Below are 115,343 nucleotides of genomic sequence, written 5' to 3' on the forward strand. Positions count from 1 at the left end.
AGACCGGAGCGGAGTGTTTGACAAACCGGTGGTGACCCCGATCCTGCCCGTGCAGCCATTTTTCCCGGCCGAAGAGTACCACCAGGACTATTACCGGAAAAACCCCCTCCGCTACAAATTCTACCGCACCGGTTCGGGGCGTGACCGGTTCCTGGAGAAAATCTGGGGTGAAAAAAAAGAGCCCGGGATCAGCAGCAAGGACCCGGCTGAACTCGAAAAAAGACTGACACCACTCCAGTACAAGGTCACTCGGCAGAACGGCACCGAGCCGCCTTTCTTAAACCAGTACTGGGACAATAAAATAGAGGGGATCTATGTCGACGTTGTCTCCGGGGAACCCCTCTTCAGTTCAAAGGACAAGTATGATTCCGGGACCGGCTGGCCGAGTTTCACAAGACCACTGGTTCCCGCAAATATTGTCGAGAAGGAAGATCGCGCCCTGTTCTCGGTCCGCACCGAAGTACGGAGCAGAAAAGGCGACTCCCACCTGGGCCATGTGTTCAACGACGGCCCTGAACCCACCGGCCTGCGCTACTGCATCAATTCAGCCGCCCTGCGCTTCATCCCGGCCGACAAACTGGCAGCTGAAGGGTATGAGAGATATTGGTAGCATACGAAAATGCGAGGTCCGAGTGACAAGTGACAAGTGACAAAAAGGAATTTTCTCTCCTGATTCTTTCAAGAAAGGCAGATTCTTACAGACGGTTCAGCAGTGGCCGTGGAGCCAGCCTTCGGCGCTCTCGATGTCGTGAAAGACCCGGATCTCCTGGGAGACCCTCTCTTCCGTGTTGCTTTTCCACATCTGGAGAATGGAGCCTACGGTACCCATATTCGTGACAATGGCAAGTTTCCCCTTGCCGATCGCCGCGTCCTTGATGGCGTGAATATCGGTAATGCTGAATATCTCGTTGATATCCATGTCCATCAGAGTGATCCCCCGACAGTCTTCAAGGACGTTTGAGCCCGGCCGCCACCTGGGGTTCGAGATGATTTCGTTGAGCCGACCGATCCTGTTGAGAAAGGTATCTTCCCCCTGCACGGTGACACGCCAGAGACAATCTTCAATATCAATGGAATGTTCGTAATTCATTGCCCGATTTTTTTTTTATCATTTATGAGTCAGTGTGACAGAATTGACTTTCCCCTGACCAAACCGGTCACCTCTGTAACAGGAATTGAAAACTACTCTTTTTTTTTAACCTGTCAATACCAATTTCCAGTTAAATACTCCTGAAAATATTTCAGTAATGAATCAGTAGAATCTTGACTTGTCCAAACGGATTATCGCATCATGAAGAATAGAAACCTTCAGCAGCCAATCCTGATCATGGAAACCTTATGTCCACCGCCGATCTGAAAGTACTGATCATCGACACCACCCAGAGTATCCGCATCAGCAGCAAACCCATCCTGGTGAAAGAGATGGGGTTTTCCGCCGAGAACATTCTTGAGAGCAATAATGGCCGACGCGCCCTCGACCTTCTGCAGACTGAAGAAATTGATCTGGTTCTCTGTGAATGGGATATCCCGGAAATCTCGGGCATAGAACTCCTTAAATTTGTCAGATCGAGCAACAACTGTCACTCCACCGAGTTTGTCTTCGTCACTTCAAATTCCGACCAGCACAACATTCTGGAGGCCGTGAACTGCAAGGTATCGCAGTACATCGTCAAACCATTCAGCACCGACAGTTTTATCGGAAAAATCAACGCCGCCCTGGGTTCAAAAAACCGCCGGGTCCACAAACGGCATTCAGTAAAGAGCGAACACGACCTGACCGTCATGAGGGCGGACAAGCTTCTGACAACGGGAAAGATGATCAATCTGAGCAAGAGCGGGGTTCTCGCAAAGCTCGCCCTTTTTCGCTCCATCACCGTGACCGACGTCTTTGATCTCAAGATCTCGGTTTTCGGCAGATCGGGAAAACAGTATTTCAATACCATCCAGGCCGAGCTGGTCAGGATTGAGAAACTGAAAGAGACTACAGAGAAAAATTTCGTCCTCTACGCCTTCGTCTTTGAGGAAATGGACATGGTGCAGAAAAATTTTATCGACAGGATCATCGAGACCAGAGACGAGTAGGAGACAGCCCGGGCTTCATCCCATCCCCGGCCCGGTCAGGCCTCCCTTCTGATCGACCGCCCCAGTAATTTGTAAATATCCTTCAGCTGATCATTCTCCCCGACCGCCGACCTTAAATGTGCGAGGAAAGATATCACCCGCCGCCCCTCTTCACCATGAACCAGGAACCCCGGAATTGTTTCGCAATGCCGCAGTTTTCCGGCCCCCTGACTGCCCGACAGATAACCGAGAACCGCAAACATATTGCCCCAGCACCCTCCGCGATCCAGATCTTCTATGAGCTGCATGACAAAAAGATTGAGGGAAATAAACCATTCCGGAGCTTCGGCGGAACCTTCCGTCCCGCAGTCGATCACGGAGCCGAAACTCCTGCAGCCGAATGGCCGCACCGGATAAATGGTGCAGGTATTCTTGTTGAGGAACAGGCATGGCTGATACTCCCAGGGCGCCTCCTCTCCTGCCGGAGGAAACTTCTCCTCCAGATAACAGGCCGCCGCATGATTGGTGGTGCAGGGCGGGGTCGAAACATCCCCCACGGAATGCAGATCGGGCAACCCCCACCCCTGTTCTTCAAGAAAGCGGAGGATTCTCTCTCCCTCCATGGTGGTCATGTTCACACTCCTGGTACAGCACGCCGCACACCCTTTCCGACACCGGAAGCCGCAATCGGCAACCTCTTCGTCATAGGCATTATTCAGGTCTTCAAGTCGCAAAATATGTTCCTGATTTTGTTAAAAGCTTTAAGTTGAGCTGCTATTATCGGCAACAAGCCTGTTGCGAAAGTGGTGCATTATTACTAATCTGGTTCAGGCAGGCGGCCACTGTCCGGATCCGGCCTGAAGACCAAATATATTTACTGCAGAAAACCCGTCATGACAAATAGCAACTCATACCGAATCCTGCAAGCCTCTCTGCTGCTCGTTATGCTCCTCTTTCATCCGGGCGATGGTTTCCCGGCAGAAGACAACCCAGGAATCGCCCGCGAGGCCACCAGAAGATCAGTACTTACCGGTTTCACCAGGGCCCGGGCAACAATGCGGATCGTAAGCCAGGTTTCCGACCATATTCTCGAAGTCAGAGGGGATGTCGGCGACCCGATCGGCAGCGACGGGGTTTTTGCGGTTATCGACACCACCCTTGCTGAACTGGATCTCCAGAACATCCTGCTGAGCCAGAAAAAAATCACCAGTAAAATAACCTACCTGGAAAAAGAGGTGGCACGATTCGCGACACTTCTGAAACAGCAATCCACCGCCGAGGCCAAATTCGACTCCCTGGAACAGGAACTCGACCAGGCGAAACTGGCCCTCGAAAACCTCAGGAATGATGAGCGGAAGGCGCGGGAAATGATCGAGAGGCATACCATCAGGGGGCGGGCCGGCTGGCAGATCATTCAACGCTCCGTCGAACCCGGCGAATGGGTTTCGGCGGGAAAAGTCCTGGCCGAGATCGGTGACTTCCGGACCCTCACGGTGCCCTTTGCCCTGAGCCATGAGGAATACACCCGGCTGCAGAAAAATTCCGCCGCCCTCTTTCTCCACCTTCCCGAACTGAATACCAGGGTCGCCGCCGCCATTCACAGGGTTTCGCCCGGCTTTGACCAGAACACCAGAAAGCTCAATCTGGAGATTGAGATAACCGACCCTCTCCCGGAAAAACGCGGCGGCATCCGGGCCGAACTGGTTCTTGAAACACCTGACCCGTCCGGGGCGGTCATCGTTCCCGAATCAGCCCTTTCCAGCCGCTACGACACCTCGTGGGTCACCGGATTAGACGGCGAAAAGATCCCGGTCGTCAAACTCGGGCCCGGCCCGACCGCCGGAACGCTGCGGATCTCATCTCCCCGGCTCAGGCCCGGTGACCGGTTCCGCCTCACCAATCCTGTGATTGAAAGCAACACCGGACGGCCATGAAAGAAATTGTCCGCTTCACTCTGGCCCAGAAGGTGCTGATCAACCTGCTCTTCGTGCTGTTGATGGTCGTCGGCGCTTTTGCCCTTTTCAATTCTCCGGTTGAACGATATCCCAACATCGAGTTCGGCAAGGCCTATGTCACCACCTACTTTCCGGGGGCTTCCCCCAGGGATGTCGAGGCCCTGATCACCCAGAAGATCGAGGATGCCATCGAGAACCTGGAAAACCTGGAGTACATCCGCTCCACCTCCTACCGTGAACGGTCAAGCATCCTGGTCAAATTCATTGACGACACCGACTACCGCGCGAGCTATGACGAGCTGCGCCTCAAGGTCCAGGCGGTCATCGACGAACTGCCGAAAGAAGCGGACCCGCCCAGATTCACCTTTATCGATGTCAACATGTGGCAGCCGACCGTGAGCATCAATCTGTACGGCGACCGCGACAATCGGACCCTGACCCTGATGGGCGAAGAGCTGAAAACCGCGATCCGCCAGATCTCCGGGGTGAAGGAAGTAAAACTGAACGGTGAATTCCAGCGAGAATTCCATATCCAGCTGGCCCCGGAACTGCTCAGCAAACTGGGCATCACCTTTGATCAGGTTGCCAATGCCCTGCAGACCGCCAATATCAGCATCCCGGCCGGCGACTACACGATTGACGGAGGAGAGTTCATCATCAAGGTCGACGAGAGGTTCCGGGAGCGCCGGCAGGTCCTCGACACCATCGTCAGACGCGACGCCGACGGTTCGTTCGTCAGGGTGAGCGACCTCTCCGCAGAGGCCTTTCTCTCCCACCGAGACCCGTTTGTGCTCACTTCGGTGAACGGCAAGGACTGCGTGACCCTGCAGGTCATCAAAACGCCCGAGGCCAACGCTTTAACGATCGTCGCGAAGGTCCGTGAAATCATCAAGGAGTATGAGGAATCCTTCGCCAAGGAGAACGTCCACCTGATCCTGACCCAGGATTCAACGGTAAGAATCCGCGATTCCATGCGGGTGCTGGGAACCAACCTCGTGATCGGGATCTTTCTGGTCTGCCTGCTCATCTGGTACTTCATGGGCTTCCGGAATGCCGCCCTGACAACAATCGGGATCCCGTTCGCCTTTCTGGTCACCATGGTCGTTCTCTATCTCACCGGGAATTCGGTCAATGAGATCTCCCTTTTCGCCTTCGTTCTGGTGAGCGGGATCATCGTCGACGACGCCATTGTCGTGGTTGAGAACATCTTCCGCCACACCCAGATGGGCAAAGATGTCTCGACCAGCATCATCGACGGCACCGCCGAGGTTTTTCTCCCCGTCGTTTCGGCCACCCTGACCACCTGTGCGGCATTCCTGCCGATGCTGATCATGACCGGCTCAACCGGAGATTTCTTTGCAATCATTCCCAAGGCCATCTCCTTTGCCCTGCTCGCCTCGCTTGTCGAATGCCTGTTCATCCTCCCCATCCATTACCTGGATTACGGCCCCAGACCTGATGCCGATGAGAGTGACAAGGCAGAAGAAAACATGGTCATGAGGCTCTGCCGGCAGCTGTTTGACAGACTTCTCAGAACATCCCTGAAATATCGGTTCACCACCATGGGGCTGCTTTTCATTGCCTTCGTAGTCGCGATGTTCATCGCCATCGTCTCGATCACCGGCAGGATGAACCTGATCCGGGTCGAGTTTTTCCCCGACGACTACTCTCTTTACTACGTCGAGGTGACCGGCCCGGCCGGAACCCCCATCGAAGAGACCTCTGCCCTCATCAAGAAGCTCTCGACCGCCCTTGAAGCGGAAGGCGCCGGAGTGACTGAATCGGCGGTCGCCTTTGCCGGTTTTTACATCAATGACGATTATCAGCCGGTCTGGGGGAACAATCTCGGCCATGTGGTGGTCACCCTGCCGGCAAAAAAGGTCCGAAAATTCGCCGATTACCCGAAAAACGACGTGATCGCGCATCTGGACCGGATCAAAGCAAAACTCCTGGAAAAAACAACCGGCAGCGGATTTTCCCTGAGAATTCGCCCGGAAAAAGACGGGCCACCCGAAGACAAGGACGTCAACATCAGAATCCTCGGCGCGAATCTCAATTCGGTTCAGGAACTGGCAGGCGAAATCAAAAACTTTCTTCTGGAAAACAAGGCGCTGGCCACCGAACTGGAAGATCTCGGTGATGACCAGGGACACCCGAGCCGGGTTTTCCGCTATCGGATCAAAGCCGACCGGGCAGCCGAATACGGTCTGACCGTAACCCAGGCCGCCTATCTTGCCGCTTCGATCCTGAACGGCCGCAATATCGGCACCTTCAGATTGAGTGATGAGGATGTGGACATTAAACTGAAAACCGATCCGGGCAGCTTCACAAGTCTTGAAGACAGCCTGTCACTGGTCATCCTGGAGCACCCCAGCGGCCCGGTAAGGCTCGCGGATATCGCCGGCGTCGAAAACTATCTGGAACAGGGCTATCTCAACAGATTCCAGGGCATGCGGGCAATCAGCCTGACCGCCGATATCCGACCGGGCTCATCCCAGTCGGCCTCCTCGGTGGTCCGTCTGGTCAGGGAACATTACCGGACGATCCGCGATCGATATCCTGGAGCGACCCTCAATTTCTCCGGAGAATTTGCCAGCACCAGGAACTCCTTCATCTCGCTCACCTACGCCTTTATGATCGCAGTGCTTCTGATCTACCTGATTCTCGCCACCCAGTTCCAGTCGTACCTGCACCCCCTGGCGATACTCCTGGCCATCGTCTTCTCGCTGATCGGCATCACCTTCGGAACCTTTTTTTCCCGGTCGCTTTTCACCGTCAACAGCTTTATCGCCATCGTCGGGGTCACCGGGGTGGTCGTCAACGACTCCCTGGTTCTGATAGAGTTCATCAACAAAAAATACCGCACCGGGATACCCCGCCGTCAGGCGATTATTGAGGCCACCCACACCAGGCTGCGACCGATCCTCCTGACCACGCTTACCACAACTCTCGGCCTTCTCCCGATGGCCATTGGTTTTCCTGAATACTCAGTCGTCTGGGGCACCATGGCCATGACCTTCGTGACCGGCCTCTGCACCGCCACCTTCCTGACCATATTCGTGGTCCCGGTCCAATGGGACCTGATTGAGGGAGCCAAAGCTCGCTGGGAAAAAAGAAAGAAAAGACGTACTTCAGATCGGTGATTCCAGCCTGCGGCAAAGGCCTGGGGAAAACTCAGTCACTCCGGACTTTCCCGTCCAGAACATCACGGACGGTCACGGCAAGCTCTCTGATCGAGATCGGCTTCAGCAGATATCCTTTCACGCCTGCCGCACGGGCTTTCGCCTCATCGACCACCTCTGAAAAACCAGTGACCATAATGACCGGTATCGAAGGTCTTGTCCGGATCAACCTGCCGGTCAGCTCGAGGCCGTTCAGGAGGGGCATGGTCACATCGGTCACCACCAGATCAACCACTTGCGGATCGACCGTGAAAGCCTGCAACGCCTCAGAACTGCTTGAGAAACCTTTGGCGCTGTAGCCCAAACCGGTAAGCATCTCGCAAATCATCCTGACCAGGGGCGCCTCATCATCGACAACCATCACCCTCTCCTTGCCGCCGGGCAGCCCGCCGATGGTTGACACCGTTATTTCCCTGATGTCCTTCCTGCAGATCGGCAGCAGAACCCTGAATGTACTGCCCTCGCCGGGTGTGCTCTCCACGGTGATCGCCCCGCCGCAATCACTGACGATGTTCCGGGTTGTCGACAGCCCCATGCCGGTCCCTTCACCCTCGCCTTTGGTCGTGAAAAATGGTTCGAATATTCTGGCCACCACGTCTTCAGGAATACCGTGCCCGGTATCCTCCACAGTGAGCACAATGTATTCCCCGGGCTTGATATCCGAGGTCTCGGCGATTTCCTCCTCATCAATCTTCCCGTCTTCAAGGGTTACCGTGAGGACACCTCCTTTCTCGCGCATCGCATACTGGGCATTGGTGCAGAGATTCATGAAGACCTGATGGATCTGGGTCGGATCCGCAAGGACCATGCTCTCGGACGTGACTTTCTGTTTGATTTCAACCGTGGCCGGCAACACCGACCGCAGAAGATTCAGCACCTCTTTGATAACCAGTTTCACCTGGACCGGCTGCCACTTGGCATCTCGCTGCCGGGAGAAGGTCAGGATCTGTCTCACCAGGTCCTTGGCTCTCCGGCCGCCCTTCATCACCTCTTCAAGGGCTTCCCTGATCGCGGGCTGATCTTCGGCCCGACGCATGGCAATCTCGGTGTAGCCGAATATCCCGAAGAGAATATTGTTGAAATCGTGGGCGATTCCCCCGGCCAGGGCGCCAATCGCCTCCATTTTCTGGGCCTGCCGGTTTTGCGCCTCCCTCTTCTCAAATTCCGTCACATCACGTTTCACCGAAACATAACCATTGATCTTGCCCTGGGAATCATACACCGGCGAAATGGTTGCATCTTCGACAAGCCTCGATCCGTTCCTGCTCCGGTTCACAAATCTCCCGCGCCAGACCTGACCCCGGGAGATCGTCTCCCACAGGTTTTTATAAAATTGCAGATCATGCTCTCCGCTTTTAAGAATAGACGGCTTGCTGCCGATTGCCTCCCGTCGCGAATAACCGGTCACCCTTTCAAACGCCGGATTGACATACTCAATCACCCCCTGGACATCAGTGATCATCACCTCTTCGGACGCCTGCTCGATGGCCATGGCCAGGCGGGACATCTGTTTCTCGACCGCCGAACGATCATTGATCACATCCTGAAGCTCATAATTGGCCGAAATCAGCTCCCCGGTTCTCTTGCTGACCTCTTCTTCAAGATTCGTTTTCAGGTTGAGCAGCTCAAGTTCCACACCCTCCCTGCGGGCGAGCTCCTCCTCCAGAGAGAGAGACAGATCTCGCAAATAACCGACCAGCCCGGCAATAATTATCGCGAAAACAGGCCCGATCAATCCCCCTTCGGAAGCCTCACCAACTACCAGGAGATGGACAAATCCAACCGGCGCGGTTGAAATCGCGGTCAGAATGATGCCTGTTCTTCCTCCCCAGAATAATGCGGCCGGAATGACATAGAAGAAAGCAAAGAGGCGTGACACCGTGCCGATATTGACATACATCCAGGGGGCGAAGGCATAATAAAGAATGAGCAAGAAAAGAAAGATGGACCATTTCAGCCAGGGCTTGAAAGTGGCCGGATAGGTAATGAATCGATGCTTTTGTCTGAAATCAACCATCGCTTCCTGAAGTGGGTTCTGTAAATGATCGGAGCGCAACTTATCCATCATTTCACAAACAGACCCGGAGAGTCAAAATTTTTCCCACGGGAACATCCGGCGCAGACAAGTTTTTCCTGCATCGCGACCACCTGATTTACTTCAGCTGATGCCGCCCGAGTGATCCACAGCAAATTGATGGCAACCTTGTCTTCAATCACCCGGAAACTCATCGGAAGAAGCCTGTGGAGTCACGGGAAAAACCCTCCTCGCCAAACTTTAAACAAAACCTTACAACTTGCAAATACCGCATTGTTATTACGTTGTTTTATTCGACATGTTAATTTTTTGACACCGGCGCCCCGACACCTCATTCCAAGCATTCCCGGCGGGTGGAGAAGCGGAGCAACAATAAAAAAAAGGCCGCCCGAATCGGGCGGCCTCTGCAGCACAGTAAAAAAACCACGAACAACATGAACTTTCAATCTTTACATATTGTATTCAGGTATTTTATCAAAGTAAAGACACTCGTAAATACTCCTGGGGTCAGCACCAAGCTTCTCCATCTGCTTCAGATATTCTTCAACCGACGGCAGCTCTCCTTTCATGGCGGTAACGGCTGCCAGTTCTGCGGAGGCAAGAAAGACCCTGGTGTTGTCGCCCATCCGGTTGGGAAAATTCCTGGTGGAAGTCGAGACCACCGTCGAACCGCTGGCCACCCTGGCCTGGTTTCCCATACAGAGCGAGCAGCCCGGGACTTCAGTCCGGGCGCCTGCCCTGCCGAAGATATTGTAAAGACCTTCAGCGACCATCTGCTTCTCATCCATCCTGGTCGGCGGTGCAATCCAGAGCCTGGTCGGCACATGCCCTGAACCCTCGAGAATCCTGGCGGCGGCCCGGTGATGCCCGATGTTGGTCATGCACGAACCGATAAAGACCTCGTCGATCCTGGTCCCGGCAACCTCCGAAAGCTTTCTGACATCGTCCGGATCGTTGGGACAGGCGAGGATCGGCTCGGTGATCTCCGCCAGATCAATCTCAATGACTTCCGCATATTCAGCGTCATCATCCGGCTCAAGAAGAACAGGATTTTGCAGCCACTCCTCCATCGCCGCCGCACGCCTGGCGAGGGTGCTTTTGTCTTCATAGCCTTCGACGATCAGCCACTTGAGAAGTGCGGCATTGGAGCGGGTGTACTCCATCACCGGCCCTTTATTCAACCTCATGGTACACGCCGCAGCGGAACGCTCCGCAGATGCATCGGATAGCTCAAACGCCTGCTCCACCTTCAGGTCCGGCAACCCTTCAATTTCCAGGATCCGGCCGGAAAAAACGTTTTTCTTGCTTTCCTTGCCGACAGTGAGCAATCCTTTCTGAATCGCCATGTAGGGAATCGCATTCACCAGATCGCGAAGGGTGATCCCCGGCTGCATTTTACCCTTGAAGCGGACCAGCACTGATTCCGGCATGTCGATGGGCATGACACCCATAGAAGCCCCGAAAGCAACCAGCCCGGAACCGGCCGGAAAGCTGATGCCGATCGGGAATCTGGTATGAGAGTCACCCCCGGTGCCGACAGCGTCGGGAAGAACAAAATGATTCAGCCAGGAATGCATCACCCCATCCCTCGGACGCAGGGCCACTCCGCCACGCTCTTCAATAAATCCCGGCAGCTCATGGTGAAGCTTGACATCCACCGGTCTCGGATAGGCCGCCGTATGACAGAAGCTCTGCATAAACAGATCTGCGGAAAAGCTCATACAGGCAAGCTCCTTCAACTCATCCCGGGTCATGGCCCCGGTTGTGTCCTGGGAACCGACCGTGCTCATTCTCGGTTCACAATATGTACCGGGCCGCACCCCCTTCAGGCCGCAGGCCTTGCCGACAATCTTCTGGGCCAGAGTAAACCCCTTGCCGCTGTCCTTCGGCGGAACCGGCCGAACGAAGATGTCGGCCGAAGAGAGTCCCAGTGACGCTCTAGCCCTGTCGGTAAGCGCCCGTCCGATAATCAGGGGAATCCTGCCCCCCGCCCTGACTCCGTCGGCCAGGGTTGAAGGACGGAGCGTGAAATCGGCAAGCTCGTTTCCATCATCGTCGGTAATCCGGCCATCGGCCGGGTGGATGTGGATGGTCTGCCCCATCTGCAGCCTGCTCACGTCGCACTCGATGGGCAAGGCGCCGGAGTCTTCCGCAGTGTTGAAAAAGATGGGGGCGATCTTGCCGCCGATCACCACCCCGCCCTGTCTTTTGTTGGGGACAAAAGGAATATCACTTCCCATGTGCCAGAGGACCGAGTTTATCGCAGACTTCCTGGATGAACCGGTACCGACCACGTCTCCGACAAAGGCGAGGGGCAAACCCTTCTCCTTCAGCTCGGCAATCTTCCCGAGCGCCCCGTTCATTCTGCTTTTCAGCATTGCCTGGGCATGCAAAGGGATATCGGGCCGGCTCCAGGCCTCGGAGGCGGGTGAGAAATCATCGGTATTGGTTTCCCCGTCAACTTTGAATACCGTGAGGGAGATCTTCTCGGCCAGAGGTTTACGGCTGGTGAACCATTCGGCCTCTGCCCATGATTTAATAACCTTTTTCGCCCAGCGGCTGGAGGCGGATTTCTGCAGAACCTCGTCATAGGCATCATAGACCAGCAGGGTTCCGGACATGGCCTTGCATGCCTCTTCGGCCACCGCCTCATCATCCAGGAGATCAATAAGCGGCCTGATATTATACCCACCGAGCATCGTTCCCAGCAGAAATGCGGCATGCTGCCGTGAAATGCAGTTGACGGGAGTCACGCCGGCGGCGACTGCGCCAAGAAATTCAGCCTTGACCCGCGCTGCCTCGTCGACTCCCGGGGGGACCCGGTTCGCAAGAAGCTCCAGAAGGAATTCGCTCTCGCCGGTGTTCCGGGCAAGAAGATCCACAACCTCCCTGGTCTGGGCAGGGTCCAATGGCAGCGGCGGAAGTCCCTCCGCAGCTCTCTGTGCAACATGATCTCTGTAGGCTTCTATCATGACCTGATCTTCCTCACGATGGGCTTTGGTTGAAAATTATCAAGGTACCCTTAATAAAAAGTAGGCCGGTCAATGTCAAACAAAATCACACCCCGCCCAATTATCCTGACCAGCTATCCTGCACCCTTCGGGTATCCTTTTCGATGTCTCGCAAACTCGCTCATCGGTATGAGCAGACGAGCTTCTCAACTTAAGCTTTTCACCCTTCGGGTATAAGTTTCGTATGAGCAGACGAGCTGCTCAACTTAAGCTTTACTGTTTTTTTCTTCCGGAAAAATAATGTATACTTTTTTCATGCCGGAGAGAGACACTCCGGAAACGGCAGATCCGGGGAGAGAGTTGATGGCAGGAAAACCCATACACCTTCGTTCGCGCGTCCTGATTCCGGTCGGGCTGGCACTTTTCGTGATCAGCTTCATCGGCTTTCTCGCCACCTATTATTTCCAGAAACAGCTCCTCGAAAAAGAGATCGATGACCGCCTGGTCAACGCCAACAAACTGTTTTCGGAACTCGTTGTTCTCCAATCCGAACTGCTGATCAATATCGCCGAAACCCTCACCCATACCGAAGTATTCGAACCTCTTTTCCTGGGAGGGCACCGAGATCTCCTGGCCAAAGAGGCTTTTCCCGAGTTCATCAAGATCAGGGGCAGATATCAGATCACCCATTTTTATTTTCATGCCCTGGACCAGACCTGTTTCCTGAGGGTGCATAACCCCAAACGGTACGGAGACACCATCAACCGGCACACCCTGAAGGAGGCCGTTTCAAAAGACGGCATTGCCTCCGGTATTGAGCTTGGCCCCCTGGGGACCATAACCTTGCGGGTTGTTATCCCCTGGCGGGTAAATGGCACGCTTATCGGATATCTTGAGCTTGGCAAGGAACTTGAGTATATCACCATCAATATGATCAAGGTCCTTGACCTGGAGCTGATGATTGCGATCGAAAAACAATTTCTAGACCGGAAAATGTGGGAAGAAGGTCTCACAATGCTCGGCAGGTCGGGCAACTGGGACCAGCTGGATGATTATGTGATCGCCTCCAGCTCAATGACTGAAATCCCGGTGGAGTTTTCCGGAAATCTTGAAAAGCATGCAGAGAGGGATCATCGCCTGTTTACCTTTGACATCACCCATAAAAACAGAACTCTCAAGGGTGGCATTATCCCTTTGCGTGATGCCGGAGGCAATATTGTCGGGGACATCTTCGCCTTCCTCGATTATTCTAAAATCGCAGCCGGCAACCGGATGTTTGCACTCTTTGCCTCAGGATGCGCCCTGGTCATCCTCGCTTTCTTCTTCCTGGTCTCCGGCTATCTGCAAAGAGTTGAAAAAAGTCTCGGCAGGACCCTGAAGGATCTTTCAAGCGAGACGGAGCGAAACCGACAGATCGCCCTCGAACTCGCCCGGCACCGTGACAACCTGGATGAACTGGTGAACCAGAGAACGGCCGAACTTGAACAAAGTCAGGCGGAAGTGAAAATCCTGAGCGGCTTTCTGCCGATCTGTGCCGGATGCAAATCAATAAAAAACAAGGATGGCGGCTGGGAACAGATCGAATCCTACATCCGGGACCACTCGGAAGCAGAATTCAGCCACAGCTACTGCCCGAAATGCGCCAAAGAGATCTATTCGGACTTTAAAAAAGTATAGATCGATCCCGAGAATGAAAACCTCCCCCGCGTGCCTCCCCTGTTTCATGCGCCAGGCAAAATTTGCCGCCGCATTGACAACCGATTCGAAATCTCTGCAGGACCGGATCATCCAGGAATCCTCAGCTCTTATCTCCTCCTTCCCCCTCGACATTTCACCCCCTGAAAACGCGGTCGCTCTCTATCGACTGATCGCGGAGCTCTCCGACAATCCAGATATCTTTTCCGGGCTTAAAAAAATCAGCAATCGCGCCGCCCTGAAAATGGTGGCAAGCCTTGCCTCCCCCATCAGAAGTTCCGGTAACAAGCTTGAAACTGCAGCCAGGCTTGCCATTGCCGGGAACATCATTGATTACGGGGCGCAGCAGGAATTCGACATGAAAAAAACCGTAGAGAGATCTCTTGCCCTGCCATTGGCGATCAATGACCTGGAGTTTTTCTCTTCAGACCTCGCGAAAGCCCGGAACATTCTCTATCTGGCCGACAACTGCGGCGAATTGGCGTTCGACCGGCTGCTGATTGAGACCCTGGACCGGCCGGTAACCCTGGCCGTCAAAGACCGGCCGATATTAAACGATGCCCTGCTTGAAGATGCGGTGGACTGCGGGCTGGACTCTCTCTGCCGCCTGATCTCAAACGGCGCTGGCTGCCCGGGCACCCCCCTGGATTTTTGCAGCAAAGAGTTCAAAAATGCATTCCGGGAAACAGACCTGATCATCAGCAAGGGTCAGGGGAATTTTGAAACCCTGTCCGAAACCCCCGGCCCGATCTATTTCCTGCTGATGGTCAAATGCCCGGTGGTGGCGGAACATATCAACGAAATAAGAGCGTCGGCTTCCGGAACAACAGTAAAGACCGGCGACATGGTGGCGCTGAAACACCCGCTGTATGATGCAAAACGTGGCTGAGGCACCCCTGTTTTATTTGTGGGAGCACCCTCCCGGCCGCGAATACTCCATGGCGGCCATCGGCGATTCAGGGAATCTCCCCGCCTTCTTGTTCGCGACCGGGAGGTCGCTCCAACGGGGGGTGGAGGCAGACCTTGTGGGAGCGGCCTCCCGGCCGCGAATGCCCGTTGCGGCCGCTGGCAATTCAGAAATCACCCCGCCTTTCTGTTCGCAACCGGGAGGTCGCTCCCACAACAAGTGGAGGGAATGGCGGGAGGAGTTTTTTCCTTTCACGGGAAAAGCCTTGCTTCTTCCACCGGGGAGGGATAGAATATGCGCATCAGAAATACGCATAAGGAGTCTATATGCAAACAAAGATCTATGATCCATCCGCGCCGAAGAAGGCGCTGAACCTGAGTATCAACAGCGACCTGTTGCGCCAGGCCAAGGAAACCGGGCTCAACCTCTCCCAGGTCCTTGAGTCACAACTGACCGACCTGCTGCAGGAGGCGCGCCGGGAAGAGTGGCGGAAAGAAAACCGGAAGGCGATCGATGCCTACAATCGGAGAATCGAACTTTCCGGGGCCTTCAGTGAGGGGCGAAGGCGTTTCTGATGGCCCAGTTTGATGTCTATGAAAACCCCAACCCGGCCACCAGTGAGATCGTCCCCTATCTGCTTGATCTTCAATCCGACCTGCTCGACGACCTGGCCACCAGGGTGGTGGCGCCGTTGGTTACCTTGGAAGGCATGGAACTCCAAGCCCGCTTCCTCAATCCCGTCTTTACCATCGGGGAACGACAGGTGGTGATGTCGACCGCGGAACTTGCAGGCATTTCCCGCCGGGATCTGGGCGACCGAGTCACTTCGCTGATCGAAGAACGAGACCGGATCATCGGCGCCCTGGATTTCCTGTTCACCGGGTTTTAAATCGATGTCCCCCACGGCTTGAACTTCGCGACCGGAAGGTTGCTCCCACGGAGTAAAATCAACCTTGTTGGAGCGGCCTCCCGGCCGCGAATGGTTTCGGCAAAGATCACAAACTTCGCGACCGGAAGGTCGCTCTTACAGGGCCAAAGCAAACCTCGTTTTGTGGATCAAACCTCTTCGGCCGCGAATACAGACGCTTTTTCAGACCATCGGGAATCCTGCTTCCTGCCAGGCCTTTGGCCCGCCGGCCAGGGCTTTTGAATTTGCGAGACCTTTTTCGATCATCTGCGCTGCCAGACCGGCAGCCGAATTCTCAGCAGGTCAGGCGCAGTAGAAGATCAGTTCCCGACCCCTGTCGATATCGTTCTCCAGGCGCCTGAACTCACTGAGCGAAATCGCCCCTTCCAGATGGAACCGGGAAAACTTGTCGTCGCTCTCATAGGCACAGACCAGAAGCGCCTGACCTTTTGCAACCTTTTCCCTGGCATTCTGCACTGAAATCCTTGCCACATCAGCCATTTTTTACCTCCTGATTCAAAACTCAATATGGGAGCACCCCCATGTTTGCAAACAACCCTGTGGAAGCGGCCTCCCGGCCGCGAATTGCCCGGGTTGCAATCGGCACTTCAGGCTCTCCCCCCTTGTTGTTCGCGACCGGGAGGTCGCTCCTGCGGGAATCAGCGAGGGCCTGCTTTTACGACATTATCCGGGGCAAGGTCTCGGAACTTTTCAAAGTTATTATGGAACAACCGTGCCAGTTTTGCGGCCTGAGCATCATATGCCCCGGGATCAGACCAGGTCTTTCCCGGATCAAGAATGTCCCCCGGAACCCCGGGCACCGATACCGGCACCTCGATCCCGAATACCGGGTCGATCTTCATCTCGACATGATCAAGCCCTCCGCTGATTGCCGCATGCAACAGGGCACGGGTGTGGCCGATCTTCATTCTTGAACCGACACCGTAAGGACCACCGGTCCAGCCGGTATTGACCAGCCAGCATTTCGATCCATGTTTCTTGATTTTCTCTTCCAGAAGTTTTGCATACACGTAAGGATGCCGGATCATGAACGGCGCCCCGAAACAGGCGCTGAAGGTCGCCGTGGGCTCGGTCACCCCCTTCTCGGTTCCGGCCACCTTGGCCGTGTACCCGCTGATGAAGTGATACATCGCCTGGTCCGGAGTAAGCCTTGCGATCGGCGGCAACACCCCGAAGGCATCGGCAGTGAGCATAATGATATTTTTCGGATGACCGGCCATCCCCGATTCGACATAATCCGGCAGATGACTCAACGGGTATGATGCCCGGGTGTTCTCGGTAAAGCTGGAATCATTGAGGTCGAGCTTATGGGTGACCGGGTCCATCGCAACATTCTCAAGGATCGTCCCGAACCTGCGGGTACACTCGTAGATCTCCGGTTCGGCCTCCGGGGAGAGGTTGATCACCTTGGCGTAGCACCCGCCTTCGAAGTTGAAGACCCCGTTCCGCGACCAGCCGTGTTCGTCATCACCGAGGAGCGATCGCCCGGGGTCGGCGGAAAGAGTGGTCTTACCTGTTCCGGATAGGCCGAAGAAGATGGCCACATCGGAAGGGTCGGTCTTGCTGACATTCGCGGAACAATGCATGGAAAGGACATCGTGCTCGGGAAGCAGAAAGTTCAGCGCCGAGAAGATGGACTTCTTCGTTTCGCCTGCGTAGGCGGTGCCGCCGATCAGGATCAGTTTGCGTTTCAGGTTGATCGCGACAAAGGTCCCGCTCCGGGTATGATCATCTTCCGGGTCGGCATTGAAGTTCGGACATTGCAGAACGGTAAAATCCGGCCTGAAGTTCTTTATCTCGTTCCGGGTCCTGCCGCCCCGGATGAACATGTTACGAACAAAGAGATTGTGCCAGGCATACTCGGTGATCACCCGGACCGATTGCCGGTATTCCGGGTCGGCCCCCGCATAACAGTCCTGCACGAAGATCGTCTTCTGCCGCAAGTAGGCCTGCATCCTCTTCAGGAGATGGTCAAACCGTTCTTCGGGATACCGGGTATTGTTCCCCCACCAGATATCGCCGGTGGTGGAAGGCTCGTCCACCAGATATTTGTCCTTGGCGGCACGGCCGGTGTGCTGCCCCATGTTCACCAGCAAGGGGCCGAGGTGGGCGAGGCTGCCCTCAAAGCGCCTGATCGCGTATTCGTAGAGGGATGGCGAAGCAAGGTTCCAGTGAACCTGGCCCAGCTGATGCAGGCCGAGATAGTCCAGTTGAAAATCGGGGGTCAGATCTTTTATTTCCATGCACAACCTCCAGGATAATGCGGTTCATCTTCCCCCCCCGACCAGATACTGCCTAGAAGGTTATATCAGAGATGAAATTCTCAAATCAAACCCAATTTCTTTACAGTGTCTCTTTCACCTCTCAGTTCGGCAAGGGTGGCGTTGACCTTTTCCCGGCCGAATTCATTCTGATCAAAGCCGTCAACGATCTCGACCCTGCCGTTCACCGTCCGGCACGGGAAAGAAAAGATCAGCCCTTCATCAATTCCATATTTACCCGGCGACCTGAGACTGACGGAAAAGGTGTCTCCAGCCGGGGTGTCATGGGTCAGGTTGTAGACGCTCTGGATGCAGGCATTGGCGGCAGATCCGGCTGAAGATGCGCCACGGGCCTTGATGATCGCCGCGCCGCGCTGCTGGATGGTCTCGATGAAATACCCCTGCAGCCACTTTTCATCGTTGATCACTTCCGCCGCAGGTTTCCCGCTGATCTTCGCGTTGTAGAAATCAGGGTACTGGGTTGCCGAATGATTGCCCCAGATTGTCACGTTCTTCACCTCGGTCACGTCAACTCCCGCCTTCTGGGCGAGCTGGGTTTTCGCCCGGTTCTCGTCAAGAGCGGTCATGGAAAAGAACCTGTCCTTGGGCAGACCGGAGCTTTCCATGGCGATCAGGCAGTTGGTGTTGCAGGGATTGCCGACCACAAAGAGCCGGCACCCGTCATTGCCGACTTTGGCCATGGTTTTGCCGAGCGGGCCGAAAATGCCGCCGTTGACGTTCAACAGATCACTCCGCTCCATGCCCTGTTTCCTTGGCACGGAACCGATGGCGAGAATCCAGTCGGCACCGTCAAACGCTTTCTCCATCCGGTCGGTGCAGACAATCTTTTTCAACAGCGGAAAGGCGCAATCATCAAGCTCCATCCTGACCCCCTCAAGAGCGCCCATCGCCTGGGGAAGCTCAAGGAGATTCATCTCGATCTCAACATCCGGGCCAAGCATCTGCCCGGAGGCGATCCTGAAAAGACTGGCATAGCCGATTTGTCCTGCCGCGCCGGTTACCGCAACTCTTACAACCTTCTTTCCCATCACTGACTCCTTTGATAAAATATGAATAAATTTAAATAGTTAATAAATACAATTCTGATTGCCACTGAATTTCAGCCACCGACTCTTCGACAAGCTCATCCTTCGACAGACTCAGGATGAACGGAATTACTGTTACACCGATGATTTACGGCTCCTGACTTCCGGCTCCTGACTCCTGTCCCAATCCTCACTCCGAAAAGATCATCGCCTTTAACAGCTCGCGGTTTAAGCGGGCGATATTCCTGATGGAAATACTTTTCGGGCAGGCCGCCTCGCACTCCCTTTCATTGCCGCAGTTCCCGAAACCCTGGCGGTCCATCTCCCCTACCATCTCGAGAGCCCTTCTCTTTCTTTCAGGATGTCCCTGGGGCAGAAGGGCCAGCTGGGAGACCTTGGCCCCGACAAAGAGCATCGCCGAGGCGTTGGGACACGCCGCGACACAGGCCCCGCAGCCGATACATTCGGCCCCGTCGAGCGCCTGGTCGGCAATTTCTTTGGCCACCGGGATCGAGTTCGCCTCCGGAGCGCTGCCGGTATTGACTGAAACGTAGCCTCCCTGGCTGATGATCCGGTCAAAGGCACTCCGGTCGACCACCAGATCCTTTACCACCTTGAAAGCCCTGGCGCGGAACGGTTCAATGACCAGGGTGTCGCCATCCGCAAAATGGCGCATATGCAGCTGACAGAGGGTCGTCCCCTTTTCCTTGCCGTGCGGATGCCCGTTCACCACCGCGCCGCACATGCCGCAGATCCCCTCCCGGCAGTCGTGATCGAAGGCCACCGGCTCTTCGCCGCGCAGGGTCAGGTCTTCGTTCAGCATATCGAGCATTTCCAGAAACGACATGTCGGTGGAAACGGAATCAATCCGGTAGCCTTTCAGGCACCCCTTCCCGCCTCGGTCCTGCCGCCATATTTTCAGATTCAGGGAGATGCGGCTCATTTATAGCTCCTCCGGCTCGGCGTCACGTTCTCAAAGTGCAGCGGTTCCCGGTGCAGTTCCGGTGGATCTCCGTTTTCACCCGCCTGCCAGACGGAAACGTGGGAAAAGTCCTCATCCCTTCTCAGGGCCTCATGATCTTCAGTCTGGCTTTCTTCCCGCAGATGACAGCCGCACGACTCTTCCCTGGCCAGGGCATCGCGGACCATTAATTCCGCAAACTCAAGATAATCGGCAACCCTCCCGGCCCGTTCCAGAGACTGGTTCAGATCACTCCCGGAACCGGGAACATTCACGTTCTGCCAGAACTCCTCGCGGATACCCGGAATGACTGCCAGCGCTTCTTCAAGCCCCTGCCTGTTTCTGGCCATCCCGCATTTGTCCCACATCACCAGGCCAAGCTGCTTATGAAAGTCATCAACCGTTCTCTTCCCTTTGATGGAAAGCAGTTTTTCGATTCTTTGTGATGCCTCCCCGGCAACCTGTTGAAATGACGGGGCCTTGATGGTTGACTCACCGGGTTTTACTCCCGCAAGATACGGGGCAATGGTTGACGGGAGAACGAAATATCCATCCGCCAGCCCCTGCATCAGGGCGCTGGCGCCAAGGCGGTTGGCCCCGTGATCGGAAAAATTGGCCTCGCCGAGGACGAAAAGCCCTGCAATATTACTCATCAGGCCGTAATCAACCCACAGTCCGCCCATCGTATAATGGACAGCGGGATAGATCTTCATCGGTTGTCGGGTGGGGTCTTCGTCAGTGATTTTTTCATACATGGCGAAGAGGTTGCCGTATTTCTGCCGGATCAGGTCGATGCCGTCCCGCTGAATGGCATCGGCAAAATCAAGATAGACGGCAAGACCCGTCTCCCCGACCCCCTTGCCCCGATCACATTTCTCCTTGGCATTTCGGGAAGCGACATCTCTCGGGACCAGGTTGCCGAAGCTCGGATATTTCGCTTCAAGATAATAGTCCCGGTCCGATTCAGGAATCTGGGATGGTTCCCGCGTATCTCCGCTCTTCTTCGGAACCCAGACCCGCCCGTCATTGCGAAGGCTTTCGCTCATCAGGGTCAGTTTCGACTGCCCGCTGCCGTGAACCGGGATGCAGGTGGGATGGATCTGCACGAAACAGGGGTTGGCAAAACCGGCCCCCCGCTTGTAGGCGCGGAAGCTTGCGGTCACATTCGAGGCCATGGCATTGGTGGAGAGGAAATAGACATTACCGTAACCGCCGGTGGCAAGAACCACCGCATCGGCGGCATGGGACTCGATCGCCCCGGTGATCAGATTTCTGGTGACAATGCCCCGGGCCCTGCCATCGGTAACGACCAGATCGAGCATCTCGGTGCGGGGAAAGAGAACGACCCGGCCGCTCTTTACCTGCCGCATCAGGGCACCGTATGCGCCGAGCAAGAGCTGCTGCCCCGTCTGGCCCCTCGCGTAGAAGGTCCTCGAAACCTGGGCGCCACCGAAAGAGCGGTTGGCGAGATGCCCGCCATATTCCCGGGCAAAGGGCACTCCCTGGGCGACACACTGGTCGATAATATTGTTGCTGAGTTGAGCAAGACGGTAGACGTTGGCCTCACGCGACCGGAAATCGCCGCCCTTGATCGTGTCGTAGAAAAGGCGCTCGATACTGTCGCCATCGTTCTGGTAGTTCTTGGCCGCATTGATCCCGCCCTGGGCGGCAATGCTGTGCGCGCGGCGTGGGCTGTCCTGGATGCAGAAAGATTTGACGTTATAGCCAAGCTCGCCAAGGCTTGCCGCTGCAGAACCGCCTGCCAGACCTGTGCCGACAACGATTATTGAGTACTTTCTCTTGTTGGCCGGATTGACCAGTTTGTTGGCAAGCCGGTATCTGTCCCATTTTTCGGCAAGGGGGCCTTCGGGTATTTTCGCATCCAGGTGCATAGTTCGGTCCCGGCTCAGTTGGGAATCCCCCTGAAATAAATCAGGCAGGGAATAAGGATATAAATCACCCCTGCCGCCACCGCGACCAGCAGAGTGATGCTTCTGAGAAAACGGTTATAGCGGGGATGATTGATCCCGAAGGTCTGGAACATGCTCCAGAAACCGTGGCTGAGGTGCAGGGTCAGAGCCAAGAGGCCGGTCACATAGATACCAACCATCATCGGCTGGCCAAGATAGCCCCTCAGAAGATCAAGGGGAGACAACTCCCTGCCGAAAAAAGACAATGTCGTCAAATGGATGCCGAGAAAGAGAAAGATGATGGCCCCGGTATAGGGCATGGTCATTGAGCCGACGGACCGCCCGCCGTCGCTTTTTTTCACCGCATATTGGTCGGGCCGCGCCGCCAGGTTTTCAACATACAGGGAAACACCGAAAAACAGGTGGAGGGAAAAAATAAAGAGCAGTGCAATCTCCGCTATTTTAAGAAATGGGCCCAATGCATGGAGATGTTCGGCATAGGAGAGAAATACCGCGCCTCCGGCAAATATGGTGGCATTGCCGGCCAGGTGAACGAGAATAAACACCCCGAGCAGGAAGCCGCTCACTGCCATGATCATCTTTTTTGTGATTGATGAGAACATCTGTTTGGTGTCCGAAAAAGTGAATAATGTGCTGCAGGACGTCGATCCGGGCACGGAATCAAACGATCCGGGCAAAGAGATCGTTGCCCTTGTCATCACAGATAATAAAGGCCGGAAAATCTTTGACCCGGATCATCCGGACCGCTTCCATGCCCAGGTCCTCAAAATCGACCACTTTGATATCAGTGATGCAGTCCTTGGCCAGCGAGGCCCCTGCCCCGCCGACCGAACCCAGATAAAATCCGCCATGCAGGCGGCATGCTTCAGAAACCTGTTTCGACCGGTTTCCCTTGGCGATCATGATCATCGATCCGCCGAGGGACTGAAACCGGTCGACATACACATCCATCCTGCCGGCGGTGGTCGGCCCGAAACTGCCGGACACCATGCCCTGCGGGGTTTTGGCCGGTCCGGCATAGTAGACCGGGTGATCCTTGAAATAAGAAGGCATCGGCTGCCCCTTTTTCAGGTTGCTGCTGATCCGGGCATGGGCGATGTCCCTCGCCACCACCAGGGTTCCGGAAAGATGGAGCAGGGTCCCGACCGGATACCCGCTCAGCTGGTGAAGCACCTCCGCCATCGGCCGGTCAAGATTGATCCCGACCGGAGTACTGGCAGCGCCGGTCACCAGTTCCCCGTATCGGCCCGGATTCCGGTCGAGCTGCTCCAGGAACACCCCGTCTTTGGTGATCTTGCCCTTGATGTTCCGGTCGGCGCTGCAGCTCACCGCGATACTGACCGGGTTCGATGCGGCATGCCGGGGCATTCTGATCACCCGCACGTCATGGCAGAAGTGACTGCCGCCGAACTGGGCACCGATCCCGGTATTTTTTGCGATCTCCAGAACCTTTTCCTCCCACTCAAGATCGCGATAAGCACGACCTCCGGGAGAGCCGGAAACCGGCAGACTGTCATAATACCTGGCCGAAGCCAGCTTCACCGCCTTGAGATTCGCTTCGGCGGAGGTGCCGCCCACCGCAACCGCCAGATGGTAGGGGGGGCAGGCAGCGGTTCCTAGAGTCGGCAGTTTATCTTTCAAAAATGCGGTCAGGGACTCGACATTTAAGAGAGATTTGGTTTCCTGATAGAAAAAGGTCTTGTTGGCCGAACCGCCGCCCTTGGCGATGAAAAGAAACCGGTACTCATCCCCTTCCGAGGCATAGATATCGATCTGGGCCGGCAGGTTATCGCCGGTGTTGACCTCTTCAAACATCGACAGCGGCGCCATCTGCGAATAGCGGAGGTTTTCCCGGGTAAACGCATCATACACGCCGTGGGAAAGATGTTCGCGGTCGTCGGCCGAGGTCCAGACCAGTTCGCCTTTCCGGGCGACAATGATCGCGGTGCCGGTGTCCTGGCACATCGGCAGGATGCCGTCTGCCGAGTAAATCGCGTTATGCAGAAGATTTCTGGCGACGTAGCGGTCATTCTCCGTTGCCCCGCCATCGGTGACGATCGCTGCCAGCTGGTCCAGATGCGAGGCGCGAAGAAAAAAGGCAGAATCGGTAAAGGCCTGCCGGGCCAACTCGCGCAGACAATCAGGGTCCACCCGCAGAATCCGCCGCCCGCCGACTTCCAGCACCGACACCCCCTCCGTGCGGAGGAGCCGGTACGTGGTCCTGTCTTCACCGAGGTCAAAGGTTGGGGTGAATTTGAATTCCGCCATAGGATTAAATACAACTTTCTGACTTGTCTTAAGATATTGGTTTGCTGTCATAAAATGATCACAAGTCATGGTGGCATTCCATGATTAGGAGCCAGGAGCCAGGAGCCGGAATGACTGATTTTTTCACCCTTCGGGGACTCACTTCAGTACCCCCTTGAGGGGTATAAGTTTCGTACGAGCGGACAAGCTGCTCAACTCAGCTTTAAGCTTTTCTCCTGGCTTCTGACTCCTGGCTTCTGCCTTCATGTGGAATACGGGTACGAAAAAAATCGCCAAAACCCCTTTATCACCGGGGAGATTAACCCAACTCAGAAAGTTGAGTTTATCGATTTTTCACTCTTAACTCTTCACTCTTCACTCTTAACCCTTCACTTTTCCCTGAGGTACCGGGCCGCTTCCTTGGCAAAATAGGTGAGGATAATGTCCGCCCCCGCCCTCCGGATGCTGAGCAAGGTTTCATACATCACCTTGTCGCCGTCGATCCAGCCGTTGGCGGCGGCGGCCTTGATCATCGCGTACTCACCGCTCACATGGTATGCGGCAATCGGCAGGTCGAACTCCTCGCGGAGCATGGCAACGATATCAAGGTAGGCGACCGCCGGCTTGACCATCAGGATATCGGCGCCCTCTTCGACATCAAGGGTCGCCTCTCGCAGCCCCTCCCGCTTGTTGGCCGGGTCCATCTGGTAACCGCGGCGGTCACCGAACTGAGGGGCGCCATCGGCGGCGTCACGGAACGGTCCGTAAAAAGAGGAGGCATACTTTACCGCATACGACATGATCGGGATATGATGGAAATTGTGCTCGTCGAGAGCGCCCCGGATCTCGGCCACCCGACCGTCCATCATGTCCGACGGGGCCACCATGTCGGCGCCCGCTTCCACATGGGAGAGCGCGGTATGGGCCAGGACCTCGAGGGTCGAGTCGTTATCGACCTCGTTGTCGATGATGATCCCGCAATGGCCGTGATCGGTATATTCACAGAGGCAGACATCGGTGATCACATTGATCTCAGGCGCCTTGTTTTTCAGCTCTTTGATCGCCCTCTGGATGATGCCGTCCTTGGCATGCGCGCCGGACCCGACCGCGTCCTTTTTCTCCGGCAACCCGAAGAGAATGAGATTGTTGACTCCGAGCGCCATGCACTCCTTCGCCTCCGCAGCGAGCTGATCGACCGAAAGACGGAAGACGCCCGGCATCGAACTCACTTCATCCTTCACCTTTTTGCCCGGCTGGATAAACAGCGGATAGATCAGGTGATCGGCGGACAGGGTTGTTTCCCGGATCAGCGACCTCAACACTTCATTCTTCCTGAGGCGGCGCGGCCGGTATTCTGGAAAGACCATATCAAATCTCCTTTAGATATGCAGTTGCTTTAAAAGGTTACCACAGAGGGCACAGTCTCTTACAATTTGAATTTATTTTCAACAAGCGCGTTGATAAATTTCTCCGGATCATCGATCCCCTCGGCGGGGATCACGACTTCATGGACATCCTTCTTCTGGCTCAACAGCCTCAGCCCGTACTCACAGGTTTTGACAACCCCGTCGCAGATTGCCTTCACCGCCTTTCTGTTCCTCGGCAATCGGGCAAGAATTCTATCGATGGCCTCCTCGCTGAAAGAGACGGAAAAGCCGTCATGACTGTATTCCCCTTCACACTCCCAGATATAGCTGACCAGATCCAAGAGCATCTCGCAGGCGTCGTTGGAATCAAGGTTGTCGTTCTGGCACATTCTGGCCATAATCCTGAATCTTTCCTCTGAAACGGAAATCTCCGGCCGGAGGAAACAGTCCGCGCGGGAGGCTTTGAGAAAAGCAACAAGCTTGTCATACTCCGCCGCGGCCAGAACCTGGTAGCGTTCCCGGTGGGAAGCTTTCAGGTCAGGATCACCAAGAAGGGCAGCCAAAGAACCCTTCGGGTCCTTCACCATTTGCGCCGACACCACCAGAAAATTGATATCGGTGGAGGGCAGCTTCTTCTCGAAGGGCAGCATGATCTTTTCCATCACACTTAAGAGCCCACGGGCGCCGGTTTTCTCACCAACCGCCATCGCGGCAATCTCGCGCAACGCCTCCTCTTCGAAAATGACTTTTATCCCGTATGATCTGAAATCCTGCTTCTTGCCGACCACCACCGCACTGTTCGGGTTCATCAGAACCTGAAAAAGATCTTCCTCGCTCAACTGATCCAGCACCGTAACCACCGGCAGACGACCGACGAACTCGCTCTCGAAACCGAACTCGATCAGGTCTTCGGCCTTGACCTGCTTCAGAAACCGGGCATCATCCTTCCTGGAGGTGACCGTGCTCTCAAAACCTATCGATTGTTTCCCGACCCGTTTTCTGACTATTTCATCCAGGGTATTGAAGGCCCCGCTCATGATAAAGAGGATATTCTTGGTGTTGACCGACAACTTTTCTCTCTTGCCATGGGTCCGGTAATATTCCATGGCCTCGAGCTGGGAGATGGGATCGTGGGGAACCTTCAGATCAACATCGGTATCCTCCATGGGTTTCAGGAGCGCCCTCTGCACCCCGGTCCTGGAGACATCATGACCGATGCGATTCGGACTGGCCGCGATCTTGTCGATCTCATCGACATAGATAATGCCGAATCTCGCCTTTTCGAGATCGCCGTCCGCCTGCCTGGCCAGATCCCGGACCAGGTCCTCAACATCCCCCCCGACATATCCGGTTTCACTGAACTTGGTGGCGTCACCCTTCACGAACGGGACCCCCAGTTTCCGGGCAATGAGCTTGATCAGAAAAGTCTTGCCGACCCCGGTGGGTCCGATCAGAAGGACATTGCTTTTCACCTGGCCGACACTCTGGCGATCAAGCCCGCCATTTTCCATGGCATAACGGATTCTGTTGAAATGGGTGCAAATTTTAGTGGCCAGAACCGCCTTCGCCTCATCCTGGCGGATGACATACTCGTCAAGATAGGCAACGAGTTCCTCGGGCCTGATCCGGAACTTGAAGATCTCATCGTCATCGGCAATTACCTTCGGCGGAGAATCCTCCTGCTGCCGGGCCGGCTCGGGAAACATTCCCGTTGAGATAATCTTGACATTGCTGCCGTACTTCTCAGACAGATAGTCGCTGATCTCTTTTTCGAGTTCTTTCTGGCTGGGGAGGCTGTTTTTTACCATAGGTTCACCGATCAATCCCGAGCATCATCTCTTTTACGCTCAACTGACAATGCCAAGGTTCTTCAACTTTTTATGGAGATGACTGCGTTCAAGCCCGATCTCCTCGGAGGTCTTGCTGATGTTCCCGTTGTTGGCCGCAAGACGGGTTTCAAGATATTCCTTTTCAAATTTCTTCCTGGCCTCCCTGAAGTTGCTGTCAAGGGTAAAATCTCCGGTGTCGTCTCCGTTATCGGTTGCCGCCGACATCTCCGGGGGGGCGAGAAGCGAGTCCACTTCCATTCCCGAGATCATTTCTCCCGAGGTCATGATAACCGCCCGCTCAACAAAATTCCGCAGTTCACGTACATTTCCCGGCCAGCTATGTGCCTGCAGACTCTTCAGGGCATCGGGAGCCATCTTCTTCTCTCCGAGCCCCTTTCGGGCCATAATCGCCAGGAACTCATCGACCAGCTGGGGAATGTCCGAAGCCCTCTCCCGCAACGGGGGCACTTCGATCGGAACAACGTTCAGCCGGTAGAAAAGATCGGCGCGAAAATTCCCCTTTTCGATCTCCTTCTCCAGATCCTTATTGGTGGCGGCCAGCACCCTGACCTCAACGGAGATGGTCTTACCGCCGCCGACCCTCTCAAACTTCTGCTCCTGAAGGATCCGCAGAATCTTCGCCTGGGTTTTGATACTCATGTCCCCGATCTCGTCAAGGAAGAGCATCCCGCCGTCCGCCTGATCGAATTTACCGCGACGGCTTGCCGCAGCCCCGGTGAAGGCCCCCTTTTCATGACCGAACAGTTCACTTTCGATCAGCTCTTCCGGGATTGCCGCACAGTTCAGCTCAACCATCGGCTTGTCGGCATAGGCGGACATCTGGTGAATTGCCTGGGCGACCACCTCTTTGCCGGTGCCGTGTTCACCGTGGATCAGAACCCATGAGGAGGTGGGAGCGACTTTCTCGATCTGCTTTTTAAGCTCCTTCACCGCCTGGGAGTTTCCGGTCAGGCGCGGTTTCGCCCGGCTCTTTGCGCGAAGGATCTCGTTTTCTTCGGCAAGATGCGACATCCGCAGGCCGTTTTTGACCGCAACCACAATCTTGTCGTATGAAGGAGGCTTTTCGATAAAATCAAAGGCTCCCAATTTCGTTGCCCGGACAGCGGTTTCGATACTGCCATGCCCGGATATCATGATCACGGGAAGAAGCGGCTCCCTCTGCTTGATCTCTTCCAGCGCAGTAAGGCCGTCCATGCCAGGCATCCAGATATCGAGGAGCACCAGATCAATCTGCTCGGTATCGATAATCTTGAGCCCCTCTTCCGCCGAGTCGCTGATTACGGTGGAAAATCCCTCATCCGTCAGGATTCCTTCGAGTGATTCGAGAATGCTTTTTTCATCGTCAACAATCAGTATTTTCTCTGCCATGTTATGCCATTTAATCCTTGAACTTTTCAGTTACCGTTCTCACATCATCATAAAGCTGAGTTGAGCAGCTCGTCTGCTCGTACGAAACTTATACCCGAAGGGTGCAAAGCTGAGTTGAGCAGCTCGTCTGCTCGTACGAAACTTATACCCGAAGGGTGTAAAGCTAAAGTCGAGCAGCTCGTCTGCTCGCACCAGACTTATATCCGAAGAGAGCAACCACTCTTCATCCTTTGACCACCGGCAATTCAATGACAAACCGGGACCCCACCGGCTCATTGTCCCTGACCCGGATATACCCGTCGTGATCGGAAACAATGGTGCTGGAAATGGCAAGCCCAAGCCCGGTGCCGCTCTTCTTGGTGGAAAAATAGGGCTCAAAAAGGCGGAGTTTGTCCTCATCCGGAACCCCCTTGCCATTATCGGCGACCGAGAGAAACGCATGGTTGTCCTTACTGTCATAACTGATCTCAATTTCGATTCTGCCGTCTGCAGGGGGAACTGCCGCGACCGCATTATCCATCAGGTTGATCAGAGCCCTCTTCAACTGTTTCTGGTCAAAGGAAAACACCGGCGGCTCGGAATGACAAATGAAGTCGAAAGCAATATCCTTGTGTGCCTCCTGATAGAAGACAAAGACTTCCCGGGCCATCTCCCGAAGATTATTCATGCTTTTCTGCACCGCCGGCATCCTGGCAAAGCTTGAGAATTCGCTGACCAGTCTCTTCAGCTCATCAACCTGATTGACAATGGTCCTGGTGCAACTGTCAAAGACGTCCCCTTCACCGGCGAGCTTCTCAAGATATCTTTTCCGAAGACGCTGGGCCGAAAGCTGGATCGGGGTCAGGGGATTCTTGACTTCATGGGCGATACGCCGCGCCACCTCACGCCAGGCCGCCATCCGCTGCGCTTTTTCAAGTTCGGTGAGATTGTCGAACACCAGCACGATTCCCAGGTTCCGATTATTCTCATCCTTCAACTGGGTAAGATTGACCCGCAGAGAGAAGGTCTCTTCATCAAAACTGATCCGGATGGGTCGCTGGATCGTGGTTTTTCCCGAGGCGACAAGTTCCTTGAACAGCCCTTGAATGATCTCCTGATGATCCGGCCGGAGCAGCGCCCGGTAATCCTTGCCGACGAACTTGTGTCGTTCTATCTTCAGCAGTTCCTCGGCGAAACGGTTGATGGTGGTCACCTTGCCGGATTCATCAAGGGAGATGACTCCCGCCGCAACATTCTGGAGAATCGTTTCCGTATACTGCTGTCGGGTTTCAAGTTCAAGATAACTGTCCTGCAGGGCAAGATTGACCATTTCAAGCTGCCGCTTGCTGATCAGGAGGTCGCGGGTCATATGGTTGAAAGAGTCAACCAGCGTCCCCATCTCGTCTCCGGATTCCTTCTCCACGACAAAATCAAGGTACCCGTCGGCAACCCGTCGTGTTGCCTCGGCAAGCTTGTCGATAGGGCCGGTGAGTCCCCTCGCCACATAAAAACCGAACCAGACCGCACTGAAGACGATCAGCAGGGTCACGATCAGCAGCACTACCAGCAGACTCGTTTTCAGCGGGTTTTTCAGGATCATCAGCTGACGGTACCCTTCGAGACCGCCCGAGATGACGTTCATGGCCTGAAGACGCTCCCTCGGAATCAGAAGCGATGTCACCAGCACATTGGTGCGTTTATCCGTTTCCGGACCAAGGGTGACCGGCATCAGCCCCCGGATCAGCTCTCCGGCCTCAACGGCCTGGATCGCCACCTGATCCTTTTCCCCTTCAAGCGCCTTGCGCAACATATCGGGTGGCAGCTCAGGAACCCGGTCCTTTTCGATTCCTTTGGCAAACACTCTGACCAGCGGCAATCTCTGGTCGGAGAGGAGTTCGAGTCCGGTAAGCCCATGACTCTCGGAAATGTCCTTCAGGAAAAGATCGAGGTGCTGCGCGATCAATTGCTGGTAGATCTGGGACTCGAGACGCACCGCGATCGAACCGCCCTGCACCCTGACCTGCTCCTTGGCCTTGTCATAAACGTCCCGAGCAATATTCAACGATTCCTGCAGCGAACGTTCAACCTTGATATTGAACCAGTAGTCCATACTGGTTGAGACGAACTGCAGGGAAATGAAAAAGAGAAGCCCGGTGGGGACAAGCGACAGGGAAACAAACGAGACAACCATCTTGCTCCGCAATCTGCTGCCGAGGATATTCTTGCGTCTTTCAAAAACCATCTGGACCAGGTTGCGCAGGACCAGGAACACCACAAGCAGCAACAGGAGAACGTTGATATTGATGATCGTGAAAACCAGCACGTTGCCGCTGACCGGGAAAGGAACTTCGCCAAGGCCGGAAAACCTGGTCTCAATATAGGTCAGGACCGGCAGGAAACAGAGGCAGGCCACAATCGCGAGCCAGATCCGGCGCCGCTTTCTGACGTCGCGCTGGATCAGGTACTGGGTCCGGTTCATCTCAGTTTCTGAATTCAACATAATGCCAGTCTGTTTCGTAATCCCTCAGACTCCAGAAGGGAACAAGGTAATGGATGAAAAACGGCAGGCTCTTTCGCTGCAGGCGGGCCTTTACTTCCAGAAAGTATTGTCCGCCCCGTTTCAGTTGCGCGAGAGGAATCACTTTGAGTCCGTTCACTCCGGCCATCAGGGTTTTCGCTTCGGAGAGATCAGAGATCACGGCGCTGGAACCGGTTTCCGAGTATTCCAGCACAAACTGCTGTTTCAGGGTGTCGTAGGAGAGGGTGTGCTCGAAAGAGAGCGAAACCAGCTCCTCGCTTGTTCTCCCGGCCCGGACCTCCTTGAGGTTGACATAAAAGGTGAACGTTGCCGGAATGCCATTCAGCAGTCCTTCCTCCATGTCGGGCCGAAAAGCGTTGTCGATCTCAAGATACAGAAGCAGATCGGAACTGGAGTTACTGACGACGACATCTTTTATCCGCGCTTCTCCGGCAGCGCAAAGCTCACCTGCGAAGAGGGCGAGGGTAACAAAAAAGACAAATGGATATGTTAAATATTTATAAATTTTCATGACTTTAAACAGGTTTTCTCTGAATATCCAAGATCCAACAACCTCAGACCAGCCTTTTCACCACCATCTGCTGCGCCGCTTCAAGGAATCCGTCAAAGGTCGAAGGATCTTTGGCGCTGATCAGGACCGCCTGATACTGACGGGCCAGAGCGGCCGCTTCGGATCCGTCAATCAGGTCCATCTTGTTGAACACGGTAAGACAGGGGATTCTATCAAGTTCCAGCTCTTTCAGCAATTCTTCTACGACATTTAACTGCTGACGGAATGCGGGGCTGCTCACATCAACCACATGGACCAGAATATCCGCCTCCTGCAATTCCTCAAGGGTGGACTTGAAGGACTGGAGCAATTCATCCGGCAGATTTTTAATAAAACCTACGGTGTCGGTGATGATAACCTCAATATCCCTGGGGAACCGAAGCCTGCGGCTGGTGGGATCGAGGGTGGCAAACAGTTTGTCTTCGGCGACGATCTTGCTGCTGGTGAGCGAGTTCAAGAGAGTCGATTTACCGGCATTGGTATAGCCCACCAGAGAAAGGACCGGCAGATCCCGCTTCCGTCGTTTGGAACGCCTCTGCTGGCGCTCCCGGCTGACCTGTTTCAGTCGGTCGGCAAGTTTTCCCAGCCGCTCCTGAATCCGCCGCCGATCGATTTCGAGTTTGGTTTCGCCCGGCCCTCTGGCCCCGATGCCACCGGTGAGCCTGGACAGCGCGTCATCACGCGTCCCCAGGCGGGGAAGCATGTATTTCAGCTGCGCCATCTCGACCTGGAGCCGCCCTTCCCGGCTCAAGGCGCGCCTGGCGAAAATATCCAGGATCAACTGGGTCCGGTCGATGACCCGCATCTCGGTATGATCGGTGATGGAACGGATCTGCGAGGGGTTCAGTTCCTGATCGAAGATCAGGAGATTCGCGTTCAGGGTCAGGGCCTTCAAAATAATCTCCCCAAGTTTCCCCTTGCCCATGATCAGCCGTGGATTCATCTTTTTCGGCCGCTGAATGACCCGGTCGAGAACGATCACATCCGCAGCCCGGGCCAATTCCTCAAGCTCGCTGATCGACTCGGCTGCCAGCGCAGGATTGAGAGTCGTGACACTGACCAGAATCGCCCGATCCTTGCCCTTCTCCACTTCCCTGATCGGCCTGAAACGGGAAAACTCCTCCTCAAGAGCGCCGATCAGCGCCAGAAAATTATTCGGCTGATGCCCGGGATGGACCGGCGGCAGAAGCTGCCAGTTATTGCCGTTGACCGGCGAGGGCACAAGATGTGCGGCAGAAAGCTCAACCGGCAGACCGTCACCATCAACCTTGATGACGGCCATCAGATCGAGCCTGAGAAAGAGAAGATCCATAAAATCATCCCCGGTAAGATCTTCCTGCTTCAGGTGAGTATGGATACAACGCAACCCGCGCAATCTCCCCTCTCCGGCCCGCGCCTTGGCAAGAGCGGGGATCAGGATCTGCCGGTGATCGCCGACGATGACCGTTTCCACCCTGCCCGCCCGATCGACCAGAATTGCGACCTGACGGCCAAGCTCTCGCGACAACCCCGCCATCTCCCTGGCGACCTCCGGGCTGACAATACTGTCCGGGTCCATCTTCCGACCGGCCAGCTTGTCGAGCCTTCTGGTCTGGAATGCCTTGAGGCCTCCGGTATTTCCACTGATTCCGGCGATGATTTTTTACCGATTGAATGTGTTGATTATCGGGGAGGATGATTTTGCCGGCAAGCGAGAAAGAGCCCGCGGGACTGTTTGGAAAACCTCTTGCTCTGTCAATCCACGCTTGGGCCTGGGATGTGGCATATCACCATAAATTGCAGATTGCCGAATCAGGGCGCCGGCAGAACTTTCTTCAAATCCTGAAGATCACCGGCCAGGATATTCCAGACAGTCTCAAGATCAATTCCCAGATAATCATGCACCAGAATATTGCGCAGGCCGGAAATTTTCCGCCATTCGACATCCGGATGATTTTTTCTGAAACTCTCTGAAAGCCTTTGCGTGGACTCGGTCATTATCTGCAGGTTTCTCAAAACCGCGTCCTGAATCAACGGCGTTTCGCAGAACCCGGAATAGTCGAGATCACGGGTATAACTTTCTATTTTTTCTATACATTCCCGGATATAGCTGAGTTGAGCAGCTTGTCTGCTCATACGAAACTTATATCCGAAGGGTAAATGAACCAGATAGAGGCCGTCATCTTTCATATCGGCTCCGCCTCCGCCAGGATTCTATCTTTTATATACCAGTGCAACCCCTTTTCAGTGACCACATCAACCCTTCTACCCAGCAATTCCTGCAGATCAAAGGCCAGCCCCCCGAGGTCAAACAGGCTGCGTCCCTTTTCCAGCTCAACCAGAAAATCAACATCGCTGTCCTTGTTCTCCACACCACGAGCCACGGAACCGAAGAGGCGGACATTGCCCGCGCCATAATGTTTCGAGATTGCAATGATCTCGCCGCGCTTACTCCTGATCGTTTCCCTGAAACCCACCACATCACCTCCCGCCATTAAAAATCTTCAGACCAATATAGACCGGGCGGCAGGTGTTGGCAAGCAAAGTCAAGCCATCCGGAATGGATAATGCCCCAATCAATCTTAATTGCCCTGTGGGAGCAGAAATTGTTGTGGGAACAGATTTTTTTTTGTGGGAACAGATTTTTTTGTGGGAGCGGCCTCCCGGCCGCGAAATGCCCTTGGTTTTCCATGGCTCCTGGCCAATTTTCGCGACCGGGAGGTCGCTCCAACGGGAGTTAAAGCCACCTTATTGGAGCACCCTGTGGGACCCACTGTGGGAGCGGCCTCCCGGCCGCGAATGCCCATGGCGGCTCCCGGCAAACCAAGTGTCTCCCCGCCTTCTTGTTCGCGACCGGGAGGTCGCTCCCACGGATCAGGGTTGATTGCCATGTGGGGGGTAGAAAATTAACGCCTGGCAGCTTCAGGGAAGCCAGAGGATTTTCACTTCATTCTCCAGTTGTTTGAATTCCGGATCCCCGGTGAGAACAGTGGCATTGAGTTGTTGGCCGAGAGCGGCGGCAAAACAATCCGCATAGGCAACCTTATATTTGCCCTTGAAAGTTGCAGCGGCAAGGGTCAGGCCCCGGTCCGCAGAGATCAGTTCAAGGGGGTATTGATCGAGTAACGCCACAACTTCCCCGGCTTTTTCAACTCCCTGCTCCCGCATGACGATGTAGTAGATCTCGCCCCAATTGATCATGCAGAGCGCCCCTCTCGCTTTACCCTGCAAAACCTCCCGCAGGGCTTTCTCTACCATGCCGGCGCAGGGCTCATCTTCCAGAAAGGCGAGGATTGCATAACTGTCAAAGACATAGGTTTTCATTTTTCCGCCTCTGCTTCCCGGTCAGCCAGCAGACTCCTGAGCGCCCCGCCCTTGGTTTTCAGCATGCCGCGCCCGGCCAGGATCAGATCGTCGGGAAGGGGCTCCATAATGATCAGGCCGTTTTTCTCCATCACTTTCAGGCGGGTCCCCTGATGAATGTTCAGTTTTTTTCTGAGTCCGACCGGGATGGTGACCTGGCCTTTGATCGTTGCCGTGGTTGTTGTCATAAGGGCCTCCCTGTATTACCGTTATGCGATAATTGTAATACCAGGCAGCCATAAAGGCAATCTTTTGTTACCAAACGAGCCCGCCCCCCCTGTCGGTGTCCCAGTCCTGGAGGTCCGAGGACGGTTCGCGACCGGGAGGTCGCTCCAACAGGGGTGGAAATTGTTTGCGGGAGCAGAAATTGTTGTGGGAGCAGATTTTTTTTGTGGGAGCGGCCTCCCGGCCGCGATATGCCCATGGCGGCTCCCGGCAAATCAGGAAATTACCCCGCCTTCTTGTTCGCGACCGGGAGGTCGCTCCTACAGGGGGGTTGCTTATTGCTTCTGGCGTTCCCGCAGGATTCTTTTGTCGCCGACCCGCAGGGTGATCTTGGCGCGGTCGAAAAATTCGAGAAGGGGGATGGAGAACTTCCTGGACAGGCCGGTCAGGTTTTTAAAGCCCTGGGCATCGATTTCACCGTTCTCCCGGATTACTTTCACCAGATCTTCCTTGATTTTGTTTATGACTTGCGAGTGATAGAAGAGATCTTCACTGATTTTGCAGACAACCTCTTCCCGCACCAGGAGGTCAAGAACCCCTTTCACCAGGGTCTCGGAGCTGCCTTTGAATTTTTCCCGCAGCTCTTTCACCGTTGGCGCAGAAAGCCCTGCCGCAAGATAGAAAGCAGCCATTGTTTCCTTCAGTTCACCGGTATCGCCCTCGGTGGAAACTTCATGGCCGGCAACCTTCACCACCGCCTCATCCTGGCTCAACCTCCCCTTTCTGACCAGATCATTCAGCAGGGAATGAAAGAGCTTCAGGTTTTCATTGGCAGAAAGTTTATTGCGCAGCTCTTCTTTCGGTATTCCTGGTTTCAGGGGGTTGTTCCGGTGGAATTCCTCAACGATCGCGCACACTTTTACAAGTTGCTCTTCATAGACACCACCCTCAACCATCCTTTTCCGGTCACTGTCGATCATGATCAGTTTTCTGGCCGAGATCGGTGCATCAAGAATCTTGGCCATTTTTTTGCCGAACAGCCCGATCCTGACCGACAGATCATCAGGAGTCAAACCGGCGATGCCCGCCTCCCGCACATGCTGGAGAATCCGATCTTCGATCTCACCTTCCCGATAAACGCGGAAAATTTCCTGATTCGCCTCTCGGAAACGCTTTTTCTTGAACGCCCTGCTGTTGAATATCCTGCCACCGCCGATGGTATACACCGGAGAATAGCTGCGCACCACATAATGATCGTCGGCCCAGGCGGAGGCAGGCTCCTCAAACAATAACTGCACATTGGCAACCGAACCCGGGGCCAGCTTCTCATCATCCAGCAGAACGATTCGCCCCATAATTTCCGCGGTCCCGATATGAATTCTGACTCTTGATCTGTTCTTGAGTTCTTTCGGATTTGAGGAGAGATAGATAAACTCGGCGTCCATGATGTATGACGGATCAAGGCAGCCCGCACTGGCAAGAACGTTGCCCCGGCTGACAGACTCCCGATCAACGCCCTGCACATTGATTGCGGTCCTCTTGCCGGCCTCCACCTGCTTGGCATCATCGGAGTGGACCTGAATCCCCCGGACGCGACCTGCCTGACCGCCCGGATAGAACTTCACTTCATCACCCACCGCGAGCCGCCCGGAAATGGAAGTCCCGGTCACCACGACCCCGAAACCCTTGACGGAAAACACCCGATCGACCGGCATTCTGAAGGGCCCGAAAGCCTCGGAAAAATCGCTGGCGGCAACCAGCCGGTCAATCTCCTCCTTGACCCGGTCAATCCCCTCGCCGGTAACGGACGATACGGCGACCAGCGGCGCCCCCTCCAGGAAACTGCCGACAAAGTACTCCCGGATCTCCTCCTGGACCATCTCAAGCCACTCCGGCTCCACCATGTCTTTTTTGGTGACGACAATGACTCCGCGCCGGACGCCCAGGAGTTGACAGATTTCGAAATGTTCACTGGTCTGGGGCATGATGCCCTCGTCGGCGGCAATCACGAAAGCCACGATATCAATCCCCGTTGCGCCGGCAACCATATTGCGGACAAACTTTTCATGTCCGGGCACATCGACGATGCCGAGGCGGTGCCCGCAGGGCAGATCAAGGTAGGCGAATCCGAGTTCAATGGTGATCCCCCGCGCCTTTTCTTCCTTCAGGCGATCGGTATCAATACCGGTCAGCGCTTTTACCAGGCTGGTCTTGCCGTGATCGACATGACCGGCGGTGCCGAGAACAACTTCGCGCATTTTCGATCAGCCCTCTGTCCAGAAGGTATTGGCAAGAAAGGGATTGCTCTTTTTTTCCGCACCAATTGTCGAGGACGAGCCTCCATAACCGTGTCCGGGCCAGACCCGTGTTTCGTCGGGAAGAACCAGCAGGCGCTCCCTGATCGCCCGGGACAGGGTTTTACCGTCGCCACCCGGGAAATCGGTTCTCCCCACACCTCCGACAAAGAGGGTGTCGCCGGTGAAAAGATTCGGCGCATTATACAGGCAGATCCCTCCCGGAGTATGGCCCGGCGTGAGAATGACCTGCAGCTGCTCGTTGCCGAAACTGATCAGGTCACCGTCCTGAACAATCCTGTCCGGCGGAGGTGACGGTTTGAGTCCCAATATTGAAAAGTACTGTTTGACCTCCGGCTGGCCGAAAAAATCAGCATCGCTTTTATGAATCACGATTTCCGCGCCGGTCGCCTCTTTGATGGCGCCATTGCCGCAGACATGATCGGGATGACCGTGGGTGTTGATGATATATTTGACGCTTGCCTTCTGCTTTTTACATTCGGCCAACACCCTGCTCTCGTCTCCGCCCGGGTCAATGATGACCGCTTCCCTTGTCTCCTCACAGAAGACAAGATAACAGCAGACAGACATTGACCCGACCGTCATCGATATAATCTTCATTTACGCACCTCAGTTCTTTTCTTCCGAGTAACACACACGACCCGGAACATTTTCATCATCACAGAGGACACAGAGGACACAGAGAAAGTTTTTCACATCAATTACCTCTGTGGTCTCTGTGCTCTCTGTGGTTCACTTTATTGTCCCTTCAGGTTGCCATATCCGGGATGTGTGACAAACTTTCAACAATCACAGGTAGCCGGGTCACACCCACCGCTGCCGCACCCGCATTCCTTCGTTACCGAAGCGAGCGAAACGGATGTTGCCCGTGATTTCTCGACATTATCGACCAGATTTTTGAATGCCTGAATCGCCGGGCTTTCCGCCTGCGAAACCAGATAGGGGTTGCCGGAGTCGCCTCCGAGCACCACCTTCGGATCAAGCGGAATACTGCCGAGGAAAGGCACCTTGAAGTCATCCGCCGTTTTGCGGCCGCCGCCGCTCTTGAACAGATCCACCGTTTTATTGCAGTGCGGGCAGACAAGTCCGCTCATGTTCTCGACCAGCCCGAGAACTTTCATCTTGACATGTTTGCAGAAATTCAATGATTTTCGCACATCGGCCAGCGCCACTTCCTGGGGCGTGGTCACGACCAGCGCCTGAGCGTCTTTGATGGTGTTGGCAACGGTCAGGGGCTCATCGCCGGTCCCGGGGGGCGCATCGATGATCAAATAGTCGAGTTCTCCCCAGTCCAGATCTGCAATGAACTGTCGTATCGCCTGGATCTTCAACGGACCACGCCAGATGATCGGATCATCGCGATTTTCCATCATATATTCAAGAGAAATAACCTTGAGATTTTTCCCGTAAGACATGGGAGGCACAAGCCCTCCGGATTTTTCCATATCGGAAAGTCTGGCAGTGAGATTAAGCATCCTGCAGATATCGGGGCCGTGCAGGTCAACATCCATGAGCCCGACTTTATACCCGCGCTCGGCAAGACCCAGGGCGAGATTTGTCGAGACCGTGCTCTTGCCGACCCCCCCTTTGCCGCTCATCACGAGAATTTTATTCTTGATCCTGCCAAGAGAGGTGGCGATCGCCACATCCTGTTGCGCAACAGCAGCATTCTTTGAACCGCATGTGCTTTTCTTGCTCTCACAAGAACTGCCGCAAGTTTTACCCATAGAACGAACCTCCGAAAATATATTACCGTTATCTGTTCACTCAACTCACCAGGCAGTTCCGCCCTTTGCCCTTTGCACGATACAGAGCCTGATCCGCCGCTTTCACCAACTGCTCTGCGGTCATTTTTCCGTCATCGCGTGAAGCGACACCGATGCTCACGGTCACGCCAACTTTTTTATCCGGGTTCCTGCCTTTGGCGGCTCTTTTATCGCCCTTTTTCCTGGGCCGTTTATAATCCCTGACATAAAAATCACTGTCTTCTATAGACTGCCGCAATGCCTCCAGATGTTCCAGCACATCCTCTTTACCCTTGCCGGGGAATACGACTGTGAACTCTTCACCGCCATACCTGAAGGGCTTACCGCCCCCCCGGACGCGGGATATTCGAGCCGCGACCATCCTTAAGACCTGATCACCCACATCATGGCCATAGGTGTCGTTGAATTTTTTGAAATGATCAATATCAAGCATCGCCACCGTGTATCGCCCGGTCAGCCTGAGGAAGAGTTCATTCAATGATCTTCTCGCCGCAAGACCGGTCAATTCGTCACGGTAGGCCATGGAGTATGCGGCCTCGATTATGGAAACCGCCAGAATCAAACCACCAAAGGCAAAACAGATCGTTGAGAGAAGCCCCGAGTACACAGACAGGGCAAAATAACTGGCCGCCAGCGCCCAGACAAATCCGGTCTCGACCGCCCCCCGTTTCCTGGCCAGATGAATAAATAGAGCCAGCAGGGAAAACCCATAGGCAAGAACCCCGAAATCCGGAATATTGATCGGGACAGGAAGCGCAAACGGGATAATATTTTTTGCAAGATTTTCCGTCAACAGCGGATAAGAGCTGTAAATCCAGGCAACAAGAAACGGCTGGCTGACAAGGGTTGCCGTTTTGAAAAAACCGCTGGAATTAAATATCCCCCGCTCCCCTGACCAGGCCAGGAAAACAAGATTCACCGGCAGAAGCACCGATACGGAGCCATGGACAACCGAAGCCAGCGGCAGATCAACATCAGTTCCCCGCACAAACTCATAGATGGCCAGTTCCGAAAGAACAAGGGCAAGTACGGCCAGAACGGGGTTGAATCGATTAAACCGCCACCCGATAATCAACGCTGCAGCAGGAACCGCGAGGAGCATGCCCCTGGCAACCACCGGCCGCCAGTGGAGCATGCCCTCATTGCCATTAAAAATGATACAGGCGGCCAGCAGCAGGCCGCCCGGCACAAAAAAATGAAATATCCTTCTGGTAAGCACCGCTGCCATGTCAGAAAATCTACCGCGATAAAATTTTTCCGAAACTGAGCGGATTTTACTCTATCCCGAGAAGCTCCACCTCAAAAACCAGCGCTGCGTTCGGACCGATATCCGGCCCGACTTCACGATCACCATAGGCAAGATCGGAGGGGATATACACCTCGTACTTACTGCCGACCGGCATCAACTGCAGAACCTCGGTCCAGCCTCTGATGACACCATTGACCCTGAAAGCTGCCGGCTGATCCCTCTTGTAGGAACTGTCAAACTCCTTGCCGTTCAGCAGCTTGCCACGATAATGAACTTTAACCTGATCCGTGGCCTTGGGAGTCGCCCCATCACCTTTCACCAGGACCTTGTACTGGAGACCGCTTTCGGTGACAACCACACCTTCCTTGTCCTTATTGGCGGCAAAGAAAGCCTTGCCCTCTTCGAGGTTCTTATCGGCAAGCCCTTTCATTTTCGCTTCATATTCCTGCTGGATCTTTTTGGAAAAATCTCTTTTGGTCGATTCAATATCAGCTTCTTCCATAAGGATCTTCTTCTCGTTGAGACTGTCTTCGATTCCCCGGTAGAAAGTGGCAAGATCAATCTTGGTCCCGGTTTCCCGAAGAGATGTTCCGATATCGAGACCGAGAACATAGCTGACCTTGTCGTCAAAACTCTTGAGCTCAATATTCTTTTCGCTTTTATCCGCCTGCTGGCCACAACCGCTCATCACAGGTATGATCATCAGTATACTTGCAAGGATTATTCTTTTTTTCACGTTCTTCTCCATATAAATATTTATCGTTCCCGCGAGATTGCGATGCCCGAATTGAACCGAATTGCCGGTTGATTTGAACTTTACCGCCCTTTTACTTCCGTATTCTTCCCAAACCCCAACAAATAAAAACAGACAACGACTCCAGTTGTCTGCCACCACATACTATGTGAAGGCCGCTCATTTGCGACCGCTCAGACAATTCCTGAAATTAACATTTAATCAGCCAGTTCCCTGATGGTCTGTCGGGCAAACACATTGCCTTTCTTGGCTGCGGTAGCATAGAGTTTTCTGGCCTGGTCGACACTTCTTTTGACCCCGGAACCGGTTTCGTACATATATCCCAGAAAGAAAGCCGCCCGCGAATCCCCCTTTTGAGCCGACCGGTTCCACCATTCAACCGCTTTCATATAATCCTGGTCGACGCCGGTTCCGGTACAATAAAATACTCCGAGGCGATATTGCGCCTCAAGGTCACCTTTTTCAGCTGCCTTCATAATCCATTCAGCGGCCGTCCTGTCCGATTTTTTAACTCCCTCACCATTTGCATAGGCAAGTCCAAGATTGTACTGGGCGGTAACATGACCCTGCTCAGCGGCCTTTGCATACCATTCGGCAGCCTGGGAGCTGTTGCTTTTCACTCCCGACCCTGTCGCATAACTGCGCCCCAGATTATACTGGGCCTCAGCATCCCCCTGTTCAGCCGCCATCTTGTACCATTTGACAGCTTCAGTACGGTTTTCCTTCACATATTTACCCAGGTCATACATCAACCCGAGTTTAAGCTGGGCGGCAGCATTTCCTTTCTGGGCAGACTGACTGAACCACTTCACCGCCTCCTGATCAGACTGTTTGACACCTTTTCCGGAGGCATAACTTTCCCCGAGACTGTACTGTGCACCGGGGTGGTCCTGTTCAGCAGCGGCGCGGAACCACTTCACCGCTTCACCCTGGTTTTTCTTGATGCCGCTGCCGGTAGAAAGACTGAGCCCATACTGGTACTGAGCCTTGGCATTCCCCTGTTCGGCAGCCTTGCCGAACCACTTTGCCGCTCTCCCGGCATCCTTCTTGACTGCTTCCCCCAGACTGTACATCAGACCGATATTGAACTGTGCCCGGGCATCACCCTGCTGGGCGGCGGCCAGATACCATTTTGCCGCCTGGGCAGGATCTTTGCCGACCCCTTTGCCAAGGGTATACATCAGACCAAGCTCATACATGACCCGCTGATCGCCTTTCTCGGCAGCCATTTGGAACCATTTCACAGCCTCGGCATCACTTTTGGCAACTCCCTTACCCAGCCGGTACATGTTCCCCAGCATGAACTGAGAATCCACATGCCCCTGCTCGGCGGCCTTCCTGAACCAGACAACAGCCTCGGTGTCGGACTGATCAACACCGTCGCCCTTCGCCAGACCTTCGCCATATTTGAACTGCGACTCCAGATGTCCTCCCTCAGCCGCCTGCCGGTACCATTTCATTGCGCTTTTTGCCGATTTGGGCGACCCCATCCCCGTCTCATAACTTTCCGCCAGGTTGTATTGGGCTTCCAGATGCCCCTGGTTGGCCGCCTTGCGAAACCACTTGACCGCTTTGGTGGCACTTTTTTCAATCTCCCCACCACCATCCCGGTAGAGTACGCCCAGGTTGAACTGCGCCTTCAAATCACCATTTTCAGCAGCGTTGGCAAGCCACTTCACGGAATCTTTATCAAGGGTTTCGCTGTCGATGGCGGCAAACTTCATATCCAGTTTTTTCCTGGCAAGCGCGTGTCCCTGATCGGCGGCTTTTGTCCACCATTGGGCGGCTTTCCCCTGGTCCTGTTCAACCCCCTCGCCAAAGGCATACATTTTACCAAGCATGTACTGCGCGTCAGGATGCCCCTTTTCAGCCGCTTTTTCAAACCAGCCGGCGGCCCCTTTCAGATCCTTGGACAGCCCCTTGCCGCCGGAAAGCATCGTGCCGATCCGAACCATTGATTCCATATCTCCCAGCGCAGCACCCTTGCTGTACCACTTAAGAGCCTCTTCCTGATCTTCGGGAATCTTTTCGGATCCTTTTTCATGCGCCTCGGCAAGCCTGGAGAAATCTGCCGCACTCCCTCCCAGTGCCGGCATCCTCCAGAGGATGATCGAACCATCTTTGCCCCCTGAAACAAGCCTCCTGCCGTCATCCGAAAATTTTACAGAATTTACGGTCCCTTGATGACCAGCCAGAGCATAAAGGACCTTGCCGCTGTCGGCATACCAGAGAACGACGCCGCCTTTTTCAGTAGCGCCCGCAAGATATGTTCCATCTTTATTCAGATCCAGGTCATGGACCTCACCCCACCACCATTCCCGAAGGTTGTTCTGCTCGGTTCCTGCTTCAACATCCCAGAATCTGACTGAACCATCCTTGCTTGCCGAGATCAGGGTGCTCCCGTCCGGAGAGTAGACAACAGCATAAACCCAGTCGCTGTGCCCTTTAAGATTTTTGACCAGTGCATCCTTCTGGGCATCCCAGATCCGGATATTCGCATCCCAGTTGTCGGAGCTTGCTATGAAATTACTGTCCGGGGACCAGCTCACTCCCAGAATATCGCTCTTTCCTTCCTGATAGGTGGCCATCTCCCGTCCGTTCGAGGCTTTCCAGGTGCGCACCGCATTGTCACCACTGCCGGAGACGATCGTTTTGCCATCTGCGGAATAGGCGATGGAGTTAATCTGCTGGGTATGCCCTTCCATGGTTTCCCGAAGTTTTTCCCTGCTGAAATCCCAAATCTGCAGAACGTAGTTCTTGTCCTTGGTCCGTGCGGCACAGGTCAATCGCTGGCCATCGGGGGCAAACACCACTGCCGTTACTTCCAGGTTATCGCCAAGGTCGTGAAGTTTCTTGCCCGAGTCCGCATCCCAGACCAGCAACTTGCCGTCCAATCCTCCCGAAGCAAGCAGTTTGCCGTCCGGTGAAAAAGCAACCGAGAGGACTTCCCCCTGATGACCGGTGATCACGTTCTGCTGGAAATGGTCTTCAGCCGCCGAGAGGTCGACGGCAAAAACAGAAAGCAGCAACAAAAAAAACATTCCCCGGAATAAAAGGCGCAGACTCACGATAATTTTCCCCATAGCTCTCTTTCCCCTGTCTCCACTTCCCCGAATCCACCTGTGAAAAAACAGCGCTCAATCAAAATTGTTAATCATTTGAATTAGGTACGGCAAGAACATTACTATATATAGCTGAACAAAACCAGTCGTGAATCGTATATTTTAAAATGCAGTAAAAAATTGACAAAAGCCGATTTTTTTATCTAATCTGAGGCGAATAAGGACAAATCAACCCATCCATTTTTCCGGAAAATCTTTCTTCACGAGGCCGAAAATGAAAAAGAACACCATACTCTCCCTGTTTTTCATCTCCCTGCTTGCCCTTTACGGTTGCCAGATCACCAATGCGGCCAGTCAGGAAACGACTACAGCCCAAGCCTATCCCGAGTATAAGGGTCTTCGCTATTCCATTGCCGTTTCCAAATTTGAGAACCAGTCCAACTGGTCCGGCCAATGGGATCTCGGCTCTGCCTGGGGAGCAGTCCTGACCGACTCGCTCAACCAGACGAACCGCTTCATCGTTCTCGGTGAAAAAGACATGCGCCAGGAAGCTATGGAAGAGCAGGATTTCGCCGCAAGCGGCAGGGCTGCCGGCGGCGGCAAAAAAGTCGTTACCGGTCAGATGACCCCCGGCCAGCTTCTGATCAAAGGAGCAATTACCCATTTTGCCGAGGAAACCGGCGGCACGGGAGGCGGAATCGGTTATGCCGGAATCACCCTCGGGGGCCAGATCAGCACCGCTGAAATTAACGTCATGCTGTACATTGTTGACTCATCAACCGGCCAGGTAGTCGCTTCCAGAAAATGTGTCGGCAGCGTCTCGAAAAAAGGGCTGACCGTCGGATTATCCCATGACGGATGGTCGGGAAACCTTGGCGGATTCAAGAAAACCAATGCCGGCAAAGCGGTTGAGCAGGCTGTCGATGAGGGTGTACGTTTTCTGATCTCTCAGCTGGAAGGAATTCCCTGGAGCGGCTCTGTAGTCATGGTCAAAGGCGGAAAGGTATACGTCAACCGGGGCGAGAGGGAAGGTGTCACCCTCGGCCAGAAATTCAAAGTCGGCGAAACAACCACCCTCCGCGACCCCGATACCGGCGAAGTTCTTGACGAAAGCATGGAGACTGCCGGAATGATCGAAGTGATCAGCGTGAAAGACAAACTTTCAATCTGCAAGATAGTTTCGGGGACCGCGATCGCCAAAGGCATGTCGGTCCAGCAGGCGGACATCTGATCTTTCCTTCAATTCCAATTTCGCCCCCTGCACGGACCTTCGTCATGAAGGGCCGTGCAGGATCAACCACTCCCAGAAAAGGTTATCCGCCCATGAACAACCTCCGGACCCTGTTCAGCATCGCTACCGCTCTCTTCTTTATTGTTTTCGCAATCCCGCTTCCTGCTCATGCCGAGGACAGCGCCAAAGAGGTTGTCGCCACCGGCCTTGGCGGAGGTGAACCCGCAAAGGCTCGCGATGCCGCGATCAATGACGCGTTGCGAAAAGCGGTCGAACAGGGGGTCGGAACCTACGTTTCATCGGAGACCCTGGTCCAGCAGATGATGCTCATCGAAGACCGGATATATTCGGAAAGCCGCGGTTTTGTGCAGAAATACGAGATACTGAACGAGAAGAAGGAAGACGGAATCTACGAAGTTAAAATCAAAGCCCTGGTGAAGATGGCCGAACTGGCCAAAGAACTTGAAGCGATCGGGATCATCCTCCGCAAAAAACAGAACCCGAGGGTGATGGTCCTGGTCCACAGCCGGGAGACGAACAGCTCTTTTCTCGGGGTCGAGCTTGAAGGCAACCGGAGTTCGGAAAACCAGCTGGAAAAAATCCTTCTCCAGAAAGGTTTCAGACTGGTGGATGCGTCCCAGACCAGCCGCAAAAAACAACTCTCATCATTGTTGCTGGCCGACAATCCATCTCAGGCCGCAAGCCTCGCGAAAGATTTCGGAGCGGAAATCCTTATCGAGGCGGATGTGCGCCGCTCATTTGTTGATGAAAGAAAGGTCCTGGGCCGGAGCATGCGTTTCTTCACCAATGAGATCCGCCTGAAAGCCCTGGAGACTGACACCGCCAAGATTCTCTATTCAGGTTACGACTCACTTCCCGCTTCCGGAGCCGCCTCCCTGCAGCCTCTTGAGGAAACAACCGGAAAACTTGCCCAGGAGATGGTTACTGCAATCCTTGAGCAGTGGAGCAAGGATGTCTATCAATCCGCAACTTTTCAGATCAATCTTGCCTCAATAAGCTACACCGATCTGAACGCCATCAGCGAGGGGTTACGCGAACTGAGGGGCATGGGGCAGATCCAGACCAGAAGCTTCCAGGGTGGCTCTGCCGTTCTGGAAGTCAGTTTCCAGGGCAGCATCAATGATCTCGCCGATGGAATCAGCGGGTTGAAAGAGCCGAAGCTCAGGGTGACCGGTCTGCAGGCAAATACCATTGAAGTAAAACTTGCCGCCAGATAATCATCTTCAGAAAAAGAAGCCTCTCTTACACCCTTCGGGTATAAGTTTCGTATGAGCAGACAAGCTGCTCAACTTAAGCTTTACCCTTGTTCGCTGTATTTCCAGTGCCAGGGTTCCCAGGCGAACCCTTTCCTGGAAATCCGGGGATAACTCTGCCTGAACGAAAATCTTCCGCCGTTTTTCAGCAGCCATTTTTCCGCCGCCGTTTTAGAAAATGTCCAGTTACTGGGGGTGAGGTCCAAAGTTGTCCCGAGTATATGTTCGGAATATCCGGGCGGAGCAACCCAGCGTGAAATATCGTGAAAAGTCTGCCCTTCAACCAGTTTCTTTTTATAGATCTGTTCCTGGTAGGAAAAACTCCGGTACCCTGAATCAACTTTCAGAATAACCCCGTCCTGTAAAGCCGCTTCCGCCATCTTGACAAAGGCATCCCTGGTTTCACGGGTCACATAGATCTCTCGCTCCTCTTCACCATACTTCCTGGGCAACATTACAAGTTCAAGATTCCGGGGGTTCTGTTCAACAACGATCCGGTGCCCCAGCCAGGGCTCGCCAACTTCATAGCGATCCGAACCGATGACCACATACTCTTTGGGAAAATCCGGAGAACGGTTTTTGCTCCTGCCGTCAAGAACCCGTGTTTTATGCTCTCCGGCGCTGATTATCAGGTCCCCCTTGCCATGTTCACCCGTGGCAAGATCAGTTGCCTTCTCATAGCAACCGGCAAGCAGGCTCGCCGCCATGATCACCGGGATAACAGCCTTGGCAGCAAAATGCCTCCGACCCCGAATCGCCCGGAAGAGATTCTGAAAAAGATTCCCCGTCATATGAATATTCTGTTCCACCTGCAATGAATTGATCCGCCAAGGAAAGCAAACAATATGGGACTTTGTGCCGTTGGGTATCAGAAGTCAGCAGTAAACACCCGGAAGCGAAAGTATTCACATCCTGACGCAGGTGATTTCATTTCTACTTTTCACTCCCGGCATCCTGAGACAAAGAACGCAAGCCGCAACTGTTAATAAATATAAATTAATTTGCTTTTTGATACGACAAGTTATTAGTCTCAGCTCATAACCATTATGAAAGAGACGCAAACAAAGATATTCAGCAACCTGAATCCCGACACCATCCTTGATCTCGCTGAGGAATCCCTCGGGGTCAAATGCAGCGGCATCTGCCGTCCCCTGAACAGTTATATCAATCGGGTATACGAACTTGAAACCCGTGACCGAAAAGGGTTGATCATCAAGTTTTACCGACCTGACCGCTGGTCTGAACAGGCCCTGCTGGACGAACATGAATTCATGCGGGAACTCATCGACCATGACATACCGGTCATCCCTCCTCTGGTCTTGCGACACGGGAACACCCTCGGCAGCTTCTCCGGGGTGAATTTTTCGATATTCGAGCGTAAAGGCGGCAGACTGGTAGATGAATACAATGAGGAGCAATGGCTTGAACTCGGCCGTTTAATGGCAAGAACCCATCTGGTGGGAGAAATCCATGCTTCAAGGGAAAGGATCACGCTCCACCCGGAAAGTTCGACCAGAGCGCATTTGACTTTTCTGACAAAAGGAAATTTCATCCCCGCCGAATCCCTTGCTCTTTTTACCGACACCGCCAATGAACTGATTCGTGAAATAGCACCCTTGTTCAAACATGTAAAATCAATCAGAATCCATGGTGACTGCCATTCCGCAAACATTATCCAGCGGCCCGGGGAATCATTCTTCCTGATCGACTTTGACGACATGGCCCTCGGCCCGACGGTGCAGGACCTGTGGATGCTGCTGCCCGATCACCCGAACCATTGTCTGTATGAAATTGATCTCTTTCTGGAAGGATACGAGACGTTCCGGCCATTTGACCGCCGGGAACTGCAACTGATCGAGCCCCTGCGGGCCATGCGTTACATCCACTTCATCGCCTGGTGCGCGCACCAGGCTGAAGACGGCGCCGGCCCGCCAACCCATGACTGGGGCACCCAATCCTACTGGAAAAAAGAAATCCGGGACCTTCAGGACCAGCTGAAGCTGATCAGAGAAGGCCCGGATCATCAGTATTCTGACCAGGAATAACGAAGATTACCCTGCAGTCGTGCCAAGCAGTTCACCGACCACCGTCTTCACGCAGTCCTTAAAATGGTCTTTCACCACAATTTCGACGACGGTCTTCTGCTTGCTTGCCGGATCAAAAAACTCCAGGCGGTATCCGACCTGCATGATGATCCCCCTGGTTGGCGCCACAATGGTCTCCCGCTCAAGAATGGTCCCGGTCATGATCAGGTCCGGTGCAAAAGAAATCCCCAGCTCACTCTGCATCCTGGAACCACCCATCGCCCTGACGGCGGAAGCTGTCGCTTCAAGGTCCCCATATCTGCCCCCCATGTAGATGTCGGCTCTGAGAGGAGGGTTATTGTTCAGTTCCTGAGCGAAGGCCGCCGCCTCATCTCCCCTGGCGATATAATATGCGCCGGGCGCTTTGGCGAAAGGACCTACCACAAGAATCTTTCTTTCCTGTTTCAGGATGCCGAGATCACCTTCAACAACCCTGAAACTCTTCACCCCCTCGGAAAGTCTCATCATCTGGCCGATGATGGGACCGCAGGACACAACAAGAAACAGCAGGGGCAAGGTTATCAATAATTTTTTCATGGCTGGTCTCCTCTCAATAATCTGTGACATCGCAGACAGTCTCCCCGGCCCGGATCGTGTGGCATGTTTTCACGATGACAGACGAGACAATCCTCGATTGTTTTGGCTTCAATATGATCCCTGGTTGCTCCACGATGCGGTGAAAAAAGCGGGCGCCGCACCGCACAGGCAGAGAGAATCAACAGGACGAACAAAAGGGTAACCCCAAACATTTTTCTATTCATGGCGATCTCCGTGAAAACCTTCTGAAACTTTCACCGTCGGAATACCTACGGCCAGATCATTACTTCATCATGGAATTCTAGATCCCCACTCCTTCCAAAGTCAAGGTGAAAATAATTACTATTTACTAATATTCATTTATCCATAGGCCTGACAAAAACTCTTGACAAAACACCGGTAGAAATAAGAGAATCGACATGCTCCGTTTATTGAGTATAATAAACGGCAACCGGGTACCGGTATAAACTATTTGAATCAATCTGTTCATCTGACAAAAATATCATTCAGGAGGTATTAAAAAATGAGTCCGAGAAAAGCTTTTCAGGTATTGATGTTGCTTTCACTTTCCCTTCTGGTCGCAACCACAGCCTTTGCCCAGGATGAAGCCAGTATGTCGATCAGCCGTCTGGTCACCTGCACCGGAATCGCTGACCGGGAACCTGTCGGTGCGGCCGAATCTTTCAGTGTCGACACCGGAACGGTGTATGCCTTCATGGAAGCCAACGATATCAGTGCCGATGTTGAGCTGAGCTTCGTCTGGCTGCACGAAGGTGACGAAACCGCCAGAATCACCCTGCCGATCAGACAGGGTGGGCGATGGAGAACGTATTCCAGCAAAAAACTTGGTGGCCGGACCGGAGCATGGCGGGTGGAAATCCAGGATCCGTCAGGAGCCGTTCTTTCCTCTGTAGGTTTTACTGTAAATTAAAGCCGAGTTGAGCAGCTTGTCTGCTCGTACGAGACTTATACCCGAAGGGTGAAAGTTCAGGAAAATCATCAGACCGGTCGGTGTTCTGTCCGACCGGTCTGATGCTGTTCTTCCCATAAAGAGAAGCGCCTTGAAAAGAGTCGTCTCATTCAAACTGGGCCTTGAAATCGGAAAAAGCCCCGGCTAACCTGGCCATCTCATCCTTCAATTCCTCCACTTCCTCTTCAAGCTTTTTTATCCGCTCATTTTCCGCCCTGACCTGGATCGTTGCCTGCTCGGGAGCTGCTGCGGATTCAAATGCTTCCAGATCCGGATCCCCCGCCAGAAGATGGCAGAATCGCGCCTCCTTACGCCCCGGCTGCCGTGGAAGTTTCACAACCATCCCCAGATCTGCGAGGGCATCGAGCGTTTCGTTTACCTCCTCCAGAGTTTCAAATTTGTGCATGCGCTCAGACCGGCCCCGGAGTTCACCGGAGGTCTGAGGCCCTCGCAGCAACAGTAAACAGATGATTGCCGCCTCACGGGCGACCAGGTTTTTGGACTTGACCAGCAGCTCCTCATATTTCGGGACTCTGCTCGCATCACTCTGGACCACCAGACGTTTTTCCTTGAGTTCGTCCAGCCCTCTCACCACCACACTCTCATCGAGGGAAAGCACCGGGTTGCGATTGGACTTCTGGTTGCAGGCGTTGGCAAGACCATTCAGGGACAGCGGATAGTATTCCGGCGTGGTCATGGATTTTTCCATCAGGGCGCCCAGCACCCGGCATTCGACATCGTTCAGTTCAAAAGCGGTCATATGGTAATCCTCACATTTTTAATGGGCGTCAAAAGTAGCTCCTAAGCTGCCTGAGCCATTTTTTGGCTGGGAGTTATCCCCTCTATTGCCAAATTTGGCCATTCATTGTTATAGGTTCAAAGCCACCGTGTCGCATACTCTTGCACTTCCTCGATTGAGTCAAGAAGTATTGAGCCAGACAATCATAGCGGACAGTAAGGTTGTAGAGTTCAACATATACGTTTTGCTGCGGTTTACAGGGATGAATATGTCCAAGGCGAATTTCCCGTTTAGCAGCCCATTCAATTATCATGCTGCTGATGTATTCAGGGCCATTGTCACAACGGATTGTCTTAAGCTTGCCACGCCACTCTCTGATCTGCTCTAAAGCACGGATCACGCGCTCGTACGGCAAGGAAAAATCAATCTCAATACACAAGCCCTCTAGGTTGAAGTCGTTAATAACATTGAAATAACGAAAACTCGATCCCCCCGAGAGCTGATTTTCCATCTGAATTCGCGAACCATTCAAAAAAAACTTTGCGGCTGTTTTTCAAAACAGCCGAAATAATTGGAACTGGTTCGTTACCGACATTATATCCCCTTATTACAGAAACAGGTAAAGGAATACCCTCCGGTGTTTGCTTTCAATCGCGAAACCTGTGGTTTCCCCGTACAGGACAAGGGTTTTTCAGGTATTGCCTGAGACCCGCCGCTGAAGTAACAGTGAACTGGTATCCTCTGTTTGTTCCCCCATCCGGAGGATACTGAATGGTCGACCGTCTCCAACCCTGGCAGACGGATGCCTGTCCGGGTGCTCTCAAACCTTTGCGAACGCCAGTCTCGCAAATGGTTTGAGAGCACACTTTTACCGGCGTTCATTTGATCTTAAGCGGCCGGCACAGATTAATTATACAACAGGAATTCACAGTAGTATTGCGTCCGCGGCGCTTCCTGTGCTAATATGAGGCCTGAAATTATCCAGGGGAAAGAAATGTCCGCGCAGTGGGGACTGTGCGCCTGTTGACCATTTCTTTTTAGAATAATTTCATTTTCTTGATCATGGCCTTGCATCAGCTTACAAAATGACCGGAGATTCTCGTTCGGTCAAAGTGCTATTGTTTTATGCTTTCTATGCTGCGGCAAGGGTATTCACAAATTCTTTTTGGGGGCAAAAAGAACATGCAGAACCAAGGCTTCAGCACCTTTGAAAAAAAGGTGTCGGGGGACCCGATCTATGACCAGGATCTGGTCAGATCTCCATGGTCCATCGACATCAGGGATTTTAACAGAATTGACAATCAGAAGATCATCGACAAGACGATAAACGTCATCAAGAATGAACACACTCTGCTGGTCCTCACCTCGGAGGCCGGACATCGATACGGCAACACGATCCTGATCAGACGCGACCTGGAAACACTCTCCATCGACAAACCTCTCGACTTCGACGAAACTTCAATCAATTCCTTCAGGGTTTACTTTCAGGACATCTTCAATGTCTGGAATTTTTTTGAGACCCGAATCATCAGTGACTGCCCGTACTCCCTTTGTGCAACCTACCCGGAGAACATCTACCGGCTGCAGCGCCGCAAATACAATCGGATCATCACCCCGACCGGTACCAGGGCTATTTTCTGGCAAGAAAATCAGTTCCACAGCAGCGGCCTGGTCATGGACATCAGCGCCGCCGGAATGCTGATCTGCACATGCAACAATGAGTCCCAGCTCATGGATGAATCAAGTATCAGCGAAATCGCCATCGCCCTGCCCCGCCACCCTTCAACTAAAAATCTTAATGAAGACGGCCACCTTGTCCTGCCGATCATCCACAAAGGAAGAATTGTCAGGTCCTTCAAGGATGCAGAAACAGAGTGGATGTATCATGGCGTCTCATTCGAAGACAACACTGATGTCCGGGAAAAGCTGAGAGAATTCATCTCTATGCAACAACAGGATAATGACAGGCAAAGATAGAAATCCCCTCCCGATCACCCGACTGAAAAGCCGAGAGAGTGGCGACAGCCATTCCCGCGGCTTTTTTTGTTTTGTGATTGACTCCTCCCTGCCGATTATGGAGAATACGTTATGGGCGTTCTGTAATTCATGACGTCTCACACCATTCGGAGCCTCTATGATCAGTGCAGAAACAACCCGCCCCTGGCGGATCAGCCCCGAAAAATTTACCTCGGCGGATCATCCCGCGACCATTGAAAGAACTCTGCACTCAATCAGTAATGATCGTCTCTTCATGACGATGGTTTCGGGTTTGTACCGATCAGGAGAAACGGTTTTAACCGGTCGCGATGCAAAAAATCTCCTGATCGGCAAACCCCTTGACTGGGAGGAAACAATTTCCTCGGCCAAAGTATACTTCCGCGACAGTTGCAAAGTATGGAATTTCTTCAGGACCAGCGTCATCTGCACCACCCACGATACCATCTACACCTCCCTCCCAGAAAAAATCCATCGTCTGCAAAGACGCCGCTATTTTCGGGTGGCGCCACCGGTTGGCTGCAAAGCCTCTTTCCGGCAGCAGGACATTCAGTTCAGCTCCACCATAGTCAGCGATATAAGCGGCGGCGGGATGCTGATCTCAACAGACGCGGAAAGCCATTGTCCCGACGACCAGGTGAAACTCCGCGACATCACGATCCGGGTACCCACCGGAGAAAACGGCTCCGGCTCCTCCCGGCAGCTGCCCCTGATCAAGGAAGGAATGATCGTCAGATCTTTTACCGACGGGTTTACCAAACGAATATATTTCGGCATCTCATTCCGTGAAGAGCTTGAAGTGGTTGATGCGATCTCGAAATACGTGATCCATCGGGAACAACAGCTCCTCCGGGAAAGAGCCAAACCGCTCAGAAATAGCTGAACCACCCCTCCTTCAGGTCGATTTATTTTCCCACCGGAATTCATGATGAGCACGCAAGCAATCTGCCTCCCTCTCCTGCTTGTCTTAAATTCTGATTTCTGCCATAATGCCCCATTGTCGTTGAGCCAAAACCCGGGACCGGATATGAACAAAAAGAACATCAACAGAATCGTGCTGGTCATCGCGGCAATTCTCGCCATCGTGATCTTCAGATCTCTCGGTCTGGACCAGTACCTGACCCTGGAATATCTTAAAGAATCGCAAGCCCGCTTCCAGGAGCTGTACCTGAACCACCAGATTCCGGTGATCGGCTCATACATGGGGATCTATATCCTGGTAACCGCCCTCTCTCTGCCCGGTGCCGCGGTGATGACCCTCGCCGGCGGGGGGCTTTTCGGTTTTGTTACCGGCGCCATTGTCGTCTCCTTCGCCAGCACCATCGGCGCGACCCTCGCCTGCATGGTCTCCCGCTATCTCCTCCAGGACTGGGTCCAGAACAGGTTTGCCGACAAACTCGCGGCGATGAACAGGGGCATTGAGAAAGAAGGGGCCTTCTACCTCTTCACCCTGCGGCTGATCCCGGTCTTCCCGTTCTTCGTGATCAATCTGGCGATGGGCATGACCAGGATGCCGCTCACCACCTTCTTCTGGGTCTCCCAGATCGGCATGCTCCCCGGCACCCTTGTTTTTGTCAATGCCGGCAAGGAACTGGCAAAGATCGATTCATTGTCCGGCGTCCTCTCCCCCGCTCTTCTCGGATCATTTATCATCCTCGGGCTCTTTCCGATCACGGTCAAAAAACTACTGGCCCTCTATCGCCGCAAATTCCGGCCGGCGACCGGAGAAGGAGAATTCAATGGCTGATTACGACTACGATATCGGCATCATCGGCGGCGGCGCGGCAGGGCTCACCGTCGCTTCCGGGGCCGCCCAGCTGGGCGCCCGCACCCTGCTCGTGGAAAAAGAGCGTGAACTCGGGGGCGATTGCCTCCATTACGGCTGCGTCCCGAGCAAGACCCTGATCAAAACAGCCCATGTCTATCACCAGCTGCAACAGGCGGAAAAATTCGGCCTGCCGCCGGTATCTCCAGGCCCCGTTGATTTCAGGCAGGTCGCGGCGAGGATAAAACAGGTGATCGGCGTGATCCAGAAACACGACTCGGTTGAACGGTTCTGCCGTCTTGGGGCAAAGGTTGAGTTCGGTGAACCGCGCTTCACCGACGAGCACTCGATCGACCTTAACGGCAAGGCGGTCACCGCCAGATCCTGGCTGGTCGCCACCGGCACCTCTCCCGCCATTCCGCCCCTCGCAGGGCTCGACAAGGTTCCCTATCTGACCAATCGGGAAATCTTCTCTCTCGACAAGCTGCCGGAATCGATGATCATCCTCGGCGCGGGCCCGATCGCCATTGAAATGGCCCAGGCATTCGCCCGTCTTGGCTCACAGATCACCGTTCTCCAGCGGAGCGGCCAGATTCTCTCCAAGGAAGACAGGGACATGGCCGACGAGGTGATGACTGTCCTCCAGGCAGAAGGGGTGACCTTTCATCTCGGCTGCAACATGCTCAGGGCCGATGACCTCGGCGGGGAAAAACAGGTCACCATCGAAACAGCCGCCGGAGACACAGTAAAGCTTGTCGCCGCCGAGATCCTTGTGGCCCTCGGCCGCGCCGTGAATGTTGACGGGCTGGGCCTTGACCAGGCCGGAGTGGACTTCGACCGCAAGGGAATCAAGGTCGACGGCAGGCTCCGGACCAGTCAAAAACACATCTACGGCGCCGGGGACGTGATCGGCGGCTATCAGTTCACCCACGCCGCCGGGTACGAAGGTGGGATCGTGGTCAGTAACGCCGTTTTCCATCTGCCGCGCAAGGTCGACTACACCTGGATGCCCTGGTGCACCTATACCGGGCCGGAACTTGCGAGCATCGGTATGAATGAGAAGATGGCGCAGAAGGCCGGGATTGAATACCGGGTCTGGACCGAGAATTTCCGTGACAACGACCGGAGCCTGGCCGAAGGGGAAGAGGTGGGGAAAATCAAACTTCTGGTCGGAGTCAAAGGAAAACCGATCGGCGTGCAGATTTTAGGCCCCCGCGCCGGAGATCTCCTCGGCGAATGGATCGCGGTCCTGAACGGCGGCCTCAAACTTTCCGGTCTCGCCGGCTCCATCCACCCCTACCCGACCCTGACCGAGATCAACAAACGAGTGACCGGGGCAGTGTTTACTGAAAAAATATTCTCGGACACCGTCAAGAAGGGGTTAAAGTTTCTCTTCAATTTCAAGGGCCGGGCCTGCAATCCGGACAGTTGGGAAAAACCATGAACGCAGCGGAACTCTTTGTCAGATGCCTTGAAAATGAAGGGGTTGAATATATCTTCGGCGTTCCCGGCGAGGAAAACGCCCATTTCATGATCGCCCTCGAGGATTCGCCGATCAAATTCATCCTCTGCCGCCACGAACAGGGCGCGGCCTTTATCGCCGACGCCTACGGCAGGCTGACCGGCCGGGTGGGCGTCTGCCTGGGCACCCTCGGCCCCGGCGCCACCAATCTGGTCACCGGGGTGGCCGACGCCAATATGGACCGCTCGCCGCTGGTGGTGATCACCGGCCAGGCCGACAGCCGCCGCCAGCACAAGGAAAGCCACCAGAACATGGATGTGGTCGGGATGTTCGACCCCATCACCAAGTGGGCCCAGCCGATCCTGCACACGATGAATATCCCCGAGGTGGTCCGCAAGGCCTTCAAGCTGGCCCAGACCGAAAAACCGGGGGCCTGCCATATTGAACTCGCGGACGACATCGCCGCCTTCGAAGTCGACAGCCGCCCGGTGCCGGTGATGAACCCGAGACGGCCGGTCCCTGCCGACAAGGTGATCGACCAGGCGGTCGAGCTGATCCGGAATGCCAAAACCCCGGTCATCCTGGCCGGGAACGGGGCCGTCCGCAAAAGGGCCTGCAAACAGCTGAGAAAACTCGCCGAAACAACCGGCATCGGGGTGATCAGCACCTTCATGGGCAAGGGTTCGGTCTCGCGGCACGCCCCCTATTCGCTCTTCACCATCGGTCTCCAGTCGCGGGATTACGCCTGGGAGGCCGTCGACCAGGCCGATCTGGTGATCACCCTCGGCTATGATCTGGTCGAATACCCGCCCCGGATCTGGAACCAGTGCGAGTGCAAAGACACCTCCCGGAAAATCATCCACATCGACTTTCTGCCCGCCGAAACCGACGAGCATTACCCGGTTACCGTGGAAGTCGTCGGCGACCTGGCCCACTCACTGTGGATGCTCAACGAACGGCTCAAAGCCTCCCCCCTGCCCCGCTACGAGCTGTCGCTGCAGCGGGAACTGCGCGGCAGGATGCTCGACGATCTGGCCGAACACAAGGATGACGACACGGAAGGTCTGATCCGCCCCCAGAAGGTCCTCTGGGACGTTCGGGAAGCCATGGGACCGGACGATATCCTGCTGAGCGACGTCGGGGCCCACAAGATGTGGGTCGCCCGTTATTATCACTGCGACCAGCCCAACACCTGCCTGATCTCGAACGGCTTCTGCTCCATGGGATTCGCCCTGCCTGCCGCCATCGGCGCCAAACTCGTCCATCCCGACCGCAATATCCTCGCGATCTGCGGCGACGGCGGGTTCCTGATGAATGTCCAGGAACTGGAGACCGCAAGAAGGATCGGGGCGAACATCGTGATCATGATCTGGGAGGACGGCGGCTACGGCCTGATCGAGTGGAAGCAGCAGATGCAGTTCGGCCGCCACACCGACCTCCATTTCAACAATCCGGACTTCGTAAAACTCGCCGAATCCTTTGACTGTCTGGGATATAAAGTCGAAAAGGCCCGCGACCTGCTCCCGACCCTGGAAAAGGCCTTTGCCGCCGATCGGCCGGTCCTGATCTCGGTTCCCATCGATTATCGGGAAAACATCAAACTGAGCAAGCGGCTGGGAAAAATTCAGTGCGTGATCTAGAGGTGAAAAAATGATCCACAAGGAATACCCTTACTACCTGGCCAATAAGCCTGAACAGCCGAACACCGACCTTGCGGTCACCGATAAATATACCGGCGAAATCGCGGCCCGGGTCGCCCTCGCCGATGATGGTGCGATTGACCGGGCAATAGAACTGGCGGTAAAGGCGGCCGAGCCGATGCGGCAGATGCCCGCCTGGCAGCGGCAGAATGTGCTGCAGCATTGTGTTGACCGGTTCAGTGCGCGGGCCGAGGAACTTGCCGATTCCCTCTGTATCGAGGCGGGGAAACCGATCCGGGACAGCCGCGGCGAAGTGACCCGGCTCATTGAAACCTTCAAGATCGCCGCCGAGGAAAGCGTGCGGATTGCCGGCGAATACCTGGAACTGGACCGCAGCCCCCGGACCACCGGCTACTCTTCTTTTACGAAACGGGTCCCCATCGGCCCCTGCTCGTTCATCTCCCCTTTCAATTTTCCACTGAATCTGGCGGCCCATAAGGTCGCCCCGGCCATTGCCGCAGGGTGTCCCTTTATCCTGAAACCGGCGAGTCTCACTCCCGTCGGCGCCCTGATCATCGGCGAGACTCTGGCCGAGACAGATCTGCCGCCGGGAGCCTTCTCGATCCTGCCCTGCCGCCGTGACGGGGCAAGACTCTTCACCGAGGACGAACGACTGAAACTCTTGAGCTTCACCGGCTCTCCGGCGGTGGGCTGGCAACTTAAAACCAAAGCCGGAAAGAAGAAGGTGGTCCTCGAACTCGGGGGGAACGCCGCCTGCCTGGTCGATCACGATGCTGATCTCAAAGATGCGGTGGCCAGGATCGTTTTCGGCGCCTTCTATCAGTCCGGCCAGAGCTGCGTCGGGGTGCAGCGCATCATGGTCCATGAAGATATCTACGATACATTCCGGGAGAGACTGGTAACGGCGACGAAAGCCCTCATTGCAGGTGACCCGAAAGAGGAAAAAACCTTCATCGGCCCGCTGATCTCCGAAAAAGAGGCGATCCGGCTGGAAGAATGGATCGGCAGCGCTGTGGGCAACGGGGCGAGAGTTCTCTGCGGTGGGACCAGAAACGGCGCGCTCCTTGACGCGACCCTGCTGGAGAATGTGCCGCCCGGCGAGGATCTCTGCAGGAAAGAGGCCTTCGGGCCGGTCGCAGTGCTTTCCCCCTTCACCGATTTTGCCGCCGCCCTGACCGAGATCAACGACAGCCCGTTCGGCCTTCAGGCCGGGATCTTCACCCGGGACATCTACAAGGCGCACCAGGCCTGGGATACCCTTGAGGTGGGCGGAGTGATCATCGGCGACGTACCGTCGTGGCGCGCCGACCAGATGCCCTATGGCGGAGTGAAGGAAAGCGGCCTCGGCCGGGAAGGCATCAGGTATGCCATTGAAGACATGACCGAGTTGCGGTTGATGGTGGTGCGGAAGCTCAAACACTGACAGACCGGCTCTGCTTTCTCTCGCCCGAAGCCTGCGGAACTGCAAAAGAGAACGATTTTATAACAACTTGACCCGAAGAAGAAGCAGCCATATAATAACATGTAAATGATAACAACTCCTTAAAAAGGACCCATCATCACCTCAGCCAGGACAAGAGCTTATGACCAGAAAACTTAACTGCTGGGAATTCAAAAAATGCGGCCGCGAACCGGGCGGCAACAAAGTCGATGAATTCGGTGTCTGCCCGGCGGCAATCGAGAAAAAGGCCGACGGCATCAATTCCGGCACCATGGGCGGCAGGATCTGCTGGGCGGTATCGGGAACCTATTGCCGCGGCAAGGTCCAGGGCATCTTCGCCGCCAAAATCACCAGCTGCGCTTCCTGCGCCTTCTTCAATCAGGTGGACAAGGAGGAGCAGAACATCCTCGAAGAGACGGAAAAATACCTGAAAAGAATTGAAGCGGAACAATCCAGAAAACTCTGAACGTCACCAGAAAAAGTGGCCATTCCGTTTCAGCCAGGAATAATACCCTGTAATTTCGTATAGTTACTTTGCGGTCGGAAGATCCAAAGACTATCATCGGATCTGGCAACAGATCTCTTGAATGTCCTGACCGGTGAATTAAAGCTGTCGTGTCGACCTAACTGCTTACATACTATCGCAGATTGAGCCGCAAGGGGTCCTTGCGCAGCCGTTTATTATGCAATAGTTGCGGCCACCACAACGAATGCAGGTTTTAAAGGCCCCCATTTCTTTATCACCCTCGGTTCTCGTTTCCCTGGCGAACTCATCAGCGGACGGCCTTTCTAATTTCGCTTTCTGGATGCTGAGGATTTCAGGTACAAATCGCATGTTATCAATTTTTGTTTTCACAGCAACATCACCGTTTGTAATCAGAATAAGGAAATCATCGATTTCAAACTCGAATAATCCATGTTTGTTCGGGATTGCCTCAATCCTGGTTTCATCTATCAATTTGATTTCATAACCGTTTATAAGTTCAGACATTGTTTTACCCCCTTCCATAGCATCTACCAGGAAATTTCCTTGATGTCTGCGGGGGGATTTGGATATCTGTTCTTTTTTTAGTTCTCGGAAACGGTTTTTCTGATTTTCCTGGAAAAATGGGGGACTTTGCCTGGCTTTTGCATAATCCCGGTCTGGTTTGCCGGAACACCTTGCGTCAGCCTGAATCCGTGAACTTTGCAGGCAATTCCAGCCACTTGAGACGGAAGATCGCACTGAGCCGTCACGGATTCAGGGTCAGGTCAAAATCAACTTTCACCCTTCGGCTCTCCCCTTCAGTACCCCTCGGGGGCATAAGTCTCGATGTCTCGCAAGCTCGCTTAAGTCGGTACGAGCAGACAAGCTGTTGAACCCATCTTTCAATCCCCTCCCCCAAGCCGCTGATAAAAAAAATCTGGAAATCGCTTTCCCTTTTTTTATACGATGAAGGGTGCTGATCCGCGTCAGGCTTCCTGACCGGGAATCGCCTGGGCCTCGAAACCGCATCCGTGCAAACCCATATTTCCGGAGGGGGAAATGACCAAAAAGTCTCTTGTGCTGACCATACTGATAATCCTGCTGTTCTATACAACCGCCTCAGCCCTGGTCCTCGACACCGATGTCTACACCATGGATTTCAGGATCAATAACCCTGGAGCACGTGCCAATGCGATGGGCGGAGCCTTTACCGGGGTTGCCGATGATGCAACCGCGGCCTATACCAACCCCGCCGGCCTGGCGATACTGACCGCACCGGAGGTTTCGGTTGAATACAAGAATTCCGGGCTTGTGAACCGTCTGACCCTGGGACCTGGGGTCCATAAAGATTACGAAGACCGGGTGTACGGCATCTCTTTTCTAAGCTACGTCCATCCGAAAGACAATGCGACCTTTGCCGTGTATCGCCACCAGCTCCTTGATCTTGAAAGCAGCTTCCCGCTGGGCACCGCAACGAATAAACTTGATATTACCGCCGATGTCCTCGCCGTCGGGATGGGTTTTAAACTCTCCGACAGTTTTTCTCTGGGCGCCTCTTTCGGTTTCGCGGAACTTGACTATTACTTCCAGGCCAAAAAAACCGATGGCGTCCCCGGCGATTTCATCTATCTCGTCGACGGCGAAGACAAGGACCAGTACTACAGCGCCTCACTGCTCTGGAGCCCGGCCGACCTGTTCAATCTGGGCCTTGTCTACCGCTACGGGCCTGAATTTACGACCCACAAGGACATCTATCGCTGGGACAATCTTTACAGCCGGGATTTTGTTCTGCAGGACAAGATCGAAAACACCTTAAAGGTACCTGACGTCTACAGCCTTGGACTCTCCTTCCGCCTCTTTTCCAGTGTAACTCTGGCTGCCGATGTAAACCATGTCATGTATTCGCAGTTGAAGAAAAACCTGAAACTACTGCCTTTAATGGCCGGAGGAAATGACCTCGATTATATTGAAATTGATGATGAACAGGAATATCACGTCGGCCTGGAATATGTTTTCAATGCCGGAGCCACGCCCATGGCACTGCGGTGCGGTTATTATTTCCGGCCCGAACACAAATTTTACACCACCAACAAGTCGATACCGGCGAGCAGCCTGACCATGCCCGGCGAAGACGACCACATCTATTCGGGAGGGATCGGCTTTGTCGCTTCGGAAAAGGTGCAGATCGACATGGCGGCGAGCATCGGCGAATTCATCGATGAATACATCCTGTCGATGGTGTATCGCTTTTAGGGGGTAACCTTCAGAGCCGGAGTGTACTCCAGAACACCATCTCCATCCCCTTTCATGTGTGCAACCCGGATGAGGTTCCGCCACACCTCCGCCTGCTCTTGCCGGCCGGCTTTCTCTCCCTGAAGAAAGGTCACCCTGAAAATAGCCCGAAAGACTCCAGTTTTTCTCCGGACGGTCGAAGAATCCGAAAATATCACTGAAAATCAACACCGAATCCAAAATATTGCTTGAAATTCAATGGTTTATATATAAATAAGAGATTATAAAAATTACACTGCATTCATAATTTTAAGTGAACTATGTCAGGATCGGAACACAACTGGGATGATATTCCCTCTTTGAAACTCGAGATGGACGACGAGTACGACCAGCGTCTGCAGGGCAAAGATCGCCGTCGTCACGCCAGGGTTGACATCAATAGCCTCAAGGGAGTGCTGACCTGGAATATCAACTCCATCCCCATCAGAATAGCCACCGCCGGACATGGTGTTTTCGATGCCACGGTCGTTGATTTGAGCCAGAGCGGGGTCAGGGTTTTCTCGCCCAAAAAACTAAACACGGGAGAAAGGGTGAGAGTCGGCTTCAAGATCAATGACCGAACAATCATTGCCATGGCAGTCAGCATATGGACAAGGCAAAACGAAACCCACTGCACCGCCGGACTGGAGTTTCAGGGCCTTTCCGCGAGTGACAGTGAGTTTTTAGGCGCCCTGGCCACCGCCAGTATGTTCAACAAGACAGGGGCTTTCAGAATCTAGAAATATTCTTACCCGCGATGAAAATCAAGCAGAGTTGCGAGATCAACAGGATATTAGAAAAAACCGGCGTCATAACCCATGAAGCTGAGTGGAGCAGCTTGTCTGCTCGTACCGATTAGTTAAGTTAAGCAGCGTGCCTGCTTATACGAAACTTATGCCCCTGGGCGAAAGCGAGCTTGCGAGACATCGAGACTTATACCCGAAGGATGAAAAGAGTGAGACATGGCGGAATCTGAACATAACTGGGACGATATTCCATCCTTGAGCCTTGAGATGGACGATGAGTACAACAATCGTCTTCAGGCCAGGGAAGGACGCCGCCATGCCAGAGTCGACACCAATGCCCTGAAGAATATCCTGACCACTCCTGTCAACGTGATCCCGATCAGGATCGCCACCGCCCTGCACGGTGTATTCGATGGGGTGATTGCCGACTTGAGCCAGAGCGGAGTCAGGCTGTCTGCGTCTGAAAAACTGAGCAAAGATGAAAAGGCCAGGGTCGGTTTCAAGATCAATGACCGAACGATCATTGCCAAAGCCATCATCAGATGGACGTGCCAGAACGATATGTACTGCACGGCCGGACTGGAATTTGAGGGCCTCTCATCTTCTGACGAAGAGTTTTTGGGTGCCTTGGCTACTGCCGGCATGTTTAACAAGACAGGCGCCTTCAAGGTCTAGAAGCTGCATGTTGGGGAACAAATTACAGACAATCACGAATATCTGCCTGTAATAACTTGAAATGGTTTTTGTTGTACTTATACTCTGTTCTTGAGGAAGTTGCAGAGAATCACTTAGAACCATGTTTATCGGTCCCGACCAGAGCCCGGGGGCGGATAGACGATGCCGGATGACAGGTTGATTTATTCATTGCCGGGTCAACTGCTTTCGGCCACTCCACCAAGATATCAAGCTTGAGGTTGCATCATGACAGGGGATAACAACAAGACGTGGGACAGCATACCCTCGCTCAGCCTGGAAATGGATAATGACTACGAGGACCGCCTCAAGTCAAAAGAAGTGCGCCGCCACGACCGGGCCCATTTCAATACCATAAAAAACCTGCTGCACCAGAACTACACGTCGATTCCGATCAGGATCGCCACCGCTGCCAAGGGGACCTTCGACGGAGTAATCATCGACCTCAGTGCCAGCGGGATCAGGGTCTCAATCCCGAAAGAACTCAATGAGGGCGAAAGAATCAAGGTCGGCTTTATCATCAATAAACGGACCATCATGGCCAATGGTGTCGCCCGCTGGACCTGCAATGATGGTGACAAACACACCGCCGGCATCGAATTTCACGGAATCGCAGCCGACGACCGTGAATTCATCGGCAGCTTAAGTGCCGCCACCCTGCTGATGAAGGTCGGATCGATCAAGTAATCCGCATGGTTTCAAACCGTCGCCATCCTGCCTTTCCGGAGGGTCAAACGCAGATCATCCTCTGCCCATTCTTCATTCAGCTTCATTTTTTTCCAATAAAAAAACTTTATCTGCCGGAGAATTTGTTAAAATCTGTTTGCACCCTTCGGGTAGAAGTCTCGATGTCTCGCAAGCTCGCTTATCGGTACGAGCAGACGAGCTGCTCAATTTAAGTTTTAGCCCGATTACGCGGAAACCGATATTGACTATTTCGTAAAGGAAAGCAATGCCCCTGACGCTGGCTGATTTTCTTCAGGATCATGATGTTCTGGCATCCCTCAATCTTCCGGAGGGGCAGAAGCAGCGTCTGGTCACCATCCTTGAAGATGATTTCCTTGCCGAGTTCCTGGAGAATGTGATCACCGCCTCCGAGGATATCCTGGCCATTGATCCCAACCTTGAACGCAGAACCATCCTGGAACTGGCAGCCGCCAAGATTGTCAAGGAACTGAAGGCGGAAGCCGCATCCATCAGATTGCTCGACGCCCGCACGCTGAAGATGCTTTCCTTCGGTTCTTCCGGCCTTGACGAATTCAGGCGCGCCTCCACCGTTCCCGTTTCAAAATCAATCGCCGGTCTTGTGGTCCGGCAGGGCTCAAGCATTATTGTGCCGAACATCAGTAAAGACCCCCTCTATCAGTCAAAAAAAATCATCGCCACCAAGGGGTTTAATTCCCTGATTGCCGTCCCCTTGCGGATACCGAGCTTTGTCAGCGATACGGACGATATCCTTGGTTCTCTCCAGATTTACTACCGGGAAGAAGATCGCGGGTTTTCGAAAATTGAAGTGATCCTGGCCGAAATGTTTGCCCGGCGGGTCAGCCATGTCCTGGCCAGGAAAAAAATTCTGGATCTCAAGAAACTGAACGATTCCAAGGAAAAAATCACCGACAATATATTCATCAAACTCAGTAAACGGGAGGGGATCAAGCTCAAGGATTTCTTCAATCTGATCATGCCTGATATTGAAGAGCACCTTCACTTTTTATGCTGTCTGCTTTTCACAATCTCGGAGGACCTCAAACACATCCAGCTTGAAGCCGCCTACCCGCTCGACAAAACATATTATGAACCGGGCCACTCTTTTACCATAGAACACCACCCCGCTTTCTGGACCGTGGTCCACGGCCTCAAAGAGTACGCCGACCTGCCCCATGAACGGCACCATCCAAATTACCTGCTGGTCAAAAATCCCGGGCAAAGCGAACTCACCTCCTCCGGCCTCCGGGCCTTCATCAAGGAGCATGACATCCATTCCATTCTCATGGTCCCCTTGCGGATTGCGGATCAGACCCGCCACATCCTGACCTTTTACGCAGCCGACCAGAAACAGTCTTTCACCGAAGACGAAATCGAGCTTCTGACCTTTCTCGGTAAAGAAATCATGAAGGCGTCAACCCTGGAATTCTTAAGCGATACCCTCCACGACTTCAAGAACCCGGCCATCGCCGTGGCCGGTTTTGCTGCCCGCGCCATAAAAATGGCGGCAAGCTGCAAGATGGAAGAAGCTGATATCGAAAAACTGCGCCGCTATCTTGAAATCATCAGCAGGGAATCGGCACGAATGCAGGACATTGCCCTGACCATCAGCGGTGAAGGACGCAAGGAGGTGGTCGACCTTGGCCGGACCGCCGGGGAAAGGTTTATACTGAACAATGAGGTTCTTGCCCGCTCGCAGAGAAAAAATGTCACGATCGAATCTTTCTGCGAGGAGGGAAAACTCCTGGTCCTATGCCCGCTTTACAGCCTGGAACGGGTCCTCGACAATCTGCTCAACAATGCCAGCAAGGCTCTGCCCCCGGATGGCGGCAGACTGACCATGCGTTGCTATCAGGAAGCGGGGATGGCCTGTGTCACGGTAACCAACACCGGTCTGATCCCTGCCGACCAGTTCGAGCAGATTCGCAAAGGCGCGGTCCAGGGCCGAGGCCTTAATATCATCACCAGGTTTGCCCAGACCAATCACGGCAAGCTCGAAATAGACAAGACCGATAAAGATACCGTCATCACCATCAAACTGCCGCTGCATAGGCATTAGCCATTCAGGCAACTCGACCCGTCCTGAGATAGCCAGATCAAAAGTGCAGGCACCGCAAACCGCTCCTGAAGAAGACCAACCCCAATCTTGTGCCTGACGAGTTCTTTAAATTTTCCTCCCGGTCGGTTAAGTTGAACACCTTGGTGAGACAGATCCGGAACTCATAAGAAGTCATGGGACAACCTGACCACCCCTTCCTGATGAGGCCTTGAATGGTCGATAATATTGAAGCTCTCCGCGGCAGATAAGCGTGAGACTTCGAGCCACGGGGAATGCGTTTCGCTATGCATGTTCAGGCCGGGTGGCTCGGAAGCTATACTGCCGGGAGCAGAAAAACATGAAGTTGTTGAGTGTTGATATCGAGATCTCAGACGTCTTTGAGCTCGGCCGATATGAAGATATTGAAAAGTACGCCCCGTTTCATATTTCCGTGGCGGCAACGGCGATTCACGGTGGAGAGGAGCGGTTCTGGTTTTCGAAGGATGATACAGACCGGCCGGCCATCAATTTAAACCGGCAACGGGCCCATGAACTCCTGGAGTATCTCGACCTGATGCAGCGGAATGGATTCATGGTCTGTGCCTGGAACGGCCTGAACTTCGACCTGAAATGGATCGGCCACCAGGCTGAAGACATTCCCCTCGCCGCCCGGATCGCCCTGAAAAGCTTCGACCCCATGTTCCAGTTCTTCAATCTCGCAGGGTTCCCGGTCGCCCTCGGCAAGGTGGCCGAAGCGATGGGCATCCCGCAGGAAAAACTCATGGACGGCGCGGATGCGCCAAAGGCGTGGCGGGCCGGCAAGCATCAGGAGGTCATGGACTACTGCCTCGGCGATTGCCAGATGACCAATCTCATTGTCCTCGCCATTCAGAAAACCCGGCAAGTCCGCTGGGTAACAGCAAAAGGAACCATCAGCGCAAAACCGATGCCGCGTTTAAAGTCCGTTGAGGAAGTCATCAAAGACCCCGAGCCCGACCAGTCCTGGATGGACAAACCGATGCCGAGAAGCAGATTCTATAAATGGCTTGAGGACGCCGGAGTGATGGGCAAATGAACCGGGATGCTCCTGGCAATTGCCGGGGTCTCAGTCGATATCAATCGATCCCATACTGGCAGTGGCACCGTCGCCGGTGGCGGTATTGGCCGAATTGCTGATAGTGGCCTTGTTGGAAATCTCCCCCGAGACTTCACTGTTCCGCACGGTCACGCTTCCCATATTGGCGGTGGCATTTATCCCTTTGGCGGTATTGGCTGATTTTGAGATATTGGCGCTGTTTTTGACGGTGCCGGTGATGTGACTTTTTCGGGAAGTAACCGTACCCATGTTGGCAGTGGCATTTGCTCCCCTGGCCACATTGGCGGATTTGGAGATGGTGGCACTGTTACCAACGGAGCCCGTTACCACAGAATGATCGACGATGGCAGCTCCCATATTGGCGGTGGCATTTTCTCCGATGGCGACGTTGGAAGATTTTTCAATACCGGCGCTGTTGGTCACCGTCCCTTCTATTTTTGAATCCTTGACGACTCTGGTCCCCTTGTTGGCGCTGGCGCCCTTGCCCTCGGCAACGTTGGCTGATTTTTCCATCACGTCCAGGTCAACAAGCAGGTCCTTGATCCCGGAAAGCCATTTATTCCCGACTGCCCGCGCTTTTTCCAATGCGCCGTCCTGATTGGCGGCCCCGGCCGGTTTATCCAGGACCTCGGCATCCGCCCGGGAAAGGGCTGGGGCTCCGATCAACGTTGCCAGGGCGATGAAACCAAGAATCATTTTTTTCACGATCATATCTCCTTTTGAGTCAAAAGCTGTCTGTTAATAGACAAACCCATCATTCTTGAAAGCATGTTTATATCTTAAGGTCAGGAAAGCGGTTAGTCCATCAGGAGTCAAAAAAAACTTTTCATCCCCGGGACCAGTTGTTCAGCTACCGTCCACCTCCGATCGGGGTAATGGCGGGACGGAATCCCTGGTAGTCATGCCGGTCACCGGGCAGACCGTACCGACGAAAACGCGGCCTGGTCCCATCCGGGACGATCAGCCAGCTTCCGCCCCTCCGCACCCTGAAGAACCCTTCCTCGGCCCCCTTGGGGTTATACCTGGGGCTGGCACGATAGTACAGAGGATCATACCAGTCTGCGCACCACTCCCAGACATTACCGCTCATATCGTAGAGCCCCAGTTCGTTAGGCTTTTTACGGCCCACCGGATGGGTTTCACCGTCGCTGTTCCGGCTGTACCAGGCGACCTCGTCGGCCTGGTTGGAACCGGCATACACGTCCCCCCGGGAAAGTTTGCCGCCGATGCCGGCAAACTCCCATTCGGCCTCGGTCGGCAGCCGATAGTCAAGGCCGGTCCAGTCCTTGGCCCGCACCAGAAACTCCCGGGCATCGTTCCAGGAAACCATTTCCACCGGACGTTCACTGCCCTGGAACCTGGATGGGTTCGAGCCCATCAACCGCGACCACTGCCCCTGGGTCAGCTCGTATCGGGCGATCCAGAAATCATCCAGGCAGACTGAATGGGTGGGACGAACATGGTCTTCACCACCATCGTCGCCCATCATAAAGCAGCCTCCGGCAACCAGGACGAACTCAATGCCGGTGACCGGGTCCTGGTAGACAGCGGCACCAACCGCTGCGGCAAGATCGGCTGTTAAATCACGGTGTGGACCAGCCTGACTCTGCCGGACGGGCTCACGACCTCCCGAGGGCGCCGTTTCAGCCGCACAGCCGGCAAGCAGGATCAGACCGATGCCGCAGCAGATCAGCCGGAGTTCCGACCCCTTCATCATGACTCCGTTGAGCAGTCGCATCATTTCTTTCTCCTTTTCGCCCGGCTGGTGGCTTCGGCTTCCAGCGGATTTTCCGGCCAGTAATGTTTGGGGTAGCGACCGGCCAGTTCCTTCTTGACTTCCCGGTAAGTCGAGCGCCAGAAGGCGGCGACGTCCGAGGTAATCTGAATCGGCCGCTGGGCAGGTGAAAGAAGGTGGACCAGCACCGGTATTGTACCGCCTGCCACGGTGGGCGTTTCGGCACAGCCGAACATCTCCTGAATCCTGACCGGCAGGATCGGCGTTTCACCGGGCTGGTAACGGAGCCTGATTCTGGAACCGCTCGGCACGGTCAGATGGGTGGGCGCGATCCTCTCCAGCTCCTGTTGCTCCTGCCAGGAAAGCCGGGCCAGCAGGATATCGACCAGATCCAGTTTTTTCAGATCATTGAGGGCCCTGGCCCCGACCAGATAAGGCTCCAGCCACGAGAGGTCCTGCATCAGGGCTGCGTCATCAAGATCCGGCCAGATTTCGGGCTGCCAGAGGTGGGCGGTTGTGATCCGGGCCTTAAGCTCCCTGCTTTTTTCCTGCCAGGGCAGACAGGTAACTCCGGACTGCCTGATTCCGGTCAGCAGGCATTGACGGATCTGCTCCGGTGTGGCCCCGGACCATTTCTTCCGGGAGAGCACCAGGCTGCCGAGGAGCTCTTCAGTCACCGCCGCCACCCTTCCCTGCTCCGCATCCCAGCGGACCGTCTTTTGGGTCCGGATCAGGCGGGGGTGATCTCTTCTCAAATCGTCCATCGCCAGAGACGCCGCCAGAAAGATCCGGCCCTGTCTTTTCCCGCCATCCAGTTTTGCGGCAACCAGCAGTTCGGCGCCTGCGAGATGGTCTCCGGCAGGCAAGATTGCCCCGCACCCGGAAGCGAGCAGATGCTGGGCGCTGCCCGATTTCCGATGGGCTATCCGGTCAGGGTAAGCGCTGGCCAGCAGGTTGCCCGCCTCGCTCAGTGGTTCCGTTTTTCCGGCGGTTTCGCCAAGCAGGCCCAGATACTGATCCGCCTCCCGCAGGATCTGGCGGCAGGCCGCCGGATCACCGCCTTTGGCCCGGACTGCATCACCCCCGTCCCGTTCCATGATGGTCAGAAGCTGCAGCCGCTCCTCGATATCGGCGCTCCGGCTGCCCGCCTCCTGTTTTAAGGGATCGCGATTGTTGAGGATCGCCGCCAGTCGGCAGACTGTTCCGCAGAGCCCCTGTTTTTTGCCATGGATCAGCATCAGGGCCAGACGGGGATGGAGGGGAAAGACGGCCAGTTCCCGACCGAGTGGAGTGATCACCCCTTGCCCGTCAAGCGCGCCAAGGTCTTGCAGGAGCCGCCGGGCCTGGCTGATCTGGCCGGGGCGGGGCGGATCGGCCCAGACAAGCCGCCCGGGATCACTGACCCCCCAGAGGGCCAGTTCGAGGATGAGCGGGGCAAGATCGGCGTGAATGATTTCGGGTGGCAGAAAGTCAGGTCGGGAGTGATGTTCGCTTCTGGTCCAGAGACGGTAGCAATGGCCGGGGCCAAGGCGGCCGGCCCGGCCGGTTCTTTGTTCGGCCGAGGCCTTGGAAATCGGGATGGTTTCCAGACGGGTCAGACTGCTCGCCGGGTCAAAACGCGGTGTTTTGACCAGACCGCAATCCACCACCGTGGTAATGCCTTCGATGGTGAGGCTGGTCTCGGCAATCGGGGTGGCCAGAATCAGGCGGCGGCCGGGAATCCCGGCAAAGACCCGGTTCTGCTTTTCCAGAGGCAGATCACCGTAGAGCGGCAGACAGGTCAGGTGCTCACGATTGCCATACAGGGCTTGCACAGCGCGGATCTCGCCACCGCCCGGCAGGAAAACGAGAACATCTCCCGATTGTTCGACCAACGCCTTATCGATCCCCCGGACAGCCAGCGGGACGATGAAGTCGTCCGTCGGACGCTCCAGATATTCGACGGTTACCGGAAAGCAGCGGCCCCGGCCGGTGATGACCGGCGCCCCGCCAAGCAGCGCGGAGATTTCACCACCGGCGATGGTAGCCGACATCACCAGAATTTTCAGGTCATCCCGCAACTGGCGGCCGTCCAGACAGAGGGCCAGTGCCAGGTCGCCCTGGAGGCTGCGCTCATGAAACTCATCGAAGATCACGAGCCCCACTCCGGCAAGCTCCGGATCGTTCTGGATCATCCTGATCAGGATACCCTCGGTTACCACCTCGATTCTAGTGGCGCGGCTGACCCTGGAGTCAAAGCGGACCCGGTAGCCGACGGTGGTGCCAACCGGTTCCCCGAGCAGTGCACTCATCCTGGTCGCCGCAGCCCGGGCGGCCAAGCGGCGCGGCTCGAGAAGAATGATTTTGCGATGGGCCAGCCACGGCTGGTCAAGCAGGACCAGGGGGACAATGGTGGTTTTGCCGGAACCGGGCTCCGCGACAAGGACCGCCGCAGAATTGGCGGCCAGGGCGGCCAGCAGCTCCGGGAGGATTTCATCAATCGGGAGTTCAGGAAGATTCTTCAGGGGCATAACAATCTGTTTTCACCCTTCGGCTGAAAGTTTCGTATCAGCAGGCAAGCTGCTTCACTTATGCTTTAGCAGGCAATCACGATTACGACAAGGATTCGTTCCCCTCGAGCCAACATCGAGGCAGACGGGTTTCTGTCTCGTGCAGCTCGCAGCCGCAGATATCACCTTGCCACCTGGGTTCTTTTTCCAATATTCTGTTAAAAGAAAAGGCAGCCCCAAACAAATGGGACTGCCTTTACACGACTTCAGACTTCGCTCAGAAAATCAGTAACAGACCTGCTGCATCTGTCCATTGATACATATTGAGGTATAGTTTGCAACACAGATGGTTTCGTAGCAGGTGCTGAGCCCCAAGAAGCCGCAGGAGTAGCTGCGTGTTGTCGTTCTACAGCAGATGCCGGTGGACTGTGACGGGATTCCTTCGTCAGTAACGCCGTCGCAGTCATTGTCGATGCCATCGCACCTTTCAGCCGAAGGAGCAGCCGCTGTTGCGTTGCATGTTTCACCATTGCCATCCGCCGAACAGACAAATTCCCCGGTTCTTCGACACGCACCCATTCCGTCCGAACATGAATTTCCCAGCAAATTGAAATCTTCGTCAGCGGCGCCATCACAATCATTATCAACGCCGTCGCATATTTCGAAACCGGAACAATCATCAACGACTCCATTGCAATCATTATCCATGCCGTCAACAACTTCAATACCGGCCGGACTGATACCTGAATCGGCATCATTGCAATCACCGGATGCCGGAGAAAACCCGTCGCCATCAAGATCGGAATCAGCCAGTCTCTGCTCAAGAGCCAGCACTCTATCCGCAATCACCTGTGCAGAGCCGCCACCCTGGCAATCCAGAGCATCAACAAAGCCGTCGCTGTTTATATCTTCATTGGTGTCCGGCACATCATCACCATCCAAATCCCAGCAGGCGAGACCGTTTCGGCCATTCACACCGTTGATCCCGGCCCTGCCGTTCAATCCGTCAACTCCGGGCAAACCCTGCGGCCCCTGGGGCCCTTCAGGACCGATTGCCCCCGGAGGGCCATCAGCACCGACGGGACCTGTTAACCCGTCAGCACCGGCAGGGCCGGCCGGACCCATTGGCCCCATCGGACCGATCTCACCCTGCTCACCCTGAGGGCCGGGGATCAGCGCCAATCCATCCAGCCGATCCTGCAGTGCATTTATTTGTGCCTGCAGCTCTGCAAACGGTTGCCCTTTTGAGTACTTGGAATCATGGTCCTTCCTGCGGTCGTTTTCTTTTTTGTGATCTCCGGCAACCGCCGGTCCGACTGAACCGGCAATCAACATACTGCCAATAAGTATTACGGATAGTGTCTTTTTCATATCTGCTCCTTACATTTTAGGGGGGGCGACGCAATTACCGACACGTAACTGCAACCGGGTGATAACACCATACTATTTTCGAAATTTCTGACAAGCAGTGATCGTTATATTTTTTTGGGGGGGGAGGGAGAACTACAGCCTTCGGTATTGCAACCAGTCACGCAGGGCATCGAAATCCCGGCCGTCCAACCACGCCGCTTTCGCACGTTTCAGCACGAGATCCCGCCGCCCGTCAGGACCCAGGCGCAATGCCTCGCTGTAATCCTTTACCGCATCGCCGAACTGCATGTTTGCGAACAGTGCATCCCCGCGCCTCTCGTAAACGCCGGCCTCCGTCGATGCGTCATTGATCTGCAATCCACCCTCGATGATCACCTTGTTATACTCTTCGAAATGCTCCCGAGTCGAATCGGCGATGGCCAGGGCGTTTGCTGCCCGGATGTCCTCATAACAGACCCTGGTTGCCGCAAAGGTCAATAAAAGCGCAATAAACAGTGAGGCAAAGGGCACAAGATAATGCCACACCTTGTCATAAAACACGGCAAAACCAGGCATGAAGCGGCAATAAAGGACCGGGACCGATCCGCCAACCTGCGGCAATCCCTTGCCGCCGCCGTTTGAATAGGACCTGCCTTTCACAATGCGCTTGACGTGATCAGGACCGGTGTATTCAACGGTAAGATAACGGGTGTCAACGAATCTTGAGGTGGAGAGTTCATTACCACTGACAAAAGAGTGTTTCAGCAACGACTCGATCACTGTCCCTTCCGCTCTTTCGCCAAAAATGTGGAGATATAATCGCATCCCCAGCCACGCCGCCGCTGTGAGCAGAACTGCCAATGCAACGCAAAAAAATATGGCCTTGAAGGGTGCGGGCGGATAATACGAGATACTGAATTCGCGAACAGTACTGTCAACGGTTAGCACAGGCATCCTCCCCGGGAATGCAGCTCACTGTAAAAATTCACAAGCCCGGCAGGAGCAGAGCCGGGCAGCAGTTTATCCGAATAGATCATGGCGCTAGTGTCACGTCAACTCTGAACCGTCACATCTTTCTCGTCGTTTTTCGCGCCTCCTGCGTTACCTGTTGGGTTACATAGCGCTGCTATGCAACCCAACACATGCCTTGCCGGCACAAAAAATACCTGAGAAATATTATGACATTTCATCCTTGACGCGACACTAGCACTCCCTCGACTGGAGATGCTTTTGCACATATGCGTTGATTTTTTTCTCATCACCCTCAGGTAAAAACATGAAAGTGACTGCGGTTTCCAGAAGATCCTCCCTCGCAACTTCTTCCACCACCCAGCCCGTCACCTGAATCGGCGCAGACTCCCCGGACAGGGTGAATTCCAGAAAGACTTCCTGTGAACCATGGCGACCGTAATTCACGGGTTTAATGTAGCGCATCCCGGTCCGACTCAGGTTAATCGCCCGGGCTTTTGCAGTTCCGGAAACCAGTTTCTCGGAAACCGTCACATCCAGTTCAACCCTGATTCCCTCTCGCCGTTCATCCATCATTCACCTCGCCGGTTTTTTTACAGCAAAGTATTCAGGTAATATCGCTTCCGTTCATGGGAGCCGGTCGTCCATAAATGAACCCGCCAAAGTTTATCCTGGTCCAGGTGTGCTCCGTAATTTTCAGCAAATTATTGGTGGATAGGGAGTTGTTCGCAATGCCTACAAAAATTCCGGCATGCGTTTTCAAGCCATCAACCCGATCCTGAACCAACGCCACATTTTTCCTTATACACCAGCCGGAAATGCCAAACAACCAGATTCCTCAACACATGACCGGCACTGAAAGATAAGGCGCTCCGGAATCTGCAGAATTTGTTTCCCGTCTCGCCGGGATTTACCACCCAGGCGGCTTTTTCCTGAACATGCATAGCGAAACGCATTCCCCGCAGCTCGAAGTCTCACGCTGTTCGCTATCTGCTGCGGGGCTAGTGAGCGAATCTGATGTAAGTAACCTTCCATACGGAGATTCCCCGTGGCTCGAAGTCTTGCGCTTATCTGCCGCGGGGAGCTTCAATTTTATTCTTTGTTTTATCTTTCCCGCTGTGCCAGAATGTTTTTTTCAAGTCTTTGAAAGGAGGACAAAAATGACACGGCAAAGTAAAATAAACGACATCTGCAACCATGTTCAGGATGTCTTCAATCCGCCGCAGATCAGGTTTCTGAAGATCGCGAGATACCCGGAAGCCTACGGGATGAGAATCGGTTTCGAGTACCGGAACGGGACCAAGACCATCACCTTTTCCCAGCACTATATCAATGCGCATCCCGCGGAGCATTTCCGCAGCTTTCTCGACCCGGACAAATTAAGCAAACTCAGAAAAACCGGCGACCAGCACCTGGAGCTGATCTGACCGGTCCTGCCCCGCTCCCGGCAGCGAAAATTCTCACCGCAATAAAAAAGCAAACGGCGTGCGCCTGCGAGACCCCGCGTCGCTTTACGGACAGGATGCGAGTCATCGGTCGCCTGGATCGCTTCTTATATTTTCACCCTTCGGGTATAAGTTTCGTTTGAGCAGACAAGCTGCTCAACTTAAGCTTTATCCCCGTCGACGGATGCAAACCCATCACCTTACATTTTCATCTTTTACGAAATTAGTATTTGCATGTTTTTTGGTAATTAAAATTCGCATTTATTTCAAATCATGGTAATTTCATTTCTGATCTGATCGGATGAAACTGTTGGAGAGGCAGGAGTCCGTATCGATAAATGACTACCGAATAAAATTCACAACCGGATGATTTCAGCACACCTCTCAAGAGCCTGTGACAAAAGAATGCAAACAGTCCCAGATTTGCTTTCCATCGTCTGCAACTCAGGGCAGGACTCTAAACCGGCTTGCCCTTTTATTGTAACCAGAAAGAGGAGAGAGAAATGACGAAACAATCTGACAAGTATCTGACAGGAGCTGGAACTGCACACGATGAGGTGGCCGAAAACCCCTCAAGAAGAAAATTCCTGAACACTGCCGGTATTGCGGCTGTTGGAGGACTGGTCACCGCCGTGGGAACCAACCTCCTTGACAGCGGGGAAGCAAAGGCGGCTCCCGCACCGGAGGCACCGCCACTGCCCTGGAAATACACCAAGCTCGACCCGCTCGAAGCCGGTAAAAGAGGGTACAAAAGTTACCTCGCCCAGGGCGGCTGAGGCTCCGGTGCATGGCTGGGGGTCCTCAGCCTGTTGAAGGAAAAAGTCGGATATCCGTACACAACGCTTTCAGACGACATGTTCCATCACGCCGCCGGGGGTTATGCCGGGCAGGGAACTCTCTGCGGCTCCATCGGCGCCTGTTCGTCCCTCATCAACCTGGTGACCAAGGACGCCGATAACACCCACAACAAGATGATCAGCGACCTGATCAACTGGTATGCATCGTTCAATCACCCGACAACCGAGTTTGACTCCGTCGTAAAATTTCCGGACCAGATACGCGTGGTTCCCAATTCGCCTCTCTGCCATGTCTCGGTTTCCACCTGGACCATGGCGGCGAAAACGGAAATTGACACCTATGAAAGGAAAGACCGTTGCGCCAAGGTTGCCGGCAGGGTTGCCATGCAGACTGTTCTGATGCTGAATGCCTATGCTGACAAGAAATGGGCGCCGATGGCTCCCGCTCTATCTAAGGAAACCGCCTCCTGTCTCGAATGTCATGGGCCGGAAGAAGACAACAATCAGCAGGGTAAAATGAATTGCGGATTATGCCACCCCCACAAGGCAGACCACGCCGCATAGAAGTTCAGATTTCCTTTTTCCCGAATGGATGAAATGGCAGGGGCACCGGAATGATCCGGTGCCCCTTGTCAGATCAGGACCCAAACGTCGGGAATATCCGGACCGACCGGCTACCGATCCCGCCATTACCTAAGGACATAAATTCCGAAACCCCTCATGTTCCGCAATCAGTCTGCCGAATCCCGGTTTCTGAATTGTGAACAGGTAAAGGGGAATAAGATCGTCTTTTTAGAAAAGCCCCTCACTGAAATCCGGATCAACTTTTTACACACAAGCATTGAATCGAGAATGCAAAGTTTCTCTTTTTCAGGTAATTAAGCGGAATGCCTCCCTACATTTCTGATTGTACACTTTGCTTTTCCGGCCTGAAAAACTTCGATTCAGCACCCGAACACTCCCCTTCTGTAATTATTTTTATCTATGTTTTCGACAGGTTATCATGACACTAGTCCGGCGGGCAGCCGGCCCACGAATAACGTGGGAGAAGTCATTTTATCGGGCGGTCATGCTCAGCCTGTGAGCGCCCAATTCAGAAAATCACTTGATGGAGAAAATGTATGAGCCTGTGTGTCTTGTGCGCACAAAGAGGGACCTCCTGTTGCGTCAATCGCGACATCCTGATCACCACGGCGGATGCCGGGAGAATTGCCGCATATTACGGTGATCTCAATTTTTTTGAGTACCGCAAGCCCAGTTCGACGGCCTATGTCGAGCAGGACGATGATCCGGAATGGAACATTCTGACCGTCCGGGTTGATGGCTCAAGACGCGTTCTGAATCGACAGAACGAATCCCTGTGCTTCTTTCTGACCGAGACCGGCTGCCGGTTATCCGCCACGGTCCGGCCTCTGGTCTGTCGGCTCCATCCGGTTGAATATACCGCTGCCGGGGTGACCGGGGTCTCACCGGAATGCCCGGTTCAATTTCTCGCTCACCCCGAAACCCTGCTCGACAGTCTGCAGATGAACCTGACCGAAGCCGAATCCTGGCGTCGTCAGCTTTATGAAGAACTCCGGCAGGACGCTCTCAACCGGAAAAAGGTGGCGTAAGCCATTTGTCCAGACAGAGAAAACACCCTGCCATCCCCACATCCACAGGGGCTGGTCATCCGACCGGCCTCTGTTGTGGGTTTTTAAATATTTCTGTAAAGTGTCCAGAGAATTTCATCTAAAAACTTAAACCCTCTATCCGTCGTTCATTCATGCAACCGATCCTTGAAGTAAAGAACCTGGTCAAGCGCTACAAGACCATCGCCGCAGTCGACGGGATCAGCTTCAAAATCCAGCCGGGAATCTGCTTTGGTCTGCTGGGTCCGAACGGGGCCGGCAAGTCCTCGGCCCTTGAAGTGATCGAAGACATCCTGCCGCCAACCTCGGGCGAGATCCTTTTCAACGGGGCTCCCATTCAGGAGGCATCTTTCCGGGAAAAGATCGGCATCCAGTTCCAGCACACCTCGCTCCTGGACTTCCTTACCGTCCGCGACACCATCCGCACCTTCATGAGTCTCTACCGGGACCCGGAGCAACTTGATCTGCTGGCGGATCTCTGCAACCTCCACGAATTCATGGACCGGATGAACAACAAACTTTCCGGAGGTCAGACCCAACGCCTGATGCTGGCTCTCGCGCTGATCAACAAACCGCAGCTGGTCTTCCTCGACGAACCCTCCACCGGGCTCGACCCGCAGGCCCGGCGGAACCTGTGGGAGATCGTGCGCGGTATCAAGGAAAAAGGCCGAACCATTATCCTCACGACCCACTCCATGGATGAGGCTGAATATCTCTGCGACCAGATCGCCATTATGGACCATGGCCGAATCATCGCCGAAGGCTCACCTGCGGAGCTGGTGGAGCGTTACTGCACGGGCGGGACCATCACTCTGCCGCGAGAGAACGTCACCATCCCGCTTTCCGAGATCCCCTTCCCCTGGCGCGAGACCAACGGCCGACTGGAAATCTCCACCGACCGGATCAATACCGGTCTGGAGCGCCTGCTTGCCATGCAGATCAACCTGGCCGAGATGACGGTTCATTCGCCGAACCTGGAAGATGTTTTCCTGAACCTGACCGGGCGCAAACTCCGGGATTGAGGTATCCACAATGAAATGGAAACGAATCTGGGCCATGTTCAAGGCCAGAAATCAGGAGTTTTTCAGAGACAAAGCGGCCTTTGGCTGGAACTTCCTCTTCCCTTTTCTGATCATCGCCGGATTCGGCCTCGTCTTCGGAAACCGCGACTTTTCAGGGTTCAAGGTGGGAGCCTTTCCCGCCGAAACCCGCGCTGTCTCTTTCTCCGGCTCCACACTCCCCAAGGACTTTCAGGACAACCATCATCTGAACTTTATCGGTTTCTCATCCCTGTCGGCTGGACTTGAAGAGCTTCAGCACCACAAGATCGACTTTCTGGTCCGCCTCGATTCGCCTACCCGCCAGTACTGGGTCCTGGACTCCTCGCCCAAGGGGTATCTGGTGGAGCGCATCTTCCTGACCAGTTTCATCCCGGCTGATGCCCGCTATGGCGAGAAGGTGGCGGTGCCCGGCACCGAGATCAGATACATAGACTGGCTGTTCCCGGGCATTCTGGGGATGAACATGATGTTCAGCGCCCTCTGGGGAGTCGGTTTTGTTATTGTCCGCTACCGGAAAAACGGGGTGCTGAAACGGCTTAAGGCCACCCCGCTCAGCGCCTTCGAGTACCTGACCGCCCAGGCGATGTCCCGTTTCTTCCTGCTGGTCTTCACCCTGGTCGTTGTCTGGTCTGGCACCGATTTCCTCTTTTCCTTCCGGGTGGTTGGTTCACACCTTACCCTGTTCTTCGTTTTTGCCCTCGGCGGTCTCAGCCTGACTTCGATCGGCATCCTGATGGCCGCCCGCGGCACCAGCGAAGAGTTCGCCAGCGGAGCCCTGAATTTCATTTCCTGGCCGATGATGTTTCTCTCCGAGGTCTGGTTTTCCATTGAGGGGGCGCCGGAGTGGATCAAACGTTTTTCCGAGATCCTCCCTTTAACCCGGATGCTCCACGCCGCGCGCAAGGTGATGAACGACGGGGCCACCCTTGCCGAGATCAGCGGCGAGTGCCTCTTTCTTGCCACTCTCACGTTGATCTGTCTCATCGCGGCGGCCATCCTCTTCTCCTGGAACGAATGAGGTCGCATCATTCAGGTGCTTCCGGTGCGCATACGACAACACGCAACTCGAACGGTTTGCACTGATGGATACCGGAGTTGGTCCTTCTAAAATGTAAACGAAAACAAGACCAGAGTTGCGGCCGGGAATTTCTCACCTAACAAGGATCGAGCTCACTTCAGACCCGCACATTGCCGCGGAAAAGGGAAAAACCGATACCGATACTGCACAGGACCACAAAAAACGCAAAACACATCCGCATGCTTTCCAAAAAAAGCGCGTAATTACCGGGGCGGATTTCCTCCCTGCCGATAAAATGGGTAAGGAAAACCGTAACGAGAGTCATACTGCACATCTGCCCGAGAAGACGCATGGTCGCAACCGTCCCGGAAGCCAGACCGTATTGTTTGCGCTCGACCGAACCCATAATCGCACTCATATTCGGAGAGGAAAACAGGGCAAAACCGAAGCCGAGCAGACCAAGGTTGGCGCCGATCAGCCACAACGGGGTTGCCGGATCGAGAAAAACAAAACAAGCCAGGCCGATGGCGGTAAGCCCCATGCCGGCCGAGGCAATCACCCTGGGTTCAATGCGATCGGAAAGCTTGCCTGCCTGGGATGAAAAAAGCGCCATCATTACCGGCTGGATCATCAACACCGTTCCGGCGGCCTGCGGGCTCATCCCTTTGATGTACTGGAGAAAGAGACTGATCTGAAAGGTGATCCCGAAGGTCGCGGCGTAATGGATCAGGGCCGCCAGACTCGAAAACAGAAAAGGCCGGTTATTCTGAAACAGCCCCACTTCAAAGACCGGGTATCTGCTCTTTTTCTGCATCCGGAAAAACACGACCATTCCGAATCCTCCAGCCAGGACCAGCATCCCGCCTGAAAGTTCCGGCATCCGGGTTCCGCCATAGACCAGGAAAAAAATGGCCAGGGCGTAAACCAGGCTGCCGCCCAGATCAAAAGTCCCGCCCGAGGTCTCCGCCCACTCCCCTTTCAGGTAGCGGTGAGTGACATAGAATGAACCGCCGCCCAATAGAAAAATAACCACAAAGATCGAGCGCCATCCGCAATACCGGGTCAGGAGCCCTCCGGCAAAGGGCCCTGTAGCCAGACCGACATAGACGGCAGTGACCAGAACTCCCAGGGCCCAGCCCCGCCTGGCCGGGGGAAAAACCAGGGTAAGGATCGCCATGCCGGTGGTCAGAAACATCGCCGCCCCCAATCCCTGAATAACCCGGCTGGCGATGAACAAGCCGACATTCGGCACAAAAATCGCGACCAAAGAGCCGCAGGTGAAAACGATTATGCCGGTCACAAATACCTTCCGTCGGCCATACATATCGGCAAACTTGCCGATCGGCACCAGAAGGATTCCAGTGGCCAGCAGATAGGAAGTGGCGATCCAGCCGAGCAGTACGGCATTCACTCCGAATTCATGCTGGATCGCGGGAAGGGCCACATTGACAGAGGAAAGCATGAACGGCGCCATGAAGGCGGTAGCCGCCGCGACAAAGAGGGTCGATTTCTGAAGGGTCTGTTCCTGGTCCACGAATCGCGCCGGTCGGATGTCCGATGATGATTTCTACAAAGGCTGCCGCGGAGAAATCGTCCGGCGGCAACAAACAAGTCTTCCCTTTGCTGCTCCCATCATTTTTTGAATATTCCCTTGATCATTCCCCCGAGACCGGAAGATTTTTTCTTTTTATCCGCCGAAGCTTCTTCCGCAGGGGGGACATACATGGTGAGTTTATCATCACCCGCAGGGATGACCCGACCTTGTTTTTCCACATCGAGTATGCCAACCGATCCGTCAACCATGGTGAATTTCCCGACTTTGATCTCATCTTTTTCGGTGATCAGGGTCCGTTCGGTAATTTTTCTGCCGTTCACAATTGTCCCGTTCGTGCTCCCCTTGTCGGTTATGTAGGCACAACCTTTTTTATCCACCTCAACGACTGCGTGTTCCCGCGAAATACTCGGATTGTCAAGGGTAACATCAGCTTCCTCTGTACGCCCGATCACCATGGGTTTCCCCACATAAACGATAAAGCGATGTACAGGCTTCTCTTTCAGCATCAATGTCCAGACTCTCAATGTCGCTCCTCCTTGAAGAAATTTTCATTTTCATCGACCAGCTTCTCTTTTTTACCCTGAAAGCATTTTAATATAAAGAACCAGCCATTCAACCTGTATAAATTATCTTTCAGCAGCGGGTTCCGCCCCGCTTGATTTTCCCTGAAAAAAAAGTAGAATTCGGCGTTCGCTTTGTCCCGGCAGACAAGACCATTAAAGCTCAATGCCGCCCGCTGCTCCGGCATTTCAATAAGATTGGCAGCACTCCTTTGCAAAATGGATCGACATGGGTGATATAAAAAAACTAGGTAAATATACCATCCAGTCGGTCCTTGGCCAGGGCGCCATGGGGATTGTCTACAAAGGCTTCGACCCCATTATTGAGCGAACCGTAGCCATAAAGGCGATTCGTAAAGATGCCTTCAGGAAAGAGGAGATGAAGCCGGTCCTCGCCCGTTTCCAGCGCGAAGCCCAGGCCGCGGGCCGCCTGACCCATCCCGGCATCGTCACCGTGTACGAGTACGGCGAGGATGGCGACAACGCCTTCATTGCCATGGAGTATGTGCCGGGCCGGGAACTCGATGATTTTCTCGATAAAAAAGAACGATTCTCCGTCAGCACCGTCATCGACATTGTCACTCAGCTTCTGGATGCCCTGATCTATTCCCATGCCCAGGGAGTGGTCCACCGCGACATAAAACCGGAAAACATTATCCTGCTGGACAGCGGCCGGATTAAAATCATGGATTTCGGCATCGCGAAAATCGAATCTTCGACCCTTACCCAGTTCGGCGATGTTTTCGGCACCCCATCCTATATGTCTCCCGAACAGTTTTCCGGACAACCGGTTGACAATCGATCCGATCTGTATTCGACCGGAGTCATCCTCTACCACCTGCTGACCGGGGAAAAACCGTTCCATGGCGACTCGATCACGAGCATCATGCATCGGGTCATGACTACCGAGGCGCCATTGGCATCGGATATTAACCTGCAGGTCCCCTCTTTCCTTGACGGCATTCTGCAAAAAGCTCTGGCCAAAAAACCGGGGCAGCGCTTCCAGTCGGCGGAAGAGTTTAAAGCCGCCCTGATCCAGGGTTCCACGACCGGCGAAACCTCCCTGGAGGGTCTGTACGGTAAAACCAATACCGAACTGCGCGAAATGTGCGCGGCAGCCGGGATCACCGGGATCAGCAAGAAGAATAAAAAACAGCTGATTGCAGCGCTTCAGGATGCGGGCAACGGTGGCCCCGCTGTTCCCGGAACAAATCAGCCGACTGAAGAAATCGGAGTTTCCGGGCAGCAGGGTGACCGGGCAACCGGCGACCATCCTGCCCCGCCGAAGGAATATGACAAGACCCTGTTTGAACCGCAGGAGGATGCGGTTGAGGAAGCAAAACCGAAACGGACCGGAAAGAAACTGAAAATGGTCCTGACTCTCCTGTTTGCAGCCATTTTAGCCATCTCCGGTTTCACCGGCTGGAAAATATACCGGAAAGATCTTACCACCCGGGACCTTGAGCAGATTGCGCAAAAACTTTCAGATAATCCGGCATCGGTTTTCGCGCAACTCCTGACCCTCGCAAGACAAAAGGCCAAAGACATTTCGGGGTCGGTTTTCGATCTGCACCCCCCGGTTGCCATTGAAAAACCAAAAGCCCTGCCGACCGCCTCGCCGGGACGGAGCACTGCAGTTGCCAGAGAAAACCCCAAAAGCGTTCCGGCACCGATCCCCGAACCGGAGCCCCCGATCGTGGAACTCTCTCAATCATCCAAGCACAAGTCAAGAAAGTAATCAGCCGGAAATGGCGCCCCTTGTTCTGATTTCAATGATTGCAACGGGCGGTCACGGACCGGCATCTTCTAAGTTGCCAAAAATATTGGGGTCGGCGACGGCGGCCAGAAACCCATGGAAAAAACGTGAAATATGTGCAAATCAGGGAATGCCGCGCTGCTTGGGGAAGCAATCGAATTGAGGAGAATGACGGTGTGGCAGGAGGAAAAAAAATCAAACATGGTGGACATGGTTCCCCTAAAAAATTCAGCGCTGAAAAGTTGAACCGAATACCCAAACAGGGCACGAGAACCGACCGACATGAGCCACCCCATCGATCATAGCCAAGCCGAACCGCCGGACAGGAGTGCGGCTGACAATTCCTACCTTATTTTCCCGCCCTTTGCCGACCCCACTTGGGCCTACGTGGGGTTGCCGACTCTGAAAGGATACTTGCGCCGGCGCGGGCTCAGGGTTTTGCTGAAAGATTACAACATCGAAGCCCTCTCTTTTCTTCTGGCCGGTGAAACGATGGACAATTGGCACCATGAATTGTCCTCCCGCTTTCAGGAGTTGAACCGCCGTAAACACCTGACCCTCTACGAACAGATGGAATACTGGCGAATTGCCGAGGCGCTTCCTTTATGCCGCGATTTTTCGGATTGCTTTTCCGTCATGAAGGACCATCGCCAATTTTACAACAAAAAAAAATATCTCATGGCCCGGGACGGGTTCGAGGAACTGTTCAAGATCCTGGAAGCGCTCTATTTCCCCTTCCGGTTCGGTTTTAACCGCGCCGACCATCTGGTCGCGCCATGGGATTTTAAACTGCTCGAGTATTACATTTCCAGAAAAAAGAGCCCCCTTGACCCTTTTTATCGAAGGCAGTTGCGCACTCTCGCCGGCCCGGGTTTCATCGGAATTTCCCTGACCTTTGTCTCCCAGATTCCTGAGACCTTTTATCTCTGTCGATTGATCAGGGAATATTTCCCTGCCTGCTTTCTTATGCTTGGCGGGCCTTGCATTGATCAGATCATGCGCAACAGCGGCGAGGAGACGACCCGGCAGATTTTTGAATTCGTTGACGCAGTCGGCATGCAGGAAGGAGAACAAACCCTGGCGCAACTCCTGCCGATCTTAAACAATAAAAATCACACCCCCGAGGCGTTTGCCGCTATTCCAAACCTGGTCATGAAGGGAGCGGCGGCCGGTTCCTTCCAGCGGGGGCCTTTGGTAACACTTGACCCCGCGGACGCCGGCAGGCCGGACTATTCCGATCTTGACCGGAACCACTATCTTGCGCCTGAACCGATGCTGCTGTACAGCCCCACCAGGGGATGCTACTGGAATAAATGTTCTTTCTGCTGCTATGGATTCAATCAATCGGGGCGTCATGCCTACCGTGAAATTCCGGTGGAACAGGCTGTTTCCGATCTCCAAGCCATGCAGGAGGAATTCGGCGTCAAAAATTTCTACCTTTCCGCGGATGTCCTTTCTCCCGCTTATGCCATTGCTCTGGCAGAGAGAATCATTCAGAAAGGGCTTAACATTCGCTGGTCTACCGATCTGCGCATTGAAGCCGCCTACTCTCCGGAGCGCTGCCGGCTGCTCCATCAGGCCGGTCTCCGGGCCGTTGCCTTCGGCATCGAAAGCGGTTCTGACCGGGTGCTGCGCTTGATGAACAAGGGGATCGATGTAGAGCTGATCTGCCGGATCAACAGAAATTTCCATCAGGCCGGAATCGCAACAAGCTGGATGACATTTCTCAATCATCCGGGCGAGACGACTCAAGAGGCTGAGGCAACCATTGCGCTGATCAGCCGGCAAAGGGGGATGATTGACCAGTTCATCGCCGGAGAGTTCAATCTCACTCCAGGATCATTGATATCCTGCCATCCCGAGCAATACGGCATCGCCTCGGTGTACCATACCCAAGGAGACGTCTTCCGGCTTTTCCCGCTTTTCCGCATGGCGAAAAGCGGTTTACCGCAAGCCGATGATGGTTTTCTGGAAGAAAAAATCGACGTCCTTTCGAAACACTACCAGCTCGACCACTACCCCTGGACAGGCGCCATTTCAACGCATCACTCTTTTCTGTACCTGCTTCACTATGGGCAGAGGGTTTTCGCCGAGCCCTGGCCGGGATATGCCAAAAAACATCGCCGCAAAAAGTTCCCCGCAAAAAGTCGGCTGAATTTTTCCCTTGAAGGGTGCCGGAAACGCGAGCGAGCATTCATGCACCGGTACCTGGGCGAGGCCTTGAGGCCGATGGAAAACGGCCTTCAGGCCCCTTTAAGTTTCGAACACTTTCAAAAGGCCTTGTCCGGCAGCCACATTTAAGCGCCCGCCCGAGCCGGGAGTTGCTGAAGGGATATGGATCAGCAGCAAAAAACCCGATCACTTTTTTACTCGGCACCAAAAAGCAGCAAAAAGCTCTTTGGGATTTCCGTCTCGAAACGGCAGAGACTGCCGGTTCTCGGGTGGGTGAAGGCCAGCACCTGAGCGTGCAGACCCATACGCCGAATGGGGTTGAGAGTTGCCCCATATTTACTGTCGCCGATTATCGGGTGATTGATGTCCTGCATGTGAACCCGGATCTGATGCTTTCTGCCGGTTTCAAGGTTCACCTGCAACAGTGAGAGGGTGTCGCTTTCTCGAATTTTCCGGTAATGGGTTACGGCTTTTTTGCCACGCCGCTGATTCTGGGAAGAGTATACGATATAGGCCTTACTCTCGGTCAGCCAGGAGGTTATGGTCCCCTCCGGCGGCTCCACCTGCCCTTCCACAACCGCCACATAAGTGCGCAGGCTGATGGTGGTCTCCCATGATTCCTGGATCTGATGCTTGATCTCCTCATTCCTGGCGAACATCAGGAGACCTGAGGTCTCCCGATCAAGCCGGTGAATGATAAATATCTTGTTGTCGGGATCCTTTTTCTTCACATAGTCACTGAGAATCGCATAGGCGGTTTTGCTCTTCTCCTTCTCGGTGGCAATGGTCAGGAGCCCAGACGGCTTGTCGATTATGATGAGATCATCATCTTCAGCGATGATCTTCAATCCGTGGCTCGTCTGCTGTGCCGCCACCGGCTGCTCCCAGAGAATATCCACGCGCTGCCCGGGCATGAGGGGGTGATCGAATTGGGTGACTACCCTCTGGTCAATTGATACCTGACCGTCACGCAAAACAGCCTTAACGGTTTTGCGGCTTTTGTGAGGCAGTTTGGCGAGAAGGCAGGCAAGCAATGGATCTTCCTGTTCAACGATGAAGGTGTCCGAGGTCTTCTTCTTTTTTTCTTGAGTACGAGATGATCCTGTTTTTTTCATAATGTCACGCATACATGGGAAGTTCCCGGTCGGGAGAGTTCAGGTAAAGGAATAGAAGAATCGCCGCAATCTACCTTCTTTCTGATCCGAAGTCCCTACTATTCAACCACCTTCCGCAAACCAGCGATAAAGAATTGCCCTGCGCAACCCACAGCGTCTCCTGGTGAAGCAAGCAGGCAGACAGGAAACAGGGATGCCCAAACAGGGTCTCGCGCGGGTCCCCAATTAAATGATAATTTGTCAGGAGACACTCTTCGCCCCTGAGGGGGGAAGCCACTCCACCCTCATTATAACTAGGTGTTTTTCTGACACTTGTAAGAGCCTCCTTACAAAAAAATCAGCATTTTCCTGACATGACAATTGATTCTTTGCATGGTAACTGAAGAGCTACAGGCAAAGGGGAGTCAACCGATCCGTTTTGTCGTCGCAGAGGCCGGGTATTCGACTGCGGTAACGGGTCACCAAATTAAAAAGCGGCATGGCAAGGAGAAAAAATGATGAAGCAAAAAACAGGACCAACAGGCAAAGAGGGTACGCTGGTAATTTCACTGGACGGCATGGCGGAGGGTGTTTCACCTCCTGAAATTGCCGTGTACCTGGTCCGGAAAGGCAAGGTGGTAAAAAAACTCGCAACGGTATCGAAAAACAGCGTCCCCGTTGACAAGTCGTGGCTGAAGACCGCAAAAAGAGTTGCTCTCGGACCGGACGTTGATGAATTGAAAAAACTTGAGGCGGACAGTCTGCTCAATCTGCGGATTGAAGATCTGTTCTCCCGGGAAATTTTTGAGATCCCCAAAGAGTGGTGGGACAAATGGATATTCAGACGGGTCTGCGTTTCGGGAACGGTCAGGAAGTGCTTCCCCTCCTTCGGCCCCATTCTGAATAAAGTGCCCGGGGGGTTATCCGGAAGATTTTCAATGCCGATTGAGAAGAGCGGGTGCTGCGGAAGTTCGGTGAAAAGCGCAAGCCGGGCATTCAACCTCAAGGCAACCGCATTGGACCGCCCCGGCCTCATCCGTTGGCCGCAGATCTGCAGGCCGGTCTGTCACGGGGTGGTGGAAGTTTATGAAACCTGCTGCAATCTCGAATTACCGCCGTTTGATCTGTGCGATATTCTTCCGCTCCACCCCGATTGTCTGCCGCTTGATCTCTGCAGATTGCATCCGGAGATCTGCCTGGACCCATGCCTGATTGCCCCTGAACTGTGCGGCGGCCTGCCCGAAATCGGACCGATAGATCCGGTCGGACCGGTGATCAGACCGGAGATCGGTCCGCTCGATCCGATAGCCTCAAAAATCCTGAAACAGGTCCGGGCAGAGGTCGATCCGGTGATCATGGCCAGAAAGGTTCTGCCGACACGGGTGCTTGGCGATTTAAAAACAATGGCCCGGATGGATGCGAATAAGAGCCGCGAGTATGTGATGGATCGGCCATACCTCTACCCGATTTTCTTCGATTGCAGCACCAGAAAAGTGGGTGAGGCGATCCTGCGTCCGGACGGATCGTTCACCCATTGTTACTGGACTTCAAAAAAACCATGCTTCAGAACAACTTATGCGTTCAAGGTCAGACAATGGCAGGATGGCCGGTGGATCGAAGTTTACAACGGTCTTGCCTCCGGCGAATATTTTACCCAGGACGAGGCGAAAATCCTGGATGCGAATTTCAAGGCCCAGGCCTGTCAGGATGATCCCGGCCCCGAATACGAGAAACCCTACGTCATGCTCCAGAAAATCGGCTCAACGGACAGCTGTCATCTCAACAGCCCGCTCCAGCATGCAGCTGCGGGGATCAACGCGGCGCTGCCGGCTGATGCCGGTCTGTTGAATATGGGATATGCCTCGAACTGTCCGCTGAGTGACCGGCTCGCTTTCAGGTTGAAAATGGCTGACGGGATCTACGGGACCGTCAAGGCGAGATATTACCGCATCAGCTATGCGCCGTGCGACGGCAGCGGAAATGCCGCCGAAGAGTTCAGCAACCTCTCAATCCCCATCACCTGGAGAAAGATTGTCTATGTTGATGGCCATTTTGAGGTTGAACACGAGCATCTTGGGCCTAATCTGCCCGTGAACGGAATGGATGGGCTGTACACGATTCCCGATCCGGAGGAGGATGGCTGGCTTGACTCGGTGCACGGGCTCTGGGATTCAAAATCAGAAGCGGGAACACGCTATGTTCTGAAGGTAGAAATTTTTGACAAAGACGGCAAACTGCTCAAGCCCGGAATCTCAGGGGCCGATTTTGTTTACCTGCACTGGACAGCGGCCGAAACCCTTACCCCGGTTACCCACGAGTCTCTGGTCCATGTTCTGACGACCAACCACAACATCTGCTACGCCTCGATCGAGGAGCTGCGGCATAATTTGGTCACCCATACCGAAGATTGCCAGTTCATCACCGGCCAGGCAAATGAGACCATTTCTTTGGGATACAGGGCGTACCACGTGAAAGATCCGGTGGCGGGAACCTTCATGTGGAAATTCAATCTGCATTGGCAAAGGGGCTTTAACGGCAGTTTGAAACTCTGGGATTCAGGCGGTGACAACCGACCTGCATCACTGAGCGCCGGAGCGCCGGCCTTAAGCCCGGCCAAAACCCTGGCCGAAATGTTTGCCGGGGACCCATCGCCTTCACCCCATAAAAAATGTACGTTTATGGCAAGACTGTATGTGTACGCCAAACACACTAACGGCAGCAGGCGGCTGAATGAGTACGATGACAGTGATTTCGCATCATTTGCACTCGAGATGACTCCGGGAGGAGGCGCATGAAAACCTGAAAGACGGCCTGGCCTTCTGCCGACCATGAGGCAGGTCCTGTTTCGCAAGACCGATAGTAATACCGAAAAAGAGCCGCCCCTGAAATGGGCGCGGCTCTTTATTTTTCAAATCCCGGGCGGCCAAAAAACATTGTCGGGAAATTGTCTTTTTCAGCAGGGAAACATGATCCGACCGAATCGTGTAAATTCCACACCGCATTTGAGATGATTTCACAGTCACCCTCATGCTCATAAAGAAACCCTGCTACGCCCGAATAAAATACTTCAATAAGGGGAAGTGCATAGCAGGGTTAATGCCAGAATCAGGAATATGATTATGACGTATTACACAATAGATCAACGGGTTGGAATGACAACCCCTGTTTTTCCCGGGTAAAATACTGGGGCATACGGGGAAAAACCTCCGATCTGTCCTGAACATGCATAGCGAACAACATGAGACTTCGAGCTAAGGAGTGTCAGAAGCCAGAATACAGAAGTCAGGAGTTTGAATTTTGAAATGACTGTTTTCTTCTCCCTCTGGATTCTGAATACCGGTTTCAAGCTTCCCGCTTGAGGGATGATAAGCTATTTCTGAAAAATGGTACTTTCGCAGCAAACTGCGGGGAATTAAACGACTCCCGGTAAACAAAAAAAGGGTTTCAAGCCAATCGGCCAGAAACCCTTTATCGACATGGTGCCCGGGACGAGAATCGAACTCGTACAGTCACAAGGACCGAGGGATTTTAAGTCAGTTCAGATGCGAATCAAAAAAAGACAGACAATCGATAAGCTACTAAGTTGACGTCATAAATCGGCTTCTAATTATTGGGAGTTTTTCTCCATTTGTGATTTTTTTTTCTAAGTTTTTCGTCTCCAGACCGCCCCCAGAACCTTTTTGCATTTAACTGATTATTGGGCTATTATGCCTAACGTTTATTTGTAATTCATCATCCAAGACCTTTTTAATCTGATTTATATTTTAGGTTGCATTGTCCTAAAAGAGGGCTGAAATGTTATATCTGATAAATATTGAGCCTTTTCCCACTCAGAAGCAAAGACTTCTCACTTGCTTTTTCTATTTTTTACTTTTTACCGGCTTCTTTGTTAGCAACATTCCAAAAATCCATGCCAACCAGAAAAGACTCGAAGAATACCCATTAAATTCAACTATAAAAAATTTAGAATCTAATCATCCTGGTTTAAGTGCTGCTTATGTCCTTGAAAAAGGAGAGGAAGCTCTTATGGCCCGGGCCTGGCTGGCTGATCATGCTGAGAAGAGCATCAATGTCCAGTATTTTATATGGAGTACTGATAATATCGGAATTCTAGCCTCCGAATCATTACTGACTGCAGCAGAACGTGGTGTAAGAGTCAGGGTGATCGTTGATGATTTACTGATTGATGCCCCATCGGACTCCATGCTGGCCCTCACCGCTCATCCCAATATAGAGATAAAGATATACAACCCCAGACACTCCGTTGGTGTTTCACAACCTGAAAGAATCGTGAAGCTTGCCACTGGTTTCAAACTATCCAACCAGAGGATGCACGATAAGACCTTTATGGTTGATCGATGTGTGGCGATAACCGGCGGTAGAAATATGGCCGATGAATATTTCGATTACGATCACTCCTACAATTTCCGTGACAGGGATATCTTGTTGCTAGGCCCGGTTGTTGTTGATATGGAAAAGAACTTCGAAGATTTCTGGACATGTCCTCTGGTCTTCAGGGTTGAAGAACTTCTTGAAAATGAACAAAAACGTCTTTCCAAAGAGAGGATTGCGGAAATTTATGAGGAGTTACATTCATATGCGTTAGACCGTGAGAATTTCGCACCGGAAGTGAGGGAGGCAATCAACGGGCTAGACGACCAATTTCCGTCCCTAACCGAAAACTTGGTCTGGGATAAGGTGCGATTCATTAGTGACGTCCCTGAAAAAAACAGCTCCTGGGGGTTGAGTGGCGGCGGCGTGACGACGGAGGCCTTGTGGGATGTTGTTTCGAAAGCGGAAAAAAGTATTACGATCCAATCGCCATATCTTGTGATGCCGAAAGGAGCAATAAAATTTCTTGGCAAACTCGTGAGGAAAGGCGTCAAAATCTCCATCAGTACCAACTCCCTTGCCTCAACCGACAATTTGCAGGCATTCAGTGGCTATAGCAAGCAGCGGAAGAAGATTCTCAAAGCAGGGATTGAGGTGTATGAGTTCAAACCGGATCCGAAGATTCAGAAAGACCTTATCGACCGTTATGATGCGTTGGAAAAGGAAGCGCCGATATTTGCCATTCACGCCAAAACCTTGGTTATCGACAGTAAAACTTTATTCATCGGGACCTTCAACCTTGATCCCAGATCAACCAATCTGAATACCGAAGTCGGTGTGCTAATCAACAACAGTGACCTTGCCAAACAGGTCGAATTATCCATAAAAAGGGACATGCTCCCGGCAAACAGCTGGAACGCAAAGGCCGAGAATCCCGATCAGCATGCGTCCTTGGGAAAAAGGATGAAGGTGAGATTCTGGAAGTTCATGCCGATAACAAAACTGCTGTAAAGCAAGTGCCGCAATAAACGGAAAACGGAGGGTTTTATTATGCCTCAGTCTTTGTTCAGAAGTCGTCAAATTTCCAACCGAATCAGTAAAGAGATGGCTCCGAATGAGTTTGTTGAACACTTGCGGCAGAAACCTCCCGGTGAAAACCCGTTACCAAAGAGAATTCCGGCCGGAAACGATTTCACTGAAGACGGATGGAACAAACGCCTTGATTTTCTGGCCGAGCAGAATATCACCATCAACACCCTTCTGGAGACAGCGCTGAAAACACCTCCAGAGGAACTCAGGGGCAATATTGAAAACTTCATAGGGTTCTGTCAAGTGCCGGTCGGGGTCATCGGGCCAATAAGGGTAAACGGTGTTTATGCCAATGGTGATTTCTTCGTGCCTCTGGCCACAACCGAAGGCGCCCTGGTCGCCTCTTACCATCGCGGCGCCCACGTGATCAGTCAGTCCGGCGGGGTAAGCGCCATGTGCCTGACCGAGTCGGTTTCCCGGGCACCCTGTTTCATTTTTAGCGACCTGGCCAAGGCCGGGCTGTTTCTGAAATGGTTGTATGAACAGGCCGATACTTTCCCGGAGATCATTAGCCGGAAAACCAGTTTCGGCAAACTGACCGATATCAAGACAGCGGTCACTGGCCGCAATGTCTATCTTATCTTCGAATACACGACCGGGGATGCCGCCGGCCAGAATATGGTGACCGTGGCAACCGAAGAAGTCTGCAACCACATTATTGAAAATTCCCCTATTGCACCGTTAATCTGGTACCTGGAAGGAAACCTTTCCGGGGACAAGAAGGCTAGTATGCTTTCGTTTCTGGGAGCCAGAGGTAAAAAAGTTCTTGCCGACATCATCATTCCTGAAAAAATCGTCAGGAACTTCCTGCATACCACCCCCGGCCAGATGAGCCATTACTGCAAAACCTCCACCTTGGGAGGGGTCCAGAGTGGCGGCATCGGGGTCCAGGGCCATTTCGCCAATGCCCTTGCCGCCCTATTCATTGCCTGCGGTCAGGATGCGGCCTGTGTATCGGAAGCATCCATCGGCATTACTGAGATGGAGACCACTGAAGACGGCAACCTGCATGTTTCAGTCAGCCTCCCCAACCTGATAGTGGGAACGGTCGGCGGCGGCACCCATCTGCCTACCGCCAGGGAATGCCTGGAGATTATGGACTGTTTCGGCAAGGACAGGGCCAGGAAATTTGCCGAAATATGCGCCGCAGTAGCGATGGCCGGAGAGATCTCGATAATCGCCGCCCTTTGCGCCGGCCATTTCGGCAAGGCTCACGCGACTTACAGGCATAAGGTTTAAGAGATATGGACAAGATCGAAAACAGAGCGGACTTCAGCTATATCCGGTACGCCAACTGCTGGGAGGATACCGAGATCCTGTGCCGGGCTCTGGAACCGGCTCCCGGCAAAAGATTCCTCTCCATTGCCTCTGCCGGCGACAACTCACTGGGGTTACTGGCCGAAGGAGCCGAAGTTGTCGCCACCGACCTCAATCTTTCGCAACTGGCTTGCGTTGATCTGCGGAAAGAAGCGATCCGGAAGCTTTCCCACGCAGATTGCCTTAGCTTCTTCGGGATAACTTCATCGGATGACAGGTTACAGATCTATGGTGATCTGCGAGACGCCCTGGCAGATGATTCTGCAGTATTCTGGGATGCCCACAGTAATGAGATCCGGGACGGCTTTATCCATTTCGGCAAGTTCGAAAGATATTTCCAGACCTTCAGAAGGAAGATACTATCCCTGATCCACAACAGGGAAATGATTGCCACACTCCTTACCGAAAAGACCCGGGAGAAGCGTCATCAGTTCTACGAGAAGGATTGGGCCAACTTCCGGTGGCATTTGCTGTTCAAGATCTTCTTCAGCAAATTCGTAATGGGGAGAAGCGGTCGCGACCCGGAATTCTTCAGGTATGTCGAGGTGCCCGTCTCGGAATCGATCCTCAGTCGAACTAAATACGCCCTAACCGAGCTTGAGACCCACAACAATCCATACCTGGCCTATATCCTCACCGGCAACTTTACAGGTTGCCTGCCCTATTACCTGCAGGCGGAAATATTTGAGAAGATCAAGGCCAATATCGACAACCTCACCCTGTACCTCGGCCCGGTACAGGATGGTGCCCGAGAACAGGGCAACCGGAAATTCGACGGGTTCAACCTGTCGGACATATTCGAGTATCTTGATAAAGAGACCTGCTCACAACTCTACCGAATACTTCTCGACCATGCGTCGAGCGGGGCGAGATTAGCCTACTGGAATATGCTGGTCCCCCGGGAATGCCCCACAGAGCTTAAAGAAAAGATCACGCCGAAAACTGATTTGGCCCGGGAACTTTTCGCCATCGACAAGGCGTTCTTCTACAGTAATTTCATTATCGAGGAAGTGCTTTGAACATTCTGGAGAACGACATAATCGGAGCCGCTACCCTGATCAGCTTGTTCCTGTTGATCATTGCCGAGGCAGAAATCTGGACCAGGACCAGACACCCTTCCCCGGAAGCCGCACGTAAGCTGGTCCATGTCCTCGGCGGGCTTGGCTGCCTGCTTTTCCCTTTTTTCATTTCATCCCCGATCGTGGTTGCGGGGATTGCCTTTCTTTTCGCGGCCCTGTTCGTAACCGGGGAAAAGAGCGGACTACTTCTCAGCCTGAGCGGAGTAGAAAGACAAAGCAGGGGCAGCGAGTATTTCCCCATAGCGGTCTCCGGCCTGTTCTATATTTCCCAGGGCCGCCCCTGGCTGTACTTTTCATCGATCTTGATCCTGACCCTAGCCGATTCCGCCGCCGCCCTCATCGGCAGCAGATACGGGAAGATCCGGTTTCAGGTTGGACAGGAGGATACCAAGAGCCTAGAGGGATCGTTCTTCTTCTGGGCCATCACCTTCCTGGTCCTCCAGACCATGCTGATCCTGATGACCGACCTGCCGGTCTACTCCTGTATCCTGGCGGCCTACCTGGTAGCATTCCTGCTCACCTGCATCGAAGCAGTCTCCATCAAGGGTACAGATAACCTCTTTGTGCCGGTCCTGACCTCTTACATCCTCCTGAAGATCACCACCAAACCGACCGCCGAGATAGCCTTCCAGTGCCTGAGTATGACCACCATCTTCATCCTGCTGGCCCTGATCAGCCGGGGACTTAAGATCTTCAATATCCGGGACACCATCCTCTTTACCGCTTTTTCCTACGCGGCCTGGTCCCTGGGGTCTGTCGACTGGGGAGTTCCAATATTTGCGTCCTTCGGCCTGTACTGCCTGGTCCGGATATTTAGTACAATCAAGGTTGACAGGGAGATCGAGACCTCCGCCATTCTCCGCCTGATAATCATCCCCTTCACGATCCTGATCATCGCCAATGGTGTCGACCGTTACGAGGAACTCTACGCCCCATACCTGCTCACTGTATTGTTGTCCTGCTGTTTCGGGATCTGGACCCACCTGATCTGGTCTCCCCAAATCCGGCAACAAAGGAATATTGCAGGGGTATTGGCCGCTTTGGTCGCTTCATTTACCGTAATCGGTATCAGCAGTCTGTTCCAGCTGGAGAAAGGGATTCCCCTTGCTTCTCTCGGTCTGCTGGTAGTCTTTGCTGTTATCTTTATGTACATCTACGACTGTTTCCTGGCCGACAAACTGGATAACCGGGAACTACTGGTCATGTCGGCTCCTTTCTGGAAACTCTCCCTGGTCGCGGCAATTCTTTTCTACACGGCCCAGAGCGGCTTGAACCTGAAGTTCTGGCACCCGGATTTCTAAAGATCATGAGAATCATCGACCTTCACAAAGAGCCGGAATACTGGCCCCGGTTTATCGAACTGACCGACCGGGTATACGAAGATGACCCGTTTTATGTAAAACAGCCCAGTGACCCCGAAAAACTGATAGCTGTCCCGAAACGACCGGACAATCGGTTGCCGCTCCTGGCCGTGACCGATGACAATATGCCTATTGCCAGACTTATTGTGACTATTCCCGGAGAGATCCCGGTCGGTGAGAGCGACAAGATCGGCCTGATCGGGTTTTTCGAATCCCTTGACAACCCCAAAACCGTCAAATCAATATTCGACCGGGCCGGTGCTTGGCTTACCGAACGGGGCATCACCAAGATCGTAGGTCCAATGGATGGGGACACCTGGCACAAGTACCGCTTCAATGTCGGCCCCCATGATCGCCCACCGTTCCTGATGGAACCATACAATCCCCCCTACTATCCGAAACTCTGGGAAGAGTACGGGTTTGAGCCGCTGGCCGGATATTTATCAAGACATATCCCCGAACTTGCCGGGGCTTTACCTGGGCTGGAAAAATTCTATAAACGCTGTGTCCGGAACGGTTTTTCGTTCAGGTCGTTCCGGAAAGCCGACTACAATTCGGAACTCGACATCCTTTATGATCTTTCCAGAGAGATCTTCTCCGAAAACTTCTACTACACCGAGATAACCAGGAAATCATTCCGGGAACTGTATGCCAGAGCCGGCGCGATCATACGGGAGGACCTTATCTGGTTTGCCCTGGACCTCAACAAACAATACTGCGGATTCGCCTTTGCCCTTCCCGACTATTATGAAGCGGTCAGAAGCTTAAGGGGTAGGACAGACATCTTCAGCAAATTAAGATTTATTTTCAACCGGAGAAAGGCCAGAGACCTGAATGTAAAAAGCCTCGGGGTCCTGAAAAAGTATCAGGGCAGCGGCCTTGGCCCCGCCCTTACCTACAAGGCCTACCTTGAAGGCTTCAACCTGGGGTTCCCGTCAGCCAATATGTGCCTGATCCACGAGGCAAACTCATCTGCCCGGCTCGATGGTGGCCGGAGCGAGCTATCGAGAAGATATCTTCTCTATCAAAAACTGCTAAGAACCGATGGGGTTACTCGGTGACTGCCAACTACAACGTTATCGTACTCTTAAAAGACGCCGCGAAAGAATCCCCAAACCGTGCTGCCCTGGTAATCAGGGAAAAGAGCATAAACAAGGCGATCAGTTTTGGGCAACTCTGGGAAAAAGTTGATTCGTTCTCGGCCGCCATCCGGGCGAAGGGGCTTGAACCGGGAGAACGGGTCATCCTAATGATTCCGATGTCGATCGAGTTGTACATCGCCTTGCTGGGCATTATCAAGATTGGCGCGGTCGCGGTCTTCGCCGATCCCTGGGTCAGCCGCAAACAGATTGCTGCGTTCTGTACCTTTGCCTCACCAAGCGGTTTCATCGGGGTCGGCAAAAGTCACCTGCTCCGCCTGTTCAGCAGAAAGCTCCTGCAAATACCATTGACTGTTACCACCGGCCCTACCCTGGCCGGAATCCCGGCCCGATATTCATTGAAGAAACTACTTTCTTCATCCAAAGGTGACGGAAGGATCTATCATGCCCAACCGGACGACCCGGCACTGATCACCTTTACCAGCGGTTCCAGCGGCCTGCCGAAAGGGGCCAACCGGACCCACGGATTCCTGCTGGCCCAGTACGAGGCATTGACCGATGAGTTTCCGTACCGACAGGAAGATATCGATATGCCGATGTTCCCGGTTTTCGCCCTGAGGAATCTGGCGGGCCGGATCACCTCCATTATCCCGGACATGGATTTCCGCAAGGTAAGAGAGGTCGAGCCATCGGTTATCCTCAGGCAGATCAGGGAACACAATGTGACCACCTGCACCGCATCACCGCCCTTTATCACTCGTCTTACCGAGCACCTGGTCGAAAACAAACTCGCCCCACCACTGCTCCGCAGGGTGCTTACCGGGGGCGCCCCGGTTGACACTGAACAACTAAAACGATGGCGAAACGCCCTGCCTGATACCGAAGTCCAGGTTGTCTACGGTTCAACCGAAGCGGAACCGGTCGCCCACCTCAGCCTTGAAGACCGGCTCAAGGCGGAGGAAGGTCACGAAGAAAAAGGATATTGCACCGGCAAGGTCTCCAGTCACGTGAGGGCAAAGATAATCACCATCACCAAAGGCCCATTCACCGCAACCGACAACTGGGGGAGTGTTGAACTCCCACCGGGAGAATCCGGCGAACTTGTCGTCTCCGGCGACCACGTCTGCACCGGCTATTACAACAACCCACAGGCCACAGGCGAAAGCAAGATCATCGGTCCCGACGGCACGATCTGGCACCGCATGGGAGATACCGGCTATTTCGACCATCACAACATGTTCTGGCTCGTGGGACGGCTTCACTCAACCATTGTCCGTAACGGCAAGGTCTGGCATGCCCAGCTGGTTGAACAGAAAGTGCGTCGTTGCCTGCCCGATCTCGAAATGGTGGCCGCCATTGGCCTGGTGAGGGACAGTTCAGACGAGGAACTGATGGTGGTCATAAAAACTTCGAACAACACTCCTCTGCCACAAACTTTGGCCCAAGACCTCAAACAGCAGGGAGTGGAGGTGGACAGGGTAATCCAGTCGCGGGATCCCCTGCCCCTCGACCCAAGACATAATTCGAAAATCGACTACAGCGCCCTACGAAAAAAAATAATTACCAACCAGATCTAAGACCATGACTAAAAACCAAGTTATAACCCCACAAAGCTCCTTTACCACCAGACTGTTCGCCTATTTCGCAGAGCGGTTCCCCTTGTTCAACCACGGGATCCTGATCGTCTCCTATTACTCCTCTAACCAGTTCCTGGCCCAGGCTCTGGATAACCCTGGCGACCCGGTTAAATATTCAGCCAACTCCCTGCTCGGGGCCATTACCATCTTCTGCATGTTCCTACATCTGCGGGTCTTCGACGAACACAAGGACTACGAGGATGATTGCCGCTATTACCCGGAGCGGTTACTGCAGAGGGGAGTCATCTCCTTAAAGACCCTGAAGGTCATTGGATTTATCGCCATTTCCGCCGAACTTTCCCTGTCGTTTATCAGGGGGATCGAAACCTTCTGTGCCGTACTTATCGCGATCGGCTTTTCCCTCTTGATGCTCAAGGAATTCTTCGTCCGGGACTGGCTTAAGAGACACTTTCTGGTCTACGCCTTCTCCCACATGCTGATCATGCCGCTCTTCGCCCTGGTCGCTTTCAGTTTCACCACCGGTAGATTTCCCTGGCAGGCCCCGCCCTGGTTCATTCTTTATGCCTTTGTCGGGTTCTTCGTCACCTCGAACTGGGAGATCTCCAGGAAGATCAGGGCTCCGGATGACGAGATCGAGGGGGTGGACACCTACTCCAGGGTTTTCGGGACATACGGGGCCGCCTACCTGGTGGTCCTGATCCGGGTCATCGATACGGCGATGGTCTGGTTTGTCGGGATGCACCTGGGTCTCAGTCCCTTGTTCTACACAGTTCTGGTCCTGCTGTTCTTGGTTTGCCTGGCCGGACTTTTCCAGTTCCGCTTCAACACCAACAGTAAAACGGCCAAACGCATGGAAACCTATGCAGGACTTTATATTATCGCCTTCGACTTGACCCTGGCCGTCGAAATCATCCATGCCTTTTCCATCGACTTTTAAGCGAGGATTTTGTCAATGAAAGAAATCTTCTTTATTGATCGGAACACCATCAATCATGCAACCCTGCCATTGATCGGCGGCAAGGGCTATAACCTTGCCCGACTGATCGATTGTGGGCAGAACGTTCCCGCCTGGTACGGAGTAACCACCAAATTCCAGGAGCAGGTCTTCGAGTCCTGCAACCTTTACGGGCTGATAAAAGACACCCTAGGAGCGATCAACCTGGATGACCCTCCTGATAAGATCGCAGAAGCACTAAAACCTATAAAAGATGGCATACTTGGGCTTGAGTTCCCCGCAGGGATGCAAAGTTCTCTTGTCGCTCAGCACCATTCCGCCTTGGGCACGGAAGGCTTTTTCTCGGTGCGCTCATCGGCAATCGATGAAGACAGCGGCGAAGCATCATTTGCCGGTCTGCATGACAGCTTCCTCTTCGTTCATGGCGAAGCTGATCTTCTCGACAAGATCCGCCTCACCTGGGCCTCGGCTTTCAATATCCGGGCCATCGTCTTCAGGATCAAAAGCGGAATAAGCCTGGAGAAGATCCGGCTAGGTATTGTTATCCAGAAAATGGTCGAGGCTGAGGTCAGCGGAATCGTCTTCACCGCCAATCCCAACAACGGCAATGTGCAGGAGATCCTGATCAGCAGCCTGTACGGAGCCGGAGAGGGTATCGTCAGCGCTGGCCTGGACGCGGACCTTTTTATTTATTCAAAACCTGAAGAGACCTGGGAAAGCGAACTCACTGCAAAGAACCACCAGCTGGTTTTCGACAAAGCCAAAGGCACCGGTCTGACCCAACAGGATGTCCCTGCCGATATCCGAGAAAAGGCCAGTCTCAGCGATGACCAGGTAAGGGAGATTGCCCGGGCGGCAACAGGGATCGAGAACTACTTCCGGAAACCCCAGGACATCGAATTCTCCATTGACGGAACGGGCACCCTGTTTATCCTTCAGGCTCGGCCCATTACCACCGTCCACGAGTATGGACCAGCCGCCGGCAACCGAATCATCTGGGACAACTCCAACATCATCGAAAGCTATTCCGGGCCGACCTCGCCAATGACCTTCAGTTTTATCCGGCACGCCTATACCATCGTCTACCACTGCTTTTCCCAAGTCATGGGGATCTCACCGAAAGATGTCCATTGTCATCGCCATGTCTTCGAAAACATGCTCGGCTTGATCAACGGTCAGGTCTACTACAACATCATCAACTGGTACAAACTGGTCCACCTTTTTCCCGGCTTCAACTACAACAAGTCATTCATGGAATCGATGATGGGACTGAAGGATAAGGTCGACCTGGACGAGGATGATGCTCCGGTCGGCTGGCGTCGTCGGTACCTGATCGAGCTGCCGCAACTTTTCATCCTCCTTGCCCGATCCTTGCTGAATTTTTCCCGGATAGACAAGCTTGTCGCAAGATTCGAGTCCAACTTCAACCGCTACTACAATGACTGGTCGGCAATGGATTTTAACGATCTTACTCCTGCTGACTTGATGCATATCTTCCGGGATATGGAGAACAAGCTCCTCTGGAACTGGCAGACCCCAATCATCAATGATTTCTATGTGATGATCTACTATGGCGCCCTGAAATCCTGCTGCCAGAAATGGTGTGAGGATGAAAGCGGCTCATTGCAGAACGACCTGATCTGCGGCGAAGGTGATATCGAAAGTACCAAACCAACCAAGATGCTGATGGAAATAGCGACCAGTATAAAGAACGACGACCACCACCGCGAGATGTTTCTCGGCCATACCCACAAGGAACTTGCCGAACTGGTCCCCTCCTCAAAAGAGTGCCGAGATGTTTTTGAGAAGATCTCAACTTACCTGAACCTGTACGGTTTCCGCTGTATCAATGAACTGAAACTGGAAGAGCCTTCCCTGCGGGAAACCCCTGAGTTTTTATATCAGATGATCCAAAATTACCTGAAGATGGAAAATGACAAGGCCTTGAATCCAAAGACCATGGAAGACCGTGAGAAAGAGATCAGGGCCGGGGCCGAACGAAAAGCCATGGGAAAAATCGTCAGCAGATTCAGTCTCCTACCCCGGAAAATCCTCTTTCGCTGGATTCTGAATAACGCCAGGCGCGGAGTCAAGAACCGGGAGAACATGCGTTTTGCCAGGACCAAGATCTACGGCCTTCTGCGGGAAATGATTAATGCGATCGGCACCCATTTTGCCCGGGAAGAACTGATAGCCGTACCACTGGATATCTATTACCTGACCATCGACGAGGTGTGGGATTATGTAAAAGGCACTGCGGTAACCGCCGACCTTAAGGGACTTGTCGACGTAAGGAAAAAGGAATTTGCGACATACCGGGCCGCCGATGCCGAACTGATAGACGATCATTTTGAGACCTTCGGACTGGTTTATCACAAGAACCTTTTTCGCAACCACGCCCCCTCATCAGCCGGAGATGATGGTGAAGGCCTTAAAGGAACCGGCTGTTGCCCGGGTGAGATTGAGGGACGGGTGAAAGTAGTTAAATCTCCTAGGGACAACCTGTGTCTGAATGGCGAGATCCTGGTGGCCGCCAGGACAGATCCGGGCTGGGTACCGCTATACCCGGCGGTATCCGGGATCCTGATCGAACGGGGCAGTATCCTTTCTCATTCCGCCATCGTTGCCCGGGAGATGGGAATTCCGACGATAGTCGGTATCCCTAATTTAATTAACTCTCTTGAAGATGGTCAGATGGTCCGAATGAACGGAGCCACCGGCATAGTTGAACTGATGGTTAAGGATATACGCCCATGATTAGTATTTCCTGTCGTGGGAAGCGACCATTTTTCATCGAATTTACTATTAATGTTGCTATCTGTGACTATCGGGAAATGCTGGGGTGAATCTAAGTTTGAATAAATAACTGCCCAAAACTCAAGAGACCTTTTGTCCTTCGCATTATTTAGCTGTTTTCTTATTGATATCGGATAGTTATACGGATAGCTCTCTGCTTATTGCATTTCTGGTGACAAAATCGTCCCGAAAATGTTCCCAAAAAAAATGAAAACGGGCACTTACAATATTCTTGTAAGTGCCCATAATTACTGGTGCCCGGGACGAGAATCGAACTCGTACAGTCACAAGGACCGAGGGATTTTAAGTCCCTTGCGTCTACCAGTTCCGCCACCCAGGCAATAAAAGCGCAGTCAAAAACAGAGTTTTTATATCACTCCCCCTGGGAAATATCAACCTCCGAATCATAAAGCACTTCAATAGTCGGATTCTTCTCATGAACAGAGAACAACCATTTTTTTTGGGCGGGAAAATTATCTTGAGGTGAAAAAAGGAGACCCTGCTATCGAGGAGAGAGAGTCGAGGGAGAGTCGATCGATTTTCGATAGCAGGGTCAGAGTGAAGTAAAATGCCGGTTCACAACATACAGCTACCACAATGTGGTTGTCAACATAAAATATCGGCAATTACCATAAATTATTTTTTTATAATTATAACAAAATGTTATTAACAATAAAGGACAACGCATCAGCCACAGCAAAATGCACATCTTCCACCATCCAAATTTTACCGGAAAAACAATAACGAAATGGAGTTTTCACTCTCTCTATCCATGCAATGAACACCCCCGCAGCAGAAAGCGAACAGCGTGAGACTTCGAAAAGATTAAAGCGCAGAACAGGGTAAACATGAATTGCCTGCGGCGGGTTGGATGCGGTATAAAAAAATTCCAGGCACCCACCAAATAACTTCATTGAAGGACAAAGACAAGATGGATAAAAAAGTCGGCCCGCGCAAAGAGAAACCGGATCCGGAGAGAATGGCGATCCTGCGTTCTCTGCCCCTTGAGATCAAGGAAAAGATTACCGGTGAAGAGGCCCAGGCATTTCTTTATAAGGAAGAGTTGCCGGACACCCTGCTGGAAAAACTGAAAGATTTCCTGGTTCCCGAATAATCTGCCACGCGGCAGAAAGCACACCGGCAGCTATTTATACAGTGTGGGCAGAACCTCCTCTTTTGCCCCCCCACTCTTTTTCTGCCTCACCCTGCGGACACCTTCCCGGATCTGTTTTGCCTCCCAGACAACAAGCCCTGATCCCTTGCCGTAGAGAAAGGCTTCAAGGGTATCCAGTTCAGTGGCGAGGCCGGGATCCGGAGCGGCTTTTTTCAGATCGGCAAAGGTCCGGACCCCTTTTTCGGGCCAGAAACCATTCGCCCAGGCCAGAACCGAGTCCCTGATCCGACGGGGATCATTTTCCCGGCAGGCGTTCTCAAAATCTCTGTACAGCTTCCCCTCAGCCTCATGCTGCGCCGCATTCCCGATCCGACCGCCTCCCTGGATCGGATAAGTGAATACCGCCAGTTTTCTTCTGGCGATGATCAGGAAAATCAGGGTGATGAGCCAGAGAAATACTGCAAAACCGAAGGCGGCCATCCAGAAAAGAGGGCGCCGGGTATCCTCCGGCACTTCACGGTTTCCCTCTTCGGCCACCACCGGCCCGGGCTGTTCCACCGGGGGCGGACTCGCCTCTTCGTGCACAGCGGCACCAGTCACCGTAAGTTCCCGGGCGGGGACAACCGCATATTTCACCTCATGATGAGCCTTGTCCCACCACGGAATTCTGATCTCGGGCATCTTGAAAACGCCAGGCCGCGTGGGGATCAAGGCAACGGTCTCCGTCCGGTGACCAACCACTCCTCGGGAACTGATGTTATTCTCGGTCTCCCCCTGGTTCTGATACATTTTGATCCCTTCTGTTTCCGGAATTACAACCGGCGGCAACTGTGCTGCCAGAAGGCCTGCCCCGAAAATATCGATGGTCAGGGTGACCGACTCACCCACTTTCAGCTCACCGGGGTTCCTGCTCCATTTTTCACCAAGGGTCAGATTGTCGGTCGGCAGCCAGACCGACGAGGAGGGAAACTCCGGGGCCTTCTCCAGCACCCTGACCATGTGCGGATTTCCCCGAAGCTGGAAGGATTGCCCCTGGTCCATGAAATCAAACACCCCGCCAAAGCGCCTCCGGGTCGGCACGGTGACCTGGACCACGGCCTGGGGGATCTCGATCTCCCCGCTCTTCTGGGGAAAGATCGCGTATTTTCTTTCGAAAACCTTGTAGGCTCTGCCGTTCACCGTCTTGTTGTAGGTCGCGTCTTCAAGTTTCTCGATGAGTGCATCGGGAAGATCCGGCGGCTGCGGGTCCTGGACCTGCGCCTGGACCGACAGGTATGCTCTCAGGGTATAGATCAGCTGCGCCTGGACCCGGAGTTCATCATGGTCCACCTCGGTCTCGATGAAGATGGTTGCGTCATCATCCGATCTGGTCTTCGCCGGGGCGCTCTTCTCGACCACGACCCAGATCTGTTCCGACTTCTCGCCGCCGACCTCAAAAGGCGGGATCTGCAACCGCCCGATCCTTTTGGGGGCAAGCATCATCTCCCATTTGACCGTCGATGACATCTGGCCGTTAATGATCTTGGTGTTGCTGCTCTGGCCGGTGCTGACCACCCGGAAATCTTTTTCCAGAAGAGCGGTGTCGGGTTTCGAGAAAAAACTGCTACTGTCCTTACTGATGGTCAGGGTGAGGGTTTCGTCGATGGCAATCCGGTCCCGGTCAACCTCAGCCTTAAGCGCCGCTTCCGCCGCCCCGGGAAGAATCAGCAGGATACACATCATCGGCATGACAATTCCGAACAAAAACCTTCTGCCCTCTGTCTTCGCCTGTTGCCAACCTCTCATTTCATTTACCATATCTTACTGTTATTATTAGATTTATTTTGCGATCGGTTCTGCTGATACTCATACTCGAACTTGCGCCGCAACAGTCCGCCGGGATCATCGGGCACATTCCGCAGCACCTGTTCAATGGCCTGCAGCTCTTCTTCAGAGAGCGGCTGTTCATCAGCCGAAACACCCTCCTCTTTGCCCGCTTCGCCCTTTTCATCTCCATCGGTGTGAGACACCGGATCACTCTTATCCTGCCCGGCCTTCTCCTCAGACGGGTCTCCGTGTTTCTGTTTTTGCTCGTTATTCAACTTGTCGGCATCCTGTGAAGCATCTCCGGAACCCTCTTCAGCCTGATCTCCCTGCTCACCCTGCTCTTGATCATCCTGCTGCGTTCCCTTTTCCTGCTGGTCGCCACGCTCTTCACCTTTTTCACCCGGGCTCTCCTGTTGCCGGTCACCCTGCTCTTGGCCACTTTGCCCGTCCTGGCCACCCTGCTGCCGGGCCTGATTCTCACCCTTTTTATCCTGACCGCCCTGCTGGTCTTCCTTACCCTGGCCACCCTGTTGATCCTTCTGCTGTTGCTGCTGTTCCCGCAACAGCTTTTCCACCAGTTCCAGGTTGTCCCGGGCATCATTCATTTCCGGAGCAAGTTCCAGCGCCTTCTTGTATGACTGGATCGCTTCGTTCAGCTGCCCGCCCTTTGCCAGGGCATTTCCAAGGTTGTAGAATCCATCCGCGCTCTCGAGTCCGGAAAACATCTCCGCCGCTTTTTCATAATCACCGGCGCGATAGCGGGCGGCCCCTTTCCAGCCAGGTTCTCTGAAAGTCTCCGCCGCGCCGCTGAAATCGTTCTTCTGCATGGCCTTCGCCGCCTGCTGGTCACGGGTCAGCCAGAGGTCCGGCCAGCTCATCGCCCGGCATTCGCCGCCGGTAAAGATTATGGCCAGAAACAGGACAACGATCAACCCCCGGCGAAAGGCGAAAAGCGCGAGAGGCAGAAGCAGCAACACTATTCTGCTCCCCATGTCCTGCCAGGTGTCAAACTCCCTCTCCAGTCGCTTATATTCATCGGAGCTTTCGATCAACGTCTCCGAAGCCAGCAGATAATCGATGTCGGCATCGGTAAGCGTAATATCGCTGTACCTGCCGCCGCTGCCGGCTGCGAGTTCTTTCAGCAGCCTCCGGTCCATGGTGGGAACGATGATTGTGCCGTTCGCATCCTTCCAGAATCCGCCATCCTTCATCGGAATGGGCCCGCCGTTTTCGCTGCCCACCCCGATCACCGACAGGGTCACGGGTCGCCCCTCAAGCATCGCGGGGATTGTCCGCACATCCTCTGCGGTCACCTCGTCGGTGATCAGGAGCATCCTGCCCCGGCCCCCTCCACCGGCGCTGATCAATTCGAGCCCCCTGCGGACACCGGCCGCCACATTGCTGCCATATCCAGGCATGATTGCCGGAGACAAAGCGGGCACCATATTTTCGATGGTCCGGATATCATCGGTCAATGGGACAATGGTATGGGCCTCGGCGGAATAGGCAATCAGGGCGGTAACGCCCTCATTTCTCTTTTTCAGGATATCTGTAAGTTTATGCCGGGCCCTGGTCATCCGGTCAGGGGACAGGTCCTGGGCGAACATCGAAAGGGAGAGGTCCTGGATGATGACCAGCGCGTCCTCCTTTTCCAGGACCGGCAGGGGCAGCTTGTTCCAGGCCGGACCTGCCATGGCAATGGAAGCGACCGTCCAGGCCGCCAGCAGGATTGCCAATAACCCGGACCTGCCGCCGCTTTTTCCCCCGTCAAGAAGATACGGCAGAAGGTCCCTGGAAACAGCCCTGCTCCACTGATTGCCCTGCATCTTCATCGCAAGCAGGCAGGAAAAAAACAAAAGCGATGGAATGAGCGCGAAAAGCCACTCGGGCCTGATAAAGTGAAAACCGGTCGGCATGAAATCGATCATCTGCCACCCCCGAACCGTGTTCCGAAATAATTTCCGAGAATGTTCATCCCCACCATTCCGAAGCTGACAAGCAGCACAACCCCGAGGGGCCAGAAAAAAAGCTCCTTCACCGGCCGATAGGTCTCGCTCTCCTGGATGACCGGTTCCAGTTTATCGATCATCCGGTAGATATCTTCCAGCTCATCGGGATTGCGGGCCCGGAAATAACGCCCACCCGTGGTTTCGGCGATCATCTGCAGGGTTTCTTCGTCAAGATCGGCGGAGGGGTTGACCCGCTGGGTGCCGAACAGGCTCCGGACCAGCATCTCGTCGGCCCCGACCCCGATGGTGTAAACCGTAACCCCGGTGGTTGCCGCGAGTTCAGCGCCTCGTGCCGGCAACACATTGCCCGCGGTATTGCTGCCGTCGGTGAGCAGGATCAGGATCCGGCTCTCCGCCGGCCGTTCCTTCAGCCGTTTGACGGCAAGACCGATCGCGTCCCCGATGGAGGTCTTCTTCCCGGCAAAACCGAGCTGGGCTTCATTGAAAAGTTCGCCGACCGTTTTCAGATCGAAAGTGAGAGGGGCCTGGACATAGGCCTGGGTGCCGAAAAGAATCAAGCCGACCCGGTCGCCCCGGCGGCGGTCGATAAAGTCGTTCACCACCTTCTTGACCAGCTCGATCCGGCTTGTCTGCCTGCCATCCAGGATCATGTCTTCTTCCGCCATACTGCCGGAGATGTCCACGGCCAGGAGCAGGTCGCGGCCGGAAGTCGGCATCAGGACGGGCTCGCCGACCCACTGCGGCCTGGCCGCAGCCGCAACCAGGAGAAACCAGCCGAGGGCCAGCACCACCCGGATGATCCTGACGGAGGCGACCCCGGTGCCCGCCCCGTCCCCGATCTCGACCAGATCGCTACAATACGGAACCAGAAGGGCCGCGTCCCCGCCCTTTGCCTGCGGCGCCAACCGGTATACCAGCCAGGGCAGCGGGGCAAGAATGAATATCCAGGGCCAGAGAAAATGAAACGTCATCTCTGCACCCTGATCCACTGTTCGGCAAGGGCGACTATTTTTTCCGGATCACCCTCCGCTTTTCCACTGTAGATCGCCTCGCCGAGCGCACTCCCTGCCCCGCCGGTAAACTCGCCGGTTTTCCCGGTGCGGTCCAGAAACTCAAGCCAGTCCGTGCCGGTAAGATCGGCCACCACCGTTCTTCCGTAGCGGTGAATCGCCAATCGGCGCAGGAGAACCGAAACCTCACATAAAAACCGGTACCCGTCGCCATGCTTTCCATAAGCGGCAAAACTTTTCCTGAGCCCGGATATGGCCTCGCGCCGGTATCTCCTGTTTCTCAGCCAGGCTACCACTCTCCGGGCCAGGAAATAAAAGAGCGGTCCCGCAACAACGGCCAGGAGCCACCAGCCCGGAGCCGGCGGCCACCAACCGATATCGGCAGGCAGATGAATATCTTTCAGCCCGGCAAGCGGGTCACCGTTCATGTTCATTTCGCCCTGAAAAGATCCCTTAAAAAATAAAGGGGCTTCTCAACCGTGGAGACCGGGATCAAAGGGATCCCCATCCGGTCGAAAGCCCCCTTCAGCCGGTCGTGACGTTTTGTATAAGCGTTCTGAAAATCCGTTCGCAACGACCGGGAGCCGGTAAAAATGCGGAAACGGTTGCGGCCGTCGGTAAAACTGTAAGTCCCCGGCGGAGGCAGTTCCTTCTCCAGGGGATCAAAAACCAGAAAGGCGGTGATATCGTTATGGCGGCTCAGCTGAAAGAGATTCTCCCGTCCCTGGTCGTTGAATCCGTGAAAATCACTGATCAGAAAGATGTTCGACCCCGGTCGGGTGATCCGGTGGAGTTCTTCAAGCCCCCGGTTGATTCCTCTGTCCGGTTCGACCATCTCCCGGTTCAGCAAGAGGTTAAAGGTGGTGATCGCGTTTAAAAGCTGCAGGACATTCCGGGCGCTGCGTTTTGGTCTCACTTCCGAATGGGACGAGGCGTTGAAGACGAGCCCGCCGACCCGGTCATTCTGCTGGAAGGCGGCCCAGGCCAAGAGAGAGGCGATGTGCGCGGCCATCACCGATTTGAAGCAGGTTCTGCTGCCGAAAAACATCGACAGCCCCTGATCGACCAGCAACAGGACCGGCCGTTCCCGCTCTTCACGGAACAGTTTGGTGTGGGGTTTTCCACTTCGGGCGGTGACCCGCCAGTCGATGCTTCTGATATCGTCACCGGCCTGGTAGGCCCGGACTTCTTCAAACTCGATGCCCCTTCCGCGGAATCTGGTCTGGTGGGGGCCGACCAGGAGACTGAAGGTCTTGCGCTGTCGGTTCAGCTTGAGTTCCCTGGCCCCGAAACGGAGACGGATCAAGTCCGTCAGCGCAAGATAGGCGCCGGTGGGACCATTGCCGTTAGTACGCCCTGGTTTCTCTTGATTTTCAGGAAACGGGTACATGTTTCAGGATCGAATCGATGACATGGTCTCTGGTTATGCCGTTTGCCTCCGCCTCAAAGCTTAGGATAAGCCGATGGCGCAGAACGTCATGGATGATCTCCTGGACCTCACCGGGGCTCACAAAATCACGCCCCCGGAGCCAGGCCAGGGCCCGGGAACAGCGGTCGAGGGCAATGGTCGCCCGGGGGCTGCCGCCATATTCGATCCAGCCCGCCAGTTCCTCGGAATACCTGCCGGCATATCTTGAAGCCATGACCAGCTGGATAATATACTCTTCAACCGGCGGCGCCATATGGATACCATGTATGGCCCGACGGGCGGCGAAGATCTGCTCCTGACTCACAACGGCGGCAAATTTTTCGCCGGTGGCCGCCTCCTCCTGCCTGGCCAGATCGAGGATCTTCCTTTCGGCTGCCGCATCCGGGTAGCCGACACTGACATGCATCAGAAAGCGATCGAGCTGGGCTTCAGGAAGCGGATAGGTCCCTTCCTGTTCAATGGGATTCTGGGTCGCCATCACCAGAAAGAGATCGGGAAGCGGGTAGGATTTCCGGCCGATGGTGACCTGCCTTTCGGCCATGGCCTCCAAGAGCGCCGACTGGACTTTGGCGGGGGCGCGGTTGATCTCGTCGGCCAGTACCAGATTGTGAAAAACAGGTCCCGCCTGGAAAGTGAATGTTCCTTCCTCGGGCCGGTAAATATCGGTACCGGTCACATCCCCGGGCAACAGATCGGGGGTGAACTGAATGCGGTGGAAATCACCCTCGATTCCATCGCCCAGACATTTTATCGCCCGGGTCTTGGCGAGCCCCGGCGCTCCTTCAACCAGGAGATGACCGTCGGCCAGAAGCGCGAGCAGCAAACGCTCCACAAGCTTCTCCTGGCCGATGATCTGTTTCTTCAACCCTTCTTCCAGATTCCTGATCGCATCATGACATTCCATAGCGTTTCTTGTTCCTGAATTTAAACGGGCCAGGCCCGGTTCGAACTGGACGGGCCGGCGGTTATATGGTGATTTGTTCCTGAAAATTTCGAGGCTAAACTATAGGTACAACCGGAAGATTTTGCAAATCAAAGACCGGAAAATTCTTTCAGAAAAAGATTGTTCAGACCATGCCCGGACCGCTGCACTTCAAAATGGCCGCGGATATTGCCGATGGCGTAGATATCCCCGATAAAATCGAGGATCTTGTGCCGGACGAAGGCGTCTTCGAAACGGAGCCCTTCGGGATTGATGACCTTCTCTTCATCAAGGACCACTGAATTGTCCAGGCTGCCGCCCTTGATCAGACCCATCGCCCGCGCCTTTTCAACGTCCTGCAGGAAACCGAAGGTCCGGGCCGGGGCGATCTCATCCTCGAAGGTCTGTTCATCAAGCTTGTAAACGTATGACTGCTTGGCGATCAGGGGGTGGCTGAAATAGATGGTAAAATCGATCACCACATCATCGGCCGGTTTATAGGAGATGACCTTGTCGCCGTCACGGATGTGCTCTTCCCGGCCGAACTTGATGATCTCCTTGGGCTCGTCATAATCCTTGATCCCGGCCGCCTTGATCAGGTGAACGAAGGGCAGCGCCGAGCCGTCGAGGATCGGGATCTCCTCCCCCACCACGGTGATATCCACATTGTCGATCCCGTAGGCATGGAGAGCGGAAAGCAGATGCTCGATCGTCGAGATGCTTGCCGAGTCGCCGCCGATGGTCGTGGCCTGGGTGGTATCGATGATGGCCCGCGGGGTGAGCTGAAAGATGTTGCGATGCTTGGGGGTGTTCAGGAAAAACCGGACCCCGGTGTTGACCGGAACCGGGGCAAGTTTCAGGTTCACATCCTGCCCGGTGTGGAGACCGATCCCCGATATCGACACCTGGTTTTTAATGGTTCTCTGATTGTTGATCATCTTAATATTATTGCCATTAGCAATGGCTAACCAGCTGATTATATTAAATAAAAAAAGAGAGAAGAAGGCAAAAACGCAAACACGCCGTCTTCAATCAAACCGACTCTCCCGAAGCCATTGACACCTGCTGCTATCTTACGATTTATTCCAATAATTACGACATTATAGCCTACCTGTCAGACATGGCAAGCAAAGAAAAAGAGCCTGTAGTGGAGAATGGGTCAGGAGGCGCCGTTTTTAACCGGATCCTGGTGGATGATCACATCGGCGCCGGGGATAACCGCTTCGATCGCCGCCTCGACTTCCTTGGCCACCCTATGCGCCTCTCCCAGCGGCAGGTTCTCTTCAAGTTCCAGATGGAGCTGAATCAGTCTGGCCTGCCCGGAAAGCCTGGTGCGGATATCATGGACCCCAAGCACCGTCGTATGACTCAGGGCAATCCGTTCGATCTCTTTCTCGGTCTCCGGCGGCAGCCCACGGTCCATCAGCAGTTGGCTCGATTCATGGCCCACCTGCCAGGCGTTGTAGAGAACAACGGCCGCAATCACCATCGCGATAAAGGGGTCCGCCTCAGGCCAGCCGAAACCGGCCAGCACCAGCGCGCCGATGCTTCCGGTATTGGTAAAAAGATCTGCGGAGTAGTGCACCGAATCCGCCTTGACCGCCATGCATCCGGTTTTTTTGACCACCCGGTTCTGGAAATAGACCAGGCAACCGGTCACCGCGATGGCGAAAATCATGATGGCGATACCGGCCCCGGTGTTCTGCAGAACCCTGGGCGCCGACAATCTTTCAAAAGCCTGAAAGCCGATAAAAAGGGCCGAGCAGGCAATAAAGAGCGCCTGCCCGAGACCGGCCAGATACTCCGCCTTGCCATGGCCGAAGCGATGATCGTCATCGGCAGATTTCAGGGAATAACGGATCGCCAGCATATTCAGGAAAGAAGAGGCCGCATCAAGCATCGAATCAACCAGGGAGGCGAGGATGCTTAAAGAGTCGGTCAAGAGCCAGACCGCCAGCTTCACCGAGACCAGGAGGAGCGCAACGCCAACCGATGCCGCCGCGATATTGCGGAGCAGACGGCCGTTCTCCTCGGTAAGGTTTTTACGATGGTCTGCCATGGGAAATATGAGTTGGGATTCCAGCTGCTCCATCTGGTCCGCAACCAGAGGGTATCAGCATTTTTAAAGAAAAGAAAATCAGGTCCAGACTCCGGGAATCACAGTATCACAGAATTTACATTGATTGCCAACCAGATTGTAGACCGGGATAGTATATCCGGTGCGCTCCACCAGCAGTTTTTGACATTGATGACAGTACGTGTTGTTTCCCGGATGGTCCGCGACATTACCGACATAGGCATACCGTATGCCTTCGCGCATCGCCAGTTCACGAAATTCAACCAGGATGGAAACCGGGGTCGGCGGCAACCGATCAAGCTTGTATTTAGGGAAAAAGCGCAGGAAATGGAGCGGGTGGTCGGGGCCCAGATTTTTTAAAATCCAGCCGCACATCTCCTTGACCATGTCCGGCTTGTCCACATAGCCGGGAACCACCAGATTGGTGATCTCCAGATGCACTCCCTGTTCATGCATCGTTTTCAAAGCGTCCAGCACCGGCTGCAACCGCCCCCCGTTCAATTTCCGGTAGATACCGTCATCCAGGGACTTCAGGTTGATGTTGGCCGCATCAAGCACCTTGCAGAGTTCCAGAAGCGGTGTTCTGTTGATGTAGCCATTCGAGATCAGCAGATTTGCAAGCCCATCCTGCCGGGCAAGTTTTGCGGTATCGTGCATGTATTCAAAATAGGTGATCGCCTCGGAGTAGGTGTAGGCAATCGAAGAACATCCCGCCTCCTTCGCTCGTGTCACCACTTCGGGGGGAAAGATCTCATACTGGCGGACCTCTTCCGGTTTGACCTGCGAGATCTCCCAGTTCTGGCAGTTCAGGCAGCGGAAGTTGCAGCCGGTGGTGGCCACCGAAAAAGCCCTGCTCTGCGGCCGAAAGTGATACAGCGGTTTTTTTTCGATGGGATCGACATGGACCGAACACGGGTTCCCGTAGGTGAGGCTGTAGAGAACTCCGTCGATATTGACCCGGGAGCGGCAGACACTGCGGTCGCCGGGTGAAAGAACGCAGGCGTTGGGGCAGATTGAACACATGACCCGGTCCTGTTCCAGCTTGACGTAAAGAAACCCCTCCTTGGACCATTTCCATGGTTTATCCGGCGCATCTCCCCGGAATATCCGGCCGGTGATATCGGCAGCGCCCCCTGTTCCGCTGTCGCCGAAGGGCCAGAAAGCGCGGGCCGACACCGTACCGACCGCCGCAGCCGCCGTGCCCCCGATGATCAGTTTTCGCCGATTGATCTTTTTCATCCCACCCGTCCTCTTTTTTCACTTTTCATTTTGCATTTTTCATTTTGCATTTTGCATTACAACCAGCAGACTCATCATTTTCAAACCCGCCAGAATCGCTATCGTCTGCAGGATCCCGAGATACGGAATCAACGCCACACTGGTCAGCAGCGTCCCGCAGGCGGCGCCGATCAGATCCGCCGAAAAGGTCCTGGAAACCGCCCCGCTCCCGCCGCCTCCCATTTTCAGGGCTGCCGGGAATTGACAGCCGCAGATAAAGGAGACGGCAAAGCCGAAAATCATCATCCCGTACACCGGCATCCGCTCGTCGGTTATCGCCAGAGCGAGCCCGAAGAGAAGTACCGCCGCGACAAGAAGCGCATCCAGCATCACCAACAGTCGGGCCGGATTCCGGATGGACCGGTCGCCATACCAGGCTCCGGGCAGCAGACCGACCAGAAACACGGTGACGATCAGTCCGATCTGGGAATAAATATAACCATAGTAAATCTGGAAAGCGAAGATCACCAGAATCTCGCACCCCATGGTCATGAACCCGGTGGAAAAGAGCACAAACTCCTCCTTGCGGCACCAGGCAAGATAGAGGATCAACAGCACGCCCAGTACCGCAAAGAAGACCAGCGGTGAATCCTGAAACTTGCTGAACCACTGGCCGAACATCATCCGCATCAGCCTGGGGTCGAGATCCCGGTTCAGGGCGCCGGTTTCAAGAAGCTGATCGGCAAGATAATCGATCCTCTCATCGGTCAGATTCCCGTAATAATAAGCGCTGATATAGCGGGTTGCGATCCCCTTCCGGTCAAGCAGGCTCGGGATATCGCGGGAAAGGGGGGTTGAACTGCAGAGAAAATAAATACTGTCACCCGGCAGCAGAAGA

General features: G+C 54.0%; 94 protein-coding genes and 1 tRNA gene (1 of these 95 running past the window's edge). 43 read left to right on the forward strand and 52 right to left on the reverse strand.

Going from position 1 to position 115,343, the window contains the following annotated elements:
• The coding region (msrB, locus tag KKG35_00650) for a peptide-methionine (R)-S-oxide reductase MsrB (GenBank protein ID MBU1736626.1) at positions 1–610 on the forward strand (610 nt) is incomplete at its 5' end.
• A gap of 96 nt (positions 611–706) precedes the next feature.
• Here the strand turns inward: msrB and KKG35_00655 are convergent.
• Positions 707–1,090, reverse strand: a complete 384-nt coding sequence (locus KKG35_00655; GenBank protein ID MBU1736627.1) for a hypothetical protein — start codon at positions 1,088–1,090, stop codon at positions 707–709.
• Between the two features lie 248 nt (positions 1,091–1,338).
• On the opposite strand from KKG35_00655, the gene KKG35_00660 reads away from it, so the two are divergent.
• Entirely contained in the window at positions 1,339–2,082 is a 744-nt protein-coding gene (locus KKG35_00660) for a response regulator (GenBank protein ID MBU1736628.1), read from the forward strand.
• 35 nt (positions 2,083–2,117) lie between these two features.
• On the opposite strand, the gene KKG35_00665 is transcribed toward KKG35_00660, so the two are convergent.
• Complete coding sequence (locus tag KKG35_00665) at positions 2,118–2,795, reverse strand: YkgJ family cysteine cluster protein (GenBank protein ID MBU1736629.1); 678 nt, start codon at positions 2,793–2,795, stop codon at positions 2,118–2,120.
• Positions 2,796–2,954: 159 nt separating this feature from the next.
• Here KKG35_00665 and KKG35_00670 point away from each other — a divergent pair, with 159 nt between their 5' ends.
• Entirely contained in the window at positions 2,955–3,995 is a 1,041-nt protein-coding gene (locus KKG35_00670) for an HlyD family efflux transporter periplasmic adaptor subunit (protein MBU1736630.1), read from the forward strand.
• Positions 3,992–7,159 carry an efflux RND transporter permease subunit gene (locus tag KKG35_00675; protein MBU1736631.1) on the forward strand — a complete coding sequence of 1,056 codons (3,168 nt, stop codon included), beginning with the start codon at positions 3,992–3,994 and terminating at the stop codon, positions 7,157–7,159. Before KKG35_00670 ends, KKG35_00675 begins: the two co-directional genes overlap by 4 nt.
• A gap of 31 nt (positions 7,160–7,190) precedes the next feature.
• On the opposite strand, the gene KKG35_00680 is transcribed toward KKG35_00675, so the two are convergent.
• Positions 7,191–9,215 carry a response regulator gene (locus KKG35_00680; protein ID MBU1736632.1) on the reverse strand — a complete coding sequence of 675 codons (2,025 nt, stop codon included), beginning with the start codon at positions 9,213–9,215 and terminating at the stop codon, positions 7,191–7,193.
• 467 nt (positions 9,216–9,682) lie between these two features.
• Positions 9,683–12,205 (reverse strand): bifunctional aconitate hydratase 2/2-methylisocitrate dehydratase, encoded by a 2,523-nt coding sequence (gene acnB, locus KKG35_00685; protein ID MBU1736633.1) that lies wholly within the window; start codon positions 12,203–12,205, stop codon positions 9,683–9,685.
• 279 nt (positions 12,206–12,484) lie between these two features.
• On the opposite strand from acnB, the gene KKG35_00690 reads away from it, so the two are divergent.
• The 4 genes from KKG35_00690 (at position 12,485) to KKG35_00705 (ending at position 15,675) form a co-directional block, all read left to right on the forward strand.
• Positions 12,485–13,861, forward strand: a complete 1,377-nt coding sequence (locus tag KKG35_00690) for a hypothetical protein (protein MBU1736634.1) — start codon at positions 12,485–12,487, stop codon at positions 13,859–13,861.
• 13 nt (positions 13,862–13,874) lie between these two features.
• Positions 13,875–14,768 carry a DUF89 family protein gene (locus KKG35_00695; GenBank protein MBU1736635.1) on the forward strand — a complete coding sequence of 298 codons (894 nt, stop codon included), beginning with the start codon at positions 13,875–13,877 and terminating at the stop codon, positions 14,766–14,768.
• 344 nt (positions 14,769–15,112) lie between these two features.
• The gene (locus KKG35_00700) at positions 15,113–15,361 is read left to right on the forward strand and encodes a type II toxin-antitoxin system CcdA family antitoxin (protein MBU1736636.1); all 249 of its coding nucleotides are present in this window, start codon (positions 15,113–15,115) and stop codon (positions 15,359–15,361) included.
• The gene (locus KKG35_00705) at positions 15,361–15,675 is read left to right on the forward strand and encodes a CcdB family protein (GenBank protein ID MBU1736637.1); all 315 of its coding nucleotides are present in this window, start codon (positions 15,361–15,363) and stop codon (positions 15,673–15,675) included. The genes KKG35_00700 and KKG35_00705 overlap by 1 nt, the downstream gene beginning before the upstream one ends.
• Before the next feature lie 321 nt (positions 15,676–15,996).
• Here KKG35_00705 and KKG35_00710 read toward each other — a convergent pair whose 3' ends face one another.
• From KKG35_00710 to KKG35_00820, 23 genes are all read right to left on the reverse strand, one after another.
• On the reverse strand, positions 15,997–16,194 hold the full coding sequence (locus KKG35_00710; GenBank protein ID MBU1736638.1) for an ArsR family transcriptional regulator: 198 nt from the start codon (positions 16,192–16,194) through the stop codon (positions 15,997–15,999).
• Between the two features lie 158 nt (positions 16,195–16,352).
• Entirely contained in the window at positions 16,353–17,957 is a 1,605-nt protein-coding gene (locus KKG35_00715) for a phosphoenolpyruvate carboxykinase (GenBank protein MBU1736639.1), read from the reverse strand.
• 80 nt (positions 17,958–18,037) lie between these two features.
• The gene (locus tag KKG35_00720; GenBank protein ID MBU1736640.1) at positions 18,038–19,024 is read right to left on the reverse strand and encodes a malate dehydrogenase; all 987 of its coding nucleotides are present in this window, start codon (positions 19,022–19,024) and stop codon (positions 18,038–18,040) included.
• Between the two features lie 187 nt (positions 19,025–19,211).
• A complete protein-coding gene (locus KKG35_00725; GenBank protein MBU1736641.1) occupies positions 19,212–19,964 on the reverse strand; it encodes a succinate dehydrogenase/fumarate reductase iron-sulfur subunit in 753 nt (250 codons plus the stop codon).
• Entirely contained in the window at positions 19,961–21,874 is a 1,914-nt protein-coding gene (locus KKG35_00730; GenBank protein MBU1736642.1) for a fumarate reductase/succinate dehydrogenase flavoprotein subunit, read from the reverse strand. The genes KKG35_00725 and KKG35_00730 overlap by 4 nt, the downstream gene beginning before the upstream one ends.
• A gap of 14 nt (positions 21,875–21,888) precedes the next feature.
• Positions 21,889–22,515, reverse strand: coding sequence for a succinate dehydrogenase cytochrome b subunit (locus KKG35_00735; GenBank protein ID MBU1736643.1), 627 nt, complete (start codon positions 22,513–22,515; stop codon positions 21,889–21,891).
• 58 nt (positions 22,516–22,573) lie between these two features.
• Positions 22,574–24,181, reverse strand: coding sequence for a FumA C-terminus/TtdB family hydratase beta subunit (locus KKG35_00740; protein MBU1736644.1), 1,608 nt, complete (start codon positions 24,179–24,181; stop codon positions 22,574–22,576).
• A 368-nt stretch (positions 24,182–24,549) separates the two neighbouring features.
• Positions 24,550–25,527: a porphobilinogen synthase gene (gene hemB / locus KKG35_00745; GenBank protein MBU1736645.1), complete on the reverse strand. Its 978-nt coding sequence runs from the start codon at positions 25,525–25,527 to the stop codon at positions 24,550–24,552.
• Between the two features lie 59 nt (positions 25,528–25,586).
• Complete coding sequence (locus KKG35_00750) at positions 25,587–27,335, reverse strand: AAA family ATPase (protein MBU1736646.1); 1,749 nt, start codon at positions 27,333–27,335, stop codon at positions 25,587–25,589.
• Positions 27,336–27,374: 39 nt separating this feature from the next.
• Positions 27,375–28,745, reverse strand: a complete 1,371-nt coding sequence (locus KKG35_00755; GenBank protein MBU1736647.1) for a sigma-54 dependent transcriptional regulator — start codon at positions 28,743–28,745, stop codon at positions 27,375–27,377.
• Positions 28,746–28,968: 223 nt separating this feature from the next.
• A complete protein-coding gene (locus tag KKG35_00760; GenBank protein ID MBU1736648.1) occupies positions 28,969–31,224 on the reverse strand; it encodes a HAMP domain-containing protein in 2,256 nt (751 codons plus the stop codon).
• Positions 31,205–31,774: a DUF4390 domain-containing protein gene (locus KKG35_00765; GenBank protein MBU1736649.1), complete on the reverse strand. Its 570-nt coding sequence runs from the start codon at positions 31,772–31,774 to the stop codon at positions 31,205–31,207. Before KKG35_00765 ends, KKG35_00760 begins: the two co-directional genes overlap by 20 nt.
• Before the next feature lie 43 nt (positions 31,775–31,817).
• Positions 31,818–33,371 (reverse strand): GTPase HflX, encoded by a 1,554-nt coding sequence (gene hflX, locus KKG35_00770; GenBank protein MBU1736650.1) that lies wholly within the window; start codon positions 33,369–33,371, stop codon positions 31,818–31,820.
• A 233-nt stretch (positions 33,372–33,604) separates the two neighbouring features.
• Complete coding sequence (locus KKG35_00775; GenBank protein MBU1736651.1) at positions 33,605–33,928, reverse strand: DUF86 domain-containing protein; 324 nt, start codon at positions 33,926–33,928, stop codon at positions 33,605–33,607.
• A 50-nt stretch (positions 33,929–33,978) separates the two neighbouring features.
• On the reverse strand, positions 33,979–34,269 hold the full coding sequence (locus KKG35_00780; GenBank protein MBU1736652.1) for a nucleotidyltransferase family protein: 291 nt from the start codon (positions 34,267–34,269) through the stop codon (positions 33,979–33,981).
• A 445-nt stretch (positions 34,270–34,714) separates the two neighbouring features.
• Positions 34,715–35,116, reverse strand: a complete 402-nt coding sequence (locus KKG35_00785) for a type II toxin-antitoxin system VapC family toxin (protein ID MBU1736653.1) — start codon at positions 35,114–35,116, stop codon at positions 34,715–34,717.
• A complete protein-coding gene (locus tag KKG35_00790; GenBank protein ID MBU1736654.1) occupies positions 35,113–35,343 on the reverse strand; it encodes an AbrB/MazE/SpoVT family DNA-binding domain-containing protein in 231 nt (76 codons plus the stop codon). The genes KKG35_00785 and KKG35_00790 overlap by 4 nt, the downstream gene beginning before the upstream one ends.
• A gap of 312 nt (positions 35,344–35,655) precedes the next feature.
• Complete coding sequence (gene selB / locus KKG35_00795) at positions 35,656–37,578, reverse strand: selenocysteine-specific translation elongation factor (GenBank protein ID MBU1736655.1); 1,923 nt, start codon at positions 37,576–37,578, stop codon at positions 35,656–35,658.
• A gap of 6 nt (positions 37,579–37,584) precedes the next feature.
• Positions 37,585–38,235, reverse strand: a complete 651-nt coding sequence (locus KKG35_00800) for an MBL fold metallo-hydrolase (protein MBU1736656.1) — start codon at positions 38,233–38,235, stop codon at positions 37,585–37,587.
• Between the two features lie 182 nt (positions 38,236–38,417).
• Entirely contained in the window at positions 38,418–39,362 is a 945-nt protein-coding gene (locus tag KKG35_00805; GenBank protein ID MBU1736657.1) for an Mrp/NBP35 family ATP-binding protein, read from the reverse strand.
• Between the two features lie 40 nt (positions 39,363–39,402).
• On the reverse strand, positions 39,403–40,629 hold the full coding sequence (locus tag KKG35_00810) for a GGDEF domain-containing protein (protein ID MBU1736658.1): 1,227 nt from the start codon (positions 40,627–40,629) through the stop codon (positions 39,403–39,405).
• Between the two features lie 46 nt (positions 40,630–40,675).
• Positions 40,676–41,386, reverse strand: a complete 711-nt coding sequence (locus tag KKG35_00815; protein ID MBU1736659.1) for an FKBP-type peptidyl-prolyl cis-trans isomerase — start codon at positions 41,384–41,386, stop codon at positions 40,676–40,678.
• 215 nt (positions 41,387–41,601) lie between these two features.
• Complete coding sequence (locus KKG35_00820; GenBank protein MBU1736660.1) at positions 41,602–44,487, reverse strand: SEL1-like repeat protein; 2,886 nt, start codon at positions 44,485–44,487, stop codon at positions 41,602–41,604.
• A gap of 253 nt (positions 44,488–44,740) precedes the next feature.
• Here KKG35_00820 and KKG35_00825 point away from each other — a divergent pair, with 253 nt between their 5' ends.
• On the forward strand, positions 44,741–45,697 hold the full coding sequence (locus KKG35_00825; protein ID MBU1736661.1) for a hypothetical protein: 957 nt from the start codon (positions 44,741–44,743) through the stop codon (positions 45,695–45,697).
• Between the two features lie 44 nt (positions 45,698–45,741).
• Entirely contained in the window at positions 45,742–46,935 is a 1,194-nt protein-coding gene (locus tag KKG35_00830; GenBank protein ID MBU1736662.1) for a hypothetical protein, read from the forward strand.
• An 80-nt stretch (positions 46,936–47,015) separates the two neighbouring features.
• Here the strand turns inward: KKG35_00830 and KKG35_00835 are convergent, their stop codons facing one another.
• The gene (locus KKG35_00835; protein ID MBU1736663.1) at positions 47,016–47,762 is read right to left on the reverse strand and encodes a D-alanyl-D-alanine carboxypeptidase family protein; all 747 of its coding nucleotides are present in this window, start codon (positions 47,760–47,762) and stop codon (positions 47,016–47,018) included.
• 255 nt (positions 47,763–48,017) lie between these two features.
• Between KKG35_00835 and KKG35_00840 the strand changes: the two genes are divergently transcribed.
• Positions 48,018–49,016, forward strand: coding sequence for a serine/threonine protein kinase (locus KKG35_00840; GenBank protein MBU1736664.1), 999 nt, complete (start codon positions 48,018–48,020; stop codon positions 49,014–49,016).
• A gap of 6 nt (positions 49,017–49,022) precedes the next feature.
• On the opposite strand, the gene KKG35_00845 is transcribed toward KKG35_00840, so the two are convergent.
• The gene (locus tag KKG35_00845) at positions 49,023–49,592 is read right to left on the reverse strand and encodes a hypothetical protein (protein MBU1736665.1); all 570 of its coding nucleotides are present in this window, start codon (positions 49,590–49,592) and stop codon (positions 49,023–49,025) included.
• Between the two features lie 523 nt (positions 49,593–50,115).
• On the opposite strand from KKG35_00845, the gene KKG35_00850 reads away from it, so the two are divergent.
• The gene (locus KKG35_00850) at positions 50,116–50,523 is read left to right on the forward strand and encodes a DUF2914 domain-containing protein (protein MBU1736666.1); all 408 of its coding nucleotides are present in this window, start codon (positions 50,116–50,118) and stop codon (positions 50,521–50,523) included.
• A 145-nt stretch (positions 50,524–50,668) separates the two neighbouring features.
• On the opposite strand, the gene KKG35_00855 is transcribed toward KKG35_00850, so the two are convergent.
• Both KKG35_00855 and KKG35_00860 read right to left on the reverse strand, forming a co-directional pair.
• Positions 50,669–51,322, reverse strand: coding sequence for a YceH family protein (locus KKG35_00855; protein ID MBU1736667.1), 654 nt, complete (start codon positions 51,320–51,322; stop codon positions 50,669–50,671).
• 82 nt (positions 51,323–51,404) lie between these two features.
• The gene (locus tag KKG35_00860) at positions 51,405–51,812 is read right to left on the reverse strand and encodes a DDE-type integrase/transposase/recombinase (protein MBU1736668.1); all 408 of its coding nucleotides are present in this window, start codon (positions 51,810–51,812) and stop codon (positions 51,405–51,407) included.
• A 671-nt stretch (positions 51,813–52,483) separates the two neighbouring features.
• Between KKG35_00860 and KKG35_00865 the strand changes: the two genes are divergently transcribed.
• The 7 genes from KKG35_00865 to KKG35_00895 all read left to right on the forward strand — a co-directional run bounded on the left by KKG35_00865 (position 52,484) and on the right by KKG35_00895 (position 60,091).
• The gene (locus tag KKG35_00865) at positions 52,484–53,278 is read left to right on the forward strand and encodes a hypothetical protein (protein ID MBU1736669.1); all 795 of its coding nucleotides are present in this window, start codon (positions 52,484–52,486) and stop codon (positions 53,276–53,278) included.
• Positions 53,279–53,435: 157 nt separating this feature from the next.
• Entirely contained in the window at positions 53,436–54,179 is a 744-nt protein-coding gene (locus KKG35_00870; protein MBU1736670.1) for a PilZ domain-containing protein, read from the forward strand.
• Positions 54,180–54,323: 144 nt separating this feature from the next.
• Complete coding sequence (locus tag KKG35_00875; GenBank protein MBU1736671.1) at positions 54,324–55,043, forward strand: TVP38/TMEM64 family protein; 720 nt, start codon at positions 54,324–54,326, stop codon at positions 55,041–55,043.
• Complete coding sequence (locus KKG35_00880) at positions 55,036–56,505, forward strand: FAD-dependent oxidoreductase (protein ID MBU1736672.1); 1,470 nt, start codon at positions 55,036–55,038, stop codon at positions 56,503–56,505. The genes KKG35_00875 and KKG35_00880 overlap by 8 nt, the downstream gene beginning before the upstream one ends.
• Positions 56,502–58,163 carry an acetolactate synthase large subunit gene (locus tag KKG35_00885; GenBank protein MBU1736673.1) on the forward strand — a complete coding sequence of 554 codons (1,662 nt, stop codon included), beginning with the start codon at positions 56,502–56,504 and terminating at the stop codon, positions 58,161–58,163. The genes KKG35_00880 and KKG35_00885 overlap by 4 nt, the downstream gene beginning before the upstream one ends.
• Before the next feature lie 10 nt (positions 58,164–58,173).
• A complete protein-coding gene (locus KKG35_00890) occupies positions 58,174–59,607 on the forward strand; it encodes an aldehyde dehydrogenase family protein (GenBank protein ID MBU1736674.1) in 1,434 nt (477 codons plus the stop codon).
• A gap of 160 nt (positions 59,608–59,767) precedes the next feature.
• Positions 59,768–60,091, forward strand: coding sequence for a hypothetical protein (locus tag KKG35_00895; protein MBU1736675.1), 324 nt, complete (start codon positions 59,768–59,770; stop codon positions 60,089–60,091).
• Between the two features lie 165 nt (positions 60,092–60,256).
• Here the strand turns inward: KKG35_00895 and KKG35_00900 are convergent, their stop codons facing one another.
• Entirely contained in the window at positions 60,257–60,616 is a 360-nt protein-coding gene (locus KKG35_00900; protein ID MBU1736676.1) for a hypothetical protein, read from the reverse strand.
• Between the two features lie 534 nt (positions 60,617–61,150).
• On the opposite strand from KKG35_00900, the gene KKG35_00905 reads away from it, so the two are divergent.
• The 6 genes from KKG35_00905 to KKG35_00930 all read left to right on the forward strand — a co-directional run bounded on the left by KKG35_00905 (position 61,151) and on the right by KKG35_00930 (position 67,619).
• Positions 61,151–62,344: an outer membrane protein transport protein gene (locus KKG35_00905; GenBank protein MBU1736677.1), complete on the forward strand. Its 1,194-nt coding sequence runs from the start codon at positions 61,151–61,153 to the stop codon at positions 62,342–62,344.
• A gap of 299 nt (positions 62,345–62,643) precedes the next feature.
• Positions 62,644–63,102, forward strand: coding sequence for a PilZ domain-containing protein (locus tag KKG35_00910; GenBank protein ID MBU1736678.1), 459 nt, complete (start codon positions 62,644–62,646; stop codon positions 63,100–63,102).
• A gap of 222 nt (positions 63,103–63,324) precedes the next feature.
• Positions 63,325–63,783 carry a PilZ domain-containing protein gene (locus tag KKG35_00915; protein ID MBU1736679.1) on the forward strand — a complete coding sequence of 153 codons (459 nt, stop codon included), beginning with the start codon at positions 63,325–63,327 and terminating at the stop codon, positions 63,781–63,783.
• Positions 63,784–64,029: 246 nt separating this feature from the next.
• Positions 64,030–64,488, forward strand: a complete 459-nt coding sequence (locus KKG35_00920) for a PilZ domain-containing protein (protein ID MBU1736680.1) — start codon at positions 64,030–64,032, stop codon at positions 64,486–64,488.
• Between the two features lie 265 nt (positions 64,489–64,753).
• Positions 64,754–66,565, forward strand: a complete 1,812-nt coding sequence (locus tag KKG35_00925) for a GAF domain-containing protein (GenBank protein ID MBU1736681.1) — start codon at positions 64,754–64,756, stop codon at positions 66,563–66,565.
• 337 nt (positions 66,566–66,902) lie between these two features.
• The gene (locus KKG35_00930) at positions 66,903–67,619 is read left to right on the forward strand and encodes a ribonuclease H-like domain-containing protein (protein MBU1736682.1); all 717 of its coding nucleotides are present in this window, start codon (positions 66,903–66,905) and stop codon (positions 67,617–67,619) included.
• Between the two features lie 30 nt (positions 67,620–67,649).
• Here the strand turns inward: KKG35_00930 and KKG35_00935 are convergent, their stop codons facing one another.
• From KKG35_00935 to KKG35_00960, 6 genes are all read right to left on the reverse strand, one after another.
• A complete protein-coding gene (locus KKG35_00935) occupies positions 67,650–68,345 on the reverse strand; it encodes a hypothetical protein (GenBank protein MBU1736683.1) in 696 nt (231 codons plus the stop codon).
• Positions 68,346–68,490: 145 nt separating this feature from the next.
• A complete protein-coding gene (locus KKG35_00940) occupies positions 68,491–69,381 on the reverse strand; it encodes a formylglycine-generating enzyme family protein (protein ID MBU1736684.1) in 891 nt (296 codons plus the stop codon).
• A complete protein-coding gene (gene hrpB, locus KKG35_00945; GenBank protein ID MBU1736685.1) occupies positions 69,378–71,885 on the reverse strand; it encodes an ATP-dependent helicase HrpB in 2,508 nt (835 codons plus the stop codon). The genes KKG35_00940 and hrpB overlap by 4 nt, the downstream gene beginning before the upstream one ends.
• Before the next feature lie 264 nt (positions 71,886–72,149).
• Positions 72,150–73,235: a hypothetical protein gene (locus KKG35_00950; protein ID MBU1736686.1), complete on the reverse strand. Its 1,086-nt coding sequence runs from the start codon at positions 73,233–73,235 to the stop codon at positions 72,150–72,152.
• Positions 73,236–73,367: 132 nt separating this feature from the next.
• Entirely contained in the window at positions 73,368–74,039 is a 672-nt protein-coding gene (locus tag KKG35_00955) for a hypothetical protein (GenBank protein MBU1736687.1), read from the reverse strand.
• Between the two features lie 378 nt (positions 74,040–74,417).
• On the reverse strand, positions 74,418–74,759 hold the full coding sequence (locus KKG35_00960; protein ID MBU1736688.1) for a PilZ domain-containing protein: 342 nt from the start codon (positions 74,757–74,759) through the stop codon (positions 74,418–74,420).
• A 584-nt stretch (positions 74,760–75,343) separates the two neighbouring features.
• Here KKG35_00960 and KKG35_00965 point away from each other — a divergent pair.
• From KKG35_00965 to KKG35_00990, 6 genes are all read left to right on the forward strand, one after another.
• On the forward strand, positions 75,344–75,610 hold the full coding sequence (locus KKG35_00965; protein MBU1736689.1) for a hypothetical protein: 267 nt from the start codon (positions 75,344–75,346) through the stop codon (positions 75,608–75,610).
• Positions 75,611–76,131: 521 nt separating this feature from the next.
• The gene (locus KKG35_00970; GenBank protein MBU1736690.1) at positions 76,132–76,404 is read left to right on the forward strand and encodes a twin-arginine translocation signal domain-containing protein; all 273 of its coding nucleotides are present in this window, start codon (positions 76,132–76,134) and stop codon (positions 76,402–76,404) included.
• Between the two features lie 33 nt (positions 76,405–76,437).
• Positions 76,438–76,989 (forward strand): C-GCAxxG-C-C family protein, encoded by a 552-nt coding sequence (locus KKG35_00975; GenBank protein MBU1736691.1) that lies wholly within the window; start codon positions 76,438–76,440, stop codon positions 76,987–76,989.
• 557 nt (positions 76,990–77,546) lie between these two features.
• On the forward strand, positions 77,547–78,038 hold the full coding sequence (locus tag KKG35_00980) for a hypothetical protein (GenBank protein ID MBU1736692.1): 492 nt from the start codon (positions 77,547–77,549) through the stop codon (positions 78,036–78,038).
• A gap of 152 nt (positions 78,039–78,190) precedes the next feature.
• Entirely contained in the window at positions 78,191–79,078 is an 888-nt protein-coding gene (locus tag KKG35_00985) for an ABC transporter ATP-binding protein (GenBank protein ID MBU1736693.1), read from the forward strand.
• A 10-nt stretch (positions 79,079–79,088) separates the two neighbouring features.
• Entirely contained in the window at positions 79,089–80,135 is a 1,047-nt protein-coding gene (locus KKG35_00990) for an ABC transporter permease (protein ID MBU1736694.1), read from the forward strand.
• A gap of 157 nt (positions 80,136–80,292) precedes the next feature.
• On the opposite strand, the gene KKG35_00995 is transcribed toward KKG35_00990, so the two are convergent.
• Together KKG35_00995 and KKG35_01000 are read right to left on the reverse strand one after the other, a co-directional pair.
• Positions 80,293–81,609, reverse strand: a complete 1,317-nt coding sequence (locus KKG35_00995) for an MFS transporter (protein MBU1736695.1) — start codon at positions 81,607–81,609, stop codon at positions 80,293–80,295.
• A 158-nt stretch (positions 81,610–81,767) separates the two neighbouring features.
• Positions 81,768–82,196, reverse strand: a complete 429-nt coding sequence (locus KKG35_01000; GenBank protein ID MBU1736696.1) for an FHA domain-containing protein — start codon at positions 82,194–82,196, stop codon at positions 81,768–81,770.
• 283 nt (positions 82,197–82,479) lie between these two features.
• Here KKG35_01000 and KKG35_01005 point away from each other — a divergent pair, with 283 nt between their 5' ends.
• Positions 82,480–83,988 carry a protein kinase gene (locus KKG35_01005; GenBank protein MBU1736697.1) on the forward strand — a complete coding sequence of 503 codons (1,509 nt, stop codon included), beginning with the start codon at positions 82,480–82,482 and terminating at the stop codon, positions 83,986–83,988.
• A 300-nt stretch (positions 83,989–84,288) separates the two neighbouring features.
• Positions 84,289–86,307 carry a radical SAM protein gene (locus KKG35_01010; protein MBU1736698.1) on the forward strand — a complete coding sequence of 673 codons (2,019 nt, stop codon included), beginning with the start codon at positions 84,289–84,291 and terminating at the stop codon, positions 86,305–86,307.
• 65 nt (positions 86,308–86,372) lie between these two features.
• Here KKG35_01010 and KKG35_01015 read toward each other — a convergent pair whose 3' ends face one another.
• Positions 86,373–87,293: an RluA family pseudouridine synthase gene (locus tag KKG35_01015; protein ID MBU1736699.1), complete on the reverse strand. Its 921-nt coding sequence runs from the start codon at positions 87,291–87,293 to the stop codon at positions 86,373–86,375.
• A 494-nt stretch (positions 87,294–87,787) separates the two neighbouring features.
• Here KKG35_01015 and KKG35_01020 point away from each other — a divergent pair, with 494 nt between their 5' ends.
• The 9 genes from KKG35_01020 (at position 87,788) to KKG35_01060 (ending at position 102,860) form a co-directional block, all read left to right on the forward strand.
• Positions 87,788–90,067: a hypothetical protein gene (locus KKG35_01020; protein MBU1736700.1), complete on the forward strand. Its 2,280-nt coding sequence runs from the start codon at positions 87,788–87,790 to the stop codon at positions 90,065–90,067.
• 1,000 nt (positions 90,068–91,067) lie between these two features.
• Positions 91,068–92,615, forward strand: coding sequence for a phospholipase D family protein (locus KKG35_01025; protein ID MBU1736701.1), 1,548 nt, complete (start codon positions 91,068–91,070; stop codon positions 92,613–92,615).
• Positions 92,616–92,708: 93 nt separating this feature from the next.
• Complete coding sequence (locus KKG35_01030) at positions 92,709–93,932, forward strand: hydroxymethylglutaryl-CoA reductase (GenBank protein ID MBU1736702.1); 1,224 nt, start codon at positions 92,709–92,711, stop codon at positions 93,930–93,932.
• Between the two features lie 5 nt (positions 93,933–93,937).
• Positions 93,938–95,029, forward strand: coding sequence for a BtaA family protein (locus KKG35_01035; GenBank protein MBU1736703.1), 1,092 nt, complete (start codon positions 93,938–93,940; stop codon positions 95,027–95,029).
• Entirely contained in the window at positions 95,026–96,390 is a 1,365-nt protein-coding gene (locus KKG35_01040; GenBank protein MBU1736704.1) for a hypothetical protein, read from the forward strand. The genes KKG35_01035 and KKG35_01040 overlap by 4 nt, the downstream gene beginning before the upstream one ends.
• 5 nt (positions 96,391–96,395) lie before the next feature.
• Positions 96,396–97,511: a hypothetical protein gene (locus tag KKG35_01045; protein ID MBU1736705.1), complete on the forward strand. Its 1,116-nt coding sequence runs from the start codon at positions 96,396–96,398 to the stop codon at positions 97,509–97,511.
• A complete protein-coding gene (locus KKG35_01050; protein ID MBU1736706.1) occupies positions 97,508–99,127 on the forward strand; it encodes an AMP-binding protein in 1,620 nt (539 codons plus the stop codon). The genes KKG35_01045 and KKG35_01050 overlap by 4 nt, the downstream gene beginning before the upstream one ends.
• 4 nt (positions 99,128–99,131) lie before the next feature.
• Positions 99,132–100,085 (forward strand): UbiA family prenyltransferase, encoded by a 954-nt coding sequence (locus KKG35_01055; GenBank protein MBU1736707.1) that lies wholly within the window; start codon positions 99,132–99,134, stop codon positions 100,083–100,085.
• A gap of 15 nt (positions 100,086–100,100) precedes the next feature.
• Complete coding sequence (locus tag KKG35_01060; GenBank protein MBU1736708.1) at positions 100,101–102,860, forward strand: hypothetical protein; 2,760 nt, start codon at positions 100,101–100,103, stop codon at positions 102,858–102,860.
• 291 nt (positions 102,861–103,151) lie between these two features.
• Here KKG35_01060 and KKG35_01065 read toward each other — a convergent pair.
• Positions 103,152–103,239: transfer RNA gene (locus KKG35_01065), tRNA-Leu, on the reverse strand.
• 591 nt (positions 103,240–103,830) lie between these two features.
• Here KKG35_01065 and KKG35_01070 point away from each other — a divergent pair.
• Complete coding sequence (locus KKG35_01070) at positions 103,831–104,013, forward strand: hypothetical protein (protein ID MBU1736709.1); 183 nt, start codon at positions 103,831–103,833, stop codon at positions 104,011–104,013.
• A gap of 30 nt (positions 104,014–104,043) precedes the next feature.
• Here KKG35_01070 and KKG35_01075 read toward each other — a convergent pair whose 3' ends face one another.
• From KKG35_01075 to KKG35_01120, 10 genes are all read right to left on the reverse strand, one after another.
• On the reverse strand, positions 104,044–105,741 hold the full coding sequence (locus tag KKG35_01075) for a BatD family protein (protein ID MBU1736710.1): 1,698 nt from the start codon (positions 105,739–105,741) through the stop codon (positions 104,044–104,046).
• Positions 105,742–105,803: 62 nt separating this feature from the next.
• On the reverse strand, positions 105,804–107,747 hold the full coding sequence (locus KKG35_01080; protein ID MBU1736711.1) for a VWA domain-containing protein: 1,944 nt from the start codon (positions 107,745–107,747) through the stop codon (positions 105,804–105,806).
• Positions 107,744–108,760, reverse strand: coding sequence for a VWA domain-containing protein (locus tag KKG35_01085; protein MBU1736712.1), 1,017 nt, complete (start codon positions 108,758–108,760; stop codon positions 107,744–107,746). Before KKG35_01085 ends, KKG35_01080 begins: the two co-directional genes overlap by 4 nt.
• A complete protein-coding gene (locus KKG35_01090) occupies positions 108,757–109,227 on the reverse strand; it encodes a DUF4381 domain-containing protein (protein ID MBU1736713.1) in 471 nt (156 codons plus the stop codon). Before KKG35_01090 ends, KKG35_01085 begins: the two co-directional genes overlap by 4 nt.
• 2 nt (positions 109,228–109,229) lie before the next feature.
• Positions 109,230–110,189, reverse strand: coding sequence for a DUF58 domain-containing protein (locus KKG35_01095; GenBank protein MBU1736714.1), 960 nt, complete (start codon positions 110,187–110,189; stop codon positions 109,230–109,232).
• On the reverse strand, positions 110,173–111,132 hold the full coding sequence (locus KKG35_01100) for an AAA family ATPase (GenBank protein MBU1736715.1): 960 nt from the start codon (positions 111,130–111,132) through the stop codon (positions 110,173–110,175). The genes KKG35_01095 and KKG35_01100 overlap by 17 nt, the downstream gene beginning before the upstream one ends.
• Positions 111,133–111,260: 128 nt before the next feature.
• Positions 111,261–112,088: a UDP-3-O-acyl-N-acetylglucosamine deacetylase gene (gene lpxC / locus KKG35_01105; protein MBU1736716.1), complete on the reverse strand. Its 828-nt coding sequence runs from the start codon at positions 112,086–112,088 to the stop codon at positions 111,261–111,263.
• Between the two features lie 221 nt (positions 112,089–112,309).
• A complete protein-coding gene (locus KKG35_01110) occupies positions 112,310–113,209 on the reverse strand; it encodes a cation diffusion facilitator family transporter (GenBank protein MBU1736717.1) in 900 nt (299 codons plus the stop codon).
• Positions 113,210–113,287: 78 nt separating this feature from the next.
• The gene (amrS, locus tag KKG35_01115; GenBank protein ID MBU1736718.1) at positions 113,288–114,466 is read right to left on the reverse strand and encodes an AmmeMemoRadiSam system radical SAM enzyme; all 1,179 of its coding nucleotides are present in this window, start codon (positions 114,464–114,466) and stop codon (positions 113,288–113,290) included.
• Between the two features lie 39 nt (positions 114,467–114,505).
• Positions 114,506–115,343 carry the end of a hypothetical protein gene (locus KKG35_01120; protein MBU1736719.1) on the reverse strand. 1,259 nt of this gene lie beyond the right edge of the window, so only the last 838 of its 2,097 coding nucleotides appear in the window; its start codon lies beyond the right edge, outside the window — the gene reads right to left on this strand; its stop codon occupies positions 114,506–114,508.

The organism is Pseudomonadota bacterium, assembly GCA_018823285.1.
GTDB lineage: Bacteria > Desulfobacterota > Desulfobulbia > Desulfobulbales > JAGXFP01 > JAHJIQ01.

Coding starts and splice junctions, on each gene's coding strand:
- KKG35_00755 (MBU1736647.1), bottom strand. CDS start 28,745: ATGGCAGAGAAAATACTGATTGTTGACGATGAAAAAAGCATTCTCGAA.
- KKG35_00930 (MBU1736682.1), top strand. CDS start 66,903: ATGAAGTTGTTGAGTGTTGATATCGAGATCTCAGACGTCTTTGAGCTC.
- KKG35_00955 (MBU1736687.1), bottom strand. CDS start 74,039: ATGCGATTATATCTCCACATTTTTGGCGAAAGAGCGGAAGGGACAGTG.
- KKG35_00725 (MBU1736641.1), bottom strand. CDS start 19,964: ATGAGCCGCATCTCCCTGAATCTGAAAATATGGCGGCAGGACCGAGGC.
- KKG35_00860 (MBU1736668.1), bottom strand. CDS start 51,812: ATGGAAAATCAGCTCTCGGGGGGATCGAGTTTTCGTTATTTCAATGTT.
- KKG35_00675 (MBU1736631.1), top strand. CDS start 3,992: ATGAAAGAAATTGTCCGCTTCACTCTGGCCCAGAAGGTGCTGATCAAC.
- lpxC (MBU1736716.1), bottom strand. CDS start 112,088: ATGATCAACAATCAGAGAACCATTAAAAACCAGGTGTCGATATCGGGG.
- KKG35_00710 (MBU1736638.1), bottom strand. CDS start 16,194: ATGGCTGATGTGGCAAGGATTTCAGTGCAGAATGCCAGGGAAAAGGTT.
- KKG35_00875 (MBU1736671.1), top strand. CDS start 54,324: ATGAACAAAAAGAACATCAACAGAATCGTGCTGGTCATCGCGGCAATT.
- KKG35_00850 (MBU1736666.1), top strand. CDS start 50,116: ATGAGTCCGAGAAAAGCTTTTCAGGTATTGATGTTGCTTTCACTTTCC.
- KKG35_00905 (MBU1736677.1), top strand. CDS start 61,151: ATGACCAAAAAGTCTCTTGTGCTGACCATACTGATAATCCTGCTGTTC.
- KKG35_00705 (MBU1736637.1), top strand. CDS start 15,361: ATGGCCCAGTTTGATGTCTATGAAAACCCCAACCCGGCCACCAGTGAG.
- KKG35_00885 (MBU1736673.1), top strand. CDS start 56,502: ATGAACGCAGCGGAACTCTTTGTCAGATGCCTTGAAAATGAAGGGGTT.
- KKG35_00655 (MBU1736627.1), bottom strand. CDS start 1,090: ATGAATTACGAACATTCCATTGATATTGAAGATTGTCTCTGGCGTGTC.
- KKG35_00805 (MBU1736657.1), bottom strand. CDS start 39,362: ATGGGTAAAACTTGCGGCAGTTCTTGTGAGAGCAAGAAAAGCACATGC.
- KKG35_00925 (MBU1736681.1), top strand. CDS start 64,754: ATGCCCCTGACGCTGGCTGATTTTCTTCAGGATCATGATGTTCTGGCA.
- acnB (MBU1736633.1), bottom strand. CDS start 12,205: ATGATAGAAGCCTACAGAGATCATGTTGCACAGAGAGCTGCGGAGGGA.
- KKG35_00840 (MBU1736664.1), top strand. CDS start 48,018: ATGAAAGAGACGCAAACAAAGATATTCAGCAACCTGAATCCCGACACC.
- KKG35_00890 (MBU1736674.1), top strand. CDS start 58,174: ATGATCCACAAGGAATACCCTTACTACCTGGCCAATAAGCCTGAACAG.
- KKG35_01090 (MBU1736713.1), bottom strand. CDS start 109,227: ATGAACGGTGACCCGCTTGCCGGGCTGAAAGATATTCATCTGCCTGCC.
- KKG35_01110 (MBU1736717.1), bottom strand. CDS start 113,209: ATGGCAGACCATCGTAAAAACCTTACCGAGGAGAACGGCCGTCTGCTC.
- KKG35_00870 (MBU1736670.1), top strand. CDS start 53,436: ATGATCAGTGCAGAAACAACCCGCCCCTGGCGGATCAGCCCCGAAAAA.
- hrpB (MBU1736685.1), bottom strand. CDS start 71,885: ATGCCCCTGAAGAATCTTCCTGAACTCCCGATTGATGAAATCCTCCCG.
- KKG35_01095 (MBU1736714.1), bottom strand. CDS start 110,189: ATGTACCCGTTTCCTGAAAATCAAGAGAAACCAGGGCGTACTAACGGC.
- KKG35_00835 (MBU1736663.1), bottom strand. CDS start 47,762: ATGACGGGGAATCTTTTTCAGAATCTCTTCCGGGCGATTCGGGGTCGG.
- KKG35_00880 (MBU1736672.1), top strand. CDS start 55,036: ATGGCTGATTACGACTACGATATCGGCATCATCGGCGGCGGCGCGGCA.
- KKG35_00980 (MBU1736692.1), top strand. CDS start 77,547: ATGAGCCTGTGTGTCTTGTGCGCACAAAGAGGGACCTCCTGTTGCGTC.
- KKG35_01060 (MBU1736708.1), top strand. CDS start 100,101: ATGAAAGAAATCTTCTTTATTGATCGGAACACCATCAATCATGCAACC.
- KKG35_00765 (MBU1736649.1), bottom strand. CDS start 31,774: ATGAAAATTTATAAATATTTAACATATCCATTTGTCTTTTTTGTTACC.
- KKG35_00910 (MBU1736678.1), top strand. CDS start 62,644: ATGTCAGGATCGGAACACAACTGGGATGATATTCCCTCTTTGAAACTC.
- KKG35_00720 (MBU1736640.1), bottom strand. CDS start 19,024: ATGGGAAAGAAGGTTGTAAGAGTTGCGGTAACCGGCGCGGCAGGACAA.
- KKG35_00820 (MBU1736660.1), bottom strand. CDS start 44,487: ATGGGGAAAATTATCGTGAGTCTGCGCCTTTTATTCCGGGGAATGTTT.
- KKG35_01075 (MBU1736710.1), bottom strand. CDS start 105,741: ATGCCGATGATGTGTATCCTGCTGATTCTTCCCGGGGCGGCGGAAGCG.
- KKG35_00695 (MBU1736635.1), top strand. CDS start 13,875: ATGAAAACCTCCCCCGCGTGCCTCCCCTGTTTCATGCGCCAGGCAAAA.
- KKG35_01005 (MBU1736697.1), top strand. CDS start 82,480: ATGGGTGATATAAAAAAACTAGGTAAATATACCATCCAGTCGGTCCTT.
- selB (MBU1736655.1), bottom strand. CDS start 37,578: ATGCGCGAAGTTGTTCTCGGCACCGCCGGTCATGTCGATCACGGCAAG.
- KKG35_00775 (MBU1736651.1), bottom strand. CDS start 33,928: ATGAGCAGACAAGCTGCTCAACTCAGCTATATCCGGGAATGTATAGAA.
- KKG35_00995 (MBU1736695.1), bottom strand. CDS start 81,609: ATGGCGCCGTTCATGCTTTCCTCTGTCAATGTGGCCCTTCCCGCGATC.
- KKG35_00895 (MBU1736675.1), top strand. CDS start 59,768: ATGACCAGAAAACTTAACTGCTGGGAATTCAAAAAATGCGGCCGCGAA.
- KKG35_00690 (MBU1736634.1), top strand. CDS start 12,485: ATGTATACTTTTTTCATGCCGGAGAGAGACACTCCGGAAACGGCAGAT.
- KKG35_00915 (MBU1736679.1), top strand. CDS start 63,325: ATGGCGGAATCTGAACATAACTGGGACGATATTCCATCCTTGAGCCTT.
- KKG35_00760 (MBU1736648.1), bottom strand. CDS start 31,224: ATGTTGAATTCAGAAACTGAGATGAACCGGACCCAGTACCTGATCCAG.
- KKG35_01055 (MBU1736707.1), top strand. CDS start 99,132: ATGACTAAAAACCAAGTTATAACCCCACAAAGCTCCTTTACCACCAGA.
- KKG35_01085 (MBU1736712.1), bottom strand. CDS start 108,760: ATGACGTTTCATTTTCTCTGGCCCTGGATATTCATTCTTGCCCCGCTG.
- KKG35_01100 (MBU1736715.1), bottom strand. CDS start 111,132: ATGGAATGTCATGATGCGATCAGGAATCTGGAAGAAGGGTTGAAGAAA.
- KKG35_01000 (MBU1736696.1), bottom strand. CDS start 82,196: ATGCTGAAAGAGAAGCCTGTACATCGCTTTATCGTTTATGTGGGGAAA.
- KKG35_00970 (MBU1736690.1), top strand. CDS start 76,132: ATGACGAAACAATCTGACAAGTATCTGACAGGAGCTGGAACTGCACAC.
- KKG35_00985 (MBU1736693.1), top strand. CDS start 78,191: ATGCAACCGATCCTTGAAGTAAAGAACCTGGTCAAGCGCTACAAGACC.
- KKG35_00830 (MBU1736662.1), top strand. CDS start 45,742: ATGAAGGGCCGTGCAGGATCAACCACTCCCAGAAAAGGTTATCCGCCC.
- KKG35_00790 (MBU1736654.1), bottom strand. CDS start 35,343: ATGACAACAACCACGGCAACGATCAAAGGCCAGGTCACCATCCCGGTC.
- KKG35_01045 (MBU1736705.1), top strand. CDS start 96,396: ATGAGAATCATCGACCTTCACAAAGAGCCGGAATACTGGCCCCGGTTT.
- KKG35_00700 (MBU1736636.1), top strand. CDS start 15,113: ATGCAAACAAAGATCTATGATCCATCCGCGCCGAAGAAGGCGCTGAAC.
- KKG35_00855 (MBU1736667.1), bottom strand. CDS start 51,322: ATGACCGCTTTTGAACTGAACGATGTCGAATGCCGGGTGCTGGGCGCC.
- KKG35_00750 (MBU1736646.1), bottom strand. CDS start 27,335: ATGGTAAAAAACAGCCTCCCCAGCCAGAAAGAACTCGAAAAAGAGATC.
- KKG35_01030 (MBU1736702.1), top strand. CDS start 92,709: ATGGCTCCGAATGAGTTTGTTGAACACTTGCGGCAGAAACCTCCCGGT.
- KKG35_00825 (MBU1736661.1), top strand. CDS start 44,741: ATGAAAAAGAACACCATACTCTCCCTGTTTTTCATCTCCCTGCTTGCC.
- KKG35_00960 (MBU1736688.1), bottom strand. CDS start 74,759: ATGATGGATGAACGGCGAGAGGGAATCAGGGTTGAACTGGATGTGACG.
- KKG35_00845 (MBU1736665.1), bottom strand. CDS start 49,592: ATGAAAAAATTATTGATAACCTTGCCCCTGCTGTTTCTTGTTGTGTCC.
- KKG35_00660 (MBU1736628.1), top strand. CDS start 1,339: ATGTCCACCGCCGATCTGAAAGTACTGATCATCGACACCACCCAGAGT.
- KKG35_00990 (MBU1736694.1), top strand. CDS start 79,089: ATGAAATGGAAACGAATCTGGGCCATGTTCAAGGCCAGAAATCAGGAG.
- KKG35_00920 (MBU1736680.1), top strand. CDS start 64,030: ATGACAGGGGATAACAACAAGACGTGGGACAGCATACCCTCGCTCAGC.
- KKG35_00965 (MBU1736689.1), top strand. CDS start 75,344: ATGACACGGCAAAGTAAAATAAACGACATCTGCAACCATGTTCAGGAT.
- KKG35_00735 (MBU1736643.1), bottom strand. CDS start 22,515: ATGTTCTCATCAATCACAAAAAAGATGATCATGGCAGTGAGCGGCTTC.
- KKG35_01015 (MBU1736699.1), bottom strand. CDS start 87,293: ATGAAAAAAACAGGATCATCTCGTACTCAAGAAAAAAAGAAGAAGACC.
- KKG35_00730 (MBU1736642.1), bottom strand. CDS start 21,874: ATGCACCTGGATGCGAAAATACCCGAAGGCCCCCTTGCCGAAAAATGG.
- hflX (MBU1736650.1), bottom strand. CDS start 33,371: ATGGACCCGGACAGTATTGTCAGCCCGGAGGTCGCCAGGGAGATGGCG.
- KKG35_00670 (MBU1736630.1), top strand. CDS start 2,955: ATGACAAATAGCAACTCATACCGAATCCTGCAAGCCTCTCTGCTGCTC.
- KKG35_01020 (MBU1736700.1), top strand. CDS start 87,788: ATGATGAAGCAAAAAACAGGACCAACAGGCAAAGAGGGTACGCTGGTA.
- KKG35_01025 (MBU1736701.1), top strand. CDS start 91,068: ATGTTATATCTGATAAATATTGAGCCTTTTCCCACTCAGAAGCAAAGA.
- amrS (MBU1736718.1), bottom strand. CDS start 114,466: ATGAAAAAGATCAATCGGCGAAAACTGATCATCGGGGGCACGGCGGCT.
- KKG35_00865 (MBU1736669.1), top strand. CDS start 52,484: ATGCAGAACCAAGGCTTCAGCACCTTTGAAAAAAAGGTGTCGGGGGAC.
- KKG35_01035 (MBU1736703.1), top strand. CDS start 93,938: ATGGACAAGATCGAAAACAGAGCGGACTTCAGCTATATCCGGTACGCC.
- KKG35_00800 (MBU1736656.1), bottom strand. CDS start 38,235: ATGAAGATTATATCGATGACGGTCGGGTCAATGTCTGTCTGCTGTTAT.
- KKG35_00715 (MBU1736639.1), bottom strand. CDS start 17,957: ATGGAAATAAAAGATCTGACCCCCGATTTTCAACTGGACTATCTCGGC.
- KKG35_00810 (MBU1736658.1), bottom strand. CDS start 40,629: ATGGCAGCGGTGCTTACCAGAAGGATATTTCATTTTTTTGTGCCGGGC.
- KKG35_01080 (MBU1736711.1), bottom strand. CDS start 107,747: ATGATCGATTTCATGCCGACCGGTTTTCACTTTATCAGGCCCGAGTGG.
- KKG35_00900 (MBU1736676.1), bottom strand. CDS start 60,616: ATGTCTGAACTTATAAACGGTTATGAAATCAAATTGATAGATGAAACC.
- KKG35_01070 (MBU1736709.1), top strand. CDS start 103,831: ATGGATAAAAAAGTCGGCCCGCGCAAAGAGAAACCGGATCCGGAGAGA.
- KKG35_00940 (MBU1736684.1), bottom strand. CDS start 69,381: ATGATGCGACTGCTCAACGGAGTCATGATGAAGGGGTCGGAACTCCGG.
- KKG35_00680 (MBU1736632.1), bottom strand. CDS start 9,215: ATGGTTGATTTCAGACAAAAGCATCGATTCATTACCTATCCGGCCACT.
- KKG35_00785 (MBU1736653.1), bottom strand. CDS start 35,116: ATGAAAACCTATGTCTTTGACAGTTATGCAATCCTCGCCTTTCTGGAA.
- KKG35_01010 (MBU1736698.1), top strand. CDS start 84,289: ATGAGCCACCCCATCGATCATAGCCAAGCCGAACCGCCGGACAGGAGT.
- hemB (MBU1736645.1), bottom strand. CDS start 25,527: ATGGTCTTTCCAGAATACCGGCCGCGCCGCCTCAGGAAGAATGAAGTG.
- KKG35_00950 (MBU1736686.1), bottom strand. CDS start 73,235: ATGAAAAAGACACTATCCGTAATACTTATTGGCAGTATGTTGATTGCC.
- KKG35_00740 (MBU1736644.1), bottom strand. CDS start 24,181: ATGGCGGAATTCAAATTCACCCCAACCTTTGACCTCGGTGAAGACAGG.